Annotated in this window: 101 protein-coding genes, 1 tRNA gene, 3 rRNA genes, 1 pseudogene and 1 other annotated feature (1 of these 107 running past the window's edge); of the genes and pseudogenes, 74 read left to right on the top strand and 32 right to left on the bottom strand. The window is 55.4% G+C overall.

Annotated elements, in window-relative coordinates:
- Positions 1–78: the 5' end (the start) of a cytochrome C assembly family protein gene (locus KCG39_RS12020; protein WP_087829087.1), read on the bottom strand. Its footprint begins 714 nt before the window's first position; 78 of the gene's 792 nt are visible here — the first part of the coding sequence; it begins with the start codon at positions 76–78; the stop codon falls past the left edge of the window.
- Positions 79–242: 164 nt separating this feature from the next.
- Between KCG39_RS12020 and ffh the strand changes: the two genes are divergently transcribed.
- The 7 genes from ffh to KCG39_RS11985 all read left to right on the top strand — a co-directional run bounded on the left by ffh (position 243) and on the right by KCG39_RS11985 (position 5827).
- Complete coding sequence (gene ffh / locus KCG39_RS12015) at positions 243–1610, top strand: signal recognition particle protein (RefSeq protein ID WP_004123779.1); 1368 nt, start codon at positions 243–245, stop codon at positions 1608–1610.
- A gap of 215 nt (positions 1611–1825) precedes the next feature.
- Positions 1826–2074 carry a 30S ribosomal protein S16 gene (gene rpsP, locus KCG39_RS12010; protein ID WP_004123777.1) on the top strand — a complete coding sequence of 83 codons (249 nt, stop codon included), beginning with the start codon at positions 1826–1828 and terminating at the stop codon, positions 2072–2074.
- 18 nt (positions 2075–2092) lie between these two features.
- On the top strand, positions 2093–2641 hold the full coding sequence (gene rimM, locus KCG39_RS12005; protein WP_004123774.1) for a ribosome maturation factor RimM: 549 nt from the start codon (positions 2093–2095) through the stop codon (positions 2639–2641).
- Between the two features lie 45 nt (positions 2642–2686).
- Positions 2687–3454: a tRNA (guanosine(37)-N1)-methyltransferase TrmD gene (trmD, locus tag KCG39_RS12000; protein WP_004104636.1), complete on the top strand. Its 768-nt coding sequence runs from the start codon at positions 2687–2689 to the stop codon at positions 3452–3454.
- A gap of 39 nt (positions 3455–3493) precedes the next feature.
- Positions 3494–3841 carry a 50S ribosomal protein L19 gene (rplS, locus tag KCG39_RS11995; RefSeq protein ID WP_004104634.1) on the top strand — a complete coding sequence of 116 codons (348 nt, stop codon included), beginning with the start codon at positions 3494–3496 and terminating at the stop codon, positions 3839–3841.
- A gap of 120 nt (positions 3842–3961) precedes the next feature.
- Positions 3962–4399, top strand: a complete 438-nt coding sequence (locus tag KCG39_RS11990) for a DUF2946 domain-containing protein (protein WP_139529795.1) — start codon at positions 3962–3964, stop codon at positions 4397–4399.
- 54 nt (positions 4400–4453) lie between these two features.
- A complete protein-coding gene (locus tag KCG39_RS11985; RefSeq protein WP_142467984.1) occupies positions 4454–5827 on the top strand; it encodes a PepSY-associated TM helix domain-containing protein in 1374 nt (457 codons plus the stop codon).
- Between the two features lie 5 nt (positions 5828–5832).
- Here KCG39_RS11985 and KCG39_RS11980 read toward each other — a convergent pair whose 3' ends face one another.
- Genes KCG39_RS11980 through yfiR form a run of 3 tightly spaced genes read right to left on the bottom strand, consistent with a single transcriptional unit; the run spans position 5833 to position 8052 of the window.
- The gene (locus KCG39_RS11980) at positions 5833–6315 is read right to left on the bottom strand and encodes an OmpA family protein (RefSeq protein ID WP_004123767.1); all 483 of its coding nucleotides are present in this window, start codon (positions 6313–6315) and stop codon (positions 5833–5835) included.
- A gap of 11 nt (positions 6316–6326) precedes the next feature.
- The gene (gene dgcN, locus KCG39_RS11975; protein WP_004123765.1) at positions 6327–7550 is read right to left on the bottom strand and encodes a diguanylate cyclase DgcN/YfiN; all 1224 of its coding nucleotides are present in this window, start codon (positions 7548–7550) and stop codon (positions 6327–6329) included.
- Positions 7543–8052 carry a regulatory sequestration protein YfiR gene (yfiR, locus tag KCG39_RS11970; RefSeq protein ID WP_211811604.1) on the bottom strand — a complete coding sequence of 170 codons (510 nt, stop codon included), beginning with the start codon at positions 8050–8052 and terminating at the stop codon, positions 7543–7545. The genes dgcN and yfiR overlap by 8 nt, the downstream gene beginning before the upstream one ends.
- A gap of 344 nt (positions 8053–8396) precedes the next feature.
- On the opposite strand from yfiR, the gene aroF reads away from it, so the two are divergent.
- The 3 genes from aroF to KCG39_RS11955 all read left to right on the top strand — a co-directional run bounded on the left by aroF (position 8397) and on the right by KCG39_RS11955 (position 11539).
- Positions 8397–9467, top strand: coding sequence for a 3-deoxy-7-phosphoheptulonate synthase AroF (aroF, locus tag KCG39_RS11965; protein ID WP_004123753.1), 1071 nt, complete (start codon positions 8397–8399; stop codon positions 9465–9467).
- A gap of 9 nt (positions 9468–9476) precedes the next feature.
- Complete coding sequence (tyrA, locus tag KCG39_RS11960) at positions 9477–10598, top strand: bifunctional chorismate mutase/prephenate dehydrogenase (RefSeq protein WP_004123751.1); 1122 nt, start codon at positions 9477–9479, stop codon at positions 10596–10598.
- A gap of 68 nt (positions 10599–10666) precedes the next feature.
- Complete coding sequence (locus tag KCG39_RS11955) at positions 10667–11539, top strand: SMP-30/gluconolactonase/LRE family protein (protein WP_087829091.1); 873 nt, start codon at positions 10667–10669, stop codon at positions 11537–11539.
- On the opposite strand, the gene pheA is transcribed toward KCG39_RS11955, so the two are convergent.
- The 4 genes from pheA to bamD form a co-directional block, all read right to left on the bottom strand.
- On the bottom strand, positions 11536–12696 hold the full coding sequence (pheA, locus tag KCG39_RS11950) for a bifunctional chorismate mutase/prephenate dehydratase (protein WP_004123744.1): 1161 nt from the start codon (positions 12694–12696) through the stop codon (positions 11536–11538). The two genes, KCG39_RS11955 and pheA, sit on opposite strands and share 4 nt — an antisense overlap.
- 30 nt (positions 12697–12726) lie before the next feature.
- Positions 12727–12851 (bottom strand) — a sequence feature (Phe leader region).
- Positions 12803–12850: a pheA operon leader peptide PheL gene (gene pheL, locus KCG39_RS11945; RefSeq protein ID WP_101706155.1), complete on the bottom strand. Its 48-nt coding sequence runs from the start codon at positions 12848–12850 to the stop codon at positions 12803–12805. Its footprint overlaps the feature before it by 48 nt.
- A gap of 106 nt (positions 12852–12957) precedes the next feature.
- Positions 12958–13293 carry a ribosome-associated translation inhibitor RaiA gene (gene raiA, locus KCG39_RS11940; RefSeq protein WP_004104616.1) on the bottom strand — a complete coding sequence of 112 codons (336 nt, stop codon included), beginning with the start codon at positions 13291–13293 and terminating at the stop codon, positions 12958–12960.
- A 271-nt stretch (positions 13294–13564) separates the two neighbouring features.
- The gene (gene bamD, locus KCG39_RS11935) at positions 13565–14302 is read right to left on the bottom strand and encodes an outer membrane protein assembly factor BamD (protein WP_004123741.1); all 738 of its coding nucleotides are present in this window, start codon (positions 14300–14302) and stop codon (positions 13565–13567) included.
- Between the two features lie 132 nt (positions 14303–14434).
- Between bamD and rluD the strand changes: the two genes are divergently transcribed.
- The 8 genes from rluD to KCG39_RS11895 all read left to right on the top strand — a co-directional run bounded on the left by rluD (position 14435) and on the right by KCG39_RS11895 (position 26029).
- Positions 14435–15415: a 23S rRNA pseudouridine(1911/1915/1917) synthase RluD gene (gene rluD / locus KCG39_RS11930; protein ID WP_004123738.1), complete on the top strand. Its 981-nt coding sequence runs from the start codon at positions 14435–14437 to the stop codon at positions 15413–15415.
- Positions 15412–16143: a purine nucleoside phosphorylase YfiH gene (gene yfiH / locus KCG39_RS11925; protein WP_004123735.1), complete on the top strand. Its 732-nt coding sequence runs from the start codon at positions 15412–15414 to the stop codon at positions 16141–16143. Before rluD ends, yfiH begins: the two co-directional genes overlap by 4 nt.
- A 127-nt stretch (positions 16144–16270) precedes the next feature.
- The gene (gene clpB, locus KCG39_RS11920; protein WP_049115413.1) at positions 16271–18844 is read left to right on the top strand and encodes an ATP-dependent chaperone ClpB; all 2574 of its coding nucleotides are present in this window, start codon (positions 16271–16273) and stop codon (positions 18842–18844) included.
- Between the two features lie 451 nt (positions 18845–19295).
- Positions 19296–20835 (top strand): 16S ribosomal RNA (locus KCG39_RS11915).
- A gap of 87 nt (positions 20836–20922) precedes the next feature.
- A tRNA-Glu gene (locus tag KCG39_RS11910) sits at positions 20923–20997 on the top strand.
- Positions 20998–21187: 190 nt separating this feature from the next.
- Positions 21188–24095, top strand: a 23S ribosomal RNA gene (locus KCG39_RS11905).
- 201 nt (positions 24096–24296) lie between these two features.
- Positions 24297–24412, top strand: a 5S ribosomal RNA gene (gene rrf / locus KCG39_RS11900).
- The 16S, 23S and 5S rRNA genes sit together here with 1 tRNA gene alongside, the layout of an rRNA operon.
- Positions 24413–24730: 318 nt before the next feature.
- Positions 24731–26029, top strand: coding sequence for an MFS transporter (locus KCG39_RS11895; RefSeq protein WP_004123728.1), 1299 nt, complete (start codon positions 24731–24733; stop codon positions 26027–26029).
- Between the two features lie 2 nt (positions 26030–26031).
- Here KCG39_RS11895 and KCG39_RS11890 read toward each other — a convergent pair whose 3' ends face one another.
- From KCG39_RS11890 to trxC, 5 genes are all read right to left on the bottom strand, one after another.
- Complete coding sequence (locus KCG39_RS11890; RefSeq protein ID WP_004123726.1) at positions 26032–26358, bottom strand: YfiM family lipoprotein; 327 nt, start codon at positions 26356–26358, stop codon at positions 26032–26034.
- Between the two features lie 40 nt (positions 26359–26398).
- Positions 26399–27754 (bottom strand): CDP-diacylglycerol--serine O-phosphatidyltransferase, encoded by a 1356-nt coding sequence (pssA, locus tag KCG39_RS11885; RefSeq protein WP_004123725.1) that lies wholly within the window; start codon positions 27752–27754, stop codon positions 26399–26401.
- A 93-nt stretch (positions 27755–27847) separates the two neighbouring features.
- Positions 27848–30526, bottom strand: coding sequence for a bifunctional acetate--CoA ligase family protein/GNAT family N-acetyltransferase (locus KCG39_RS11880; RefSeq protein WP_004123724.1), 2679 nt, complete (start codon positions 30524–30526; stop codon positions 27848–27850).
- Positions 30527–30561: 35 nt separating this feature from the next.
- Entirely contained in the window at positions 30562–31260 is a 699-nt protein-coding gene (locus tag KCG39_RS11875; protein WP_004123723.1) for a tRNA-uridine aminocarboxypropyltransferase, read from the bottom strand.
- A 69-nt stretch (positions 31261–31329) separates the two neighbouring features.
- Positions 31330–31755: a thioredoxin TrxC gene (trxC, locus tag KCG39_RS11870; protein ID WP_004104599.1), complete on the bottom strand. Its 426-nt coding sequence runs from the start codon at positions 31753–31755 to the stop codon at positions 31330–31332.
- A gap of 203 nt (positions 31756–31958) precedes the next feature.
- Between trxC and KCG39_RS11865 the strand changes: the two genes are divergently transcribed.
- Positions 31959–33032: a tRNA/rRNA methyltransferase gene (locus tag KCG39_RS11865; protein ID WP_004123719.1), complete on the top strand. Its 1074-nt coding sequence runs from the start codon at positions 31959–31961 to the stop codon at positions 33030–33032.
- Between the two features lie 55 nt (positions 33033–33087).
- Here the strand turns inward: KCG39_RS11865 and ung are convergent, their stop codons facing one another.
- Positions 33088–33777 (bottom strand): uracil-DNA glycosylase, encoded by a 690-nt coding sequence (gene ung, locus KCG39_RS11860; RefSeq protein WP_049113002.1) that lies wholly within the window; start codon positions 33775–33777, stop codon positions 33088–33090.
- Positions 33778–34088: 311 nt separating this feature from the next.
- Here ung and grcA point away from each other — a divergent pair, with 311 nt between their 5' ends.
- Complete coding sequence (grcA, locus tag KCG39_RS11855) at positions 34089–34472, top strand: autonomous glycyl radical cofactor GrcA (protein ID WP_004123715.1); 384 nt, start codon at positions 34089–34091, stop codon at positions 34470–34472.
- 55 nt (positions 34473–34527) lie between these two features.
- Here the strand turns inward: grcA and KCG39_RS11850 are convergent, their stop codons facing one another.
- A complete protein-coding gene (locus KCG39_RS11850) occupies positions 34528–35892 on the bottom strand; it encodes a PTS transporter subunit EIIC (protein ID WP_142468036.1) in 1365 nt (454 codons plus the stop codon).
- A 284-nt stretch (positions 35893–36176) separates the two neighbouring features.
- Between KCG39_RS11850 and KCG39_RS11845 the strand changes: the two genes are divergently transcribed.
- Positions 36177–37367: an enolase C-terminal domain-like protein gene (locus KCG39_RS11845; RefSeq protein WP_032742187.1), complete on the top strand. Its 1191-nt coding sequence runs from the start codon at positions 36177–36179 to the stop codon at positions 37365–37367.
- Here the strand turns inward: KCG39_RS11845 and KCG39_RS11840 are convergent, their stop codons facing one another.
- Together KCG39_RS11840 and srmB are read right to left on the bottom strand one after the other, a co-directional pair.
- Positions 37368–38087, bottom strand: coding sequence for a GntR family transcriptional regulator (locus tag KCG39_RS11840; protein WP_004123709.1), 720 nt, complete (start codon positions 38085–38087; stop codon positions 37368–37370).
- A gap of 116 nt (positions 38088–38203) precedes the next feature.
- Positions 38204–39529: an ATP-dependent RNA helicase SrmB gene (gene srmB / locus KCG39_RS11835; RefSeq protein ID WP_004123707.1), complete on the bottom strand. Its 1326-nt coding sequence runs from the start codon at positions 39527–39529 to the stop codon at positions 38204–38206.
- Between the two features lie 132 nt (positions 39530–39661).
- On the opposite strand from srmB, the gene trmN reads away from it, so the two are divergent.
- On the top strand, positions 39662–40402 hold the full coding sequence (trmN, locus tag KCG39_RS11830; protein ID WP_004123705.1) for a tRNA(1)(Val) (adenine(37)-N(6))-methyltransferase TrmN: 741 nt from the start codon (positions 39662–39664) through the stop codon (positions 40400–40402).
- Here the strand turns inward: trmN and nadB are convergent.
- The gene (gene nadB / locus KCG39_RS11825) at positions 40387–42006 is read right to left on the bottom strand and encodes an L-aspartate oxidase (protein WP_004123703.1); all 1620 of its coding nucleotides are present in this window, start codon (positions 42004–42006) and stop codon (positions 40387–40389) included. The two genes, trmN and nadB, sit on opposite strands and share 16 nt — an antisense overlap.
- Positions 42007–42291: 285 nt before the next feature.
- On the opposite strand from nadB, the gene rseD reads away from it, so the two are divergent.
- The 12 genes from rseD to acpS all read left to right on the top strand — a co-directional run bounded on the left by rseD (position 42292) and on the right by acpS (position 51960).
- Positions 42292–42390 (top strand): rpoE leader peptide RseD, encoded by a 99-nt coding sequence (gene rseD / locus KCG39_RS28085; RefSeq protein ID WP_157261965.1) that lies wholly within the window; start codon positions 42292–42294, stop codon positions 42388–42390.
- A 39-nt stretch (positions 42391–42429) separates the two neighbouring features.
- Positions 42430–43005 carry an RNA polymerase sigma factor RpoE gene (gene rpoE / locus KCG39_RS11815; protein WP_004104583.1) on the top strand — a complete coding sequence of 192 codons (576 nt, stop codon included), beginning with the start codon at positions 42430–42432 and terminating at the stop codon, positions 43003–43005.
- Between the two features lie 32 nt (positions 43006–43037).
- Positions 43038–43688 (top strand): anti-sigma-E factor RseA, encoded by a 651-nt coding sequence (gene rseA / locus KCG39_RS11810; protein WP_004123700.1) that lies wholly within the window; start codon positions 43038–43040, stop codon positions 43686–43688.
- A complete protein-coding gene (gene rseB / locus KCG39_RS11805; RefSeq protein WP_004123691.1) occupies positions 43688–44644 on the top strand; it encodes a sigma-E factor regulatory protein RseB in 957 nt (318 codons plus the stop codon). The genes rseA and rseB overlap by 1 nt, the downstream gene beginning before the upstream one ends.
- Positions 44641–45120: a SoxR-reducing system protein RseC gene (gene rseC / locus KCG39_RS11800; RefSeq protein WP_004123689.1), complete on the top strand. Its 480-nt coding sequence runs from the start codon at positions 44641–44643 to the stop codon at positions 45118–45120. The genes rseB and rseC overlap by 4 nt, the downstream gene beginning before the upstream one ends.
- A gap of 185 nt (positions 45121–45305) precedes the next feature.
- Complete coding sequence (gene lepA, locus KCG39_RS11795; protein WP_142445882.1) at positions 45306–47105, top strand: translation elongation factor 4; 1800 nt, start codon at positions 45306–45308, stop codon at positions 47103–47105.
- 14 nt (positions 47106–47119) lie between these two features.
- A complete protein-coding gene (gene lepB, locus KCG39_RS11790; RefSeq protein WP_004123684.1) occupies positions 47120–48094 on the top strand; it encodes a signal peptidase I in 975 nt (324 codons plus the stop codon).
- 224 nt (positions 48095–48318) lie between these two features.
- Positions 48319–48999, top strand: a complete 681-nt coding sequence (gene rnc / locus KCG39_RS11785) for a ribonuclease III (protein ID WP_004104573.1) — start codon at positions 48319–48321, stop codon at positions 48997–48999.
- Positions 48996–49901 carry a GTPase Era gene (gene era, locus KCG39_RS11780; RefSeq protein ID WP_004123681.1) on the top strand — a complete coding sequence of 302 codons (906 nt, stop codon included), beginning with the start codon at positions 48996–48998 and terminating at the stop codon, positions 49899–49901. The genes rnc and era overlap by 4 nt, the downstream gene beginning before the upstream one ends.
- A 198-nt stretch (positions 49902–50099) precedes the next feature.
- Positions 50100–50837, top strand: a complete 738-nt coding sequence (gene recO, locus KCG39_RS11775) for a DNA repair protein RecO (protein ID WP_004134893.1) — start codon at positions 50100–50102, stop codon at positions 50835–50837.
- A gap of 11 nt (positions 50838–50848) precedes the next feature.
- The gene (pdxJ, locus tag KCG39_RS11770) at positions 50849–51580 is read left to right on the top strand and encodes a pyridoxine 5'-phosphate synthase (protein ID WP_004123677.1); all 732 of its coding nucleotides are present in this window, start codon (positions 50849–50851) and stop codon (positions 51578–51580) included.
- A complete protein-coding gene (acpS, locus tag KCG39_RS11765; protein WP_004123676.1) occupies positions 51580–51960 on the top strand; it encodes a holo-ACP synthase in 381 nt (126 codons plus the stop codon). Before pdxJ ends, acpS begins: the two co-directional genes overlap by 1 nt.
- Positions 51961–51988: 28 nt before the next feature.
- Here acpS and KCG39_RS11760 read toward each other — a convergent pair whose 3' ends face one another.
- The gene (locus tag KCG39_RS11760) at positions 51989–52249 is read right to left on the bottom strand and encodes a YfhL family 4Fe-4S dicluster ferredoxin (protein WP_004114478.1); all 261 of its coding nucleotides are present in this window, start codon (positions 52247–52249) and stop codon (positions 51989–51991) included.
- A gap of 162 nt (positions 52250–52411) precedes the next feature.
- Complete coding sequence (locus KCG39_RS11755) at positions 52412–53260, bottom strand: MurR/RpiR family transcriptional regulator (RefSeq protein WP_004123673.1); 849 nt, start codon at positions 53258–53260, stop codon at positions 52412–52414.
- A 208-nt stretch (positions 53261–53468) separates the two neighbouring features.
- On the opposite strand from KCG39_RS11755, the gene yfhb reads away from it, so the two are divergent.
- On the top strand, positions 53469–54104 hold the full coding sequence (gene yfhb, locus KCG39_RS11750; protein WP_049112997.1) for a phosphatidylglycerophosphatase C: 636 nt from the start codon (positions 53469–53471) through the stop codon (positions 54102–54104).
- Positions 54105–54162: 58 nt separating this feature from the next.
- On the top strand, positions 54163–54669 hold the full coding sequence (tadA, locus tag KCG39_RS11745; RefSeq protein WP_208431108.1) for a tRNA adenosine(34) deaminase TadA: 507 nt from the start codon (positions 54163–54165) through the stop codon (positions 54667–54669).
- On the opposite strand, the gene mltF is transcribed toward tadA, so the two are convergent.
- Entirely contained in the window at positions 54666–56282 is a 1617-nt protein-coding gene (gene mltF, locus KCG39_RS11740) for a membrane-bound lytic murein transglycosylase MltF (protein WP_004123664.1), read from the bottom strand. The genes tadA and mltF overlap by 4 nt on opposite strands.
- Before the next feature lie 174 nt (positions 56283–56456).
- Here mltF and purL point away from each other — a divergent pair, with 174 nt between their 5' ends.
- From purL to glnB, 5 genes are all read left to right on the top strand, one after another.
- Positions 56457–60344 (top strand): phosphoribosylformylglycinamidine synthase, encoded by a 3888-nt coding sequence (gene purL / locus KCG39_RS11735; RefSeq protein ID WP_112165710.1) that lies wholly within the window; start codon positions 56457–56459, stop codon positions 60342–60344.
- Positions 60345–60907: 563 nt separating this feature from the next.
- Entirely contained in the window at positions 60908–62338 is a 1431-nt protein-coding gene (locus KCG39_RS11730) for a sensor histidine kinase (protein WP_142468109.1), read from the top strand.
- Positions 62339–62358: 20 nt separating this feature from the next.
- Complete coding sequence (gene qseG / locus KCG39_RS11725) at positions 62359–63063, top strand: two-component system QseEF-associated lipoprotein QseG (RefSeq protein WP_049112993.1); 705 nt, start codon at positions 62359–62361, stop codon at positions 63061–63063.
- A complete protein-coding gene (glrR, locus tag KCG39_RS11720; RefSeq protein WP_004123653.1) occupies positions 63050–64387 on the top strand; it encodes a two-component system response regulator GlrR in 1338 nt (445 codons plus the stop codon). Before qseG ends, glrR begins: the two co-directional genes overlap by 14 nt.
- Before the next feature lie 65 nt (positions 64388–64452).
- Positions 64453–64791 carry a nitrogen regulatory protein P-II gene (glnB, locus tag KCG39_RS11715; RefSeq protein ID WP_002914032.1) on the top strand — a complete coding sequence of 113 codons (339 nt, stop codon included), beginning with the start codon at positions 64453–64455 and terminating at the stop codon, positions 64789–64791.
- 94 nt (positions 64792–64885) lie between these two features.
- Here glnB and hmpA read toward each other — a convergent pair whose 3' ends face one another.
- On the bottom strand, positions 64886–66076 hold the full coding sequence (gene hmpA / locus KCG39_RS11710; protein WP_123828933.1) for an NO-inducible flavohemoprotein: 1191 nt from the start codon (positions 66074–66076) through the stop codon (positions 64886–64888).
- Positions 66077–66400: 324 nt separating this feature from the next.
- Between hmpA and glyA the strand changes: the two genes are divergently transcribed.
- On the top strand, positions 66401–67654 hold the full coding sequence (glyA, locus tag KCG39_RS11705) for a serine hydroxymethyltransferase (protein ID WP_004134918.1): 1254 nt from the start codon (positions 66401–66403) through the stop codon (positions 67652–67654).
- 56 nt (positions 67655–67710) lie between these two features.
- Here glyA and KCG39_RS11700 read toward each other — a convergent pair whose 3' ends face one another.
- Positions 67711–68178: a DoxX family protein gene (locus tag KCG39_RS11700; RefSeq protein WP_227631508.1), complete on the bottom strand. Its 468-nt coding sequence runs from the start codon at positions 68176–68178 to the stop codon at positions 67711–67713.
- Positions 68179–68207: 29 nt separating this feature from the next.
- A complete protein-coding gene (locus tag KCG39_RS11695) occupies positions 68208–69404 on the bottom strand; it encodes an ROK family transcriptional regulator (protein ID WP_004123640.1) in 1197 nt (398 codons plus the stop codon).
- A 112-nt stretch (positions 69405–69516) separates the two neighbouring features.
- On the opposite strand from KCG39_RS11695, the gene KCG39_RS11690 reads away from it, so the two are divergent.
- The 4 genes from KCG39_RS11690 (at position 69517) to KCG39_RS11675 (ending at position 76346) form a co-directional block, all read left to right on the top strand.
- Positions 69517–72792, top strand: a complete 3276-nt coding sequence (locus KCG39_RS11690; RefSeq protein WP_142468035.1) for a DUF5107 domain-containing protein — start codon at positions 69517–69519, stop codon at positions 72790–72792.
- Positions 72793–72862: 70 nt separating this feature from the next.
- Positions 72863–74299 carry a sugar porter family MFS transporter gene (locus tag KCG39_RS11685; RefSeq protein WP_087828484.1) on the top strand — a complete coding sequence of 479 codons (1437 nt, stop codon included), beginning with the start codon at positions 72863–72865 and terminating at the stop codon, positions 74297–74299.
- Complete coding sequence (locus tag KCG39_RS11680; RefSeq protein WP_123828939.1) at positions 74299–75135, top strand: aldose 1-epimerase; 837 nt, start codon at positions 74299–74301, stop codon at positions 75133–75135. Before KCG39_RS11685 ends, KCG39_RS11680 begins: the two co-directional genes overlap by 1 nt.
- A gap of 77 nt (positions 75136–75212) precedes the next feature.
- On the top strand, positions 75213–76346 hold the full coding sequence (locus KCG39_RS11675) for a 3-phenylpropionate MFS transporter (protein ID WP_049115870.1): 1134 nt from the start codon (positions 75213–75215) through the stop codon (positions 76344–76346).
- Here KCG39_RS11675 and csiE read toward each other — a convergent pair.
- Complete coding sequence (csiE, locus tag KCG39_RS11670; protein WP_142445888.1) at positions 76343–77620, bottom strand: stationary phase inducible protein CsiE; 1278 nt, start codon at positions 77618–77620, stop codon at positions 76343–76345. The genes KCG39_RS11675 and csiE overlap by 4 nt on opposite strands.
- A 124-nt stretch (positions 77621–77744) precedes the next feature.
- Here csiE and KCG39_RS11665 point away from each other — a divergent pair, with 124 nt between their 5' ends.
- The 3 genes from KCG39_RS11665 to KCG39_RS11655 all read left to right on the top strand — a co-directional run bounded on the left by KCG39_RS11665 (position 77745) and on the right by KCG39_RS11655 (position 80288).
- Positions 77745–78383, top strand: a complete 639-nt coding sequence (locus KCG39_RS11665) for a DUF1007 family protein (protein ID WP_087828486.1) — start codon at positions 77745–77747, stop codon at positions 78381–78383.
- Positions 78374–79354 (top strand): nickel/cobalt transporter, encoded by a 981-nt coding sequence (locus KCG39_RS11660; protein WP_049122992.1) that lies wholly within the window; start codon positions 78374–78376, stop codon positions 79352–79354. The genes KCG39_RS11665 and KCG39_RS11660 overlap by 10 nt, the downstream gene beginning before the upstream one ends.
- 106 nt (positions 79355–79460) lie before the next feature.
- Positions 79461–80288 carry a hypothetical protein gene (locus KCG39_RS11655; protein WP_087828488.1) on the top strand — a complete coding sequence of 276 codons (828 nt, stop codon included), beginning with the start codon at positions 79461–79463 and terminating at the stop codon, positions 80286–80288.
- A 45-nt stretch (positions 80289–80333) separates the two neighbouring features.
- Here KCG39_RS11655 and suhB read toward each other — a convergent pair whose 3' ends face one another.
- Entirely contained in the window at positions 80334–81137 is an 804-nt protein-coding gene (suhB, locus tag KCG39_RS11650; RefSeq protein ID WP_004123618.1) for an inositol-1-monophosphatase, read from the bottom strand.
- 120 nt (positions 81138–81257) lie between these two features.
- Between suhB and trmJ the strand changes: the two genes are divergently transcribed.
- The 11 genes from trmJ to sseB all read left to right on the top strand — a co-directional run bounded on the left by trmJ (position 81258) and on the right by sseB (position 90124).
- Positions 81258–81989 (top strand): tRNA (cytosine(32)/uridine(32)-2'-O)-methyltransferase TrmJ, encoded by a 732-nt coding sequence (trmJ, locus tag KCG39_RS11645; protein ID WP_004123616.1) that lies wholly within the window; start codon positions 81258–81260, stop codon positions 81987–81989.
- Between the two features lie 232 nt (positions 81990–82221).
- Positions 82222–82713, top strand: a complete 492-nt coding sequence (gene iscR / locus KCG39_RS11640; protein ID WP_004104510.1) for a Fe-S cluster assembly transcriptional regulator IscR — start codon at positions 82222–82224, stop codon at positions 82711–82713.
- A gap of 177 nt (positions 82714–82890) precedes the next feature.
- On the top strand, positions 82891–84105 hold the full coding sequence (iscS, locus tag KCG39_RS11635; RefSeq protein ID WP_004134936.1) for a cysteine desulfurase: 1215 nt from the start codon (positions 82891–82893) through the stop codon (positions 84103–84105).
- A 26-nt stretch (positions 84106–84131) separates the two neighbouring features.
- Entirely contained in the window at positions 84132–84518 is a 387-nt protein-coding gene (gene iscU / locus KCG39_RS11630) for a Fe-S cluster assembly scaffold IscU (protein WP_002913991.1), read from the top strand.
- 19 nt (positions 84519–84537) lie between these two features.
- The gene (iscA, locus tag KCG39_RS11625; RefSeq protein WP_002913979.1) at positions 84538–84861 is read left to right on the top strand and encodes an iron-sulfur cluster assembly protein IscA; all 324 of its coding nucleotides are present in this window, start codon (positions 84538–84540) and stop codon (positions 84859–84861) included.
- 75 nt (positions 84862–84936) lie between these two features.
- Positions 84937–85452 carry a co-chaperone HscB gene (gene hscB / locus KCG39_RS11620; RefSeq protein ID WP_004114426.1) on the top strand — a complete coding sequence of 172 codons (516 nt, stop codon included), beginning with the start codon at positions 84937–84939 and terminating at the stop codon, positions 85450–85452.
- Positions 85453–85467: 15 nt separating this feature from the next.
- Positions 85468–87318: a Fe-S protein assembly chaperone HscA gene (gene hscA / locus KCG39_RS11615; protein ID WP_049111992.1), complete on the top strand. Its 1851-nt coding sequence runs from the start codon at positions 85468–85470 to the stop codon at positions 87316–87318.
- Between the two features lies 1 nt (position 87319).
- Complete coding sequence (fdx, locus tag KCG39_RS11610) at positions 87320–87655, top strand: ISC system 2Fe-2S type ferredoxin (RefSeq protein ID WP_004104503.1); 336 nt, start codon at positions 87320–87322, stop codon at positions 87653–87655.
- 1 nt (position 87656) lies between these two features.
- Complete coding sequence (gene iscX, locus KCG39_RS11605) at positions 87657–87857, top strand: Fe-S cluster assembly protein IscX (protein ID WP_004104502.1); 201 nt, start codon at positions 87657–87659, stop codon at positions 87855–87857.
- 107 nt (positions 87858–87964) lie between these two features.
- A complete protein-coding gene (gene pepB, locus KCG39_RS11600) occupies positions 87965–89251 on the top strand; it encodes an aminopeptidase PepB (protein ID WP_142445892.1) in 1287 nt (428 codons plus the stop codon).
- 96 nt (positions 89252–89347) lie between these two features.
- Positions 89348–90124, top strand: coding sequence for an enhanced serine sensitivity protein SseB (gene sseB, locus KCG39_RS11595; protein ID WP_142468034.1), 777 nt, complete (start codon positions 89348–89350; stop codon positions 90122–90124).
- Positions 90125–90167: 43 nt separating this feature from the next.
- On the opposite strand, the gene KCG39_RS11590 is transcribed toward sseB, so the two are convergent.
- From KCG39_RS11590 to sseA, 3 genes and pseudogenes are all read right to left on the bottom strand, one after another.
- Positions 90168–90995, bottom strand: coding sequence for a hypothetical protein (locus tag KCG39_RS11590; protein ID WP_004123602.1), 828 nt, complete (start codon positions 90993–90995; stop codon positions 90168–90170).
- A 68-nt stretch (positions 90996–91063) separates the two neighbouring features.
- Positions 91064–91707, bottom strand: a pseudogene (locus tag KCG39_RS11585) (DUF5066 family protein).
- A gap of 160 nt (positions 91708–91867) precedes the next feature.
- Positions 91868–92713, bottom strand: coding sequence for a 3-mercaptopyruvate sulfurtransferase (gene sseA / locus KCG39_RS11580; protein ID WP_112165505.1), 846 nt, complete (start codon positions 92711–92713; stop codon positions 91868–91870).
- Positions 92714–92921: 208 nt separating this feature from the next.
- Here sseA and KCG39_RS11575 point away from each other — a divergent pair, with 208 nt between their 5' ends.
- The 13 genes from KCG39_RS11575 to KCG39_RS11515 all read left to right on the top strand — a co-directional run bounded on the left by KCG39_RS11575 (position 92922) and on the right by KCG39_RS11515 (position 110878).
- Positions 92922–97868, top strand: a complete 4947-nt coding sequence (locus KCG39_RS11575; protein WP_142468033.1) for an alpha-2-macroglobulin family protein — start codon at positions 92922–92924, stop codon at positions 97866–97868.
- The gene (pbpC, locus tag KCG39_RS11570; RefSeq protein ID WP_142468032.1) at positions 97869–100193 is read left to right on the top strand and encodes a peptidoglycan glycosyltransferase PbpC; all 2325 of its coding nucleotides are present in this window, start codon (positions 97869–97871) and stop codon (positions 100191–100193) included.
- Between the two features lie 162 nt (positions 100194–100355).
- Positions 100356–100787 (top strand): nucleoside-diphosphate kinase, encoded by a 432-nt coding sequence (gene ndk / locus KCG39_RS11565; protein WP_004114414.1) that lies wholly within the window; start codon positions 100356–100358, stop codon positions 100785–100787.
- A 409-nt stretch (positions 100788–101196) separates the two neighbouring features.
- Positions 101197–102363: a dual-specificity RNA methyltransferase RlmN gene (gene rlmN / locus KCG39_RS11560; protein ID WP_004123586.1), complete on the top strand. Its 1167-nt coding sequence runs from the start codon at positions 101197–101199 to the stop codon at positions 102361–102363.
- A gap of 277 nt (positions 102364–102640) precedes the next feature.
- A complete protein-coding gene (gene rodZ / locus KCG39_RS11555) occupies positions 102641–103606 on the top strand; it encodes a cytoskeleton protein RodZ (RefSeq protein WP_211811603.1) in 966 nt (321 codons plus the stop codon).
- Positions 103607–103632: 26 nt separating this feature from the next.
- The gene (gene ispG, locus KCG39_RS11550) at positions 103633–104754 is read left to right on the top strand and encodes a flavodoxin-dependent (E)-4-hydroxy-3-methylbut-2-enyl-diphosphate synthase (protein ID WP_004123581.1); all 1122 of its coding nucleotides are present in this window, start codon (positions 103633–103635) and stop codon (positions 104752–104754) included.
- Positions 104755–104845: 91 nt separating this feature from the next.
- Positions 104846–106120: a histidine--tRNA ligase gene (hisS, locus tag KCG39_RS11545; protein ID WP_004123579.1), complete on the top strand. Its 1275-nt coding sequence runs from the start codon at positions 104846–104848 to the stop codon at positions 106118–106120.
- Positions 106121–106154: 34 nt separating this feature from the next.
- Complete coding sequence (locus KCG39_RS11540; protein WP_004123578.1) at positions 106155–106775, top strand: YfgM family protein; 621 nt, start codon at positions 106155–106157, stop codon at positions 106773–106775.
- A 10-nt stretch (positions 106776–106785) separates the two neighbouring features.
- Positions 106786–107964 (top strand): outer membrane protein assembly factor BamB, encoded by a 1179-nt coding sequence (bamB, locus tag KCG39_RS11535; RefSeq protein ID WP_004104478.1) that lies wholly within the window; start codon positions 106786–106788, stop codon positions 107962–107964.
- A gap of 114 nt (positions 107965–108078) precedes the next feature.
- Positions 108079–109557: a ribosome biogenesis GTPase Der gene (der, locus tag KCG39_RS11530; RefSeq protein WP_004123577.1), complete on the top strand. Its 1479-nt coding sequence runs from the start codon at positions 108079–108081 to the stop codon at positions 109555–109557.
- A gap of 158 nt (positions 109558–109715) precedes the next feature.
- Complete coding sequence (locus KCG39_RS11525) at positions 109716–110093, top strand: TonB family protein (protein WP_142468030.1); 378 nt, start codon at positions 109716–109718, stop codon at positions 110091–110093.
- Positions 110094–110151: 58 nt separating this feature from the next.
- Entirely contained in the window at positions 110152–110544 is a 393-nt protein-coding gene (locus tag KCG39_RS11520; protein WP_049112963.1) for a cell envelope integrity TolA C-terminal domain-containing protein, read from the top strand.
- Between the two features lie 118 nt (positions 110545–110662).
- Entirely contained in the window at positions 110663–110878 is a 216-nt protein-coding gene (locus tag KCG39_RS11515) for a zinc ribbon domain-containing protein (protein WP_004123550.1), read from the top strand.
- Here the strand turns inward: KCG39_RS11515 and KCG39_RS11510 are convergent.
- The 3 genes from KCG39_RS11510 to xseA all read right to left on the bottom strand — a co-directional run bounded on the left by KCG39_RS11510 (position 110875) and on the right by xseA (position 113699).
- Positions 110875–111219, bottom strand: a complete 345-nt coding sequence (locus tag KCG39_RS11510) for a protealysin inhibitor emfourin (protein ID WP_082236876.1) — start codon at positions 111217–111219, stop codon at positions 110875–110877. The two genes, KCG39_RS11515 and KCG39_RS11510, sit on opposite strands and share 4 nt — an antisense overlap.
- Entirely contained in the window at positions 111216–112244 is a 1029-nt protein-coding gene (locus KCG39_RS11505; protein ID WP_004123543.1) for a M4 family metallopeptidase, read from the bottom strand. The genes KCG39_RS11510 and KCG39_RS11505 overlap by 4 nt, the downstream gene beginning before the upstream one ends.
- A gap of 81 nt (positions 112245–112325) precedes the next feature.
- The gene (xseA, locus tag KCG39_RS11500) at positions 112326–113699 is read right to left on the bottom strand and encodes an exodeoxyribonuclease VII large subunit (protein ID WP_004123541.1); all 1374 of its coding nucleotides are present in this window, start codon (positions 113697–113699) and stop codon (positions 112326–112328) included.
- A gap of 158 nt (positions 113700–113857) precedes the next feature.
- On the opposite strand from xseA, the gene guaB reads away from it, so the two are divergent.
- Entirely contained in the window at positions 113858–115324 is a 1467-nt protein-coding gene (gene guaB / locus KCG39_RS11495; protein ID WP_004123540.1) for an IMP dehydrogenase, read from the top strand.
- Positions 115325–115343 lie beyond the last annotated feature (19 nt).

Genomic DNA, 115343 nt, shown 5'->3' with positions numbered 1-115343 from the left:
TTTTTGCAGCAGACCAGGGACGATCAGCGCGAGGCTGATGGAGTACGCGACAAGAGCGAGTAGAGCAAAAACAGGCATATGGGCGTCGACTGTTGACTAAATAGTAAAGAGAAGCAGTATAGCGTCACGCGACTCTGGCTCCAACCGTTGCAGCACATTCGCGTTTATGTCGTGTTATACTGCGCCCATTCCGTTTTTGTGTCGCTGCGGCGACCGACCGTTTCCACCTCAGGCGAGAGACAATGTTTGATAATTTAACCGATCGTTTGTCGCGTACGCTGCGCAACATTAGCGGCCGCGGACGCCTTACTGAAGACAACATTAAAGATACCCTGCGCGAAGTGCGTATGGCGCTGCTGGAGGCGGACGTTGCTCTGCCTGTGGTACGTGACTTCATCAACCGCGTAAAAGAAAGCGCGGTAGGTCATGAAGTCAACAAAAGCCTGACCCCGGGCCAGGAGTTCGTCAAAATTGTGCGCAACGAACTGGTTGCCGCGATGGGCGAAGAGAACCAGGCGCTGGATTTAGCCGCGCAGCCGCCAGCCGTGGTGCTGATGGCCGGTTTGCAGGGGGCGGGTAAAACCACCAGCGTCGCTAAGCTGGGTAAGTTCCTGCGTGAAAAGCACAAGAAGAAAGTCCTGGTGGTTTCCGCTGACGTCTATCGCCCTGCGGCGATCAAGCAGCTGGAAACGCTGGCCGAGCAGGTTAGCGTTGATTTCTTCCCGTCTGACGTAGGTCAGAAGCCGGTTGATATCGTGAATGCCGCGCTGAAGGAAGCGAAGCTCAAATTCTACGACGTGCTGCTGGTGGATACTGCCGGTCGTCTGCACGTTGATGAAGCGATGATGGATGAGATTAAGCAGGTCCATGCGTCTCTCAATCCAGTAGAAACCCTCTTTGTTGTCGATGCGATGACCGGCCAGGATGCGGCGAACACGGCGAAAGCGTTTAACGAGGCTCTGCCGTTGACCGGGGTGGTGCTGACCAAAGTGGACGGCGACGCCCGCGGCGGTGCGGCGCTGTCGATTCGTCATATCACCGGTAAGCCGATTAAATTCCTTGGCGTTGGCGAGAAAACCGAAGCTCTGGAGCCGTTCCATCCGGACCGTATCGCCTCCCGTATTCTCGGCATGGGCGACGTTCTGTCGCTGATCGAAGATATCGAAAGTAAGGTTGACCGCGCGCAGGCTGAAAAGCTGGCTTCCAAACTGAAAAAAGGCGACGGTTTTGATCTCACCGATTTCCTTGAACAGCTGCGGCAGATGAAAAACATGGGCGGTATGGCCAGCCTGATGGGCAAGCTGCCGGGCATGGGACAGATACCGGACAACGTTAAATCGCAGATGGACGATAAAGTGCTGGTGCGTATGGAAGCCATCATCAACTCGATGACGCTGAAAGAGCGCGCCAAACCGGAAATTATTAAAGGTTCGCGTAAGCGCCGCATCGCCGCAGGCTGCGGAATGCAGGTGCAGGATGTGAACCGTCTGCTCAAACAGTTTGATGATATGCAGCGCATGATGAAGAAGATGAAGTCGAAAGGCGGCATGATGAAGATGATGCGCGGAATGAAAGGTATGATGCCGCCTGGGTTCCCCGGCGGGCGATAGTATCGTCGCTATTTTGCTGTCGGGGCGCGCTTCTTTTTTTACCCATTGTTGGCGCGCTCTGGCTCAGTTACCCCATTTAGGGGGCCTTCCACGGCAGAGTTTATAACTGCTGATTGCAATTTCCCCAGAAATCAGTAAAATTTTCGGGCTTTTAATATGACACCGGGCTCCGTTCCTCGATGGGGCCCGGTGTTTTATTCACACAAGAGGATGTTATGGTTACTATTCGTTTAGCACGTCACGGCGCGAAAAAGCGTCCGTTCTACCAGGTTGTTGTTACCGACAGCCGTAATGCACGCAACGGTCGCTTCATCGAGCGCGTTGGTTTCTTCAACCCGATCGCTTCTGCGACCGAAGAAGGAACTCGTCTGGATCTGGATCGTATCGCTCACTGGGTTGGCCTGGGCGCTACTGTTTCCGATCGCGTAGCTGCGCTGATCAAAGCCGCTAACAAAGCAGCTTAATCTGTCACGGTGGTCATGATGAGCAAGCAACACACCGCACAAGCACCTGTTGAACCGATTGTATTGGGCAAGATGGGTTCTTCCTACGGTATCCGTGGTTGGCTCAGAGTGTTTTCCTCCACCGAAGACGCCGAAAGCATTTTTGACTATCAGCCCTGGTTTATCCAGAAGGCGGGTCAGTGGCAGGTTGTTGAGCTGGAAAGCTGGCGCCACCACAATCAGGATATCGTCATTAAGCTGAAAGGCATTGACGATCGCGATGCAGCGAATCTTTTGACTAATTGCGAAATTGTCGTGGATTCATCGCAGCTGCCTGCGCTTGAAGAGGGTGACTATTACTGGAAAGACCTGATGGGCTGCCAGGTAGTGACCACTGAAGGTTATGGTCTCGGTAAAGTCATCGATATGATGGAAACTGGATCTAATGACGTTCTCGTCATCAAGGCAAACCTGAAAGATGCATTTGGTATCAAGGAGCGGTTGGTTCCGTTCCTCGATGGGCAGGTTATCAAGAAAGTCGATCTCGCTACTCGTACTATCGAAGTAGATTGGGATCCTGGTTTTTAAATTCTCCGGATAAACGGTAAAAAACGGCACTATGGGGATTGGCTTGTGTTTATAGGTATCGTTAGCCTGTTTCCTGAAATGTTCCGCGCAATTACCGATTACGGGGTAACTGGCCGGGCAGTAAAAAATGGCCTGCTGAGCATCCAGAGCTGGAGTCCTCGTGATTTCGCTCATGACCGGCACCGTACCGTGGACGATCGTCCTTACGGCGGCGGACCGGGGATGTTAATGATGGTACAACCTTTACGGGATGCCATTCATGCAGCAAAAGCCGCGGCAGGTGAAGGCGCAAAGGTGATTTATCTTTCACCTCAGGGACGCAAGCTTGATCAAGCGGGCGTCAGCGAACTGGCAACCAATCAGAAGCTGATTTTGGTGTGCGGTCGTTACGAAGGCGTAGATGAGCGCGTAATTCAGACCGAGATTGATGAAGAATGGTCAATCGGCGATTATGTTCTCAGCGGTGGCGAGCTACCGGCAATGACGCTGATTGATTCCGTTTCCCGGTTTATTCCGGGGGTTCTGGGTCATGAAGCTTCAGCAATCGAGGACTCTTTTGCTGAAGGATTGCTGGATTGCCCTCACTATACGCGCCCTGAAGTGTTAGAAGGTATGGAAGTACCGCCAGTATTGCTGTCGGGAAACCACGCTGAGATACGTCGCTGGCGTCTGAAGCAGTCGCTGGGCCGAACCTGGCTTAGAAGACCTGAACTTTTGGAAAACCTGGCTCTGACTGAAGAGCAAGCAAGGTTGCTGGCGGAGTTCAAAAAAGAGCTCGCGCAACAGCAGCATAAACATGATGGGATGGCGTAAGCCCCCAATATCAGTTTACCCAGGATAAGAGATTAAATTATGAGCAACATTATTAAGCAACTTGAACAAGAACAGATGAAGCAGGACGTACCTTCCTTCCGTCCGGGTGATACCGTGGAAGTGAAAGTATGGGTTGTTGAAGGTTCCAAAAAACGTCTGCAGGCATTCGAGGGCGTGGTTATCGCTATTCGTAACCGCGGTCTGCACTCTGCATTCACTGTTCGTAAAATTTCCAACGGCGAAGGCGTTGAGCGTGTCTTCCAGACTCACTCTCCGGTAGTTGACAGCATTTCTGTCAAACGTCGTGGTGCTGTACGTAAAGCTAAACTGTACTACCTGCGTGAGCGTACCGGTAAGTCTGCTCGTATCAAAGAGCGTCTTAACTAAGATTCGCTTTCGCGACATCCTGAATGAGAGGGCTGGCCTGATGGGCTGGCCCTTTTTTTATCTTTATTTTAACCATTTTATTGTGAATCATTTACAATACGGCCCTCATTTGGAGGGGCGGTGGTCAGCAATATTCTTCATCAATCAGCATCTCAACGGCGAGCCGCATGGCTGGCGCTGTTTGCGATCGCGCTGATCGTGGTGGCGCCGTTGATCTCAGTCGCTTTGCAAAAAGATCCGATGAGCGGAATGCACCACGCAATGATGACGATGGCGGAAGATGCGCCATCACATCAGATGACGATGATGCACACCGACGCTTCGACGCCGCAACGCTCGCACGGCGTGCCGCTCGATCATGCTGAAGCCTGCGGCTACTGCGTGCTCTTAGCTCACGTGCCAGGCTTTATCTTCGCGCTGGTGTTGCTGCTTGCTATGGTGCTTCGACGCCAGCGAGTGCCTGTTAGCCGACCGGTGAACAAACACTGGCATTACTTTCCCTGGCTTTATCCCCTTACCCGAGCGCCGCCTCTTCCGTCTGCTTTCCCCCTTAGATAAAAAAACAACCTGCGCACTGCGCAACGTTCTCTTTTGCTTTTAAAAAGGAAAAGTATGACTACCTGCACCTCGCGCGCAGCATGGCTGAACCTGCTGCGTCGTCTTCATTTCTATATCGGACTGTTTATCGGACCGTTTATTTTTGTGGCGGCTCTGACCGGTACGCTATATGTCGCCAGTCCGCAGCTGGAAAGCTGGCTCTATCAGGATGCGCTTCGCGGTACCCTCAGTGGAGAAAAACAGCCGCTCAGCGCGCAAATTACCGTAGCAACAGAGGCTATTCAGGGAAACCTGCGCCTGCATGCGGTACGTCCGGGGATACTGGCTGGCGATACTACCCGAGTGATGTTTATTGACCCGAGCCTTGGCGAGTCGGAAACACGGGCAATTTTTGTCGATCCGGTGACTTTAAGGGTAAAAGGAGATCTGCCGGTTTACGGTACCAGCGGTATTTTGCCACTGCGTCAGTGGATTGATTATGCCCACCGCTCATTGCTCCTGGGAAGTGTTGGTCGCCTGTACAGCGAGCTCGCTGCGTCCTGGATGTGGGTTGCCGCTCTCGGTGGGATCGCGCTGTGGTCGATGACCCGCCCGCGTCGTCGCATTAACAATAAGATGCAGAATAGCCGCCGCCTGCATGTGTCTCTCGGATGGGCATTGCTGGTCGGTATGCTCATCTTCTCTGCGACCGGTTTAACGTGGTCACAATGGGCCGGTGGTAACGTCGATAAGATGCGCGCCGCCTTTGGTTGGCTGACGCCACAGGTAAATACGCAGCTGCAAAGCGCCGTTCCGGCAGTTCACGATCCGCATGCGGAACATCATATGGGAAGCAGGATGATGGGCGAGGCGGCAGCATCGCCGCTGCGCGTAGAGGAGTTTGACAAGGTTCTGCTGGCCGCACGCGCGGCGGGGCTGGATGCCGGCAAGCTGGAGATTCGACCGCCGTCGGGTTCCGGGCGCGCGTGGACGGTAAATGAAATCGACAGAAGCTGGCCAACACAGGTTGATGCTGTCGCGATCGAGGGGTCAACGATGCGGATCGTGGACCGTACGCATTTTTCCGACTTTCCGCTCATGGCCAAGCTGACCCGCTGGGGTGTTGATTTCCATATGGGAATTTTGTTCGGCCTTGTTAATCAGCTATTGCTTATCGCGTTCGGAACCGCACTCTGCGTGATGATAGTAGTGGGATATCGCTTGTGGTGGATCCGCCGCCCGGCGCGCGCGGCGTTTAACCCGGCCAATACGTTGATACAGGCGTGGTTTGGATTAGCATGGCCCGCTCGTCTGCTGACTGCCGTCATTGCACTGTTGTTGGGGGTTGCGCTGCCGCTAATGGGGGCCAGCCTCGCGCTATGTCTCGCCGTTGATTATCTGCGCTGGCGTGCAGCAACGGCGATGTTAGAGGCTAAACCAGTCGAATAGGTTGTCTAAGGCGTGCTGATAACCACCGTGACGCGGCGGTTTTCAGCACGTCCTTTCGCAGTATCGTTATTGGCTATCGGATACTTTTTCCCGAGTCCGCGAGTGGTCAAATTGGCGCGCGGAATATTCGCCCCTTCGGCCCAGGCATCCGCAACGCTGTTGGCGCGCTTAAGCGATAACATTTCGTTGTAGCCGTCTTCGCCGTAATTATCAGTATGGCCTTCGAGGCGGCTGTGGGTAATACCGGTGGTGGCCAGCCGTGAAGCCATTGTGCGGATTTGCTGCTTACTATCGGCACGCAGATGGTAGTCATTTTTATCAAATAAGATGGTATCAGATATTCCTAATGACCAGTCGCCGTTGGTTTCAGTAAAGCCGTATGACTTCATTGCTGCAATTTGTTCTGCAGAGAATTTTCCTTGCGGGGCCTGGCAGCCGCTAAGAAAAATTGCGGCAAGTAAAGCAGGTGCAAAATATTTCCCAATCATGGTGATTCCTTTTATTTTTGCGTTTGCTGCAAGCGCTGGTGTTTCATCCGATACATATTTTGATCGGCAAGCTCTTGCAGATTTTCCGCGGAGGCATGTTCCCAGGTTAAAGCGTATCCAATACTCAGTGACAGACTGGCGGTGTGGCCATTGTGGAGATTAAACGGCGGGATAAACTGTTCGGACAACGCACGGCACAGGGCCTGAACTTCGGCCTCTGAATGAACATCGCGTAGCAGAATGGCAAATTCATCGCCGCCGAGACGCCATGCCTGATGCTGTTTGCCGACAAAGGCCATCAGGCGGCTCGCGACTTCAATTAACACTTTATCGCCAGCTGCGTGGCCCCAGTTATCGTTAATAAGCTTGAAGTTATCGCCATCAAGAAATAACAGCGCGGAACTACTGTGGACGGTTTCGTCTTTCATCAGCTCATTAATGACATTACGGAAAGCCGCTCTGTTAGCCAGACCGGTCAACGGATCGTGCAATGAACTGCGCAGGAGCTGAGCATTTTTAGCCTGAAGCTGTCGCTGCCAGTCCTCCATTTCGCCCAACAGGCTATTAAAGTCCTGGGCAAAAAGGTGGAATTCTTCAATGCGCTCTTCGGGGACCCGGCGAGAAAAATGGCGATTTTCGCGAATGTCATGTACCACTTCGGTAATGCTCTGTAATGCAGCCACAATGCCGCGGTGCAGCGAGTGGGTCAGGAGCAAAGCGATGCAGGAAGCAAGAAAAATGCTGCCGGTGAGCACAATAATTGAGATGCCAAGAAAATAGCTTATCAGCCGGTCCAGCGCGGTCAGACGGAGTTCACCGATGATTTTCCCCTGGTGCCAGATAGGTTGTACCGTGGGTTCAGGAAATAACCATTTGCTGATAATGTCGCTGATTTTATCCTGCCTGACCAGACGTTCGTTATGCCATGAGGCGAAGGGTTTTTGTCGGCCATCGACCAGAATGGCTTTGGAGAATTGCCCCTGTCTTCCCAGCGTGGCCAGCGTATCTTCAGCCGCTGCGCTATCGCCGAAAACAAGCGCGGCTTCCAGGCTGCGACCCATGGTAGCGGCGGTAAGCTCCAGGTTTTTTTGTGCGTACTGCTTAAGTGTGAATATGGAAGCGGCGCAGAGTAACAGCCAGACCAGTGTCATAGAGATCACCACGCTTATCATGCTGATACGGCGCAGCGCTCTTTTAAATGTGGGGCGCGGGGCCTGAGAAAAATCCTTATTCATGTGATGTTTTCCGGGCAAGCATCAGCACCTCGGGATTAACCCGAACGCCGCTGTGCGTCAGTACATCCAGATTTACGGAAAATCTGACTCTCTCATTGTTTATAAGCAGGCAAAAAGCGCTGCCAATAGAGCAATCGGTGTTTTGTTCCGCAATAAGTAATAGGGGCCGGTTTTCATATTTGGCCGTAAATTCAGACTGTTGGATCGGTGATTCACTGCCAAAATAAAAACCATCGCAGGTCGTCTGTAAGGCTTCTTCTGTATTACGAACAATCACGGGTTTGTAAGGCAATATTTCCGGTGCCTCTTCGGCCAGGCTATGGATATAACGTGATGTCGAAAAAATACATAGCCTTGGAGGACCTGATAATTGCGGCCAGCGTGTATAAGTCACGATCCCCGAAACGATCGTCCGAACATTTTCAGACGGCCCGGAGGCAACAGCAGAGATACCCACGAGTGATAGTACTAAAGTCAAAAAGAGACGGTGAAGAACAGTCATTACGGTTCCGTCAGGTTGTCATAGCGTGGGGGATGCAGATTGCTGAAACCCGGGCGAAGAATAGCATTATTGATGAAAAGCGTCATTAGCCAGCCTCGCCGCTTTAAGATAATTCTCACCAGGATTTTTCGTAAAAGAATGGCTTTAAAAAGGGGAGTCATGGGCGTTAAATCACTTGGTGTAAACAATAATATACAATCAGAATGGAATGTAGCGCGATTTAATTTCTTGGTGTAAAGTAAAATTTACGTAATATGGATTGAAATCTTTACTTTGTGTGGTATCGTTACGTCATCCTCGCTGAGGCAATAACTATCGCAAACGAGCTATACAGGATCGCAATCATGCAAAAAGACGCGCTGAACAACGTACATATTACCGATGAACAGGTTTTGATCACTCCGGATCAGTTGAAAACTGAATTCCCTTTGAGCGTTGAGCAGGAAGCGCAGATCGCGCACTCTCGACAGACTATCTCTGACATCATCGCCGGTCGCGATCCGCGCTTGCTGGTGGTGTGTGGTCCTTGCTCGATTCACGATCCTGAAACCGCCATTGAGTACGCTCGTCGTTTTAAAGCTCTTGCCGCAGAGGTCAGCGATAGCCTCTATCTGGTCATGCGCGTCTATTTTGAAAAACCCCGTACCACAGTTGGTTGGAAAGGGCTGATTAACGATCCGCATATGGATGGTTCGTTTGATGTGGAAGGCGGCCTGAAGATTGCGCGTCGTCTGCTGGTTGAACTGGTCAATATGGGGCTGCCGTTGGCGACGGAAGCGTTGGATCCAAACAGTCCTCAGTACCTCGGCGATCTGTTTAGCTGGTCCGCTATCGGCGCGCGTACGACGGAATCCCAGACTCACCGCGAAATGGCTTCAGGCCTGTCGATGCCGGTTGGGTTTAAAAACGGCACCGACGGTAGCCTTGCCACCGCCATTAACGCGATGCGCGCCGCCGCAATGCCGCACCGTTTCGTCGGCATCAACCAGGCCGGGCAGGTGTGCCTGCTGCAAACGCAGGGCAATCCGAACGGTCACGTTATTCTGCGTGGTGGAAAAGCGCCAAACTACGGCCCGGAAGATGTTGCGAAGTGCGAAAAAGAGATGACTCAGGCGGGACTGAAACCTTCTCTGATGGTAGATTGCAGCCATGGGAATTCTAATAAAGACTACCGCCGTCAGCCCGCGGTTGCGGAATCCGTGGTCGCGCAGATCAAAGATGGTAACCGTTCCATTATTGGTCTGATGATTGAGAGCAATATCCACGAAGGTAATCAATCCTCTGAGCAGCCGCGTTGCGATATGAAATACGGCGTCTCGGTGACCGATGCCTGCATTAGTTGGGAAACCACCGATGCGCTGCTCCGCGAACTTGATAAGGATCTGCGAGGCCATCTGGCGGCTCGTCTGGCGTAAGAGGATGATATGGTTGCTGAACTGACCGCGTTACGCGATCAAATTGATGAAGTCGATAAAGCGCTGCTGGAGCTGCTGGCTAAGCGCCTGGAGCTGGTAGCGCAAGTCGGAGAGGTTAAAAGCCAATATGGCCTGCCGATTTACGTCCCTGAGCGCGAGTCGGCGATGCTGGCCTCCCGCCGTGAGGAGGCTGCTGCGCTTGGGGTTCCGCCGGATCTTATCGAAGATGTCTTGCGTCGCGTCATGCGTGAGTCTTATTCCAGCGAAAACGATAAAGGTTTTAAAACGCTTTATCCGAACCTGCGTCCGGTCGTTATTGTCGGCGGCGGCGGGCAAATGGGGCGTCTGTTTGAGAAAATGCTGACGCTTTCCGGATATCAGGTTCGTATTCTGGAGAAAGACGACTGGTCGCGGGCGGACGAGATTGTCGCCGATGCCGGCATGGTTATCGTCAGCGTGCCGATTCATATCACGGCGGCGACGATTGCTCAGTTGCCTCCGCTGCCGGCGGACTGCATCCTGGTCGATTTGGCTTCGGTGAAAGCGGAACCGCTGCAGGCGATGCTGGCTGCGCATACAGGTCCGGTATTGGGTCTGCATCCTATGTTTGGTCCTGATAGCGGCAGTCTGGCGAAGCAGGTAGTGGTGTACTGCGATGGCCGCCAGCCTGAGGCGTATCAGTGGTTCCTGGAGCAAATTCAGGTCTGGGGCGCTCGGCTGCATCGCATCAGCGCCATCGAACACGATCAGAACATGGCCTTTATTCAGGCGTTGCGCCACTTTGCTACCTTCGCTTATGGTCTGCATCTGGCCGAAGAGAACGTGCGTCTTGAGCAACTTTTAGCGCTCTCGTCGCCAATTTATCGTCTGGAGCTGGCGATGGTTGGTCGACTGTTTGCCCAGGATCCGCAGCTCTACGCTGACATTATTATGTCCTCGGAAAATAACCTGGCGCTGATTAAGCGATACTACCAGCGTTTCGGTGAAGCTATCGGCCTGCTGGAGCAGGGAGATAAACAGGCGTTCATCGATAGCTTCCGTAAGGTTGAACACTGGTTCGGTGACTATGCCCAGCGCTTCCAGAGCGAAAGCCGAACGTTGCTGCGCCAGGCGAATGATAATCGGCAGTAAGGCGTAAAACACGTATACAATAAAGCCAGAGGGGTGACCCGCTGGCTTTTTTTATAGGGATGAAAACGATGGCTGAACCACAACCGCTGTTTGATTACACCGGGCATTTACCGGAATGTCCGACCTGGAGCGAAGCCGAACAGGCATTGTACTGGGCCGATATTATGGAATGCGAAATTCATCGCTACGACGTGCAGACGGGTGAACATCAGGTTCTGCAATTTCCCGAGGAGCCCGGCTGTTTTGCTCTGCGCGAAAAGGGCGGTTTTATCGTCGCTTTACGCAGCGGTATCTGGCTCACTGATGCACATGGTCTTCTACAGCGAAAAGTCTGCGATAACCCCAGCAATCCGCAATTAGCGCGCTTTAATGATGGTGGAACCGATCGCGACGGCCGCTTTTATGCCGGGACTTTCTGGGGACCGGGAGATTTTAACGGCGCGCTCTTAGTGCGCATCGATAACGATCTCTCCCCGCAGGTTATCCAGTGCGATATTCACGGCGCTAACGGTCTGGCGTTTAGCGAAGACAAGCGTTGGATGTATACCTCGGATACGCCAAATGCCGTTATCTATCGAACACCTCTCGATGAGCGGGGCGAGGCGGGTAAACGCGAGGTCTTCCTGCGCTTTCAGCCGGGAGAGGGGATTCCAGACGGCGCGGCCATCGATGCCGAAGGTTGCTACTGGAGCGCGATGTTTGACGGCTGGCGTATTGCGCGCTTCTCGCCGACGGGCGAGCAGCTGGAGGAGCATCGTCTACCGGTGCGTTGCCCGACGATGGTCTGTTTTGGCGGAGCGGATATGAAGACGCTCTACATTACCACCACGCGGGAGAATATGGATGCTGAGGAAGTGGCGAAATATCCGCTTTCTGGCGCCATCTTCACCCTGCCTGTTAGCGTGGCAGGGATGAAGAAATTGCCGTTTATAGAGCGTTAAACCGGCTCGACCGGTACCACGTTTTCGCTGGCATAACAGCCCAGCACCTTCATTGAACGTGTTATCTCGGCCAGCTCTTTTAAAGCTTTACGCATGGGCAGTGATTCCAGGTTGGCCTGGATATCCAGATAAAACATCTCTTCCCACGGATTACCGTGAATGGGACGCGACTCCAGCTTGGTCATAATCAGGTTATGGTTTCGCAGTACCAGCAGTGCTTCTACCAGGGCCCCGGCTTGCTGGCCGGTGGCCATCAACAGCGTGGTTTTCGCGGGGACCTGATCGGAGACTTCCACCGCTTTACGCGCCAGAACCAGGAAGCGGGTGATATTTTGCGTTTGGTTAGCCTGACAATGTTCCAGTACCTGCAAACCGTGCAGCGCCCCGCCTGCTTCGCTGCCCAGCGCGGCAACGGTCGGCGATTTAGCCTGAGCGACTTTTTCCATCGCTGAGGAGGTGCTATCGGTATATTCAATATTCCAGTGCGGATAGCGGCTGAGGTACTGGCTGCACTGCTGGAATGGCTGTGGATGGCTGTAGACCGTCGTAATCTGTTGCGCGTCGGTGGATGTTGAGACCAGCACGCAGTGATCGATAGGCAGAGTCAGCTCGCCGACGATAGATAAGCTGGTGTGCTGCAGAAGATCGTAAACATCATTGATGCCGCCGGAGCTTGTATTTTCAATGGGGACGACGGCATAGTCGGCCTGGCCCGTCTCCACTTGCTCAAAGATATCGGCGAATTTCGCACAGCCGCTTTCGATAAACTGTTCAAAGTGGCGGGCGGCATACTGGCGGGCCGCAAGATGCGAATATGAACCTTTCGGTCCGAGAAACGCCACGCGCGCGGAGTGCGGATTGATTTTATTGAGGTGCTGCTGCAGTAGCGTTTGTTGGGTAAGGACCGAGTCTTCAATGATCAGCTGGAACAGGCGCGTGATGTAGTGGGCATCGAGATGATGTTTTTTACCCAACGTCATCAAGCGTTCCAGTAAGTCCCGCTCGCGGTCGATATCCCGCACCGGACGGTGCGAGGCCAGCTTGGCTTTTCCTACCTCTACGGCCAGGCCGCGGCGCTCTGCCAGCAGCGCCAGCAGCTTCTCATCCAGAGCGCTGATCTTATCGCGTAGCGCCAGTAATGGGTTTTCCTCGGTCATATGTGTTGCCTTTCTTGTTATTGATTATCAATAAAAAAGGCCTCCCGTTTGGGAGGCCTTGTTGTTCGTCTTCGCATTCTTTATCACACGACGAATTGCCTCCCATTCAGGGGAAGGTAAAAAAGAATGCGAAGAAGAACGGGATCAGTTTCACGATGAATTCCTTGAGTTAGTGGGGATTACAGTACCTGTACTGTTTTCACTCTGTCAATAAAAAACGCGCCCGGAGGCGCGTGGCATGACACAAGCTTAAGTTAAGGATTACTCTTCTTCTTCCACAAAGCCTGCCTCTTTCACCGATGTCGCGGCGCGGCGGGCTTCCCCTTTGTGTTGCACTTTATTGAGCTGCCGTTCCAGCTTGTTGATCAATTCGTTGATTGCGGCATACATGTCTTCGTGCCGTGCGCTGGCAACCAGGTGTCCGTTTGGCGTATTGATGGTGGCGTCAGCGACAAAACCCTGCGGCTCCTTAGAGAGGATGATGTGCGGGTTAATTAAGTGGGTTTGCCATTTATCCAGTTTGGCGAGACGGTCTGCGACGTGCTGGCGGATTGCCGGAGTAATTTCCATTTGTTTACTGGTAATGTTCATTGTCATAAATTTTACCTCTTGTCTTTCCCGTCTTGGTGAACTCAGCATACCTCGCCCAATGTCAAAATGCGTGATTTAAATCACATTTTATTGTCACTTTTTGTCAACAAATCTGTTTTGTGAGACAGGACAGGAACAGGTGAGATTTTGCTTGTGGAAAGGAAGAAAGGGAGCCATATTTGATGAGTTAACTCGGCGCTAAACCGCTTCAGCTAAGCAATTTAACGAATAAAAAAACGGCAGCCATCTGGCTGCCGTTTTGCTTATCTAAGGGCTATCAGGTGTTCTTGCTATTGGCTGCAATGATTTTCGCAACTTTGTCAGCCTGCGCGTTCATCTGCATCTGACGGTAGGCGTTTTCCATCTTCGGCAGCGCATCGCGGGTGGCCTGCGTATCCGGATAGTTACGCAGCATGCCGTCTACGCGGTTAACTACCGCAACCCATGCGCCACGATCGGTGTAGTAATCCACAACCGACAGCTCGTACTTCGCCAGACGATCCTTCAGGAACACCATACGTTTATAGGCGTCAGTAGAGTACTGGCTGTTGGGATAGCCACGAACCAGTTTGGAGAAGTCGTTAAAGGCATCGCGCGCGTGTTGTGGGTCGCGGTCAGAACGGTCGACGCCGAAGAAGCCCTGCAGCGCACTGTCATCCAACGCCATATTTGTCAGACCACGCATATAAATAACGTAATCAATGTTAGGATGAGTCGGGTTCAGGCGCACAAAGCGATCGATGGCGGCCTGAGCCAGCGGTAGATCGGCGTTTTTGTAGTACGCATAAATCAGGTCCAACTGTACCTGTTGGGAATAAGGTCCAAAGGGATAACGGTTATCCAACGCTTCCAGTTGCGTTATTGCCTGTTTCCAGTTACCGTCCTGCAGCTTTTGCTGAGCGGTCGCGTAGATCTCATTCGGCGGATTATCGGGCACCTCCTCCTTTGAGCCAGAGCAACCCACCAAAGCCAGGCTCAGTGTGGCTGCTGCCACCAGGTATTTCATGCGCGTCATGACGTTTTGACTTCCTCAAAATGTTTATGCGGGAGAATCTCTGTTCCTGCTCCCGATTAAGACCAGCTACAATAGCACACTATATTAAACGGCAAAGCCGTAAAACCCAACGTTAAAACGAAGAAGCTGTATATGGCACAACGAGTACAACTCAACGCAACGGTGTCCGAAAATCAACTCGGACAACGCTTAGATCAGGCTTTGGCCGAATTGTTCCCGGATTATTCGCGTTCGCGCATAAAAGAATGGATCCTTGACCAGAGAGTGCTGGTAAACGGCTGCGTCAGCGACAAGCCGAAAGAAAAAGTGCTGGGGGGAGAGACGATTGCTATCGATGTTGAAATCGAAGAAGAAGTCCGTTTCCAACCGCAGGATATTCCGCTCAATATCGTTTATGAAGATGATGACATCCTCGTAATTAATAAACCGCGCGATTTAGTTGTGCACCCCGGCGCGGGCAACCCTGACGGTACTGTGCTGAATGCGCTGTTGCACTACTATCCCGCCATTGCTGACGTGCCGCGGGCGGGGATCGTGCACCGTCTTGATAAAGACACCACTGGTTTAATGGTGGTAGCAAAGACTATCCCGGCGCAAACCCGACTGGTGGAATCCCTGCAGCTGCGTGAAATTACCCGTGAATATGAAGCGGTAGCGATTGGTCATATGACGGCTGGCGGAACGGTTGAAGAACCGATTAGCCGTCACCCGACCAAGCGTACGCATATGGCGGTACATCCCATGGGGAAACCGGCGGTGACGCACTATCGGATCATGGAGCATTTTCGCATTCATACTCGTTTGCGTTTGCGCCTCGAGACCGGTCGTACGCACCAGATTCGCGTGCACATGGCGCACATCACCCATCCGCTGGTGGGCGATCAGGTTTATGGAGGGCGCCCACGTCCGCCTAAAGGTGCGTCGGAAGAGTTCATCACTGCTCTGCGTAAGTTCGACCGCCAGGCTCTTCATGCCACGATGCTGCGCTTATACCATCCGATCAGCGGTATTGAAATGGAATGGCATGCGCCAATTCCGCAGGATATGGTTGATTTGATCGATGCCATGCGCGCTGATTTTGAAACTCATAAAGACGATATCGACTGGTTATGACTAAAGTGATTGTACCGCAATGGCCGATGCCGGAAGGCGTTGCTGCCTGTAGTTCCACGCGCGTTGGCGGGGTAAGTTTATCGCCATACGATTCACTTAACCTCGGCGCTCATTGCGGAGACAATCTGCAGCACGTAGAAGAGAACCGTCGGCGCATGTTTGCCGCTGGCGGTCTGCCGTCATACCCGGTGTGGCTGGAACAGGTTCACGGTACGGCAGTGTTAAAACTCGACGGCGGGCCGTACGAGTCAAAGCGTGCGGATGCGTCATACTGTAATGTGCCGGGTACGGTATGCGCGGTGATGACCGCTGATTGCCTGCCGGTGCTTTTTTGTAACCGCGCGGGTACGGAGGTTGCGGCTGCTCATGCCGGCTGGCGAGGTCTTTGCGAAGGCGTGCTGGAAGAAACCGTTGCCTGTTTTGCCGATAGTCCGGAAAATATTATGGCCTGGCTTGGCCCCGCTATCGGGCCGGACGCGTTTGAGGTTGGCCCGGAGGTGCGTGAGGCCTTTATGGCAAAAGATACCCAGGCGGAGCGCGCATTTCGCCCTGCGGGTGAGAAGTATTTTGCTGATATCTATCAGCTTGCCCGTCAGCGTCTGTCGAGCGTTGGCGTTGAGCAGATTTTTGGCGGAGACCGCTGTACCCTCAGCGAAAAAGATGATTTTTTCTCTTATCGTCGCGACAAGACGACGGGTCGTATGGCAAGTTTCATCTGGCTGATATAACCTGCCGAACTAAGACGATCCAGAAGGCAAACTTATTTTTGCATAGTTCAGGTCTTTAACCTTGAATAATTGAGGGATGACCTCATTTAATCTCCAGTAGCAAATTTGACCTGTTATGGGAGGAGTTATGCGTCTGGATCGTCTTACCAATAAATTCCAGCTTGCTCTTGCCGATGCCCAGTCTCTTGCGCTTGGGCACGACAACCAATTCATCGAACCTCTTCATCTAATGAGCGCCTTGCTGAATCAGGAAGGGGGATCGGTACGTCCTTTATTAACTTCGGCTGGCATCAACGCCGGAGAGTTACGCACCAATATTGAACAGGCGTTGAGCCGATTGCCGCAGGTGGAAGGTACCGGTGGCGATGTTCAACCTTCTCAGGATTTAGTGCGTATCCTTAACCTTTGCGACAAGCTGGCGCAAAAGAGAAAGGACAACTTTATTTCGTCAGAACTGTTCGTTCTGGCTGCGCTTGAATCACGCGGCACTCTGACCGACCTTTTAAAATCCGCCGGAGCCACAACCGCTAACGTGAGTCAGGCGATTGAACAAATGCGCGGAGGTGAAAGCGTGAACGATCAGGGAGCCGAAGACCAACGTCAGGCTTTGAAAAAATTTACCGTCGATCTGACCGAACGTGCCGAGCAGGGCAAGCTTGACCCGGTAATTGGCCGTGATGAAGAAATTCGTCGAACGATTCAGGTTCTGCAGCGTCGTACCAAAAATAACCCGGTGCTGATTGGTGAACCCGGCGTAGGTAAAACGGCCATTGTTGAAGGGCTGGCGCAGCGGATCGTCAACGGTGAAGTACCGGAAGGGTTGAAGGGGCGTCGAGTCCTGGCGCTTGATATGGGCGCGCTGGTGGCGGGTGCCAAGTATCGCGGTGAGTTTGAAGAACGTTTAAAAGGCGTGCTAAACGATCTCGCCAAGCAGGAAGGCAACGTCATCCTCTTTATCGATGAGCTGCACACGATGGTGGGCGCAGGTAAAGCAGACGGTGCTATGGACGCCGGGAATATGCTGAAACCGGCGCTGGCGCGTGGTGAGCTGCACTGCGTGGGCGCCACGACACTGGATGAGTATCGCCAGTACATTGAGAAAGACGCCGCGCTGGAGCGTCGTTTCCAGAAAGTGTTCGTTGCGGAACCGACAGTTGAAGATACCATTGCGATTTTGCGTGGTCTGAAAGAGCGTTATGAACTGCACCACCACGTGCAGATCACTGACCCGGCGATTGTAGCGGCGGCTACGCTGTCTCACCGTTATATCGCCGACCGACAGCTGCCGGATAAAGCTATCGACTTGATCGATGAAGCTGCGTCCAGCATCCGCATGCAGATTGACTCAAAACCGGAAGAGCTGGACAGACTCGATCGACGCATCATTCAACTCAAGCTGGAACAGCAGGCGTTGAAGAAAGAGTCTGACGAAGCCAGCATTAAGCGGTTGGATATGCTGAATGAGGAACTGGCGGATAAAGAACGTCAATATTCAGTCTTAGAAGAAGAGTGGAAGGCTGAAAAAGCGTCGCTCTCTGGTACCCAGACGATTAAGGCCGAGCTGGAACAGGCTAAAATCGCGATTGAGCAGGCGCGTCGCGTCGGCGATCTGGCGCGGATGTCCGAGCTGCAGTACGGTAAGATCCCGGAACTGGAAAAGCAGCTGGCGGCGGCAACGCAGTCTGAAGGCAAGACCATGCGTCTGCTGCGTAATAAAGTCACGGATGCGGAAATCGCGGAAGTGCTGGCTCGTTGGACGGGGATTCCGGTTGCGAGAATGCTCGAAGGCGAACGTGAGAAGCTGCTGCGTATGGAGCAGGAGCTGCATAGCCGCGTTATTGGTCAGAACGAAGCGGTTGAAGCGGTATCGAACGCGATCCGCCGTAGTCGTGCCGGGTTATCCGACCCTAACCGTCCGATTGGCTCGTTCCTGTTCCTTGGCCCTACCGGGGTAGGTAAGACAGAACTCTGTAAAGCGCTGGCTAACTTTATGTTTGATAGCGACGATGCGATGGTACGTATCGACATGTCAGAGTTTATGGAGAAACATTCCGTTTCACGTCTGGTTGGGGCACCTCCGGGATACGTCGGTTATGAAGAAGGCGGTTATCTCACTGAGGCGGTCCGCCGTCGCCCTTATTCCGTCATCCTGCTGGATGAAGTGGAAAAAGCGCATCCGGATGTCTTTAACATTCTGCTGCAGGTACTGGACGATGGACGTTTAACTGACGGGCAGGGGAGAACGGTCGACTTCCGCAATACGGTGGTCATCATGACCTCCAACCTCGGTTCGGATCTCATTCAGGAACGTTTTGGTGCCCTGGATTATAGTCACATGAAAGATCTGGTGCTGGGCGTGGTTAGTCAAAGCTTCCGCCCGGAATTTATCAACCGTATTGATGAAGTGGTTGTCTTCCACCCGTTAGGTGAAAAACATATTGCTTCTATTGCGCAGATTCAGCTGCAGCGGTTGTATAAACGACTGGAGGAGCGCGGCTACGAAGTCCACCTCTCTGATGAGGCGCTGAAGCTGCTTAGCGAAAACGGCTACGATCCGGTTTATGGCGCACGTCCTCTAAAACGTGCTATCCAGCAGCAGATCGAAAACCCGCTGGCACAGCAGATTCTTTCCGGTGAGCTGATTCCGGGTAAAGAAGTACGGCTGGTCGTGAAAAATGACCGGATAGTGGCAGTGCAGTAAATCACAAAACAGCAAAAACGGGCCAACTCGGCTCGTTTTTGTTTAAAAACCAGGCAATAATTTAATCTCAGTCGATGTTTTGGCTGAAAATTGAGCGGGTGAGATTTTTTTTTAAAATTCCCCTTGCCACTTCAGAATTACTCCCTATAATGCGCCTCCACTGACACGGAACAACGGCACGCAAGCCGCCGGGTCAGCGGGATTCAGCGATGAATACCGGCAGAGAAAAGCGAAATTAAACGCTTGACTCTGAATGAGGAAAACGTATTATACGGGACCTCGCAACGGTGAGCGAAAGCCGCGTTGCACTGCTCTTTAACAATTTATCAGACAATCTGTGTGGGCACTCAAAGTGACATGGATTCTTAACGTCGCAAGACGAAAAATGAATACCAAGTCTCTGAGTGAACACGTAATTCATTACGAAGTTTAATTCACGAGCATCAAACTTAAATTGAAGAGTTTGATCATGGCTCAGATTGAACGCTGGCGGCAGGCCTAACACATGCAAGTCGAACGGTAGCACAGAGAGCTTGCTCTCGGGTGACGAGTGGCGGACGGGTGAGTAATGTCTGGGAAACTGCCTGATGGAGGGGGATAACTACTGGAAACGGTAGCTAATACCGCATAACGTCGCAAGACCAAAGAGGGGGACCTTCGGGCCTCTTGCCATCAGATGTGCCCAGATGGGATTAGCTAGTAGGTGGGGTAACGGCTCACCTAGGCGACGATCCCTAGCTGGTCTGAGAGGATGACCAGCCACACTGGAACTGAGACACGGTCCAGACTCCTACGGGAGGCAGCAGTGGGGAATATTGCACAATGGGCGCAAGCCTGATGCAGCCATGCCGCGTGTATGAAGAAGGCCTTCGGGTTGTAAAGTACTTTCAGCGGGGAGGAAGGCGATAAGGTTAATAACCTTGTCGATTGACGTTACCCGCAGAAGAAGCACCGGCTAACTCCGTGCCAGCAGCCGCGGTAATACGGAGGGTGCAAGCGTTAATCGGAATTACTGGGCGTAAAGCGCACGCAGGCGGTCTGTCAAGTCGGATGTGAAATCCCCGGGCTCAACCTGGGAACTGCATTCGAAACTGGCAGGCTGGAGTCTTGTAGAGGGGGGTAGAATTCCAGGTGTAGCGGTGAAATGCGTAGAGATCTGGAGGAATACCGGTGGCGAAGGCGGCCCCCTGGACAAAGACTGACGCTCAGGTGCGAAAGCGTGGGGAGCAAACAGGATTAGATACCCTGGTAGTCCACGCTGTAAACGATGTCGACTTGGAGGTTGTTCCCTTGAGGAGTGGCTTCCGGAGCTAACGCGTTAAGTCGACCGCCTGGGGAGTACGGCCGCAAGGTTAAAACTCAAATGAATTGACGGGGGCCCGCACAAGCGGTGGAGCATGTGGTTTAATTCGATGCAACGCGAAGAACCTTACCTACTCTTGACATCCAGAGAACTTAGCAGAGATGCTTTGGTGCCTTCGGGAACTCTGAGACAGGTGCTGCATGGCTGTCGTCAGCTCGTGTTGTGAAATGTTGGGTTAAGTCCCGCAACGAGCGCAACCCTTATCCTTTGTTGCCAGCGGTCCGGCCGGGAACTCAAAGGAGACTGCCAGTGATAAACTGGAGGAAGGTGGGGATGACGTCAAGTCATCATGGCCCTTACGAGTAGGGCTACACACGTGCTACAATGGCATATACAAAGAGAAGCGACCTCGCGAGAGCAAGCGGACCTCATAAAGTATGTCGTAGTCCGGATTGGAGTCTGCAACTCGACTCCATGAAGTCGGAATCGCTAGTAATCGTGGATCAGAATGCCACGGTGAATACGTTCCCGGGCCTTGTACACACCGCCCGTCACACCATGGGAGTGGGTTGCAAAAGAAGTAGGTAGCTTAACCTTCGGGAGGGCGCTTACCACTTTGTGATTCATGACTGGGGTGAAGTCGTAACAAGGTAACCGTAGGGGAACCTGCGGTTGGATCACCTCCTTACCTTAAAGAACCTGCCTTTGTAGTGCTCACACAGATTGTCTGATAGATGTAAAGAAGCAAGACGGCTGCGAAGTCGTGACACCTCGTGTCCCCTTCGTCTAGCGGTTAGGACTCCGCCCTTTCACGGCGGCAACAGGGGTTCGAATCCCCTAGGGGACGCCACTTGCTGGCTGTGAGTGAAAGGCACAACCAACCGATATCTCAAAACTCATCTTCGGGTGACGTTTGAGATATTTGCTCTTTAAAAATCTGGATCAAGCTGAAAATTGAAACGACACACAGTTAATGTGTGTTCGAGTCTCTCAAATTTTCGCGACACGATGATGTTTTACGAAACATCTTCGGGTTGTGAGGTTAAGCGACTAAGCGTACACGGTGGATGCCCTGGCAGTCAGAGGCGATGAAGGACGTGCTAATCTGCGAAAAGCGTCGGTAAGGTGATATGAACCGTTACAGCCGGCGATGTCCGAATGGGGAAACCCAGTGCAATTCGTTGCACTATCGTTTGATGAATACATAGTCAAACGAGGCGAACCGGGGGAACTGAAACATCTAAGTACCCCGAGGAAAAGAAATCAACCGAGATTCCCCCAGTAGCGGCGAGCGAACGGGGAGCAGCCCGGAGTCTGAATCAGCTTGTGTGTTAGTGGAAGCGTCTGGAAAGTCGCAGGGTACAGGGTGATACTCCCGTACACTAAAACACACAGGCTGTGAACTCGAAGAGTAGGGCGGGACACGTGGTATCCTGTCTGAATATGGGGGGACCATCCTCCAAGGCTAAATACTCCTGACTGACCGATAGTGAACCAGTACCGTGAGGGAAAGGCGAAAAGAACCCCGGCGAGGGGAGTGAAAAAGAACCTGAAACCGTGTACGTACAAGCAGTAGGAGCCCACTTGTTGGGTGACTGCGTACCTTTTGTATAATGGGTCAGCGACTTATATTCTGTAGCAAGGTTAACCGTATAGGGGAGCCGCAGGGAAACCGAGTCTTAACTGGGCGTTAAGTTGCAGGGTATAGACCCGAAACCCGGTGATCTAGCCATGGGCAGGTTGAAGGTTGGGTAACACTAACTGGAGGACCGAACCGACTAATGTTGAAAAATTAGCGGATGACTTGTGGCTGGGGGTGAAAGGCCAATCAAACCGGGAGATAGCTGGTTCTCCCCGAAAGCTATTTAGGTAGCGCCTCGTGAATTCATCTTCGGGGGTAGAGCACTGTTTCGGCTAGGGGGTCATCCCGACTTACCAACCCGATGCAAACTACGAATACCGAAGAATGTTATCACGGGAGACACACGGCGGGTGCTAACGTCCGTCGTGAAGAGGGAAACAACCCAGACCGCCAGCTAAGGTCCCAAAGTCATGGTTAAGTGGGAAACGATGTGGGAAGGCCCAGACAGCCAGGATGTTGGCTTAGAAGCAGCCATCATTTAAAGAAAGCGTAATAGCTCACTGGTCGAGTCGGCCTGCGCGGAAGATGTAACGGGGCTAAACCATGCACCGAAGCTGCGGCAGCGACGCTTAGGCGTTGTTGGGTAGGGGAGCGTTCTGTAAGCCGTTGAAGGTGGCCTGTGAGGGTTGCTGGAGGTATCAGAAGTGCGAATGCTGACATAAGTAACGATAATGCGGGTGAAAAACCCGCACGCCGGAAGACCAAGGGTTCCTGTCCAACGTTAATCGGGGCAGGGTGAGTCGACCCCTAAGGCGAGGCCGAAAGGCGTAGTCGATGGGAAACAGGTTAATATTCCTGTACTTGGTGTTACTGCGAAGGGGGGACGGAGAAGGCTATGTTGGCCGGGCGACGGTTGTCCCGGTTTAAGCATGTAGGCGGATGTTCCAGGTAAATCCGGAACGTTATTAACGCTGAGGTGTGATGACGAGGCACTACGGTGCTGAAGTGACAAATGCCCTGCTTCCAGGAAAAGCCTCTAAGCATCAGGTAACATCAAATCGTACCCCAAACCGACACAGGTGGTCAGGTAGAGAATACCAAGGCGCTTGAGAGAACTCGGGTGAAGGAACTAGGCAAAATGGTGCCGTAACTTCGGGAGAAGGCACGCTGATATGTAGGTGAAGTGGTTTACCCATGGAGCTGAAATCAGTCGAAGATACCAGCTGGCTGCAACTGTTTATTAAAAACACAGCACTGTGCAAACACGAAAGTGGACGTATACGGTGTGACGCCTGCCCGGTGCCGGAAGGTTAATTGATGGGGTTATCCGTAAGGAGAAGCTCTTGATCGAAGCCCCGGTAAACGGCGGCCGTAACTATAACGGTCCTAAGGTAGCGAAATTCCTTGTCGGGTAAGTTCCGACCTGCACGAATGGCGTAATGATGGCCAGGCTGTCTCCACCCGAGACTCAGTGAAATTGAACTCGCTGTGAAGATGCAGTGTACCCGCGGCAAGACGGAAAGACCCCGTGAACCTTTACTATAGCTTGACACTGAACACTGGTCCTTGATGTGTAGGATAGGTGGGAGGCTTTGAAGTGTGGACGCCAGTCTGCATGGAGCCATCCTTGAAATACCACCCTTTAATGGCTGGTGTTCTAACGTGGGCCCGTAATCCGGGTTGCGGACAGTGTCTGGTGGGTAGTTTGACTGGGGCGGTCTCCTCCTAAAGAGTAACGGAGGAGCACGAAGGTCAGCTAATCCTGGTCGGACATCAGGAGGTTAGTGCAATGGCATAAGCTGGCTTGACTGCGAGCGTGACGGCGCGAGCAGGTGCGAAAGCAGGTCATAGTGATCCGGTGGTTCTGAATGGAAGGGCCATCGCTCAACGGATAAAAGGTACTCCGGGGATAACAGGCTGATACCGCCCAAGAGTTCATATCGACGGCGGTGTTTGGCACCTCGATGTCGGCTCATCACATCCTGGGGCTGAAGTAGGTCCCAAGGGTATGGCTGTTCGCCATTTAAAGTGGTACGCGAGCTGGGTTTAGAACGTCGTGAGACAGTTCGGTCCCTATCTGCCGTGGGCGCTGGAGAATTGAGGGGGGCTGCTCCTAGTACGAGAGGACCGGAGTGGACGCATCACTGGTGTTCGGGTTGTCATGCCAATGGCATTGCCCGGTAGCTAAATGCGGAAGAGATAAGTGCTGAAAGCATCTAAGTACGAAACTTGCCCCGAGATGAGTTCTCCCTGACTCCTTGAGAGTCCTGAAGGAACGTTGAAGACGACGACGTTGATAGGCCGGGTGTGTAAGCGCAGCGATGCGTTGAGCTAACCGGTACTAATGAACCGTGAGGCTTAACCTTACAACGCCGAAGATGTTTTGGCGGATTTGAGAAGACAACAATTTCAGCATTGATTCAGAGTTGAGTACGCAATAATTTGCGCAGCAGCAAGGCGACAAGCGAAGGAAAGGAAGGAGCATACTGAGGTATGTGACTGACTTTACGAGCGCGGGCAACGCGGCAGATGCGATAAAGAATTGCGTACTGAGCACAAAGAATTTGCCTGGCGGCGATAGCGCGGTGGTCCCACCTGACCCCATGCCGAACTCAGAAGTGAAACGCCGTAGCGCCGATGGTAGTGTGGGGTCTCCCCATGTGAGAGTAGGGAACTGCCAGGCATCAAACACGTGAAGAGCCCATCCTGACGGATGGGCTTTTTGCGTTTCAGATAAGCAAAATCGTTCTGTCCAGCCATGCATTCCCCTCCTTCCTTGTAATATAAAAGCCTGTTCAGATGCACTTACCCTCATATTTCACTTCATCCCAGCCTGTCCGTTCGCGTTAATCTTGAATAGCCACAGTAAGAAATAAAATGTGATATTTATCACATATAAAATGATAACAACTATATAACATTTGGTTCACTAATTAATTTGTCTGAGTGAGTTGGGTCATCCAACACAGCAGATTGCAGTCTTTGCTGGAGCAGAATTACAATGACAGAAAGCAGTATTAGCGAACGTGAATCCCAGGATCACGGTGATACCCGGCGCCGTATATGGGCAATCGTAGGGGCATCGTCAGGGAATTTAGTTGAATGGTTTGATTTCTACGTCTATTCATTTTGCTCACTCTACTTTGCGCACATCTTCTTTCCTTCAGGTAATACCACAACTCAATTATTACAAACTGCTGGGGTATTTGCTGCTGGTTTTCTGATGCGTCCGATCGGAGGCTGGATATTCGGGCGCATTGCTGACCGCCGCGGACGTAAAACCTCTATGCTTATCTCCGTATGCATGATGTGTTTTGGTTCACTGGTGATTGCCTGCCTGCCGGGTTATGCAACGATAGGTACCTGGGCTCCGGCTCTGCTATTGCTGGCTCGTTTATTTCAGGGTCTGTCCGTTGGCGGAGAATACGGTACCAGCGCGACCTATATGAGCGAAGTTGCGGTAGAAGGTAAAAAAGGTTTCTATGCCTCATTTCAGTACGTCACGCTGATTGGCGGCCAACTTCTGGCTGTACTTGTTGTTGTTGCGTTACAACAGATCCTCAGCGATGAGGAGCTGCATGCCTGGGGATGGCGGATCCCCTTCGCTCTCGGCGCAGTATTAGCCATCGTTGCCCTGTGGCTGCGTCGGCAGTTGGATGAAACTTCAAAACAGGAAACTCGCGCATTAAAAGAAGCGGGATCGTTTAAAGGATTATGGCGTAACCGCAAAGCATTCATTATGGTGTTGGGGTTTACGGCCGCCGGCTCATTAAGCTTTTATACCTTTACAACCTATATGCAGAAATATCTGGTCAACACCGCTGGCATGACGGCGGGTACCGCCAGCATGATTATGACCGCGGCTTTATTTGTTTATATGCTGGTTCAGCCACTTTTTGGCGCGCTCTCGGATAAGATTGGCCGCCGGACCTCAATGCTCTGTTTTGGCGTACTTGTTACCGTTTTTACTGTTCCAATTCTCAATGCATTACAGAACGTGAGTTCGCCGTATGCGGCATTTGCTTTAGTGATATGTGCCCTGCTGATAGTGAGCTTTTATACCTCAATTAGCGGAATTCTGAAGGCTGAAATGTTTCCGGCACAGGTACGCGCCCTGGGGGTTGGGCTATCTTATGCGGTGGCGAATGCGCTATTTGGCGGCTCGGCTGAGTACGTCGCGCTGTCGTTAAAATCGGCAGGAATTGAGCACGCTTTTTACTGGTACGTGACCGTAATGGGAGCAATCGCATTCCTGGTGTCCCTAACGCTACATCGTAAAGGTAAGGGTCTACGTTTGTAGGCTTACTGATGTGCCAGCTGCCATACCGCATAGCCGGTAGTGGCACCTGCCACATCCCATGCGAAGTCCTTCCAGCTCCAGCCGCTCCCGGACGGGCGGCTGTCCCATAGCTCCTTTGATGCCCCTAAACTCACGGAAAACATAAAGCCAATGGCGGCACTACGGTCGCGGCTATAGCCCTGATGCTGGGCGTATTCGTTGCCTGCGGCAGAGAGCATGGCTGAAGCGAGGAAGTGTTGGGCTTTATCCTGGCCACTCCATGCATCATTAGCCATATGGCTGCAGCCGGTCAGTAATAATAGTGGGGCGATAAGCATGATGATGCGCATACTAATTCCAGAAAAAAGCCCCGCTGAGCGGGGCGGGAATTCAGAGAATACGGCTGATAAGGCGATCGATTCGAATACGTCGCAGGCGCCTGATCAGTTTGCGTACTTTTATCGGGTAATCGGCAATACTCTGTAGATCGCGATAGTGCTGAACGATCGTAGTATGTTTGCGGATGAGATTGAGCTCTTTTTCGCGCATTGCGCCAAGCTGATGTTTCGGGTCGTGGATAAGAATCGCGTTCTCCAAATCCAGTCGCCATGCGCGCGGGTTCAGGTTATTGCCGGTCAGCAGCATCCATTCGTCATCAACCCACATGCCTTTCAGGTGGTAGCTGTTATCGTCATCCTTCCATAAACGGACAATTAGCTGATCGGTGTTGACATAATACTGCAGCCGGCTCAGAAAACGCCGCAGATTGATTTCATAAAGGTAGGGCAGCGCGCCGATAATTTTAAACGGCTGATCTTCCGGAATATAGAAATCATTAGCGGTTTTATCACCAACGATAATTTCAACTTTCTTCCCGCTGCGTAGCAGCTGAATGATATTACGGACCAGCAGAGCGGGCAGGTTGAAATAAGGGGTGCAGATAGTCAGCTTATGCTCAGCGCAGGGCATCAGATGGAAAATGGTTTTATTCAGCAGGCTGGTCTTCCCCAGACCAACTAAAGGGGTAACCGACAGCTGCTCTTCATCAGCATTGCCGAGAAAATGATAGCCGCTATCGCGGAGCTCCTGGCGATACTGACGGATGTCATTTTTAATTTCCGGACTTTTTGGCCGATCGGCCCTGTCAAGGCGGTTAACTCCACGCCCTTGCACCAGGTTATTCTCAACCCAGTCGAACATCACATCGGCCATTTTACCGTTGCGAATGCACTGGTAGCGGTCATAACGATATTTATCGTGCTGATGCAGGTAAACGTCATTCAGACTGGCGCCGCTGTAGAGCACGCTGTCATCAATGATAAAGCCTTTGAAATGGAGAACGCCGAGCGCTTCCCGGGTATTGACCGGAACGCCATAAACCGGGATGTCGACACCGGGGTTTTCCTGAGCCATGCGGCAGTACCAGTCGGCATTGGTGTTTGACGCCGCGGCGCCAATACGTCCGCGCTGGGCGCGATGCCAGTCGACCAGCACCTGCACATCTAATTCTGGACGCTGACGCTTAGCGTCGTATAGCGCCTGCAAAATCCCTTTGCCGCCATCATCCTGTTCCAGATAAAGCGCAATGATGCAAATACGCTGGGTGGCTTGAGCTATCCTGGCCAGTAACGCTTGCCGAAAATCTGCCGGCGCGTAAAAGAACTCGATATCATCAACTGACTGAGAAAGCTTAGGGAGTTGGGCAAGGTGTTGTTGATGTTTATTGCGTTTAAATTTTGACAACATCACAGTGCGTTTCTTCTCTGTTTATTGAAGGGTCTTCTGTACCATGCAGACGACGTAAGCGGGCAATAATACCATTACTGCCCGTTAAAGTAGTCAACAATTGCGGCCAGCCGTTTGTAATTGCTCATGTACAAGCTGTAGAGACAAACTGACAATCCCATCTTCAAGCTGAATATCAACCGAGAATCCTAGCTTTCTGGCAAGGCCGATCATGCCTTTATTATTCGGCATGGTAATGCCATTCAGCCGCTGCAGGCCGTGGTTTTGCGTATAGGCAATCAGCTTTTCCAGAAGCTTGCGGCCTAAACCCATACCTTTCAGGTCGGAGCGCACCAGGACGGCAAACTCGGCATCGATATTATCAGGGTCGGAGATCGCCCGCGTCACGCCGAGGATCTCATTCCCTTCGACCGTGGTGCGTACAGCAACAAAGGCCATTTCTCGATCGTAGTCGATCTGCGTCATATTGGCTAAATCATCATGGGTAAATTCGTTGATTTCGCTGAAGTAACGATAGTAGAGATCTTCCTTTGTGACCTGAGCGATAAAGGCCATCAGCTGCGGCTCATCTTCCGGGAGTATGGGACGGAAAAGGCAGCGTTCGCCATTCTTCATCACCACCCACTCCTCCTGTTGTTGTGGATAAGGGCGTATGGCGAGGCGGCTTTCGCTGTCGCCGGTGAAGGGGGCGAGCGTTAATGTTACGTCAAGCGCGGTGAACTCGTGGCCGGAAGCCAGTAGAGGGTGAATATCCAGGCGCTGTATTTCCGGGCAGTCGACGATCAAATTCGATACCTGTACCAACAGCTGGCTCAGGCCGGGAATATCCAGAGGGCGTAACGCGCTGCGGCCGCGCACTTTTTTACTTTTGACGGCCTGGATAACCAGGTAGCGCGCAAGGTTCATATTCAGCGGCGGGAGCGCGACGGCGGCCTGATCCTCAGCCCGCCATTCGACGCCGCCTTCTCCCAGCATGATCAGCGGCCCAAAAACCGGATCGTGCTCAACGACAACCCGCAGTTCCTGCGCCCCGGCGCGATTAGCCATGCTTTGCACCAGCAGTCCGTGAATACGCGCCTGAGGCCAGGTCATTTTGACGCGATCGATAATCGCGTCCGCAGCCTGCTGTACCTCGGTAGCCGTACGCAGATAAAGCATAACCCCCTGAACTTCTGACTTATGCGGAATATCAGGCGAGCGCAGCTTCAGAGCGACGGGGTAGCCAATCTGCTCGGCAATATGTACAGCTTCGGCGCTATCGGCGGCAATCCACGTCGGCAGGGTATGAATACCGTAAGCGCGCAGAACAGGGCTCACTTCATGGGTATCCAGCGACGTTGCGCCTTCATTCATTGCGCGTTGCAGCAGGCTGTGCGCTTCGGCAGTGTTAGTGGTTAACGAATCTGACAGGACCGGGGTTTCCCTGAGCTGTTTCTGGTTACGCCGGTACTCCACCATGTGCATAAAAGCGGTAATGGTTCCTTCAGGCGTTCGATAGGTCGGCAGCCCCGCATCGCTAAACAGGCGCCGCGCTTCTTGTGAAGAGAACTCACCGCACCAGTTGGTGAGAACCGTAACGTATTTGCCGCGCGGATGGCGCTTCAGGGCGTCAATCAGCGCCAGCGCGCTTTCTGTCCCCGGCGCAGCAGCGCTGGGGGAATGGATCACCAGCAGCGCATCGTAGTCATGGCTATCCAGCAGTACGTTCAGCGCTTTGAGGTAATGTTCGCTGCTGGCGTCATCGCGGAGATCCAGCGGGTTGGTGATATCGATGGTTTCCGGTAATGCCTGACGGAGAGCGCTGCTGGTCTCTTCGCTGAGCGCGGCGAGTTTGCCGTTACGCAGCCAAAGTTCATCCAGCGCCAGTGCTGCCGGAGCGGCACCGTTGCTGATAATCATCAGTTTCTCGCCGCGCAGCGGGCGCATGTGGCTAAGGGTTTCGACCGCAGAGAACAGCTCGTGCGTATCCTGTACCCGCAATAAGCCTGCGCGCTGAATAGCGGCATCCCACGCCGGATCCATACCGGAATTGACGTGCAGGAGCTTCTGCGCAGCCGGACTGCGTCCGCTTTTAATCACCAGGATTGGCTTATTACGCGATGCGCTACGGGCCGCCGAGACAAAGCGGCGGGCATCACTGAGGTGTTCGAGATAGAGCAAAATAGCGCTGGTTTTACTGTCGCGAGCGAGGAAGTCAAGCAGGTCATCAACGTCAATGTCCAGGCTATCGCCCAGCGCAATAAAGTAAGAAAACCCCATTTCACGCTGCTGAGCCCAGTCCAGGATGGTATTGGAGACCGCCGCCGATTGCGAAATAAACGCCAGTTTACCTCGATGTATAGGCACCGGCGAAAAGCTGGCGTTAAGACCCTGCCACGGCGCAAGCAGGCCCAGACTATTTGGGCCGAGCAGCCGCATCTGATAGCGGGCGGCACATTCCAGCAGAGCGGGATACTGTTCGGGTATAGAAGAGAGGATGATGCAGGTTTTGCACCCTTTTTGCCCCAGCGCTTCCAGCAGCTCAAGGTTTCTGCGGGCGTTGGTGCAAAGCACGGCGAGATCGGGCGTGAAGGGCAGGCTATCGACGTCAGGCCAGGCCAGTACGCCCTGAACCGCTTTCCACGCTGGCGTAACGGGGAGGACGGGGCCGTTAAACCCGCCAGCCAGCAAGTTGCGCATCATCAGATAACCGGCGCGCTGTGGTTTCATTGATGCGCCAATAACGGCGATCGACTTTGGCCGCAGCAATGCTTCCAGGCCTCGTTGGCTCATACCGGTCTCCTTTGATCCCCAGTGACCGAATGATTTTAAACGTTTTCTCTCAGTTGTGCTGTGATACTGCCCTTATGCTGGGTTTTTCCTGCCAGGTAGCGCGTTCTGAATAGGCTGAAGTGATTGCCAAGAGCCGCGGCCGCGGTTTTATCCCCCGCCAGATCCAGCAGCGCAATCGCGACTTCGGCGGTACAGTATTGACCCTCTGCGTGCGCTTCCCGCAGGTGATAAGCGGAGATGCGCGACAAATCGACGGAAATCATCGGCAGCGCGTCAAGCCAGGGGCTTTTGCGGAACATTTTTCGCGCTTCGGGCCAGGTGCCGTCGAGCATGATAAACAGCGGTGGTTTACCCGGGAGCGGGGAATCAAGAACCTGACGCTCTGCGTCGGCATAAGACGCAGGAAAAACCACCATCGGCTGGTATTGCGGGTCGGCGACTAAATCCAGCAGCGCCTGCGGCGGTTCGGTTCGTGACCACTGAAAGGCTTCGGTATCCGGCAGGGTATCGGCAATCAGGCGTCCAGTATTGCTGGGCTTCATTGGCTCGGTATCGAACATCACCAGGCAAAAACGGCTGGTAGCAGCAACCGGGTTGAGGGTGGCGCAGAGGCACTGTTTCAACGGCAGCAAGCAGCGCTGGCAGCGGTGGATACGGTTGCCGCGAGCAAGAAAAGGCCGGGTGGCGCGCGCGAGGCGTTCGGCTCGAAGGCGGAGGACGGCGTTATCAGTCATGATGATCGCTAAGAAAAAACGCCATTGTCGCAGAGGAGAAAACGGGGCACAAGTCGTGCCCCGTGAGGTTTACTGCTGGCCTGCTTCGTTTAGCCAGCTATCGAAAGGCGCTTTGGGGACGGCGCCATTGAGCATGTCGATAACTTCGCCATTTTTAAACATCATAATGGTCGGGATGCTGCGAATGCGGAAGCGAGCGCTCAGTTCGCGTTCCATTTCGGTATTCACTTTCACGAAACGCATTTCGCCGCTGCGTTCTTCAGCCACGTCTTCAAAGATTGGCGCAAAGTTACGGCAGGGGCCGCACCAAGGCGCCCAGAAATCAACAACAACGGGCAGATCGTCCTTCAGCAGTTTATCCAGCGTTGCCCCGGTCGCGTTGATCACATCGCCATCAAAAAGATCGTGACCGCAGCGCCCGCATTTCGCGCCATCGGCGCTACGATCGTCGGGGATGCGGTTCAGAGCCTGACAACTGGCACAAACGGTATTCATAACTAACCTCTGGTTATGGGTTGCAGCGCGGCACGTGGCCGATTTGTTTCTGTAATGTTACATATTATCGATGCACAGCTAATAAAGGACAATGAGTTTTATTCAATGAATACGATAGACTCAGGCTTTTAAATGAAATAATGGCTAACTGGTGACACATCGGGTAATCTGCGCGCTTCGCGCAGCGCAGGTGGAGAAAATGAATGAGCGACGACGAACTGAAAAATAAAAGCGGCAAGGTCAAAGTGATGTATGTCCGCAGTGATGATGATTCTGACCGACGTACCCATAACCCGCGTACCGGGAAGGGCGGGGGACGTCCAGGAAAGTCTCGTGTTGACGGTCGTAACCGCCCTGCGCGCGATGAAAAAGAGAGCCGCGGTGGCGATCGGAAACGTGACGATCGCAAGCGTGAAGGCTTTGGCGGTGAGGGTTCCTCTCCGTGGCGTACCGTATCCCGCGCGCCGGGTGATGAGGCGCCGGTGAAAGCGGATCACGGCGGGATCAGCGGAAAAAGCTTTATCGATCCTGAAGTGTTGCGTCGCCAGCGCGCGGAAGAAACCCGCGTCTATGGTGAAAACGCTTGCCAGGCGCTCTTCCAGAGCCGTCCGGACGCTATCGTTCGCGCCTGGTTTATTCAGAGCGTGACCCCGCGCTTCAAAGAAGCTCTGCGCTGGATGGCGGCGAATCGTAAAGCCTATCACGTGGTCGATGAAGCAGAGCTGGCGAAAGCGTCCGGCACTGAACACCATGGCGGGGTTTGCTTCCTGATTAAAAAGCGCCATGGCACTTCCGTTGAGCAGTGGGTAGCTAAAGCCGACGCTGAAGATTGTGTCCTGGCGCTGGAAGATGTCGGTAACCCGCATAACCTCGGCGCGATTATGCGCAGCTGCGCGCACTTTGGCGTCAAGGGCGTGATTGTGCAGGATGCCGGCGTTATGGAGTCCGGCGCCGCGATTCGTACTGCGGAAGGCGGCGCGGAGCACGTTGAACCGATTACGGGCGACAGCTTTATCGACACGCTTGAGCGCTTCCGTAAAGCGGGCTACGCGATTGTTTCTACTTCCAGCCATAACGGGACTCCGCTGTTTAAAGCTGAGCTGCCGAAGAAAATGGTACTGGTGTTAGGCCAGGAGAGTGACGGTCTTTCCGACGCCGCTATTTCCAGCGCCGATCTGAACATCGCGATTGAAGGCACCGGCAACGTTGAAAGCCTGAACGTGTCCGTAGCAACCGGCGTGCTGCTGGCTGAATGGTGGCGTCAAAACAAGGCGTAACACCTTGTTTCAGAGTCAAAATGCCAGCGTGATGCTGGCATTTTCATTTTCAGAGCTATTCGCTTTCAGCCGGCAGCCTGGGGACCCAGTCAATCGGCGCTTCGCCGCGTTCGGCCAGCCACTGATTCGCCTGCACGAAATGATTACTGCCAAAGAACCCCCGGTGGGCGGAGAGCGGCGACGGGTGCGGGGCTTTGAGCACGCAGTGGCGTTGGCGATCGATTATCGCGCCTTTCTTCTGCGCATGCGAACCCCATAGCAGAAATACCACGCCTTCCCGATGCTGGTTAATCAATGAAATCACTTTATCGGTAAAGGTTTCCCATCCGAGGCTAGCGTGCGAGTGCGCTTGCCCGGCACGAACCGTTAATACGGTATTGAGCAGCAAAACTCCCTGACGTGCCCAGCTTTCGAGATAGCCGTGAGTCGGGCGCTGAAAGCCCGGTATTGTCCCTTCCAGCTCCTTGTACATATTCAGCAGCGACGGCGGTATCTGAATACCTGGCAGAACCGAGAAGGCCAGTCCGTGCGCCTGTCCGGGTCCATGATAGGGATCCTGGCCGAGAATCACCACTTTGACGTCGCTTAGCTCGGTATAACGAAACGCGTTAAAGACATCTTTTTGCGGGGGATAGATAGTGACTCCCGACTGGCGTTCTTCAGCTACGATTTTAAGGGTATTAACAAAATAGGGTTGCTGCTTCTCTTCTGCCAGCACGTCATGCCAGGTTAATGAGGTGGTCATTTTGCTCTCCTGCAAAGTGTCATCGACATAGCTTAACTGCATCTTTCAACATCACAAAATTTGCTCCGCGCGATTGGCGCTCCCCATGCAAAAAAAATTGAAAATTTACAAATTTATTTGGTGTTTGGCACGGCGTAACTTGATGTAAAACAATAATATCCATCTATGACCACTTTTGTGATGTGGTTTTTGTTGATTTAAATCAAAGAATGCCGGGTGCCCGGCTGATATATATACACTCATAGAACAATGGTTTTACCAATTGGCCGCGAAGGCCAATAATCGAACAAACCCTGCCTGGGAGGCAAAAAATGATTACTGGTATCCAAATTACTAAAGCTGCAAACGACGACCTGCTGAACTCTTTCTGGTTGCTGGATAGCGAAAAAGGCGAAGCCCGCTGCCTGTGCGCAAAGGCCGGTTTTGCTGAAGATGATGTGGTTGCTGTGAGCAATCTGGGCGAGATCGAATACCGTGAAATTCCGGTAGACGTGAAGCCTGAAGTCCGCGTTGAAGGCGGTCAGCATCTGAATGTTAACGTGCTGCGTCGCGAAACTCTGCTGGACGCGGTTGAAAATCCGGAAAAATACCCGCAGCTGACCATTCGCGTGTCTGGCTATGCGGTACGCTTTAACTCTCTGACTCCGGAACAGCAGCGCGACGTTATTGCACGTACTTTCACTGAAAGTCTGTAAGCGTTAGCAAAAACCCCCGGTTCAATCGAGCCGGGGGTTTTTTTATTATCTCAGGCTAGCGCTCCTGCCTTACCAACAGCGTGGTGAGGGTGAACGACAATACGATGGCGATCGCCACGCCCGACAGCGCAAAGATAAAGTAGGGGCCGATGTAAGCCGGCAGGCTAAAAATGCTCGACAGAATGTAGCCATACAGTCGTACGCCGAAGAAAGCGATAAAGGCTGAGGCCAGCGAGCTGGCAACAGTGGCCGCGACGAACGCTTTTTTATAGCGCGTTAAGACGCCAAACAGCGCGGGCTCGGTGATCCCTAGCAGCGCGGAAATTGCCGCAGACAGCGTAACCGTGCGCTGCTGGCGGTTTTTACTCACGCGCCAGATAGCAAAGGTCGCGCCCGCTATCGACATGTTGGCCATAAACATCATCGGCATCAGCATGTCGTAACCGCGATCGCTGAAGTTTTGCAGGGCAATGGGCGTCATGGCGTGATGCATTCCGGTCAGGATCGCGACCGGGCGAATAGCACCCACCACCAGTCCGGCAAAACTCGCGGAGATGCCGAACAGACCTTCAATAAACCACGCCAGCGCTTTGCCAAGCCAAATGCCAACCGGACCAATAATCACCAGCGCCGCCAGCGCGCCGATAAACAGCGCCAGCGTCGGCGTGAAAACGGTTTTCAGCACCTCGGGCATAATGCGATCGACCCAGGCATAGATATATTTCAGCGCCAGCACGGAGAAAATAACCGGGATTACGCTGGAGGCGTAGTTGAATACGGGGATCGGGACGGCGTTTAGAAGCCACAGCGCGGAAATCGCTCCATCATGATGGGCCGCCAGCGCCTTCGCGGCGTCAATCAGCGTCGGGTACATCAGGCAGGCGGCAACGGCGACGGCCAGATACTCGTTGGTCTTAAAAATCTTTGCCGCCGAGACGGCAAGGAAAAAGGGCAGGAAATAGAATACGCCGCTGGCGATAAGGTCGATTATCATCACGGTATCGCTATTTTGCGGTACCGCTTTCAGCGCGATCAGTCCGGCCAGCAGGCCTTTTATCATCCCGGCTCCGGCAATGGCCGGCACGATCGGGCCAAAAACGCCCGATACGGTATCCATAAACAGCGATACCAGCCCCTTACGCTGGTGGGGTTTTTCCGCAGCCTCTTCGCCGACGGGACCTAATACCGCGAGCAGGCGTTCATACCAGCTACTGACTTTCGGCCCGATGATGATTTGGAACTGATCGCTCTGCAGCTGCGCGCCGAGCACGCCGGGTAGTTTCTTAATCTCTTCTTTTTCTACTTTGTTATCATCAATTAAATCAAAGCGTAATCGGGTCATACAGTGCCAGACGTTATTAATATTTTCTTTTCCGCCAATCAGAAAAATAATTCTGCTGATTGCATCTTGCGTCTCCATACCGGCTCCTGGATTAATGTGTGGTGCTGCTTGCGTCGTGAAATGGTAAATAAGCCAAACTATAAAAACAAACCAATAAAATATGATTTCAGTCACAAATTGCATTGGTTATGGTGGTTGTTGGCGGTTTATGTCTAAATTGGTACGGTTTTTAATGAAATTAAATTCGTTTTTCGGACCAAAATTTTATTAAATAAAAAGGTTTACCTTGTCTAATAAATAGGGCGAAGATAATTGGCATCATCTTTTATTATTTTGCCGCAGGGAGCCTTGCCGTGAACGCTATGCTAATTACTGATATTGAGTGTTTTATCACCCGCCCCGATCGTCATAACCTGGTCACGGTACGCGTTACCACCGACAAAGGCACCGTGGGCCACGGCTGCGCGACTTTCCAACAGCGTCCGCTGGCGGTCAAAACGATGGTTGATGAATATCTTCAGCCGCTGCTGCTTGGTCGTGATGCCAACAATATCGAAGACCTCTGGCAGATGATGAACGTCAACGCCTACTGGCGAAACGGGCCGGTAATGAATAACGCGATCGCCGGCGTTGATATGGCGCTATGGGATATCAAAGCCCAGTTGGCGGGAATGCCGCTGTATCAGCTCTTTGGTGGTAAATCGCGTGACGCTATTCCGGCGTATACCCATGCCAGCGGCGAGACGCCGGAAGCGCTGTTTATCGCCGTTGAACGTCTGCTGGAAGAGGGCTATCGCCATATCCGCTGCCAGCTCGGTTTTTACGGCGGAACGGCGCAGGAGATGCACACGCCGGAAAACCCGACGCCGGGAGCTTATTACGATCAGGATGAGTACATCAGGAATACGGTAGAGATGTTCCGGCTGCTGCGAGCGCGCTACGGACACCGTTTCCATATCCTCCATGACGTCCACGAAAGGCTCTTCCCGCAGCAGGCGCTGCAGTTGGCGAAGCAGCTCGAGCCCTATCAGCCGTGGTTTATTGAGGATATTTTAGCGCCGCAGCAGAGCGCATGGCTGGCGCAGATCCGCCAGCAAAGCGCGATCCCGCTCGCAATGGGGGAGCTGTTTAATAATCCGGCTGAATGGCATGACCTGATTGTTAAGCGACAGATCGATTTTATTCGCTGCCACGTTTCCCAGATTGGCGGGATTACGCCGGCCCTGAAGCTGGCGGTTCTCTGTCAGGCCTTCGGCGTGCGCGTGGCGTGGCACGGGCCAGGCGATATGACGCCTATTGGGGTTGCGGTCAATACCCACCTGAATATCTACCTCAGCAATGCCGCAATCCAGGAGTTTATACCGCGTTCTGGCGCGACCGATACGGTATTCCCCGGCGCGCCGGTTGTCAAAAACGGGTTTATCTATCCCCCTAAGGCGGCGGGGATTGGCGTCGGCTTTAATCAGCAGATGGCGCAGGCATATCCGGTGGTCTATCGTCCGCATGAATGGACGCAGAGCCGCCTGCCTGACGGCACGATCCATACGCCATAGCTAGTCCGAGGGCGCCTGGCGGAAGATTAAGTTGTCGCGGTTATGCGGAATAACGTAGGTACAGGAGTAGTTGATATCGATGATATCGCTGATTTCATACACCTGCCCGCCGTTGAGAATCCCCCGATTGTTAATATGCATGGCCGGGATACCCTTTTTGCAACCCAGCAGGGCAGCCTGCTCCCGGCTGACGCTCACCGCCTGATAGGTGGTGAGTAAATGTGAAATTTGATAGCCCTTGGCCAGCACATACTGCTGCAGGGATTTCTCAATAACCTCCCGGCTAAGATCGGCAAAGGCGGCGGCCGGCATACGCGATATCTCAATCTGCAGCGCCACGTTATCGACGAAGCGCAGGCGGCAAAATTGCCAGATAAAATCTTCATCCGTAATACCGAAAATCTGCTGCTCCTCACGGTCGGGGCGCTTTTTATGCAGGCTGATTGTCCGATAGCACATCCGATCGAAGCGCTTTTCGGTGATGGAGTTATAGACCAGCGGATTGTTGCTCATCCGCTCGTTTATCCAGATCCCCGAGCCCTGCACGATGCGTATGACGCCGATGTCGGCGAGTTTTTCCAGCGCCTGGCGGATAGTAAACCGCGAGACGCCATACTCCTCCGCCAGCCGACGTTCAGGCGGGAGCTTGCGGGGGCCGGGGTCATTGTGCTGGTAGATTTTGCTGAGTAGATCCTGGGTGACGAAATCTTTTTTTTTCATAATGATGACTTCCTGACTCACCGGCCCAAAGGAGCGCGCCCGATACCACTCCCCGCGGCGCTGTTTCCGCAGGCGTAAATGCAAAAACGCCGGAATATCCCGGCGCTCTTTTACTCTTAGCTCGACTGCTGCGGCGTATCGCTGCCGCTCGGCTTACGACGCTTGCCGACATTTTTAGCATCGCGATGGCGTTTTTTCACGCGCGGTTTCTCTTTTTCTTTCTCTTTTTTCTCTGCACGCTTGGCTAAAACCTTCTTGGAAGGTTTACCGGTTTGCTTCTCGCTGGGGGCGCGAGTGGTCGGGCGCAGTTCATCGATGACGCGGGCTTTTAACGGCTCTTCAATATAGCGACCAATTTTACCCAGCAGCAGATGGTCGTGGGCTTCAACCAGAGAAATGGCGGTTCCTTTTTTACCCGCGCGCCCGGTACGACCGATACGGTGCAGGTAGATATCCGCCGTGCGCGGCAAATCGAAATTGAAAACGTGACTCACATCGGCAATATCAATCCCGCGGGCGGCAACGTCGGTAGCGATTAATACATTAATACGGCCATCGGTGAGACGGCTAATCGCTTCATTACGTTTCGCCTGCACCATCTCGCCTTCCAGCCAGCAGGTGTTGATACCCGCTTCACGCAGCCAGCCTGCCAGTTCATGCACGCGCTCGCGCTTACGTACGAAGACGATAGAACGCGTCGCTTCCGGCTGCTTCAGAAGATGCACGAGGAGGGCGGTTTTATGCTTGATGTCATCCGCGCGGTAATACCACTGATGGATCTTTTTACGTTCGCGAGTGGAAGGCGTCGCCGAAACTTCCGCCGGCTCTTCCAGCAGACGCTCGGCAAAATCTTTAATGGCGTCGCCTTCGAGGGTTGCGGAGAACAGCATGGTCTGCTTACGCCAGCGGGTTTCGCCGGCGATATGTTCGATATCCTGCGCGAAGCCCATGTCCAGCATGCGGTCAGCTTCATCAAGGATCAGCGTTTCAACGGCGCGGCAATCAAAGTTTTCTTCTTTAATATATTGCAGCAGGCGACCGGTGGTGGCGACCACGATATCCTGGTTCTCGCTGAACACTTCGGCATGGTTCATATAGGCGACACCGCCGGTGATCGTGGCGATATCCAGATGAGTGTGTTTTGCCAGTTCACGCGCATGGTCGGCAACCTGCATCGCCAGTTCGCGAGTAGGGGTCAGGATAAGGATACGCGGCGGACCAGACTTCTTGCGCGGAAAATCGAGCAGATGCTGCAACGCTGGCAGGAGATACGCCGCCGTTTTACCGGTGCCGGTCGGGGCTGAACCGAGAATATCACGGCCATCAAGCGCAGGCGGAATAGCGGCGGCCTGAATGGCTGTCGGGCGTGTGAAACCTTTATCCTGGAGGGCGTCCAGCAGGTTTTCGTCGAGTTCAAGTTCGGAAAAAGTCGTTACAGTCATGATCTACCTCTGAGTGGACCGCCGATTATAGACGTTACGGACGCAATGTTCATCTGTTTGTAAGGCTATCTGTTCTCCGGTATTGTGCATAGCCTTAAGCTCAGGAGTTTTTTGCCCGCAAGGTTATCGAGGATGTCCCAGTCGAAGTTCGCGCTGCCGCGCAATGGTTTTACGTTTAAGCAGTTTTTTGTCGCCCACGATCGCTGTGCGATGAAAGTGGGTACCGACGGTATTTTACTTGGCGCATGGGCGCCGATCGCTCAGGTTAAACGCGTGCTGGATATCGGCGCCGGCAGTGGTCTGTTAGCGCTGATGCTCGCGCAGCGAACTGGGGAGACGGTGATCGTTGATGCCGTGGAGCTGGATGAAGAGGCGGCAGCGCAGGCGCAAGAAAACGCTGAGGATTCTCCATGGGCCGGGCGTCTGCACATTCATCAGGCGGATATTCAGCAATGGCAGCCGCCGCAAACCCGGCGCTATGAGCTGATTGTCAGCAATCCTCCCTTTTTTGCCGACGGCGTACCTTGCGCAACCTCGCAGCGCGAGCAGGCTCGTTATACTTCCTCACTCGATCATTCGACATTATTAACCTGCGCCGCCGAGTTGATTACGGAGGAGGGATTTTTCTGCGTCGTGCTTCCGGTCGACATTGGCAACGCCTTTGTGCAACGGGCGCAGAATATGGGCTGGCATTTGCGTCTGCGTACCGATGTAGCGGAAACGGAAATGCGTCCGCCGCATCGGGTTCTGTTGGCTTTTTCTCCAACGGCGGGAGACGAGTGCTTTAGCGACAGATTGATTATCCGTGGGCCGGAGCAGCAGTATTCCGAAGGTTTTACCGCTTTGACCCAGGATTTTTATCTTTTTATGTAAGCCAGCGGCGAGAGCACAGATGGCCCGCTATCCGGCAGCTGTTCCGGATAGTCGAGTGTATAGTGCAGCCCTCGGCTCTCTTTACGTAGCATGGCGCAGCGCACAATCAGCTCGGCAACCTGCACCAGGTTACGCAGCTCCAGTAAATTATTGGAGACGCGAAAGCGGGCGTAGTATTCGTCCAGCTCCTGCTGCAGCATATTAATGCGGCGCAGGGCGCGCTCGAGGCGGCGGGTGGTGCGCACGATGCCGACATAATCCCACATCAGCAAACGCAGCTCATGCCAGTTGTGCTGAATCACGACCAGTTCATCCGGTATTTCGACCTGACTTTCGTCCCACGATGGCAGTTCGTTGACCGCCTGCGCGAAAGGCATGCGCTTGACAATATCCTCGGCGGCGGACCATCCGTAGACAAGGCACTCAAGCAGCGAGTTTGATGCCATGCGGTTCGCGCCGTGTAATCCGGTATAGCTCACTTCGCCGATGGCATACAGTCCATCCACATCTGTACGCCCATTATCATCAACCATGACGCCGCCGCAGGTGTAGTGCGCTGCAGGCACGACGGGCACCGGCTCTTTGGTCAGATCGATGCCCAACCCCAGTAGCTTCTCGTAGATCATCGGGAAGTGGTGGCGAATAAATTCTGCGGGTTTATGGCTGATATCAAGATACATGCAGTCAGCGCCCAGGCGCTTCATCTCATGATCGATGGCTCTGGCGACGATATCGCGCGGGGCCAGCTCGCCGCGTTCGTCAAAGTCCGGCATAAACCGCGTGCCGTCCGGGCGTTTCAATAGGGCGCCCTCGCCGCGCAGCGCTTCCGTCAGCAGGAAGTTGCGCGCTTGCGGATGGTACAGCGCGGTTGGGTGAAACTGATTAAATTCGAGATTGGCGACCCGACAGCCGGCACGCCAGGCCATCGCGATACCATCGCCGGAAGAGACGTCAGGATTCGTTGTATACTGGTAAACTTTCGCCGCGCCGCCGGTTGCCAGCACGACGGCTTTTGCGCTACAGGTTTCAACCGCTTCTTTATTACGATTCCAGATCCACGCGCCCACCACGCGGCGCGTTCCGGGCAGACCGATTTTATCGGAGATAATCAGGTCAACGGCGTTGCTGCGCTCCAGCACGCGGATGTTGGGGTGGGCCAGCGCCTGGCTCACCAGGGTGGTTTCAACGGCTTTACCGGTCGCATCGGCGGCATGAAGGATTCTGCGGTGACTGTGCCCCCCCTCGCGGGTCAGATGGTAGCTCTCCTCGCCGTTCGCCTGAACCTGGGTATCGAACAAGACGCCCTGATCGATCAGCCACTGAACGCAGGGTTTGGCGTTGCTCGCCACAAACGACACCGCATGGCGATCGCAAAGACCTGCCCCGGCGATCAACGTATCCTCAATGTGGGATTCCACACTGTCGGTTTCATCAAACACGGCGGCAATTCCGCCCTGCGCGTAGAAAGTAGAACCTTCACTGATAGGGCCTTTGCTGAGAACCGTAACCGTGCAGCGCTCCGCCAGGCGTAAGGCAAGGGATAATCCGGCAGCGCCGCTGCCAATAATCAGCACATCACAGGAGGAATCGGAAGTTGTTTTCATAGCCTTTGTTTAATTTACTAAACACAATAAGCGAACAATAGCACCAGCCCGCGAGAAATCGTACATTTTTTTTACTCATTGTTGTGAGGGCTAAACATAACGGCTTAATGATACGGGCGGGGAAGCGAAAAAAGGTTTTGCGAAGCGGCTCGTTAGCTTCAGATTTTATAGTGAAATAAAAGCCGGGTTACGTTACCCTTCTGGCGGGTCTTGCGCTTTTTCTTATTATCTTACATATCGTTTAGCTACCGGGACATATAATGAGAGATAACAATCCGTCAGCCGGTGCCGGACGAAAAACTAAGGCGTAACGGAACTTTATTGTTTTCAGACACTCCAACCCTCTGCTTGCTCATTTATGCAGTAATTGGGTGGTGTTTTTGAATACGCATGGGAATTGGGTTTGGGGAGACATTACCTCGGATGAGCGAGCAGTTAACGGATCAGGTCCTCGTTGAACGGGTCCAGAAAGGAGATCAGAAAGCATTTAACCTGCTGGTGGTGCGCTATCAGCATAAGGTTGCAAGCCTGGTCTCCCGCTACGTGCCGCCGGGCGATATCGCTGACGTTGTTCAGGAATCGTTCGTCAAAGCATGGCGTGCGCTGGATTCTTTCCGGGGGGATAGCGCTTTTTACACCTGGTTATATCGCATCGCCGTCAACACGGCGAAGAATTATCTGGTTGCTCAGGGCCGCCGTCCGCCATCCAGCGATGTTGACGCAAATGATGCTGAAAACTTCGAAAGTGGCGGGGCATTGAAAGAAATTTCGAACCCTGAGAACTTAATGTTGTCAGAAGAGCTGAGACAAATAGTTTTTCGTACCATTGAATCGCTCCCGGAAGATTTACGCATGGCAATCACCTTGCGGGAGCTGGATGGCATGAGCTATGAAGAAATAGCCGCCATCATGGATTGTCCGGTGGGCACAGTGCGTTCGCGCATCTTCCGGGCGCGAGAAGCTATTGATAATAAAGTTCAACCGCTAATCAGGCGTTGACGATAGCGGAATACTGGAAAAGGGTATCAGGCATGCAGAAAGAAAAACTTTCGGCCTTAATGGATGGTGAAACGCTGGATAACGAACTGCTCAACGAGCTGGAGCGTTCATCTGAAATGCAAAAAACCTGGGAGAGCTACCATCTCATCCGCGATACGCTGCGAGGCGATACGAGTGAGGTGCTCCATTTTGATATCTCAGCTCGCGTCATGGCCGCCATTGAAAACGAGCCCGTTCGTCAGACGGTTCCTCTTATTCCTGAATCTCAGCCCGCGCCGCACCAGTGGCGACAGATGCCTTTCTGGCAAAAAGTACGCCCATGGGCCAGCTCGCTCACCCAGATGGGCGTTGCCGCGTGCGTATCCCTCGCTGTGATTGTCGGCGTCCAGCAGTATAATGGCCATTCTGATTCATCTCAGCAGCCGGAGGCGCCGGTGTTTAACACTATGCCGATGATGGGCAAGGCCAGCCCGGTTAGCCTGGGCGTACCGGCTGAGGCTTCAGCGGGTAGCGGTCAGCAGGCTCAGGTGCAGGAACAGCGCCGCAGAATTAATGCTATGCTGCAGGACTATGAATTGCAGCGTCGCCTGCATGCGGAACAGCTCCAGTTTGGTCAGGCCCAGACTCAGCAAGCCGCCGTTCAGGTACCGGGCTATCAAACTTTAGGAACGCAATCGCAGTAATGAAGCAACTTTGGTGTGCCATGTCGCTCATGGCAGGCAGCCTGTTCTTCTCCGTCAACGCCTCGGCTGATACATCGTCCGGGGCGTTGTTGCAGCAGATGAACCTGGCCAGCCAGTCCCTCAATTACGAACTCTCTTTCGTCAGCATCAACAAGCAGGGCGTTGAGTCGCTGCGGTATCGACACGCTAAACTGGATAATCGCACCCTGGCTCAGCTCCTGCAGCTTGACGGACCTCGTCGCGAAGTAGTGCTGCGCGGAACGGAAATCAGCTACTTTGAACCCGGGCTCGATCCTTTTACCCTGAACGGCGACTATATCGTTGATTCGCTGCCATCGTTGGTCTATTCCGACTTTAAACGTCTGTCGTCCTATTACGACTTCATTTCCGTAGGGCGGACGCGTATTGCCGATCGTTTATGCGATGTCGTGCGCGTCGTGGCTCGCGATGGCACCCGCTATAGCTATATCGCATGGTTAGACGCTGAAACTAAGCTGCCTCTGCGCGTTGATCTGCTTGACCGCGACGGCGAAACGCTTGAGCAGTTCCGGGTCGTCTCGTTCAACGTGGGGGATAACGTGAGCGCCAGCATGGAAACCCTGTCTAAAGCGAATCTGCCTCCGCAGCTGTCGGTGCCGGAGGGGGGCAATAAGGCCAACTTCAACTGGGCGCCAACATGGCTGCCGCAGGGGGTTGCCGAAGTGTCCAGCAGCCAGCGTCGTCTACCCACCTTCGATGGTCCGGTTGAGTCCCGTTTGTATTCCGATGGGCTGTTTAGTTTCTCTATCAATATTAATCGCGCCACCGCGAATAGCAGCGATCAGCTGCTGCGTACCGGGCGTCGTACCGTGGCGACTACCGTGCGTGATAATGCAGAGATAACCATTGTTGGCGAGCTACCGCCGCAAACGGCGAAGCGTATTTCCGACAGTATTAAATTCAGGGCAGTCCAATGATTAAAGAGTGGGCGACGGTTGTTTCCTGGGATAATGGCGTTGCGCTGGTTCATTGCGATGTGAAAGCCTCCTGCAGCAGCTGTGCTTCCCGCGCAGGCTGCGGAAGCCGGGTGCTGAATAAGCTTGGGCCGCAAACCAGCCATACCATTAGCGTTCCCTGCGAGCAGCCGCTGTCGGTCGGGCAAAAAGTGGAACTGGGCATTGCTGAGAGTAGTCTGCTTGGGTCGGCAGTACTGGTATATATGGCGCCGTTAGTCGGATTGTTCGTGATGGCATCGATATTCCAGGTGCTGTTTGCCAACGACTTTGCCTCGCTATGCGGGGCAATTCTGGGCGGCGTGGGCGGGTTTCTGGTCGCACGCGGTCTTTCGCCGGGTCTAGCCTCCCGGCAGTCGTGGCAGCCGGTTATTATCAGCGTCGGCTTGCCGCCAGATTTAGTCCGCATCGAGACGCCTTCCTCCCAACTGGGTCAGTGATTTCACTGGCCCTTATCTTTATTTACAACTCCCGCAAGAACTCATCATTTACTCCGGTTATGCTAGCGGTAAGAGCATTTCCTGGTTTCGTGGATGTAGTGTAGAATGCGGCGTTTTCGGATTAAAAAACGTCAGGCACAGAACAGCGGCCTCATGATTCGCGTAAGGCATAATTAACTCTAAATATGAAGAATATACGTAACTTTTCAATCATCGCTCACATCGACCACGGTAAGTCGACGTTGTCTGACCGTATTATCCAGATTTGCGGTGGCCTTTCCGATCGTGAAATGGCAGCCCAGGTTCTGGACTCCATGGATCTTGAACGTGAGCGCGGTATCACTATCAAGGCGCAGAGCGTCACCCTGGATTACAAAGCGGCCGATGGCGAAACCTATCAGCTGAACTTTATCGACACCCCCGGCCACGTCGACTTCTCTTATGAAGTTTCTCGTTCGCTTGCCGCCTGTGAAGGCGCTCTGCTGGTGGTTGATGCTGGCCAGGGTGTAGAAGCCCAGACGCTAGCTAACTGCTATACGGCGATGGAAATGGACCTGGAAGTGGTTCCGGTCCTGAACAAAATTGACCTGCCCGCGGCCGATCCGGAACGCGTGGCGGAAGAGATTGAAGACATTGTCGGTATTGATGCCACCGATGCGGTACGCTGTTCAGCGAAGACCGGCGTTGGCGTCCCAGATGTGCTGGAACGCCTGGTGCGCGATATTCCGCCTCCGGAAGGCGATCCGGAGGCGCCGCTGCAGGCGCTGATCATCGACTCCTGGTTTGATAACTACCTCGGCGTCGTTTCTCTGGTGCGTATCAAAAATGGCACCATGCGCAAAGGCGATAAAATTAAGGTGATGAGCACCGGGCAGGTGTATAACGCCGACCGTCTGGGGATTTTCACGCCGAAACAGGTTGACCGTACCGAGCTGAAATGCGGCGAGGTAGGCTGGCTGGTTTGCGCCATTAAAGACATCCTCGGCGCGCCGGTCGGCGATACGCTGACGCTTGCGCGCAACCCGGCAGAGAAAGCGCTACCTGGCTTCAAAAAGGTGAAACCGCAGGTGTATGCCGGCCTGTTCCCGGTAAGCTCAGATGATTATGAGAACTTCCGCGACGCGCTGGGCAAACTGAGCCTCAACGATGCTTCACTATTCTACGAACCGGAGAGTTCTACCGCGCTGGGCTTCGGTTTCCGCTGCGGCTTCCTCGGTCTTCTGCATATGGAGATCATCCAGGAGCGTCTGGAGCGTGAATATGACCTGGATCTGATCACCACGGCGCCGACGGTAGTCTATGAAGTCGAAACCACCTCGAAAGAGGTTATCTACGTCGATAGCCCGTCGAAGCTGCCGCCGCTGAACAATATCCAGGAGCTGCGCGAGCCGATCGCTGAGTGTCACATGCTGCTGCCGCAGGAGTTTTTGGGCAACGTCATCACCCTGTGTATCGAAAAACGCGGAGTGCAGACCAACATGGTCTACCACGGCAATCAGGTGGCGCTGACCTATGAAATTCCGATGGCGGAGGTGGTGCTCGACTTCTTCGACCGTCTGAAGTCCACCTCCCGCGGCTATGCGTCGCTGGATTACAACTTCAAGCGCTTCCAGGCTTCCAACATGGTGCGTGTAGATGTGTTGATTAACGGCGAGCGCGTGGATGCGCTGGCGCTGATCACGCACAACGACAATGCGCCGTACCGCGGCCGCGAACTGGTAGAGAAGATGAAAGAGCTGATCCCGCGTCAGCAGTTCGATATCGCTATCCAGGCTGCCATCGGTAACCACATTATTGCCCGTTCTACCGTGAAGCAGCTGCGTAAAAACGTCCTCGCGAAATGCTATGGCGGCGACGTCAGCCGTAAGAAAAAGCTGCTGCAGAAGCAGAAAGAAGGTAAGAAACGCATGAAGCAGGTCGGCAACGTTGAGCTCCCGCAGGAAGCGTTCCTCGCCATTCTGCACGTTGGTAAAGACGGCAAATAACCTAAGGAGTTGGCATGGCGAACATGTTTGCCCTGATCCTGGTCATCGCGACTTTGGTGACGGGTCTGTTGTGGTGCCTGGATAAGTTTATCTTTGCGCCAAAACGTCGCGAAAGTCAGGCTGCTGCCCAGGCGGCGACCGGCGACCAGTTAGACAAGAAAACGCTGAAAAAAGTTGGCCCGAAACCGGGCTGGCTGGAAACCGGCGCTTCGGTATTCCCGGTTCTGGCGATTGTGCTGGTGGTTCGCTCATTTATTTATGAGCCCTTCCAGATCCCATCCGGGTCGATGATGCCGACGCTGCTGATCGGCGATTTTATTCTGGTTGAGAAGTTTGCCTACGGCATTAAAGATCCGATTTACCAGAAAACGCTGATCGAAACCGGGCATCCGAAACGCGGCGATATTGTGGTCTTTAAATATCCGCAAGATCCGCGCCTGGATTATATCAAGCGCGCGGTCGGTTTGCCGGGCGATAAAGTGACCTACGATCCCATTGCTAAACAGGTCACTATCCAGCCGGGCTGTAGTTCTGGCCAGGCCTGCGGCAACGCGCTGCCGGTCACTTACTCCAACGTTGAGCCGAGCGATTTCGTTCAGACCTTCTCCCGTAGCAACGGCGGGGAAGCGACCAGTGGTTTCTGGCAACTGCCGAAAGGCGAAACCAAAGCCGATGGTATCCGCCTGACCGAACGTAAAGAAACGCTGGGCGAAGTGACGCACCGTATTCTGACCGTACCGATTGCTCAGGATCAGGTGGGGATGTATTACCACCAGTCCGGCTTGCCGCTGGCGACCTGGATTGTTCCGCCGGGCCAGTATTTCATGATGGGTGACAACCGCGATAACAGCGCCGACAGCCGTTATTGGGGCTTTGTGCCGGAGGCGAATCTGGTGGGTAAAGCGACCGCAATCTGGATGAGTTTCGAAAAACAGGAAGGCGAATGGCCTACCGGTGTACGTTTATCGCGTATCGGCGGTATCCAGTAATTTTCCTGCCTTATTCACGCTGCCGCCGCAATAACGGCAGCGTGAAATATTTAAGATTTAAATCTATTCAAACTAACGACATCCCTTGTCGTTGCGTATAGAATATCCCCCCGAAGTTTTAGGTTGTCTCTCGTAAGATTGACACAGCACACGAAACCGCGTTGGTTTTTACTCAGGTCGGTTTCGTGTGCTGCATTTTTGACGCATTCATCTATTGGTAACGCATGAACCCCATCGTAATTAATCGGCTTCAACGGAAGCTGGGCTACACTTTTCATCATCAGGAGCTGTTGCAACAGGCATTAACTCATCGCAGTGCCAGCAGCAAACATAATGAGCGCCTGGAATTTTTAGGTGACTCAATATTGAGCTTTGTGATCGCAAACGCGCTCTATCATCGTTTCCCTCGGGTAGACGAAGGTGATATGAGTCGCATGCGCGCGACGCTGGTGCGAGGCAACACGCTGGCAGAAATTGCCCGTGAGTTCGAATTAGGCGAATGTCTGCGTCTTGGGCCGGGTGAATTGAAAAGCGGGGGCTTTCGCCGTGAATCGATACTGGCGGACACCGTTGAAGCTCTAATCGGCGGGATTTTCCTCGACAGCGATATTCAGAACGTTGAGCGTCTTATTCTCTCCTGGTACCAGAGTCGTCTGGATGAAATCAGCCCTGGTGACAAGCAAAAGGATCCGAAGACCCGCTTGCAGGAATATCTGCAGGGGCGTCATCTGCCGCTGCCGTCGTACCTGGTGGTACAGGTTCGCGGTGAAGCGCACGATCAGGAATTTACTATCCACTGCCAGGTTAGCGGCCTGAGTGAACCGGTGGTTGGCACGGGTTCTAGCCGTCGCAAGGCGGAGCAGGCTGCCGCCGAACAGGCGCTGAAAAAGCTGGAGCTGGAATGAGCGAAGAAAAAAACTACTGCGGATTTATTGCCATCGTTGGTCGTCCAAACGTGGGCAAATCCACATTGCTGAACAAGTTGCTCGGGCAGAAGATCTCTATTACTTCCCGAAAAGCACAGACGACGCGTCACCGCATCGTCGGTATTCATACTGAAGGCCCGTACCAGGCGATCTACGTCGATACCCCGGGTCTGCATATGGAAGAAAAACGCGCGATAAACCGCCTGATGAACAAAGCGGCAAGCAGCTCCATTGGCGACGTTGAGCTGGTTATTTTCGTCGTTGAAGGTACCCGCTGGACGCCGGACGACGAGATGGTGCTCAACAAGCTGCGCGACGGCAAAGCGCCGGTGATTCTGGCGGTCAACAAAGTCGATAACGTACAGGAAAAAGGGGATCTACTGCCGCATCTGCAGTTCCTCGGCAGCCAGATGAACTTTCTCGATATTGTGCCGATTTCTGCGGAAACCGGGCTGAACGTTGATACTATCGCCGGAATTGTGCGTAAGCATCTGCCGGAAGCGATTCATCACTTCCCGGAAGATTACATTACCGACCGTTCTCAGCGCTTTATGGCTTCCGAGATCATTCGCGAAAAGCTGATGCGTTTCCTCGGCGCAGAACTGCCTTATTCCGTCACCGTTGAAATCGAACGTTTTGTGACCAATGAACGCGGCGGTTACGATATCAACGGTCTGATCCTGGTTGAGCGTGAAGGCCAGAAGAAGATGGTGATTGGCAATAAAGGGGCCAAAATCAAAACTATCGGTATCGAAGCGCGTAAAGACATGCAGGATATGTTTGAAGCGCCGGTTCACCTCGAACTGTGGGTGAAAGTGAAATCCGGCTGGGCTGATGACGAACGCGCGCTGCGCAGTCTCGGTTACGGCGACGATCTCTAAGTTTGGATACTCTATGGCTTTCGAGGTGCAGGCCAAAACACAAAGTGTTTTGAACAGCGCTTGCGCTGGCTCCGAAGGAGCGAGGCCGGAGGCTGAGTCACGCGGCAAGACCGCGAGTACCCGGGAGCTTACTTCAGTAAGTGACTGGGGGGAGTGGGCGCAGCCAGCGCACCTGCGGCTTGAAAGACGACGAGTATGATGGAAGGCTGGCAACGCGCTTTCGTACTGCATAGTCGTCCCTGGAGCGAAACCAGCCTGATGCTGGACGTCTTCACGGAAGAATCCGGCCGCGTGCGCCTTGTGGCTAAAGGCGCACGTTCCAAACGTTCCAACCTCAAAGGCGCGCTTCAGCCCTTTACTCCCTTGCTGCTTCGCTTTGGCGGGCGCGGCGAAGTCAAAACGCTGCGCAGCGCGGAAGCCGTCTCGCTGGCCCTCCCTCTCAGCGGTATCACGCTCTACAGCGGCCTTTACGTCAACGAACTGCTCTCTCGCGTGCTTGAGCATGAAACGCGCTTCTCCGAACTCTTTTTCGATTATCTACACTGTATCCAGTCTCTGGCTGGCGCAAGCGGCTCGCCGGAACCGGCGCTACGGCGTTTTGAACTGGCGCTGCTTGGGCACCTGGGGTATGGCGTGGATTTCCTGCATTGCGCCGGCAGCGGAGAAGCGGTTGACGATGCGATGACCTATCGCTACCGTGAAGAAAAAGGCTTTATCGCCAGCGTGGTTATTGATAACAGCACCTTTACCGGGCACCATCTTAAGGCGTTGGCGAGCCGTGAATTTCCGGACAGCGATGCGCTGCGCGCGGCAAAACGTTTCACACGTATCGCCCTGAAGCCCTATCTGGGCGGGAAGCCGCTAAAAAGTCGCGAGCTTTTTCGTCAGTTTTTGCCCGCGCGGGCAGCGCGAGCCGATAAAACAAATAACGATTAACGAGGATTGTCATGGCTGAATTACTGTTAGGGGTCAACATTGACCACATTGCGACATTACGCAACGCCCGCGGTACCGCTTATCCTGATCCGGTACAGGCGGCATTTATCGCCGAACAGGCCGGCGCCGACGGTATTACCGTCCACCTTCGCGAAGATCGTCGCCATATTACCGACCGCGATGTCCGTATTTTGCGCCAGACGCTGGATACCCGCATGAACCTTGAGATGGCGGTGACGGAAGAGATGCTGAATATCGCTTGTGAGACTCAACCTCATTTCTGCTGTCTGGTGCCGGAAAAGCGCCAGGAAGTGACCACCGAAGGCGGGCTGGACGTGGCGGGCCAACTCGATAAAATGCGCGATGCCTGTAAGCGTCTTGCCGACGCCGGCATCCTGGTTTCGCTGTTTATTGATGCGGACAACGCGCAAATTAAGGCGGCAGCGGACGTGGGCGCACCCTATATCGAAATTCACACCGGCTGCTACGCCGATGCGCAAACCGACGCCGAGCAGGCAAAAGAGCTGGAGCGTATTGCCAAAGCGGCGACCTATGCCGCCAGCCTGGGGCTGAAGGTCAATGCCGGTCACGGCCTGACCTACCATAATGTAAAAGCCATTGCGGCGCTGCCGGAAATGCACGAGCTGAACATCGGCCACGCGATTATTGGCCGTGCGGTGATGAGCGGCCTTAAAGAGGCGGTTGCGGAAATGAAGCGCCTGATGCTGGAAGCTCGCGCCTGATGGCTATTCTCGGACTGGGTACTGATATCGTTGAAATCGCCCGTATTGAAGCGGTGATTGCCCGCAGCGGTGACCGTCTGGCCCGTCGCGTACTGAGCGATCACGAGTGGGCGATATGGCAACAGCATCAGCAGCCGGTCCGTTTTCTGGCTAAGCGTTTCGCCGTTAAAGAAGCGGCGGCCAAGGCGCTTGGCACCGGCATCCGCAATGGCCTGGCATTTAACCAGTTTGAGGTTTACAACGACGAGCTGGGTAAGCCAAAGCTACGGTTGTGGGGCGAAGCGAAGAGTCTGGCTGAGCGACTGGGCGTCAGCAGCATTCACGTGACGCTGGCCGACGAACGTCACTATGCCTGCGCTACGGTGATTATCGAAAGCTAGACTGGCCGGATAACGCCATCCGGCAATATCACAGTTTGTCCGCGTGGTGCAGCAGGACAAACTTATCCCACAGCTGCTCTTCATTTTCGTTATGGGCTGGATCTTTCAGGATGGTATTTGGGATCGGACACACCTTCTGGCAGGTCGGCGTATCATAGTGGCCAACGCATTCGGTGCAGCGGTCGCTGTTAATTTCATAAATGCTATCACCCATGGATATCGCCTCATTCGGGCACTCAGGCTCGCACATATCGCAGTTGATACATTTTTTGGTGATTAACAGCGCCATCAGGAAATTCTCAGAAACAACACAAACAGGGCGGGCATTATACGCCTATTTTCTGCCCGGACCAGCTCTTTTCAACCGCGGGGCGACCATCCGTAGCGGAGAAATTTTGCCCGGCTTGAGCCAATAAGAGAGAGCTTCTGCCAGTGGGCAGGGCACTCGGGGTTACACCAGCTTTTTCACCAGCGCTTCGCTGTGGCGAATCCGCTCCGGAGCGTGCTCAAGATCCTGCTGCACCAACCCCATAAACAGGAGATCGGTCAGCATCATCTGCGCGCTGGTGGAGGAGATCGCGGCGCTGCGCGTGGCCTGCTCCTCCGCAATGGTGTACAGGCACAACGTAGCCTGCTGCTGAAGCGCGTTGGGGTTAAAACCGGTGATCGCCAGGATCTGGCTTCCTACCCGTAACGCTTCACCCGCCGCCATATTGATCTCGCGTCGTTCACCGGAGTAGGAAATGGCCAGCAGCAGATCGTCCGGGGACATCGCCTGTACCGTTGCCAGCAGCGCGTGCATATCCTGTTCAGAGACGGCGTTAATACCGATTTTCATCAGCTTCCAGCTAAAGTTTCTCGCCACCAGGCCCGATGCGCCGATACCGGTAATGATCACCCGTCGGGCGTGGCGCAGCAGCGTGACGGCTTCCAGCAGCTTCTCTTCGGTGTTGACGTCCAGCGAGGCGTGCATAGCCGCGATGTTATCCTTAATCAGCTTTTCGCCAACCAGCCGAAGAGGATCGTCGCCGCGAATCTGATTATGTACCGGTACGGACTGCGGCGTAGGGGCGCTTGCCAGGGCTTCGCTCAGCGCCAGCTTTAACGCCGGGAAGCCTTTGAATCCCATCTTCTGCGCAAATTTCACTACGCTTGACTGACTGACGCCGGCTTCGCCCGCCAGCTGCTGTGAGCTGAGGTGGCGGGTTTGATCCGGTTGAGCCAGAATGAAATCGGCCAGTTTTTTATCGCTTGCGGCCAACGTAGGGTAGCGCTGGCGAATACGGGTCAAACAGTTCATAGCGGCTCCGGAGGACAGCTTCACCCTCGGCTGAAAGAATTTTGTATTCGATTATAAGAGGATTATCGCGAATTAAAAATTCTATCCTAAGATTTCTCTGCAAGCGCGTTTTCTTAATCCGGATTCAACGACAGCGTATGTTTTCGCTATTCGCGACGTAAGGCTGTTAAGCTACTGGTTATCGGGCGATCGTACATGGGAGTAGGTTTTGAATAGCAGCACGCGGAGAGTGGTTTTTTTTGATCTGGATGGAACCTTGCATCAGCAGGATATGTTCGGCAGCTTTTTGCGCTTTGTCCTGCGCCATCAGCCGCTGAATGCGCTGCTGGTGCTTCCTTTATTGCCTGTTATTGCCGCCGGGCTGATGTTGTACGGTCGCGCCGCGCGCTGGCCGATGAGCCTGCTGCTGTGGGCTTCAACCTTCGGACGCAGCGAGCGTCACCTTAAACGGCTGGAGGCGAGTTTTGTTCGCTGGTTTCGCCAGCACGTTACGGCATTCCCGATTGTTCAGGCGCGGCTTAGCCATTATCTGTCCAGCACGGACGCCGACGTCTGGCTGATTACCGGTTCGCCGCAGTCGCTGGTTGAGCAAGTCTATTTTGATACCGCCTGGCTACCGCGGGTCAATCTGATTGCCAGCCGGATGGAGCGGCGCTGCGGCGGCTGGGGCTTAACCCTTCGCTGCCTCGGCAACGAAAAGGTGGCGCAGCTGGAACAGAAAATAGGCGCTCCGCTGCGATTGTATAGCGGCTACAGCGACAGCGAGCAGGACAACCCGCTGCTCAATTTTTGCCAGCATCGCTGGCGGGTGACGCCGCAGGGCGATCTTCAGCAGTTAGAATAGTGTGCAATACATAGCGCCCATGTATAATGCGCCCCGCTTTTCTGCAGGAGTGCTCGCTTTGTCTGACCATGAATTAAATGATGAATACTGGATGCGTCACGCCCTGACGCTGGCCAAACGCGCCTGGGAAGAGGGCGAAGTGCCGGTCGGCGCCGTGCTGGTGCATAATCATCAGGTCATCGGCGAGGGCTGGAACCGGCCAATCGGCCGCCACGATCCGACCGCGCACGCCGAGATTATGGCCCTGCGTCAGGGCGGACTGGTGCTGCAAAACTATCGCCTGATTGACGCAACGCTGTACGTTACCCTTGAGCCCTGCGTGATGTGCGCCGGAGCGATGGTGCACAGCCGTATTTCCCGGCTGGTATTTGGCGCCAGGGATGCGAAAACCGGCGCCGCCGGGTCGCTGATGGATGTGCTGCATCATCCGGGCATGAATCATCGGGTAGAAATAACGGAAGGAATTATGACGGAGGCCTGTTCCGGCATGCTGAGCGATTTCTTTCGCTGGCGGCGCGAAGAGAAAAAAGCGCTGAAGCGAGCTGGCCAGCAGGCGCAGGATTAATGCCCGGCGCCGGGAATTTTTAATTTTGCGTTATCAACCAGCGTTTCGGCGCGAAAGTTGAAAAAGGACGAGGCGTACTGTTCCGGTTTATCCAACTCATCCGGCATGACCGCTGGGTAGTGTTCGCCCAGGGCCGCCATCTGCGCGTCTTTTCTCTCTTTTTCAGAGAGATAGCCCACAAGGCTAATATGATATTTGCGGATGTTTTCAACGTAGGCGTAGGCTTCGTGCCCGCGCGCAAAGCCGTACTTCAGGCGGCTATAGTAGTTTTTCTGGCTTAACAGCGGCAGACGCTGTTTTACATCGGCCCAGCTATTCGGGTCGCCTTTCTGCTTTTTCGTCAGCGCCATCGCGTCAAGCATGTGCGCGTAGCCCATATTGTAAGCCGCCAGCGCAAACCAGATGCGCTCGTCCTGCGGCACCGACTCCGGCACTTTATTCATCATATCCTGCAAATAACGCATACCGCCGTCGATGCTTTGTTCGGCGTCGGTGCGATCCGTCAACCCCAGGCTTTGGGCCGTATTGCGGGTCAGCATCATTATTCCGCGCACGCCAGTAGGGGAGGTGGCCTGCGGATCCCAGTGCGATTCCTGCCACGAGATGGCCGCCAGCAGCCGCCAGTCTATCTGCCGGGCATATTTTTCAAACATTGGCTGCAGGTCCGGGAGAACGCTTTCCACGGCGCGCAGGAAGGTGCGGGTATCAACGTAATCAAAATCGTTGCCGTGGCCGAGGTATTTCTCCTCCAGCCTCGCCAGGGTGCCGTCTTCATTAATATTATTGAAGAAATCGAGCATTGCCGCCGACAGGGAATTATCTTCGCCTTTTTCGCTAAACCAGGTGACCGGCTGCTCGTCGCTGATATCGAGGGCGACGGCCAGCTCCGGGTGAACGCGCTGGAACAGGCTGACGGCGACCGAATCCGCCACGGTATAGTCGAGCTTGCCATCGATGACCGCCTGCATTAGCGCCGTCGTCCCGCGTTTATCGTCCACGCGCCAGTCGAGGTCGGGATATTTTTGCTCTTTCAGCCCCTGGAGATCGTTAATCGCCACGTGCCCGGGAGCGATCGCCAGCTGCGCCGCGGTAAGATTTGCCAGGGTGCGCGGGCGCAGGTTGCCTTTGCGATACACCAGCTGTTGCGAAACGGAATAGTAGGTCGGCCCGACCTGATAGTTTTTCACCCGTTCGGAGTTGTAGACCAGACCGGCAGCCAGCATGTCGGCTTTGCCTTCATCGAGATCGTCGAAGAGCTGGCTGATATTCTGCCTGACGGTGACTTTGAGCTCGACGCCGAGGTAGTCGGCAAACTGCTGCGCCAGCTCATAATCAAAACCGTAGGATTTATCATTGAGGGTCGCGAAGGTCATCGGCGAATTAATGGTGCTGATGCGCAATTCTCCGCGCGCAATGATCCCCGCCACGCGGTTTTCTGGTTTACCCATCCACGGGAGAGACGGCCACAGGGCGGCCGCCAGCAGGAGGGTCACAATGCCGATGAGCAGATAATTAATCTTTAGTTTTTTCAGATAGTTAATCTTCTGCAGCTTTGGGTTCCTCAGCAGATTATGACCAGAAAAAGTAAAAGGTTGTCTTAGAATGAGCGGCATTTTGCTTAAGAATGCGTCAGTTGGCAACTTATTCGCGAGATGAGTCACATTAATTGATAAACCCCGGCAATCATTTTATTTCTACGCAAACGGTTTCGTCGGGGCGCAGGATTCACTATAATGGCGCCCGTTTCCCCCCTGGCTCACCATGAAAGCTTCGAAGACGAGAGACTTATGATGGAAATTTTGCGTGGTTCACCTGCACTGTCGGCATTCCGTATCAATAAACTGCTGGCACGTTTCCAGGCGGCCAACCTTCCGGTCAGCACGATATATGCCGAGTACGTTCATTTTGCCGACCTTAGCGCCCCGCTCAGCGGCGACGATCGCGAGAGTCTGGCAAGGTTGCTCAAATATGGCCCGAACTTAAGCAGCCATACCCCAACCGGCAAGCTACTGCTCGTTACTCCCCGTCCTGGCACCATCTCTCCCTGGTCTTCTAAAGCTACCGACATCGCCCATAACTGCGGCCTGTCTCAGGTGGTGCGCCTGGAACGCGGCGTGGCGTATTACGTCGAAGCGGGCAGCCTGAATGACCAACAGTGGTCACTGGTGGCGGCCGAACTGCATGACCGCATGATGGAAAGCGTCTTCACGGCGCTGGAAGAGGGTGAAAAACTCTTCGCCCACCATCAGCCAACTCCGGTCACCAGCGTTGATCTGCTGGGTCTGGGCCGTCAGGCGCTGATCGACGCCAACCTCCGTCTGGGGCTGGCGCTGGCGGAGGATGAAATCGACTATCTGCAGGATGCTTTCCAGAAGTTGGGTCGCAACCCGAACGATATCGAACTCTATATGTTCGCGCAGGCTAACTCCGAGCACTGCCGACACAAGATTTTTAACGCCGACTGGGTCATTGATGGCGAAAAGCAGCCGAAGTCGCTGTTCAAAATGATTAAAAACACCTTCGAGAAAACCCCGGACTACGTGCTGTCTGCCTATAAAGACAACGCCGCGGTAATGGAAGGTTCAGCCGTGGGTCGCTACTTCGCCGACCACGAAACCGGCCGCTACAACTTCCACCAGGAAGACGCGCATATTCTGATGAAGGTCGAAACCCATAACCACCCGACGGCGATTTCTCCGTGGCCGGGCGCGGCGACCGGTTCCGGCGGTGAAATTCGCGATGAAGGCGCCACCGGACGCGGGGCGAAACCGAAGGCGGGTCTGGTGGGCTTCTCGGTTTCCAACCTGCGTATACCCGGTTTTGAACAGCCGTGGGAAGAGGATTTCGGCAAGCCGGATCGCATCGTCACCGCGCTGGATATCATGACTGAAGGCCCGCTGGGCGGCGCGGCGTTTAACAACGAATTCGGTCGTCCGGCGCTCAATGGCTACTTCCGTACTTATGAAGAGAAGGTTACCAGCCACAACGGCGAAGAGCTGCGCGGCTATCACAAGCCCATTATGCTGGCGGGCGGTATCGGCAACATTCGCGGCGAACACGTGCAGAAGGGCGAGATTGTCGTCGGCGCGAAGCTGATTGTTCTCGGCGGCCCGGCGATGAACATCGGCCTCGGCGGCGGTGCGGCCTCTTCAATGGCCTCCGGCCAGTCTGATGCCGATCTGGATTTTGCCTCCGTACAGCGCGACAACCCGGAGATGGAGCGTCGCTGCCAGGAAGTTATCGACCGCTGCTGGCAGCTGGGCGACGCCAACCCGATTCTGTTTATCCACGACGTCGGCGCCGGCGGTTTGTCTAATGCGATGCCGGAACTGGTGAGCGACGGCGGACGCGGCGGTAAATTCCAGCTGCGCGATATCCTCAGCGATGAGCCGGGCATGAGCCCGCTGGAAATCTGGTGTAACGAATCTCAGGAACGTTATGTTCTGGCGGTCGCGCCTGAGCAGCTGCCGCTGTTTGATGAGCTGTGCCGCCGCGAACGCGCGCCGTACGCGGTCATTGGCGAAGCCACCGAAGCGCTGCATTTGAGCCTCGATGATAGTCACTTTGACGATCGCCCGATCGACCTGCCGCTTGACGTGCTGCTGGGTAAAACGCCGAAAATGACCCGCGACGTGCAGACCCTCAAAGCCCAGGGCCAGAGTCTGGAACGCCAGGGCATCACTATTGCCGACGCGGTGAATCGCGTGCTGCACCTGCCGACCGTGGCGGAGAAAACCTTCCTCGTTACCATCGGCGACCGCACCGTCACCGGTATGGTGGCGCGCGATCAGATGGTGGGGCCGTGGCAGATCCCGGTGGCTAACTGCGCGGTGACAACCGCCAGCCTTGACAGCTATTACGGCGAAGCCATGTCTATTGGCGAGCGCGCGCCGGTTGCACTGCTGGACTTTGCCGCTTCTGCCCGTCTGGCGGTCGGCGAGGCGCTGACCAACATCGCGGCGACGCAGATTGGCGCGCTCAATCGCGTGAAGCTGTCGGCAAACTGGATGGCTGCAGCCGGTCACCCAGGCGAAGACGCCGGTTTATATGAAGCGGTAAAAGCGATTGGCGAAGAACTTTGTCCGGCCCTGGGACTGACGATTCCGGTGGGTAAAGACTCCATGTCGATGAAAACCCGCTGGCAGGAAGGTACCGAACAGCGCGAGATGACCTCCCCGCTGTCGCTGGTGATTTCCGCTTTTGCCCGCGTGGAAGACGTACGCCGTACCGTCACCCCGCAGCTCGCAACCGTTGACAACGCCCTGCTGCTGATTGATTTAGGCAAGGGGAACAATGCGCTGGGCGCGACCGCGCTGGCGCAGGTTTATCGTCAGCTTGGCGATGTGACTGCCGACGTTCGCGATGTCGCGCAGCTGAAAGGCTTCTGGGACGCAATGCAGGCGCTGGTAGCTGAAGGTAAGCTGCTGGCGTGGCACGACCGGTCTGACGGCGGCCTGCTAGTCACGCTGGCCGAAATGGCCTTTACCGGCCACTGCGGCGTCAAGGTTGATATCGCCGCGCTCGGCGAGGATCGTCTGGCCGCGCTGTTTAACGAAGAGCTTGGCGGCGTGATTCAGGTTCGTGCCGCTGACCGCCAGGCAGTCGAAGCGCTGCTGGCCGCTCATGGTCTGGCGGATTGCGTTCACTATCTTGGCCAGGCCACGACGGGCGATCGCTTTGTCATCGAGGCCGACGGTCATCCGGTATTCAGCGAAAGCCGCACGACGCTGCGTATGTGGTGGGCGGAAACCACCTGGCAAATGCAGCGTCTGCGCGATAACCCGGAGTGCGCCGACCAGGAGCACGAGGCGAAAGCCAACGATGCCGATCCGGGCCTCAACGTGAAGCTCTCCTTCGATATTAATGAGGATATTGCTGCGCCTTATATTGCCACCGGCGCGCGTCCGAAGGTCGCGGTGCTGCGCGAGCAGGGCGTGAACTCCCACGTTGAAATGGCGGCAGCGTTCCATCGTGCGGGCTTCGATGCCATTGACGTGCATATGAGCGACCTGCTGGCGGGCCGTACCGGTCTTGCTGACTTCCAGGCGCTGGTGGCCTGCGGCGGCTTCTCCTACGGTGACGTTTTAGGCGCCGGTGAGGGCTGGGCGAAATCAATCCTGTTCAATGAACGCGTTCGCGACGAATTTGCCACTTTCTTCCATCGTCCTCAGACCCTGGCGCTGGGCGTGTGCAATGGCTGCCAGATGATGTCTAACCTGCGCGAGCTGATCCCGGGCAGCGACCTGTGGCCGCGCTTTGTACGTAACCAGTCCGACCGCTTTGAAGCGCGCTTCAGCCTGGTTGAGGTGACGCAGAGCCCGTCGCTGCTGCTGCAGGGAATGGTGGGGTCCATGATGCCAATTGCCGTATCTCACGGTGAAGGGCAGGTGGAAGTCCGCGATGGCGCGCATCTGGCGCAGCTGGAAAGCAAAGGCCTGGTGGCGCTGCGCTTCGTCGACAACGTCGGTAAGGTGACGGAAAACTATCCGGCTAACCCGAACGGGTCGCCGAACGGCATCACCGCAGTGACCAGCGAAAGCGGGCGCGCGACCATCATGATGCCGCACCCGGAGCGCGTGTTCCGCACCGTGTCGAACTCATGGCACCCGGAAAACTGGGGCGAAGACAGCCCGTGGATGCGTATTTTCCGCAACGCGCGTAAGCAGCTGGGTTAAAAATCGCTCACAAATCGCATTAAGCCTCCTGCCCGCGCAGGGGGCTTTTTTATTGGTGAGGCATATCGAGAGTAGGTGTCGGGGATCGCCGACAAACGCGCCATAGCAGTGTCGTCAAAAGGTGACACTTAACCTATTGATTTATAATAGCATTGCTAAATCATTCATCCGGTGTTGCTAATCAGCGACACTTTGCGTGAAAACCGACCATCATCATTCATGTCCATGAATAGTAAAAAAGTATTATATTTCATTGTGTTAATAAAATGTTTTTAGATGTGGCATAGTTCGTGCATAATTATAACCAGTGGCTCATTCACCTTCTTATGTCAGCCCCTTCGGGACGCGCTACATAAACTTCGAATGACGCACAAACAGGTGCCTGCCGTCCAACTCCTGATAACAGCTCTGCTTTATCAGTCATCGGGCGAAACGTCGAGTAAGGCACCGCCTCATTCCTTAATAAAGCCAGGCTCCCGTAGCCTGGCTTTATTATTTCCGGCGTAGATGTTTATTGCGTCCTCGGTTAGCATCGTCATGAGCTAATGATTGAGACCCTATCCGTGAAGCGACTCTCCCTTTTCCCCCGTTCGCTGCGCCAGCTGGTCACGTTATCCTTCGTGCTGATCCTGCTGCCGCTGCTGGTGCTGGCATGGCAGGCGTGGCAAAGCCTCAACGCGCTGAGCGCGCAGGCGGCGCATATCAACCGTACTACCCTTATCGACGCCCGCCGCAGCGAAGCGATGATTAACGCATCGCTGGAGATGGAACGTAGCTACCGTCAGTACTGCGTGCTGGACGATCCGACGCTGGCGCGGGTCTATCAGAATCAGCGCCAACACTACAGTGAAATGCTCGATGCTCACGCGGGCGTCCTGCCTGATGAGAAAATTTGGCGGGCGCTGAGGCAGGATCTCGACGATCTGGCCGAGCTGCAGTGTAAAAATAGCGGTCCGGCGGCGAAGTCTGCCGCCAGCCTGGAAGCGTTTGCCTCCGCCAATAGCGACATGGTTCAGGCGACCCGAACGGTGGTCTATTCGCGCGGGCAGCAGCTGCAGCAGGAAATCGCTGAGCGCGGTCAGTTCTTCGGCTGGCAGGCGCTGGTGCTGTTTCTGCTCAGCCTGGCGCTGGTTCTGCTTTTTACCCGTATGATTATCGGCCCGGTGAAGGGCATTGAGAGAATGATCAACCGACTGGGCGAGGGGAAATCGTTGGATGACGCCGCGCTGTTTACCGGTCCGCGCGAGCTGCGCTCCGTCGGCAAACGCATTATCTGGCTGAGCGAACGCCTTGCCTGGCTGGAATCCCAGCGACATCAGTTCCTGCGCCATCTTTCCCATGAGCTGAAAACGCCGCTGGCCAGCATGCGCGAAGGGACGGAGCTGCTTGCCGACAGGGTGGCCGGGCCGCTGACGCCCGAGCAGCAGGAGATCGTTGAGATTCTGGATAACAGCAGCCGCAACCTGCAAAAGCTGATTGAGCAGCTGCTGGACTACAACCGTAAACAGGCCGATGGTCCGATTGCGCGTGAGACGGTGAATCTGGCCGAGCTGGTGGAAAATGTGGTTTCCGCCCACAGCCTGCCGGCAAGAGCTAAAATGATGCATACCGATCTGGTGCTCAGCGAGCGTTTTTGCGAAGCGGAGCCTGCTCTGCTGGTGAGCGTACTGGATAATCTCTACTCCAATGCGGTGCACTATGGTGCTGAATCCGGTAACATTCGAATCCATAGCTATCGGCACGGCGAGCAGGTTTGCATTGACGTTATTAACAACGGCGAGCCGATCCCGCCCGCAGAGAGAAACATGATTTTTGAGCCTTTTTATCAGGGAAGTCACCAGCGTAAAGGGGCGGTAAAAGGCAGCGGTCTGGGGCTGAGCATTGCCCGCGACTGCGTACGGCAAATGCAGGGCGAGCTGAGCCTGGTTGATGATAAATCCGGGCTTATCTGTTTTCGTATCACGCTCCCCGTCGCCGAGTCTGGAAAAAAATAACGTATAACTATCGGGTGAATATGTCCCACTTCTTCGCACTTGTCCGTCCCCTCAGGGGATGGCTGCTGTCAGGCATTTCGTGCCTGGCGCTGGCGGGATGTTCCGCCTCTACATCACCACACGCCGCGGATGGCAAAACGCTCTCTGCGCTGCCGCAGCATCAGGTCGCCGATTTTCTTTCGGTAGAGTGTGCCGACATCTGGACCCTGCAGAGTGAGGCCAGCGATAAAAACCCGCTTTACTGGCTGCGGGGAATTGACTGCGCGGATCGCCTTGCTCCGGTACAGGCGCGGGCTGAAGCCCGGCTGCACGATGACAACAGCTGGCAGGATGCCTTTAAGCGCGGCATTTTGCTGGCAGATGCCAAGATTACGCCCAATGAGCGTCGCGATCTGGTGGCTAGCCTGGATACCTTCAGCCCGCAAATCGCCGCCCAGGTTCGCCCGCTCTATCAGCTCTGGCGCGATGCCCAGGGCCGGCAGCTTCAGCTGATTGACGAGCGCTCCCGCTACGCCAAACTGCAGCAATCAAGCGATGCGGAGCTGGAGACGCTGCGTCAGCAGGAAATTGAATTACGCAATCAGCTCGAACTGACGACCCGCAAGCTGGAGAATCTCACCGACATTGAGCGCCAGCTCTCCAGCCGTAAACCCGGCGGGAACTTTAGCTCAGACGCCGGGCACGGCAGCGATAAAGTCCCGGAGGTGATTCATGACGATCCGTAAACCCGCCCGCCTGCTGTTGGTGGACGACGATCCGGGCCTGCTGAAGCTGCTGGGCATGCGTCTTGTCAGCGAAGGATACAGCGTGCTGACCGCCGAGAGCGGGCCGGAGGCGCTGCGCACGCTGGGCCGTGACAAAGTGGATCTGGTGGTCAGCGACCTGCGGATGGACGAGATGGACGGCCTTCAGCTGTTCAGCGAAATCCAGAAGGTGCAGCCGGGAATGCCGGTGATTATTCTCACCGCGCACGGTTCCATTCCGGACGCCGTCGCCGCCACCCAGCAGGGCGTGTTTAGCTTTCTCACCAAGCCGGTGGATAAAGACGCTCTGTATAAAGCCATTGATGACGCGCTGGAGCAGAGCGCGCCGACGACCGATGAGCGCTGGCGCCAGGCGATTGTGACCCGCAGCCCGCTGATGGAACGCCTGCTGGAGCAGGCCGGGATGGTGGCGCAGTCGGACGTGAGCGTGCTGATTAACGGCCAGAGCGGTACCGGCAAGGAGATTATCGCCCAGGCCATCCATAACGCCAGCCCGCGCCGGGACAAACCTTTTGTCGCCATTAACTGCGGCGCGCTCCCCGAACAGCTGCTGGAGTCGGAGCTATTCGGCCACGCGCGCGGCGCCTTTACCGGTGCGGTCAGCAACCGGGAGGGGCTATTTCAGGCCGCAGAAGGCGGTACGCTGTTTCTGGATGAGATCGGCGATATGCCGGTTGCGTTACAGGTAAAACTGCTGCGCGTTTTACAAGAGCGTAAAGTGCGCCCGCTGGGCAGCAATCGCGACATCGACATTGATGTGCGGATTATTTCTGCGACCCATCGCGACCTGCCAAAGGCGATGGCGCGCGGCGAGTTTCGCGAAGATCTGTTTTACCGCCTGAACGTGGTGAACCTGAAAATCCCGCCGCTGGCCGAGCGTACGGAAGATATTCCGCTGCTGGCTAACCATCTGCTGCGCCAGTCTGCCGATCGCCACAAACCCTTTGTGCGCGCGTTCTCCACGGATGCGATGAAGCGGCTGATGGCCGCTAAGTGGCCGGGCAACGTGCGCCAACTGGTGAACGTGATTGAGCAGTGCGTGGCGCTGACCTCTTCGCCGGTCATTAGCGACGCCCTGGTGGAGCAGGCGCTGGAAGGGGAAAACACCGCGCTGCCGACGTTTGTCGAGGCGCGGAACCAGTTTGAGCTCAATTACCTGCGCAAGCTGCTGCAAATTACCAAAGGCAACGTCACGCATGCGGCGCGGATGGCGGGGCGCAACCGCACCGAATTCTATAAACTGCTGTCGCGCCACGAGCTCGACGCTAACGACTTTAAAGAGTAGCTCCGTAGGATGACGCAAGTTATGATACGGTTAGCAACCGGTTACGCGACAAAGACAGGAACACCATGAAAAAGATTGATGCGATTATTAAACCTTTCAAACTGGATGACGTGCGCGAAGCGCTGGCCGAAGTCGGCATCACTGGGATGACGGTAACGGAAGTGAAAGGCTTTGGCCGCCAGAAGGGGCATACCGAGCTGTATCGCGGCGCGGAGTATATGGTGGATTTTCTGCCGAAAGTAAAAATCGAAATCGTTGTCACCGATGATATCGTCGACACCTGCGTGGATACCATTATCCGTACGGCGCAGACCGGCAAAATCGGTGACGGTAAGATCTTTGTCTTCGATGTCGCGCGCGTGATTCGTATCCGCACCGGCGAAGAAGACGACGCGGCGATTTAAGCTTAAAAAAAAACGGATGATGGCTTAAGAAGTTCAATTCCATCCAGATTTGTAGCCCCGGTAAGCGCACCGCTACCGGGGTTATTATGCTGGGTTACAGCACCTTATGCGGCCCGAAACATTCGTAATGGATGTTGTCCTTATTGACGCCCAGTTCAACCAGCTGCTGTGCGGCAAACTGCATAAACGCCACCGGGCCACAGAGATAGAACTGCATCTGCGGGTCGCCAATCCTGTCGGCCAGGGCCGATAAATCCATCAAACCTTCGCTATCAAACGCGCCGGCTTCACGGTCCCCTTCGCTCGGACTGCGGTACCAGACGTGAGACGTAAACCTCGGCAGGGTTTCACCCAGAGCTTTCACTTCGTCCGCGAAGGCGTGCACGTCGCCGTTCTCTGCCGCGTGGAACCAGTTCACCTGCGCCGGATGCTGTGCTTTTGCCAGCGTGTCCAGCATCGCCAGCATCGGCGTCTGACCGACGCCGCCGGAGAGCAGCGTGACCGGCGTTTCCGGCGCCACGTTGAGGAAGAAATCGCCGGCCGGCGCGGCCAGATAAATCACGTCGCCTTCTTGCGCGGAACCATGCAGCCAGTTTGAAACCTGCCCGCCCTTTTCGCGTTTAACCGCGATACGATAGCCTCTACCATCGGATTTACGGGTCAGGGAGTATTGACGAATCTCCTGATGCGGGAAACCTTCCGGCTTCAGCCAGACCGCCAGGTACTGGCCCGGATGGTATTCAGCGACCGCGCCGCCGTCGACCGGCTCAAACTCAAAGCTGGTAATCAGCGCGCTGCGCGGCGTTTTTCTGACGATGTGGAACGCGCGGGTGCCTTCCCAGCCGCCGGCTTTGCTGGCGCTTTCGCGGTAGATTTGCGCTTCACGGTTAATAAAGACGTTGGCCAGTACGCCGTAGGCCTTGCCCCAGGCATCCAGCACTTCCTGGCCGGGGCTGAACATCTCGTCAAGGGTGGCCAGCAGGTGGGTACCGACAATATTGTACTGCTCAGGCTGGATCTGGAAGCTGGTATGCTTCTGGGCGATTTTTTCCACCGCCGGCAGCAGGGCGGGTAGGTTCTCAAGATTGCTGGCATAGGCGGCAATGGCGTTGAACAGCGCCTCGCGCTGGTCGCCGTTGCGCTGATTACTCATATTAAAGATTTCTTTGAGTTCGGGATTATGAGCAAACATGCGGTCGTAAAAATGGGCGGTCAGTTTCGGACCGGTTTCAACCAGCAGGGGGATGGTGGCTTTCACCGTAGCGATGGTTTGCGCGTCGAGCATAGCAGCTTCCTTGTATGTTATCTTAATGATGTATTTTAAATGCATCTTATAAAAATACCCCTGCTTTGTAAATGGTTCTTTAACGCTTTGCCCTACGGCAGTGGCAACATGAATTATTTGCATCACAAACCTGAAAACAAATCCGTTGATAATTGCAGGAGCTTTATTGCTCAAAGCCTTGTGTTATGCGGAGCCAATCGTTTGCGTAAAATCCTTTGTCAAGACCTGTTATCACAGAATGATTCAGTTATACTGTGGGCCGTTGTCCAATCGGACCGCCTTTTAAGGCCGAAATTCTATTGTTAGCTGAGTCAGGAGATGCGGATGTTAAAGCGTGAAATGAACATTGCCGATTATGATGCCGAACTGTGGCAGGCTATGGAGCAAGAAAAAGTACGTCAGGAAGAGCACATCGAACTGATCGCCTCCGAAAACTACACCAGCCCACGCGTTATGCAGGCGCAGGGCTCACAGCTGACTAACAAATACGCTGAAGGCTATCCGGGTAAACGCTACTACGGCGGCTGTGAATACGTCGATATCGTAGAGCAGCTGGCTATCGATCGCGCCAAAGAGCTGTTCGGCGCTGACTACGCTAACGTGCAGCCGCACTCCGGCTCCCAGGCTAACTTCGCGGTCTATACCGCTCTGCTGCAGCCGGGCGATACCGTGCTGGGTATGAACCTGGCGCAAGGCGGCCACCTGACTCACGGCTCCCCGGTCAACTTCTCCGGCAAACTGTACAACATCATTCCTTACGGCATCGATGAGTCCGGTAAAATTGACTATGAAGACATGGCTAAGCAGGCTCAGGAACACAAACCGAAGATGATTATCGGTGGTTTCTCTGCCTACTCCGGTATCGTTGACTGGGCGAAAATGCGCGAAATCGCTGACAGCATTGGCGCATACCTGTTTGTCGACATGGCCCACGTTGCCGGCCTGATTGCCGCAGGCGTGTACCCGAACCCGGTTCCGCATGCGCACGTGGTGACCACCACCACCCATAAAACCCTGGCGGGTCCGCGCGGCGGCCTGATCCTGGCGAAAGGCGGTAGCGAAGAACTGTACAAAAAACTGAACTCCGCCGTATTCCCGAGCGCCCAGGGCGGCCCGCTGATGCACGTTATCGCGGCGAAAGCGGTTGCGCTGAAAGAAGCGATGGAGCCAGAGTTCAAAGTTTATCAGCAGCAGGTAGCGAAAAACGCCAAAGCGATGGTCGAAGTGTTCCTGAACCGCGGCTACAAAGTGGTTTCCGGCGGCACTGAAAACCATCTGTTCCTGCTGGATCTGGTCGATAAAAATCTGACCGGTAAAGAAGCTGATGCTGCACTGGGTCGCGCTAACATCACCGTGAACAAAAACAGCGTACCGAACGATCCGAAGAGCCCGTTTGTGACCTCCGGTATCCGCATCGGTTCTCCGGCGGTCACCCGTCGCGGCTTTAAAGAAGCGGAAGTGAAAGAGCTGGCTGGCTGGATGTGCGACGTACTGGACAACATCAATGATGAAGCGGTCATTGAGCGCGTGAAGGGCAAAGTGCTGGACATCTGCTCCCGCTTCCCGGTTTATGCATAATCGTTAGCCGTTGAAATTAAAAAGGCCGCAATTGCGGCCTTTTTTGCGTCTGAAGATTAGCGTCGATCGAGCGAAATGGCGCCGGGCCCGGTTATTGCTAACAGCAGGAAGGCGCCGGCAATGCTGACGTTTTTCCAGAAGTTAATCATGTTCGGCAGCACTGCATCGCCGGACATATCCCAGTAGTGATGCCCAATAACTGCGGTACCCAGAGTATAAAAAATAAAGATCACCGCCAGCGGTCGGGTGAAAAAGCCCAGCACAATCAAAATAGCCGCAGGCACTTCCATAATGATGGCAATAATGGCCGCAAGCGTCGGCATTGGCGCGCCGGAGGAGGCCATGTACTGCACCGTGCCGCTAAAGCCGAGCAGCTTGGGATAGCCGAAAAGAATAAACAGCACCACCACCGCGATACGGGCGATCAATAGCAGCAGGGAGCGAGAAGAGCCAAAATCAAAATAGCGTAGTGTGTTCATAATCAGCTCGTTATGAGAGACGTGTGATTTAAACGTAATACACAAATTTGCGCTCCGCCACGTCCCCCTGATGATTAACGCAGCGTCTGTAGTTGCTCCTCAACGTAGAGATAACCGATCCCCATGAGTTGCTGGGCGCGGGTGAGTTTGCCAAAGCCGATTTGGGTGGCGTGCGCTCGCGGCGTATCGCCGTGGTCAAAGGGATTAAAGCCGGTTTGTTTAACGATACTTTCCAGCCATTGTTCGCCAAAGGCGCAGCTGCGTCCGTATAGCCAGATCTGATTAATATTCAAAATATTTAAGAAATTATAAAGGCTTAAGCCAATGGCGTTGGCCGCGCTATCAACCCATGCGCGGATATGCACGTCTCCCTGTTCCCAGGCTTCAATGAGCGATGCCGTGGTTAATTGCTCGGGAGAGCGCTGCGCTTCCGGCTGGGTTTTGAGCCACATCCGCGCCTGCTTTTTCAACGCGCTGAGGGACGCTACGGTTTCGAGGCAACCGTATCTCCCGCAGTCGCAGGCCTTGCCGTCAGGATTCACAATCGTGTGTCCTATCTGCCCGCTGCCGTAGAGGCTTCCTCGATAAATCTGATCGTTAATCACAAACGATGATCCAATACCGTAATCGACGTTGATCACGCAAAAATCCGGTTGTGGACCCGGATGCTGCCATTTCTCCGCCAGCGCCAGCATCACGCAGTCATTATCTACCCGTACTTGCACGCCGAGTTGTTCCTCAAGCAGATACTTTATTTCAATCGGCGTTTTCCAGCGCGCCTGGGGCATGGTTTGTGACACCCCGGTTACGGGATCAACTTGCCCATGAACGCCAAGCGCGAGATTGATGCTGTGCTGCGGGTAGCGGCGGTGAATACGTCGCCAGCATTCCACAATGGCCTCCAGAAGAGCCTGCGGCGTGGGTGCATTGATGGGCAAATGCTGGTGGCCATCAACCGCCAGCAGTCGGGCATCGGCAAGCTGATACTCAATGCTGGTCGGCGTGATATTCATGCATAGCGTCCAGGCACCGTGTTCGGGGATCTGGTAGCTTCCGCTGTTCACGCCGCGCTTGCTCATTTTTTCCGTCGAATGGCCGATCAATCCCTCGCTAAGCAGTTCTGCAAGAATGTTGCTCACAGCCGGAATAGAGAGCCCAGTGAGCTGGGAAAGCTGGGATTTACTGAGTTGTTTCTCCCGCCAGAGGTGGGAGAGAAAAATAGATTTGTTGACCTGCCTGACCCGGGCGTTATTTAAACCGGTGCGCTGCATACACTTAACTCCCTTAACTATATTACGTGAGCGTTGCGCATTTTAGCAGCTAAATGGCGATATAAACTCCTCTTATAGAGATTTTTACTTTATTTGGTTTAGTGGAGGCGTCATGTACGGTTCGGTTAAGGTCTGGCAGGAAACAATTACATTACCTACGTGGACGACGGGGACGGAGGATCCGAACCCTATGTTTCTGGAAAAACGCGTTTATCAAGGTTCCTCCGGCAACGTCTATCCCTACGGCGTGATCGATACGCTGACCGGCGAGCGTGAAATGCGCGATTATCAGGCAGTATGGATGGAGAATGATTTCATTCGTATCATGCTGCTGCCGGAGCTCGGCGGACGTATTCACCGGGCGTATGACAAAGTCAACCAGCGCGATTTCGTCTATTACAATGAAGTCGTTAAACCCGCCCTGGTAGGGCTACTGGGGCCCTGGATCTCCGGCGGTATCGAGTTCAACTGGCCGCAGCATCACCGCCCGACGACCTTTATGCCGGTCGATTTTTCGATCCAGCACGGGGAAAACGGCGTGCAGACCGTATGGATGGGGGAAGCGGAGCCCATGCGCGGTTTGCAGGTCATGACCGGGTTTACTCTCTATCCTGACCGCGCGCTGATTGAAATCACCGGTAAGGTTTTTAATGGTAACGCCACGCCGCGTCATTTCCTGTGGTGGGCCAACCCGGCGGTAAAAGGCGGCGATGCTCACCAGAGCGTTTTCCCGCCCGACGTCACCGCTGTATTCGATCACGGCAAGCGCGATGTTTCCGCTTTTCCCATCGCCACCGGCACCTACTACAAAGTGGACTATTCTGCCGGCGTCGATATCTCTCGTTATAAAAACGTTCCGGTACCCACCTCGTATATGGCGGAGAAATCGGACTATGACTTTGTCGGCGCTTATCACCACGACGAGCGCGGTGGGCTACTGCATGTTGCCGACCACCACGTTTCGCCGGGCAAAAAACAGTGGAGCTGGGGCTATGGCGACTTTGGCCAGGCATGGGACCGCAATCTGACCGACGAAAATGGTCCCTATATCGAGCTGATGACCGGCGTCTACACCGATAACCAGCCTGACTTTACCTGGCTTGCGCCTTACGAAGAGAAGATTTTTGTACAAAATTTTCTTCCCTATAGCGAGCTGGGGATGGTGCAAAATGCCAATACGCAGCTGGCGCTGAAGCTGGTTCGCGAGTCGGAGCAGCTGCAGCTCGGTGTTTACGCCATTGCGCCGCTGGAAAATATCGTTGTTGAACTCAGCGCGGAAAAGCAGCCGCTGTATGAAACTCAGCTTACGCTGAAGCCCGGCGAGAGCTGGCAGCATACGCTGCCGGAAAATGACCCCCGGCGTTTAACCATTAAGGTGAAAACCGCAGACAACCAGCTGCTGCTGGATTATCAGGAACATATTACTCAGCAGACGCCCCTGCCCGAACCGGCCTGCGCGCCGGCGATGCCGGAAGAGATTCACAACGGCGATGAGCTCTATTTTATCGGCCAGCATCTTGAACAATACAATCACGCCAGCCGCTATGCCGCAGATTACTATCGCCGGGCAATAGCCCTCGATCCGCAGGATTACCGCAATAATGTTGCCCTCGGGACGCTGGCGTTTAATTGCGCCGACTGGGGGCTGGCGGAGCAATGTGCCCGGGCCGCGCTACTTCGCGCCCATCGTCTGAATAAAAATCCGCGCGATGGCGAAGCCAGTATGCTGCTTGCCAGCGCGCTGGAAAGGCAGGGCGATGAAGCTGGAGCATGGGATTGCTATTACAAAGCGTCCTGGAGCGGTAACTGCCGCGATGCCGCCTGGTGGGCGCTGGCAAGGCTGGCGATGAAGCGGGGTGATACCGCCGACGCGTTGGAAAAGGTCAACACCAGCCTGCAGTTTAACGCCAGCAACCATCTGGCTATGGGGCTGAAAGCGCTGGCGTTAGCGAACAGCGGGCGGACGAAAGAGGCGCAGGCGTATATTTTCGCCTGTCTTAAACAATACCCGTTGAGCTATCCGCTGCACTGCGCGCGCTGGATGATTGCGCCGGGCGATGAAGCGCGAGAGAACCTGCTGCGGGTAACGGGGCGCAGAGGAATCAACGGCAGCCTTCTGGCGGGCTGGCTGCTCTCCATCGGTCAGAAGCAGGCGGCGAAGGAGGTGCTTGAGGTTCTGGATTGCCAGGAAGCGCTGCCGATGCTGTGGCGCGCCTCGTTAAGCGATGATGCGAATAAACGGCAACGGTTAATTGCCGAAGCTGAGCGCTGCCATGCGCGAAAAGTGCGTTTCCCCAACACGCTTGATGAAGTCCAGATGCTGCAAATCCTGAGTGATAGCGCTTTTGCCCGCTATCTGCTCGGTTGCTTCTGGTACAGCAAACGTCGCTATGAAGAGGCGGTACGCTGCTGGCGCGAGACGCTGGAAAAATCTCCCGACTATGCGCCCGCTTATCGTCTGCTGGGGGTCTACGCCTGGAACAAACAACAGGATGCCGCGCAGGCGCTGGCTTATCTGCAACGGGCCGTAGAGCTTGAGCCCGAAAACGCGCGCTTCCTCTTTGAGCTTGATTTCCTGAAAAAATCACTGGGAACGCCGGTAAACGAACGACTGGAAACGCTGGCGGCGCGCAAAGCGGTGGTGCTGAAACGGGATGACCTGACCGCTGAGCTGTTAAGCCTGTGGAACGCGGCCGGTCATTATGCCGATGCCGCCGCTATTCTCGATACGCGCGTATTTCATCCCTGGGAAGGCGGGGAGGGGAAAGTTACCGGCCAGTATTTGCTCAATCAGCTTCATCGCGCTTTACAGTTGATCGAACGTGAGGCGTTTACGCAGGCTGCGGACTGTCTGAAAGACGCGTTACGCTATCCCGATAACCTGGGGGAGGGGCGGCTGCCCGGGCAGACGGACAACGATATCTGGTATTTGCTGGGCTATTGCGCGGAACAGGCAGGGGATGCGCAGCAGGCAGCGGAATATTACCAGCTTGCCCTGCAAGGGGGCTCAACGCTGGACGCCGGGCGTTACTACAACGATCAGCCCGCTGATTACCTTTTCTGGCAGGGTATCGCGCTGCGTAAGAGCGGTAACCCGGCGCAGGCCGAGCAGCACTTCCACAGTTTTATCGTCTGGGCCGCGCAGCATCGGGATGACGTTCCGCAAGCCGACTTTTTTGCCGTCTCGCTACCAGATCTTGTGGTCCTCGATGTATCGGCACAGCAGTTGCACCATCAGCACTGCTTGTTTATTGAAGCGCTTGGCTACCTGGGACTAGGCAACCAACCCGCCAGTCAGAAAGCGATGCAACAGCTTCTGCAAATCAACCCCGTTCACGATAAGGCGCATCTAATTCAGCATGCCCTGCAAAGCGGTATTTTTTCCTGAACCTTAAATAGGCGGGTCTGGCCCGCCTGAACCCTACTGTTCCCTGCGTTTCCCTTATAGAGGAATCATTATGAATAACGCGCAGACACATCTGAAAATGGGCTACGTCTGGACTATCTGTCTGGTCGCCGCCTGCGGTGGTTTACTCTTTGGCTATGACTGGGTGGTGATTGGCGGCGCAAAGCCGTTTTATGAAGCCTGGTTTTCCATTACCGACCCGGCGCAGTCTGGCTGGGCAATGAGCTCGGCGCTGGTGGGCTGCGTTTTCGGCGCATTAATCTCGGGATGGTGCGCCGATAAACTGGGGCGCAAGCTGCCCTTAATACTGTCCGCCGTGCTGTTCAGCGCCTCGGCGTGGGGGACGGCGGTCGCCAGCAGTTTCGACATGTTTGTGGTTTACCGCATTGTGGGCGGCGTGGGGATTGGTCTGGCATCCGCGCTCAGCCCGCTTTACATAGCGGAAGTCAGCCCGGCAGAAAAAAGAGGGCGCTTTGTTGCGATAAACCAGCTCACTATCGTGATTGGCGTGCTGGCCGCTCAGCTTATCAACCTGATGATTGCGGAACCCGTAGCGACGGGGGCGACGCAGCAGATGATTGTGGAGACCTGGAACGGGCAGATGGGCTGGCGCTGGATGTTCGGCGCGGAACTGGTGCCAGCGCTGGCGTTTCTGGTGCTGATGTTTTTTGTTCCTGAGTCGCCGCGCTGGCTCATGAAGGCCGGTAAGCCGGATCGCGCCCGGGCCGCGCTGGAGCGCATTGGCTCCGCCGACTATGCCGACAGGATATTACGCGACATCGCGCACACGCTGGAAAAAGATAACCATAAAATCTCCTACGGCGCGCTGCTGGCTCCGCAGGTTAAACCGATCGTTATCATTGGCATGGTCCTCGCCGTCTTCCAGCAGTGGTGCGGAATTAACGTCATCTTTAACTACGCGCAGGAGATTTTTGCCTCGGCGGGATTCGATATTAACAGTACGCTGAAATCGATCGTCGCAACGGGGATCGTCAACCTGGTGTTTACCCTCGCCGCGCTGCCGCTGGTGGATAAAATCGGCCGCCGTAAATTAATGCTGCTCGGTGCCTCAGGGTTGACGCTTATCTATGTTCTGATTGCCGCCGCCTATGGCATGGGCATCATGGGCTGGCCCGTTCTGCTGCTGGTGCTGGCGGCGATTGCTATTTACGCCTTGACCCTGGCGCCGGTTACCTGGGTACTGCTGGCGGAAATCTTCCCCAACCGCGTTCGCGGACTCGCGATGTCCTTAGGCACCCTGGCGCTGTGGATTGCCTGTTTCTTGTTAACCTACACTTTCCCGCTGCTTAATGCCGGACTGGGCGCGGCGGGCAGTTTCCTGCTGTATGGCGTTATTTGCGCAGTCGGCTACCTCTATATTCTGCGCAACGTGCCGGAAACGAAGGGGGTCACTCTCGAAGCCCTGGAAGAGCAGCTGGCGAAACGTCATGCGGGCGCTCAGGCGATGAAGCAGGAGCAGACGCGCTAATGGCGGAAGAGTGGATTCTGGAAAACGCGCATCTGCGGATGCGCGTCGCTTCTCTGGGCGGCAAAGTGCAAAGTTTGTACTCGCGGCAATATCAGGCGCCGGTGCTATATGAAAACCCCACCGGCGGCATGTTTCCGATGCTGCCACTGGCCAATCGCGTCGCCGGGAACCGCTTTATTTTTCAGGGATGTGAGATAGCTCTGCCTCGCCACCACGCCGACGCGCATTTTTTTCTCCACGGCGACGGTTGGCTGCAGCGCTGGGATATGATTGCGCGCGGCAGCGACTATTGCGTGTTACAGCTGCGTCGGCAGTATGTCTGCGGTTTCGATTACCTGGCGCAGATCCGCTACCAGCTGCTGCGTAACCAGCTGGTGGCTGAGCTGACGCTTACCCACTGTGGTAGCGCCCCCATCCCCTATGGCTGCGGTTTTCATCCGTTTTTTCCTTTTGATAAGCGCAGTAAGGTGCAGTTTGCAGCCGCTGGCTACTGGCCTGAAGGGGAGCAGCATCTTCCTCTCGGCTGGCAAGGCCAACTGCCCGACTATGCCGATTTCAGCCATGCGCAGTACGGTAAGGATCGCTGGCTGAACGTGGGCTATTCTGGCTGGAGCGGGCGGGCGAGGGTGATTAGTGATGTGATGGATATCACAATTTTTTCGCAAACTCCGTGGTTGATGCTCTTCAGAATGCAGGGTGAACCGTTCCTTTGTCTTGAGCCGCAAAGTCATCCGGTAAACGCCCATAACATGGACGGACAGCCGGGGCTGCGGGTTTTAGGTGCAGGAGATACGCTGAATTTTTCGCTGAAAATAGACGTGCAGGGGGGCGAATAGCACCATATTTGAGGCGAGGGTATCTTGCACCCGCCACGCTTTATCGCCAGACTGTCGCCTCCATTCGGGAGGGAATCATGGTCTTGCACTCCACGCGCTGGCTGGCGCTTAGTTACTTCACTTACTTTTTTAGCTACGGTATCTTCCTGCCTTTCTGGAGCGTCTGGCTTTCCGGACTTGGCCTGACGCCGGAAACCATCGGCATGCTGCTCGGCGCCGGGCTGGTGTCGCGCTTTCTTGGCAGCTTGCTGATTGCGCCGCGGGTCAGCGACCCGTCCCGTCTTATCTCTTCTCTACGCATTCTGGCGCTGCTGACGCTGCTCTTTGCGCTCGCATTTTGGATCGGCCACCAGGTTGTCTGGCTGATGGTGATTATCGTCGGCTTTAACCTTTTTTTCTCGCCGCTGGTGCCGCTGACCGACGCGCTGGCGAATACCTGGCAAAAGCAGATCACCATGGACTACGGGCGCGTGCGCCTGTGGGGGTCGATAGCTTTCGTCATTGGCTCGGCGCTGACTGGGAAGCTGGTCAGCCTGTATGACTACCGGATGATACTGGTGATGCTCAGCGTCGGTATAGCCTCCATGCTGCTCGGGATGCTGTTGAAGCCGTCGGTGCAGCCGCAGGGAGAATCCCGCCAGCAGGAAGCGGCCGGGCTGTCGGCCTGGGTCACTCTGGTGCGGCAAAGCTGGCGCTTCCTTGCCTGTGTCTGTTTGCTGCAGGGGGCGCACGCCGCCTACTATGGGTTCAGCGCAATCTACTGGCAGGAGGCGGGGTATTCCGCCTCCGCCGTGGGCTATTTGTGGTCGCTTGGCGTGGTGGCGGAAGTGGTGATTTTCGCGCTGAGCAAAAAGGTCTTCCGCCGCTTCAGCGCCCGCGATCTGCTGCTGCTTTCCGCGGTGTGCGGAGTGATTCGCTGGACGCTGATGGGCTGGACGACGGCGCTACCCTGGCTTATCGTCGCGCAGATCCTCCACTGTGGCACCTTTACGGTCTGCCATCTGGCGGCGATGCGCTATATCGCGGCTCGCCAGGGAAGCGAAGTCATCCGCCTGCAGGCGGTCTACTCCGCGGTAGCGATGGGCGGCAGCATTGCGGTAATGACGGTATTTGCCGGCTTCCTCTACCAGCATCTGCACCAGGGCGTTTTCTGGGTGATGGCGCTGGTGGCCTTACCGGCGCTGGTGGTGCGGCCAAAAGCGGTGGCTTAGGCCTCGAGCATCTTGCAAATCTGCTGCTGCTGGTGATCGCTGAACGTCTCGTCGGCATGAAACAGCGGCGGTGAAAACAGCGGTAGCGCCGTGGTATAGGGGGTGACGATCAGCGTCACTTCCTTCGGCGCGCCCTCTTTCTGGAAGGTGCTTACGCTCAAATACTTAATATTGAGCGGTAGCAGGGTTAGCTCGCGCAACTGCTGCTCCAGCGACTGCTCAAGGTCTGGATTATCATCGGTAAGCAAAACCACCTGTTTCTCTTGCAGATCGCTTTTTTGCATCAGCCACGCGCCGAAAATCACCGCGATTAAACTGACTTCCTCCTGGCTAAAGCGAACCTGCCAGCTGGCTTCGAACTCCTCCAGCGCCGCCTGCGTGGTGCGCATCAAACGGGGATACAGACGTCCAATCTCCTCCGGCAGCGCGTTATCGATACCGATGGCGAAGACGCTGCGGTGTAGCGCCTGTGAGAGGTGTATATAGAGCTGATCGCTAAGCCCCTGCTCATCGCTGAACGGCCGCCCCGCCAGGTTCTGAAAGCGGTGAATCAGTCTGGAGATGGCCAGATGCAGGCGCCGGTCATGCTGGTGCCCGTCGCGGATGGGATCGGGGGTTTTCAGCAGCATAAATAGCAGGGTCAGAAACAGCTGTTCTCCGGCATGGGGCGTCGTCGCCACCCGACGCTGCCAGTGGCGAACAATCTCCTCCGCGAGGGTAAACTCGGCGGCGGCTTGCGCCCAGCGCTGCTGCTCGTGGGTGAAAGAGGGGCTCTGCCCAAGGTGGTGCTGCAGTAAACAATACTGTAAATAAAGACGCAGAAAATGCACGTCGCGGCAGTCAAACTGCCGGTTCAGAGTTCGGGCGCACCGGTTCACCAGGGCCTGGAGATTGGTGTCGTCATATAGCGTGCGTGCGATACCCTGCTGTTTAAGCTGCGTTTTTAACGCCGGGGTAAAATGGTGGCTGACAAAATGCGGGCACAGGCGCAGCCCGCGGCGCAGAGCGTGCAGCAAGCACAAGCGTTGATCGAGCGCGGCGCCTTCCATCCGATAGCTGCCGTCCGCTTGTGAAGTCAGGGTTAAGCGGTGATAACGCTGAATTTCGCGTCCCGTCTCCGCGATGTCCTGCCTGGCGGTATCCTCATCAACCTGAGTGAGGCTACCCAGCCATTCGGGCGTCACGGATTGCCCGGGCAGATAAAACATCAGGAGCACCTGGCTACGGCGCTGTGGACTGGAAAGCACAGATGGTGGTTCAATCACTGTCATCATCCGGTTAGTTCCAGTTAGGGTTTTCGTTAAGCGTAGTTAATGTATTCAGGGTGAGCAGGGCACTCCCGCGTCTTTACATCAGGATTGCTGGCGCGGTTCACAGAATTTTTCACGTGAGGAACAGATGAAGAGAGTGAAACAATGCGTCAGCGTAGCGTTTTTCATGTTTTTATCGCTAACCGCGGCGGCACATCCGCACAGTTTCATCAGCTTGCAAACGGAGGCTGTGGCGGAAAATGGCCTGCTCACCGGCTTTAAAATGCGCTGGACGATGGATGAAATCACCTCCGCCGATCTGCTCTATGATGCGGGCAGCGCCAAACCCGGTAGCGAAATCTGGAAAAAACTGGCGGCGGAAGTGATGGCGAACGTGCTGGGCCAGCACTATTTCAGCGAGCTATGGCATAACGGCCTGCGGGTAAAGTTTGATAATCGACCCGACGGCTATGGCCTGGAGCGCAGCGGCCACCAGGCGGTGCTCACTTTTACTCTGCCGCTGGCGAAGCCGCAGCCTCTGGCCGGGCAAACCTTCACTTTTACAACCTACGACCCGACCTATTATGTTGATATGTATTATGACAAAGACGCTGATTTTGCTCTGCCGGCGGCGATGAAAACGAGCTGCACGGCAAACGTGATGACGCCGAAACCGAATGAAAAAATGTTGTCCTATGCGCAGTCGCTGGATAAAGCGGATGCGCCGCCGGAGGATATGGAACTGGGGAATTATTTCGCGCAAAAGGTGACGCTGCAATGTCGCTGATTTTTACTCAAAACAGCCGTTCGCCGCGCTGGCGTCAGCTTTGGCCGCTGGCGCTCTTTTTGCTGCTGTCGGCAGGGGCTGGCTTCTGGCTATGGCAGGCCTGGCCGCAGGTGCTGCTGCAAAGCGCGGTCTGGCAGCGCGCGCTGAATGTCGAACTGAGTCGGCTTCTGCAGGCGGTAGCGGAGAATCCTTCCGCCGCCGGGCTGTCGCTGCTGGGCTTTAGCTTTGCCTACGGCGTCCTGCACGCGCTGGGGCCGGGGCACGGTAAGGTGGTTATAACAACCTGGCTGGCGACCCATCCGTCAAAGCTGAAATCCAGCATTGGCCTGACCCTGGCCGCCTCGTTGCTGCAGGGGCTGGTGGCCATCGCTTTAGTGGTAGTGGTACTGACGCTGCTACAGCTTCCGGCAAGACAGTTGCACCTGAGCAGCTTCTGGCTGGAAAAGGGAAGCTATCTGCTGGTCGGCGCGCTGGGCCTTTTGCTGTGCTGGCGGGCGCTAAAAAAGCTGCGCATACTGCTGCGCCGGCCTAAATTCACTGCCTTCACCGCGCATCACGTTCATCACGCCAGCTGCGGCTGCGGGCACCAGCATCTGCCGGCGCCGGAACGGCTGCAAAGCGGCGACGACTGGCGGGCCCGGCTGGCTATCGTGCTGTCGATGGGAATGCGCCCCTGTTCCGGGGCTATTATGGTTCTGTTGTTCAGTAAGGTTATCGGCGTATTTGGCTGGGGGATGGCGGCCGCGATGGCGATGGCGGCGGGAACCTCGCTTACCATTAGCGCGCTGGCGCTGCTGGTTCACGGTTTTCGCCAGCTGGCGGTCAGGCTGAGCGCCAGACAGGCGCCGGTGCTATGGAAGCGGGTGGGCTGGGCAACCCTGGCGCTGGCCGGTGGCGTGATTTTGCTGGCGGCGGCGGTGGTTATGTGGAGCAGTGCAGTGCCGAGCGGCGGGGGATTAAGGCCGTTTTAATACCTTTGGACCGGGCTGAAATCTTAAAGTGTTGGCGGCTGTTTGTGGCTGATCCTCCAATGCTTTAGCTTTCAGTTTTCTTTCCTGGTCGTGACAAGGAGTCATAATGACCGTTAATCAATCCCCAACCTCAGGGTACACACTGGTTCTATCCGCAGCGGCAGGGCTGCTGGTCGGCTTATCAATCATCTTCTTTTGGCCCGAGCTGGCGAGCTGGTGGCCTGCCGAGCTCCCCCGCATATATACGGCTCTGTATAATCTTATTGGGCTGGGACAAACGAGTGTAGAAAGCGTTCCGGTTGCTGTTTACGGCCAGCTGCTGATTGCCGGTTTTGTACTGGCTTTTTTGCACCCCGGGTACAGTAAGATGCCCATTGTCGCGTGGATGTTGCATAACCAGCCGTCGCGCAGAGATTTCTTCAGCTGGATAGTTCGTAGCTGGATCCTGCAGTGCGGTTTCCTGATGACTCTGTTCTGGCAAGTCGGGTTGATGCGTTATCTCCAGGGCGATACGCTGCTGCGTTTCGTCTCAGTTTTCAATTACATCTGCTATTTTGCCACGCTGGTACTGGGGCTGACGCTGGTTCGCGATGCCTGGCGGCTGGTGAAAACGCCAGAAATCCCGGTGAGCAATCTGCGACTGCCGCTCATTTTCGCGCTAGGGTTCTATTTACCGTTTCAAATTGTTTTATTGCTGCACGGCGCACGCGAAAACGACTTTGTGCAGTTGGGATGGTTACTGTTTGCACCGGCGATGCTCGGGATTCTGTTGTCCAGGCTAGTGACCGGCGGTATCGCTTGTTTCATTCATCATCTGATAGGCGACGCGGATTGTCCGAAATGGCGCGCGCATTCTGCCCTGTTTAACGGCGCAGCAATATTGTGCATGGCGATAAATACCACCGTGCGGATTGTAGTGAATCTGATGAAATAATAAAAAAGGGAAGCGCAAGGCTTCCCTTTTTACTCAACGATAAAATTAACGCTTCAGCGCTTCGCTCAGCTGCTCGCGCATATTCGCCAGCATGGCTTTTACAACGCGCGGGTTGCCTGCAACGATGTTACCGGTCAGCAGGTAGTTATGGCCGCCGGTAAAGTCGCAGACGATAGCGCCTGCTTCACGAGCGATCAGCTCGCCTGCCGCGAAATCCCACGGTTTCAGCGCGATTTCAAAGTAGCCGTCAACGCGGCCAGCGGCAACGTAGGCCAGATCCAGGGCAGCGGAACCGGTGCGGCGGAAATCCGCGCATTCGGTATACATGTTGCCGAGGATATTCATGTAAGAGGTCGCGTGCTGTTTTGCTTTGAACGGGAAGCCGGTGGCGATGATCGTGCCATCCAGATCGCGAGCGCTGCTGCCGCGCAGGCGGTAGCCGTTCAGCTGCGCGCCCTGACCGCGGGTTGCGGTAAACAGCTCGTTACGCATTGGATCGTAAACCACGGCAACTTCAGTACGGCCTTTAATGCGTACGGCGATGGAGACGGAGAAGTGCGGCAGACGTTTTACGAAGTTGGTGGTGCCATCCAGTGGATCGATAACCCATTGAACATCCTGATCTTCACCCTCATGTTCACCGCTTTCTTCGGTGATGATGGTGTGCTGCGGGTAAGATTTGCGAATGGTTTCGATAATAATCGCTTCAGCGGCTTTATCGACGTTGGTCACGAAATCATTGCTGCCTTTCTGGCTTGTTTCTACGGAATCAGGGGTTTCGTAGTGCTTGGCAATTAAATTACCCGCCTTGCGCGCTGCGCGCACGGCGATGTTCAGCATCGGATGCATCGGTCTCTCTCACTGGATGTTAAAGAACGGGAAAAAACGGCGCATATAGTAACAGTGAAATCTGCCCATGTCTCCGTTTTATGATAGCATGCACGAATAATCTTTAGCCGAAGAACCATAATGCTGCAAAATATTCGAATCGTACTGGTAGAAACCTCACACACCGGCAATATGGGCTCCGTCGCCCGCGCAATGAAAACCATGGGATTAACCAACCTGTGGCTGGTCAATCCTCTGGTCAAACCCGATTCTCAGGCCATCGCTCTGGCGGCCGGGGCCAGCGACGTCATTGGCAATGCCCACATCGTTGATACCCTTGATGAAGCGCTAGCGGGCTGTAGCCTCGTCGTGGGGACCAGCGCGCGCTCCCGCACGCTGCCGTGGCCGATGCTCGATCCGCGCGAATGCGGCCTGAAAAGCGTTGCCGAAGCGCAGCATGCGCCGGTTGCGCTGGTATTTGGCCGTGAACGCGTCGGCCTGACTAACGAAGAGCTGCAGAAGTGTCACTATCACGTGGCGATTGCCGCTAACCCGGAATACAGCTCGCTGAACCTGGCGATGGCGGTGCAGGTCATCGCCTATGAAGTGCGTATGGCATGGCTGGCGGCGCAGGAGCAAAATGAGCCCGTCGTCGAGCATGAAGAAACCCCGTATCCGCTGGTGGATGATTTAGAGCGTTTCTACGGCCATCTGGAGCAGACGCTGCTGGCGACCGGCTTTATCCGCGCCAGTCATCCGGGCCAGGTGATGAACAAACTGCGCCGTTTGTTTACCCGCGCCCGCCCGGAAAGCCAGGAGCTGAACATCCTGCGCGGTATGCTGGCGTCAATTGAGCAGAAGAATAAAGAGTAGTACCGTCTGTTTGCCGGGTGGCGCTGCGCTTACCCGGCCTAGCGATCGCCTCCCCTATGGGAGAGGGCATCAGATCGCGCTTAAGTAAAACGGCACGGAAAGCCAAATACCTGACTAAAACAGTCAAGTAAATAGTTGACCAATTTACTCGGGAATGTCAGACTTGCCTTGCTATGCAATACCCATATTAATAAAAAGCCCGGGCAGGGGCGAGTTTGAGGTTAAGTAAGACATGAGACTGACATCTAAAGGGCGTTATGCCGTGACCGCGATGCTTGACGTTGCGCTCAACTCTGAATCGGGTCCGGTTCCGTTGGCTGATATTTCAGAGCGTCAGGGAATTTCGCTTTCCTATCTGGAACAGCTGTTCTCTCGCCTGCGCAAAAATGGTCTGGTTTCCAGCGTACGTGGCCCAGGCGGCGGTTATCTGTTAGGTAAAGAAGCGGGTAGCATCGCGGTTGGCGAAGTTATCAGCGCAGTAGACGAATCCGTTGACGCCACCCGTTGTCAGGGCAAAGGCGGCTGCCAGGGCGGCGATAAGTGCCTTACTCACGCGCTGTGGCGCGATCTGAGCGAGCGACTGACCGGTTTTCTGAATAACATCACGCTGGGCGAACTGGTGAATAACCAGGAAATCCTTGATGTCTCCGGTCGTCAGCACAACCATGAATCCCAGCGTAATACCCGCGCTCAGGACGCTATCGACGTTAAACTGCGCGCGTAGTTCTCGTTCAATTTCATCTTGCAGCTATTTGGCTGCAAGCTGAAACGAGCTGAGCCAAAAAGATAAAAAAGATTTTCGAATCAGGCCGGGATGCTCCGCCATCCTGTGTACTCGGTCGTACATCCAGCCGGTTGCCTGATTCCTTGCATTGAAGCGATGTACGGAGTTTATAGAGCAATGAAATTACCGATCTATCTCGATTACTCCGCAACCACGCCGGTGGACCCGCGTGTTGCCGAGAAAATGATGCAGTTCCTGACTCTGGACGGGACCTTTGGTAACCCGGCCTCCCGTTCCCACCGTTTTGGCTGGCAGGCTGAAGAGGCGGTAGATATCGCCCGTAATCAGATTGCCGAGCTGGTCGGTGCCGACCCGCGCGAAATCGTCTTTACCTCCGGCGCGACGGAATCCGATAACCTGGCGATTAAAGGTGCAGCCAACTTTTATCAGAAAAAAGGCAAGCACATCATCACCAGCAAAACCGAACACAAAGCCGTGCTGGACACCTGCCGTCAGCTGGAGCGCGAAGGGTTTGAAGTCACCTACCTCGCCCCGCAGCGTAACGGCATTATCGATTTAAAAGAACTGGAAGCCGCGATGCGTGATGACACCATCCTTGTTTCCATTATGCACGTGAATAACGAAATCGGCGTGGTGCAGGATATCGCTACCATCGGCGAGATGTGCCGCGCCCGCGGTATCATTTACCACGTTGACGCGACCCAGAGCGTGGGCAAACTGCCTATCGACCTGAGCCAGCTGAAAGTTGACCTGATGTCCTTCTCCGGCCACAAAATCTATGGCCCGAAAGGCATCGGCGCGCTGTACGTGCGTCGTAAACCGCGTATTCGTATCGAAGCGCAGATGCACGGCGGCGGTCACGAGCGCGGCATGCGTTCCGGTACGCTGCCTGTCCACCAGATCGTCGGTATGGGTGAAGCTTACCGTATCGCGAAAGAAGAGATGGAAAGCGAAATGGCCCGCCTGCGCGGCCTGCGTAACCGTCTGTGGGACGGCGTGAAAGATATGGAAGAGGTTTATCTCAACGGTGACCTTGAGCAGGGCGCGCCGAATATCCTCAACGTCAGCTTTAACTACGTTGAAGGCGAGTCGCTGATTATGGCGCTGAAAGACCTGGCGGTCTCTTCCGGTTCAGCCTGTACTTCCGCAAGCCTCGAGCCGTCCTACGTGCTGCGCGCGCTGGGGATGACCGACGAGCTGGCGCATAGCTCTATTCGTTTCTCTTTAGGTCGTTTTACTACCGAAGAAGAGATTGACTACACCATCAATCTGGTCCGCAATTCCATCGGTCGTCTGCGCGAACTCTCTCCGCTGTGGGAAATGTTCAAGCAGGGCGTGGATCTGAACAGCATTGAATGGTCACATCACTAATTCGGCACCAATAAGGAGAATTCATCATGGCTTACAGCGAAAAAGTTATCGATCATTACGAGAATCCGCGCAACGTCGGCTCTTTCGACAATAGCGACGAAAACGTCGGCAGCGGTATGGTTGGCGCACCGGCGTGCGGCGACGTGATGAAGTTGCAGATTAAAGTCAACAATGAAGGTATCATTGAAGACGCGCGTTTCAAGACCTACGGCTGCGGTTCCGCTATTGCTTCCAGCTCCCTGGTGACCGAATGGGTAAAAGGGAAATCGCTGGACGAAGCTCAGGCGATTAAAAACACCGATATCGCAGACGAGCTCGAGCTGCCGCCGGTGAAAATTCACTGCTCTATTCTGGCGGAAGACGCGATTAAAGCCGCGATTGCGGATTACAAAAGCAAACGTGAAGCAAAATAATTAAGAGTTGAGGTTTGTTATGTCGATTACTTTAAGCGACAGTGCAGCAGCGCGAGTCAACGCCTTTCTGGCCAACCGCGGTAAAGGGTTTGGCCTGCGCCTGGGAGTCAGAACTTCCGGCTGTTCAGGTATGGCTTATGTACTGGAGTTTGTTGACGAACCAGCGGCAGAAGACACCGTGTTTGAAGACAAAGGCGTGAAAGTCGTGATCGACGGCAAAAGTTTGCAGTTCCTCGACGGTACGCAGCTGGACTTCGTCAAAGAAGGTCTTAACGAAGGGTTTAAGTTCACCAACCCGAACGTGAAGGACGAGTGCGGCTGCGGCGAAAGCTTTAACGTGTAATTGCAATGTAATCTAAACCCCACTGCGGACGCCCGTAAGTGGGGTTTGCTTTATCTCGTTAACCCTGAGGTTGCTATGGACTATTTTACCCTCTTCGGGTTACCGGCCAGCTATACCCTTTCGTTAGAACCCCTGGCTGCCCGGTACCAGGAACTACAGCGCCAGTATCACCCCGATAAGTTCGCCAGCGGCAGCGCGGCCGAACAGCTCGCCGCGGTGCAGCAGTCCGCCACCATTAATCAGGCGTGGCAAACCCTTCGCCACCCGCTGACCCGCGCCGAATATCTCCTTTCGCTTCATGGTTTCGATCTCGCCAGCGAGCAGCACACCGTGCGCGATACCGCGTTCCTGATGGAACAGCTGGAACTGCGCGAAGAGCTCGATGAGATAGGCAAGGCGAAAGATGAAGCGCGGCTGGAAAGCTTTATCAAGCGGGTCAAAGCGCAATTTGATATCCGGCATCAGCTGATGGTTGAACAACTGAATAACGAGACGTGGGAGGCGGCGGCGGATACCGTGCGCAAGCTGCGTTTTCTCGATAAACTGCGAAGCAGTGCGGAACAACTCGAAGAAAAACTGCTCGATTTTTAATTTTCGGAAGCAATTATGGCCTTATTACAAATTAGTGAGCCCGGGCTGAGCGCCGCGCCGCACCAGCGACGTCTGGCGGCGGGTATCGATCTGGGCACCACCAATTCACTGGTGGCTACCGTACGTAGCGGCCAGGCCGAAACTCTGCCCGACCATCAAGGGCGCTATTTGCTGCCGTCGGTGGTGAACTATCAGGCTTCGGGTTTGACGGTGGGCTATGACGCGCGGCAAAACGCCGCTCAGGATCCGGTCAACACCATCAGCTCCGTCAAACGCATGATGGGGCGCTCTCTGGCCGATATCGAGGCCCGCTACCCGCATCTGCCTTATCAGCTGCAGGCAAGCGAAAATGGCCTGCCGATGATTCAGACTACGGGTGGTTTGCTCAATCCGATCCGCGTGTCTGCCGACATTCTAAAAGCGCTGGCCGAACGCGCCACCGAAGCGCTGTCGGGCGAGCTCGACGGCGTGGTGATTACCGTGCCGGCCTACTTCGATGATGCTCAGCGTCAGGGAACCAAAGACGCGGCGCGTCTGGCGGGCCTGCACGTGCTGCGTCTGCTGAACGAACCCACCGCGGCGGCGATTGCCTACGGCCTGGACTCCGGCCAGGAAGGGGTCATCGCGGTTTACGATCTCGGCGGCGGCACCTTTGATATCTCCGTGCTGCGCTTAAGCCGCGGCGTGTTTGAAGTCCTGGCTACCGGCGGCGATTCCGCGCTCGGCGGCGACGATTTCGACCACCTGCTGGCGGATTATCTGCGCGAGCAGGCTGGCCTGAGCGATCGCAGCGACAACCGCCTGCAGCGCGAGCTGCTCGACGCGGCGATCGCGGCGAAAATCGCCCTCAGCGATGCCGAAACGGCGCGGGTGAACGTCGGCGGCTGGCAGGGGGAAATAACCCGCAGCCAGTTTAATGCGCTGATCGCGCCGCTGGTTAAACGCACTCTGCTGGCCTGTCGTCGCGCGCTGAAAGACGCCGGCGTTGAGGCGCAAGAGGTGCTGGAAGTGGTGATGGTGGGCGGCTCGACCCGCGTGCCGCTGGTGCGCGAGCGCGTCGGTGAGTTCTTTGGCCGTACGCCGCTGACCTCAATCGATCCGGATAAAGTCGTCGCCATCGGCGCGGCGATTCAGGCGGACATTCTGGTAGGCAACAAGCCGGATAGCGAACTACTGCTGCTCGATGTGATCCCGCTCTCCCTGGGGCTGGAAACCATGGGCGGTCTGGTGGAGAAGGTTATCCCGCGCAACACCACCATTCCGGTGGCGCGCGCGCAGGAGTTCACCACTTTCAAAGATGGCCAGACGGCGATGTCTATTCACGTTATGCAGGGCGAGCGCGAGCTGGTGCAGGACTGCCGCTCCCTGGCGCGTTTTGCGCTGCGCGGCATTCCGGCATTACCGGCGGGCGGGGCGCATATTCGCGTCACCTTCCAGGTGGATGCCGACGGCCTGCTGAGCGTGACGGCGATGGAGAAATCGACCGGCGTCGAGGCCTCTATCCAGGTGAAACCGTCCTACGGTCTGACCGATGGCGAGATCGCCAGCATGATTAAAGATTCGATGAGCTACGCCGAACAGGACGTCCAGGCGCGTATGCTGGCCGAGCAAAAAGTTGAAGCCGCGCGCGTACTGGAAAGTCTGGTCAGCGCGCTGGCCGCCGACGCCGCGCTGTTAAGCGCCGCAGAGCGTCAGGCTATCGATGACGCCGCGGAGCAAGTGCGCGCCGCTGCGGCAGGCGATGATGCCGATGCAATCAAAGAAGCGATTAAAAATATCGACACACAAACCCAGGAATTCGCCGCACGTCGTATGGATCAATCGGTCCGTATCGCGCTGAAAGGCCAATCCGTGGACGAGGTTTAAAATGCCAAAAATTGTTTTTCTGCCCCACCAGGACCTGTGTCCGGATGGCGTAGTTGTGGAAGCTGAGACCGGTGAAACCATTCTTGATGCTGCGCTGCGTAGCGGTATTGAGATTGAGCACGCCTGCGAAAAATCCTGTGCCTGTACCACCTGCCACTGCATCGTGCGTGAAGGTTTTGACTCGCTGGCGGAAAGTACCGAAGATGAAGACGACATGCTGGATAAGGCTTGGGGGCTTGAGCCCGACAGCCGTCTGAGCTGCCAGGCGCGGGTGACTGACGAAGATTTGGTCATCGAAATTCCGCGTTACACTATCAACCACGCACGCGAGCATTAATATGGGACTGAAATGGACCGACAGTCGCGAAATCGGCGAAGCGCTGTACGACGCCTTCCCGGATCTCGACCCGAAAACCGTTCGCTTCACCGATCTGCATCAGTGGATATGCGACCTGGAAGAGTTTGATGACGATCCAAACGCATCCAATGAAAAAATTCTTGAGGCGATTCTGCTAGTCTGGTTAGACGAAGCCGAATAATTTTCGCGTTATGATTTACCCGGTGGTTATCAGCCGGATAAATCAACAGGCGAAAGAACTTTACGGGCTGCCATACGGCGGCCCGTTTGCTAAGAAGGATAATGATAATGACCGAAGCTATGAAAATTACGCTTACCGCTCAGCCAGCCGATGCGCGCTGGGGAGAAAAAGCGTCTTACAGCATTAATAACGACGGCATCGCCCTGCACCTGAACGGCAAAGACGACCTGGGCTTGATTCAGCGCGCGGCGCGGAAAATTGACGGCATGGGCATCAAACACGTTGCGCTTGATGGCGAAGGCTGGGACACCGACCGCGCATGGGCGTTCTGGGCGGGTTATAAGGGGCCGAAAGGCAGCCGCAAAGTTGAGTGGCCGGCCTTCGACGATGCGCAGAAAAGCGAACTGGATAACCGCCTGACCATTATTGACTGGGTCCGTGACACCATTAACGCCCCGGCGGAAGAGCTGGGGCCTGAACAGCTGGCGCAGCGTGCGGTAGACCTGCTGTGCAGCGTGGCCTGCGATAACGTCTCTTATCGTATCACCAAGGGTGAAGACCTGCGCGAGCAGAACTATCTGGGCCTGCACACGGTTGGTCGCGGTTCCGAGCGCCCACCGGTCCTGCTGGCGCTGGACTATAACCCAACCGGCGATAAAGAAGCCCCGGTGTACGCCTGTCTGGTCGGTAAAGGCATCACCTTTGACTCCGGCGGATACAGCATCAAACAGAGCGCCTTTATGGACTCAATGAAGTCCGACATGGGCGGCGCGGCAACGGTGACCGGCGCGCTGGCGTTTGCCATCACTCGCGGCCTCAATAAGCGCGTGAAGCTGTATCTGTGCTGCGCCGATAACCTGATTAGCGGCAACGCCTTTAAACTTGGCGATATTATTCACTATCGCAACGGTAAAACCGTGGAAATCATGAATACCGATGCGGAAGGTCGCCTGGTGCTGGCTGACGGCCTGATTGATGCTTCTGCGCAAAAGCCTGAGCTGATTATTGATGCCGCCACGCTGACCGGCGCCGCGAAAACCGCGTTGGGCAATGATTATCACGCGCTGTTCAGCTTTGACGATGGTCTGGCAAATCGCCTGCTGGCGAGCGCGCAGGCTGAAAACGAGGCCTTCTGGCGTCTGCCGCTGGCGGAATTCCACCGCGGCCAGCTGCCGTCGAACTTCGCCGAGCTGAACAATACCGGCAGCGCGGCCTATCCGGCGGGCGCCAGCACCGCAGCGGGTTTCCTGTCCCACTTCGTGGAGAACTATCACCAGGGCTGGCTGCATATCGACTGTTCGGCGACCTACCGTAAATCTGCCGTTGAGCAGTGGTCGGCAGGCGCGACCGGTCTTGGCGTGCGCACCATTGCCAACCTGCTGACGGCAGAGTAATGGATCTTGCCGGGTGGCGCTGCGCTTACCCGGCCGACAAAACTCGTGGGCCCGTGCGAGCGCAGCGCCGCCGGGCGATTTTGAAGTAGCGAAACTATGTCCGAAACTAAAAATGAGTTAGAAACCCTGCTGGAGAAGGCGGCTACCGAGCCAGGCCACCGTCCGGCGTTTTTCCGTACTTTGCTGGAAGCCACCGTTTGGGTGCCGGGGGCCGCTGCCCGGGGCGAGCAGGTTGTGGAAGACAGCGTACTGGACCTACAGCACTGGGAAAAAGATGACGGCACATCGGTTATTCCTTTTTTCACCTCGCTGGAAGCGCTACAGCAGGCCGTTGAGGACGAACAGTCTTTCGTGGTGATGCCGGTGCGCACGCTGTTCGCTATGACCCTCGGCGAAACGCTCTACCTCAATGCCAAACTCCCCACCGGCAAAGAGTTTGCGCCGCGTGAAATTAGCCATCTGCTGGGGGAAGAGGGCAGCCCGCTCAGTACCCAGACCGTGCTTGAGGGCGGCGAGTCGCTGCTGCTGTCTGAGGTTGCCGAACCGCCCGCGCAGATGGTGGACTCGCTGACCACGCTGTTCAAGACGCTGAAAACGGTGAAGCGCGCGTTTTTATGCTCTATTAAAGACAGCGCCGATGCCCCGGCCAACCTGCTGATCGGTATTGAAGCCGAAGGCGATATTGAAGAGATAATTCAGGCCACCGGCAGCGTCGCGACCGACACGCTTGTGGGCGATGAGCCGATTGATATCTGCCAGGTGATGGAGGGTGAAAGGGGAATTAGCCACTTTATGATTGCCCACATTACGCCATTCTATGAAAAGCGCTGGGGCAGCTTCCTGCGCGACTTTAAGCAGAAGCGAATTATCTAAACACAACGGGGGCTTATGCCCCCGTCTGATTATTGGTCTGGCTTTATTTCAGGTAATACGACACCAGGCCAAAAACCCCTTTCCCCGTTACGCACAAAATAATCATTCCATTAAACAGTGCGAACTGCCCACGCCAGGCCCGGCAATTTTCATCGCCCAACATCCTGCACACCCCCCATGCCAGTATGGCAGTCAGTAAAAAAGCCAGCAAAACGCCGATCATCAGCGCGGCGGTGAAAGCCCATCCCGCAGGCAGAGAGTCGAAATTACGAGCGTTAAGTAAGGTAATTTGCATGGGCCAGTGGAGCTGAAACCCTAATATCAGTACCATCAGCAGGCGCAGATCGCTCAATGGCGCATCAGCAGATCGCGCCAGTCGGCAGGCATCGCCTACCAGCAGCCCTCCTAATACAACAGATGCCAGGATACTCACGTGTTGAAGAATAAAACTATATAAACTTAGCGCTGTGGAAGGGACATAGCGCAAAAAGAACAGATTGCAGAAGACAAGGACCAGAACACCGCATTTAACCCCCCAGGCGCGCAGTATCCAGTTAAAAAACGTTCCGCCCGATGGCTGGTTATGGAGCATCCATGCGGCAATGGGAAGCTTGCCGTAGCCGGGAAAAAGGAATACCAGAAGAAAGCCGAACAGGAGCAGCTTGCCGTATGCATGGAGCGGAACTTCCCCCAAATCAATGCCCTTGACCAGCATATACGGCGACATCTCCTCAGGGAGGTTGCCCGGCCACCAGTGAGTCCACTCTGACCAGTAATAGAGCATCGTCAAACCGACCGCCAGGCCAACAATCCCCCCGAACCAAGGGATACCTTTTCTATCAGCGCTATTATTTCCTGATACAATCGCCATTATTACTCCTTGTAGTCATACATTCCTGAAAATTAGCCATAAGGATTTCAGTACCGTGATTCAATAATTTACTCAGCGCAACCCTCAAATTTTCTGTAGAGATCGTTGTGTATAAATTCTAGCTCCAGCAGTGCGCCATCACGTATTTCGTTGGTTTTTTTACGGGCCTCCCATTCCGACCTCGTTTCTCTTTGCGTTGAAAATATCCCATGTAAATACTCAATCAGCGAAGATTCTGAAAGCCATAGCTCCTGATCGTCCACACGGGCAATCGGATATTCACCGTTCTCATCACGTTCAGTGATATAAATAAAGACGCCCTGGTCACCAATATGGTTGATGGGAATCAAAGCCGGAAGACTGGATCGTTATTCCACCGAGGACTTAGCTCCTCACTTGATTTTCCGGTCATATCCAGACCGTTGCGGTAGTACACGTCCTCATCCAGATTTTCAGAGTGCAGAATACCATTAACATCAATGTTTTTTTGCAACCATTCAATGACCGGCTGATCATGTGGGCTAATAAGCTGTCGATCGTAAGCCAGTAAGGCTTTTAAACTTTCCGGTAGCTCAACGGTTTCTTCATTTTGCGGGGCACGGTATTTTCTGACGCGCAGGTGAGAGATTTCATCAACAGGCATCGGGTCAGGGGATTTATTACGATTATTTTTTATGACTAATTCCATTAAGTCTTTCATTGAATCTTCCATTGTATTTTCATATTAAATAATTATTAATAATAAAAATTCATTTGCCTGTAAAATGGCGGAGGAGTGCATGAGATGATATCCTGGCTAAATGATAGGAAAAAGAGAATTTATTAAATTATTGCGGAACATATAGCTCCGCAATAATTATCATCAAACCGTTTTACTGCGCGGGTTCAATCGGCAAATCCGTTCGTGCCCCCCATTCGCTCCAGGAGCCGTCATACAGACTAACGCCATTAACGCCTAATGTGGTGAGCGCTAGTACTACGACCGCCGCCGTCACGCCGGATCCGCAGCTGGCAATAATCGGTCGCTCAAAGTCGATGCCCTGGCGAGCGAAAATCTCGTTCAGTTCATCGGTGGTTTTGAGTTCGCCGTTAATCACCAGTTCGTTCCAGGGAACGTTTAGCGCGCCGGGAATATGCCCGCTGCGCAAACCCGGGCGCGGCTCGGCCACCAGACCATTAAAGCGCCCGGCCGGGCGAGCATCGACGATCTGCGCCGATCCTTCATGGCTTACCAGCAGAACGTCGGTTAACCGTTTGATCACTTGAGGATCGAAATTAACGTCAAACTCGCCTTCCGGCAGCTCCGGTAGACCTTGCTCCAGCGGCAGCTCATCACGACGCCAGCCTTCCAGTCCACCGGCTACAATCGAAACTCTTTCGACACCGAAGGTACGCAGCATCCACCAGGCGCGCGGCGCGGAGAAGAGATTGCCTTCATCGTATACCACCAGATGCTTATCGCTGCTTACGCCCAGTTCGCGCATGGCGACGGCAAATGCCTCGGCGCGCGGCATCATGTGCGGCAGCGGGCTGGTATGGTCGGAGAGGGCTTCGATATCGAAAAAAACGGCGCCGGGAATATGGCCAGCCTGATACTCAGCGTTCAGATCGCGATGTTCCTGTCCCGGCGGAGCCATACGGGCGTCAATAATCTGGATTTCCGGGTCATCAATATGTTCCGCCAGCCAGTCGGCAGCGACAAAAAACGAGGTAGACATCGGCGTCTCCTTTTTTATTGTTCAAGAATGAATTGTCGACGTTTTCCGGGAGAGTGACAAGTTATGGATCCCAGAGTGGCGACCGTATCACGGATGATTGACTCTCGGGAGTTTGATTCTATTCTCGTCGCTGTTGGTAATGATATTGTTAACGCATAATAATGTGTTCACTTAATGTATCTGGCCTGCGGGCCGAGGGGTTAGAAGGATGAAACCATTTCGTTTGGCGGCACTATCTCTGGCGCTACTCACCGCGCTATCGTTGACCGGCTGCGACGACAGCGGCAAACCGCAGGCGGCTGCGCCCGCGGCGTCTACGGCGACGGATAAAGCTAGCGCGAAGCCGGATGCCAGCCAGCTGGCGGCGCTGGCGGACAAAAGTAAAGGCAAAGCGCTAACGCTGCTGGATGCCTCGGAAGTACAGCTCGACGGTGCGTCGACGCTGGTGCTGACCTTCTCAATCCCTCTGCAGCCGGATCAGGACTTCTCCCGTAGCGTACATTTGGTCGATAAAAAAAGCGGCAAAGTTGATGGGGCCTGGGAGCTGGCGCCTAACCTGAAAGAGCTGCGGCTTCGCCATCTTGAGCCAAAACGGGAGCTGATTGTATCGGTAGATCCAACCCTGGCGGCGCTGAATAAAGCGACCTTTGACAGCAGCTTTGAAAAAACTATTACCACCCGCGATATTGCCCCGAGCATCGGCTTTGCCAGCCGGGGTTCGCTGCTGCCAGGGAAAGTGGTGGCCGGATTGCCGGTGATGGCGCTGAATGTCGATAACGTCGACGTCAATTTTTTCCGTATTAAACCAGAATCACTTTCGGCCTTCGTCAGCCAATGGGAATACCGTAATTCATTGAGTAACTGGGAGTCGGATGAGCTGCTGAAGATGGCCGATCTGGTCTATACCGGCCGTTTTGACCTCAACCCCGCGCGTAATACGCGTGAAAAACTGCTGCTGCCGCTGGCGGATATCAAACCGCTGCAGGAGCCGGGCGTGTATATTGCGGTGATGAACCAGGCGGGCCGCTACAGTTATAGCAACGCCGCGACGCTGTTCACCCTCAGCGATATCGGCGTATCCGCGCACCGTTACCACAACCGGCTGGATGTCTTTACCCAAAGTCTGGAAAACGGCGCGGCGCAGTCCGATATCGATGTTCAGCTCTTGAACGCCAAAGGGCAGATGCTGGCGCAGGCGAAGAGCGACGGCCAGGGCCATGTGACGCTGCAAACGGACAAAGAAGCGGCGCTGCTGCTGGCGCGTAAGGACGGGCAAACCACCTTGCTGGATCTCAAACTCCCGGCGCTGGACCTGGCTGAATTTGCCATCGCCGGCGCGCCGGGCTTCAGCAAGCAGCTATTTATGTTTGGTCCACGGGATCTCTATCGTCCGGGCGAAACGGTAATCCTCAACGCTTTACTGCGCGATAGCGACGGTAAACCGCTCCCCGAGCAGCCGGTGAAGCTGGAAGTGGTACAGCCGGACGGGCAGGTCATTCGTTCGACGGTCAGCAAACCGGTTAACGGCCTGTACCAGTTTACTTATCCCCTTGATAGCGGCGCGGCGACCGGAATGTGGCACATTCGCGCCAGCACCGGCGACAACCAGCCGCGCGAGTGGGATTTTCACGTTGAAGATTTTATGCCTGAGCGCATGGCGCTAAATCTCACGCCGCAAAATGCGCCCGTCTCTCCGGCAGCGGATGTTAGCTTTGCCGTGACCGGCGCTTATCTGTACGGTGCGCCGGCCAGCGGCAACCCGCTGCAGGGCAAACTGTTCCTGCGTCCGCTGCGCGACGCCGTGCCTGCGCTACCGGGCTTCCAGTTTGGCGACATTGCCGAAGAGAACCTTTCCCGCAGCCTGGATGAAGTACAGACCACTCTGGACGATCGAGGCCATGCGGAAGTCATCGCCGCCAGCCAGTGGCAGGAGAGCCGCTCTCCGCTGCAGGTGATCCTGCAGGCCAGCCTGCTGGAGTCCGGCGGACGTCCGGTTACGCGCACCGTCAGACAGCCAATCTGGCCTGCCGATACGCTGCCGGGTATCCGGCCAGAATTTGCCCTGAAAGAGGTTTACGACTACCGCACCGACAGCACCGTCAAGCAGCCGGTGGTGGATGAAAACGGCGCCGCCGCGTTTGAGATTGTGTATGCCGATGCGAAAGGTGAGAAGAAGGCGGTCTCCGGGCTACAGGTGCGGTTAATTCGCGAACGCCGCGATTATTACTGGAACTGGTCCGATAGCGAAGGCTGGCAGTCGCAGTTCGATCAAAAAGATCTTCAGGAAGGCGAGGAGACGCTGGATATTTCAGCCGGACAAACGGCGAAAGTGAGCTTCCCGGTCGAGTGGGGTTCTTATCGCCTGGAAGTCAAAGGGCCGGATGATGTGGTCAGCAGCGTGCGCTTCTGGGCCGGATACAGCTGGCAGGATAACAGCGACGGCCAGGGGGCGGCGCGTCCGGACCGCGTCACCATGAAGCTGGATAAACCGGCCTATAAACCGGGCGATACCATCAAGCTGCATATCGCCGCTCCGGCAGCCGGTAAAGGCTATGCGCTGGTGGAATCAAGCGAAGGGCCGCTGTGGTGGCAGGAGATTGACGTCCCGGTGGACGGGATGGACTTATCGATCCCGGTGGATAAAGCGTGGAATCGTCACGACCTGTACCTCAGCGCGCTGGTCATTCGTCCGGGGGATAAATCCCGCTCCGCGACGCCAAAACGGGCGGTGGGGCTGCTGCACCTGCCGCTCGGCGACGAAAACCGTCGTCTGAATCTGGCGCTGGAGGCGCCGGCTAAAATGCGTCCGAACCAGCCGCTGACGGTGAAGGTTAAGGCCAGCGTCAAAGAAGGCGAGACGCCGAGACAGGTTAACGTTCTGCTCTCCGCCGTGGATAGCGGCGTACTGAATATTACCGACTACGCGACGCCGGACCCGTGGAACGCTTTCTTCGGCCAGAAACGCTACGGGGCCGATATTTACGATATCTATGGCCAGGTGATTGAAGGGCAGGGGAGACTCGCCAGCCTGCGCTTCGGCGGCGACGGCGATGAACTTAAGCGCGGCGGCAAACCGCCGGTTAACCACGTAACGATTATCGCCCAGCAGGCGCAGCCTGTGGTGCTGGATGAGAAAGGCGAAGGAACGGTGACTCTGCCGATTGGCGACTTTAACGGCGAACTGCGGGTGATGGCCCAGGCGTGGACCGCTGACGATTTTGGCAGCAGCGAAGGGAAAACGATCGTAGCTGCGCCGGTCATTGCCGAGCTGAACATGCCGCGATTCCTTGCCAGCGGGGATACCACTCGTCTGGCGCTGGATCTCAGTAACCTGACCGATAAGCCGCAAACCCTCAACGTTGCGCTGACCGCCAGCGGTCTGCTGCAGCTTGTAGGGGGAGAAATACCGCCGGTGCAGCTGGCGCCCGGCGCGCGCAGCACCCTGTTTATACCCGTCCGCGCGCATGAAGGTTTCGGCGATGGTCAGGTGAATGCCACTATCAGCGGCCTGAACCTGCCAGGTGAAACCTTCGCGCCGATGCAGAAGCAGTGGAAGCTCGGCGTGCGTCCGGCTTTCCCGGCGCAAACCGTGAATTCCGGCGCCGTTCTCCAGCCGGGTGAAAGCTGGCAGGCTCCGGCGACGCAAAGCGAGGGCTTCTCGCCGGCGACGCTGCAGGGACAGCTGGTGTTAAGCGGCAAGCCGCCGCTGAACCTGGCGCGCTATATTCGCGACCTGAAAGCCTATCCCTATGGCTGCCTGGAGCAGACCACCAGCGGGCTGTTCCCGTCGCTGTATACCAACGCCGTCCAGCTTAAAGCGTTGGGCATCAGCGGCGATAGCGATGAAAAACGACGCGCGGCGGTGGATATCGGCATTTCTCGCCTGCTGCAGATGCAGCGCGATGATGGCGGTTTCGCCCTGTGGGATAAAGAGGGGCCGGAGGAGTACTGGCTAACGGCCTACGCGATGGACTTCCTCGTCCGGGCAGGGGAGCAGGGCTACAGCGTCCCGACTAACGCCGTCAACAGCGGTAACCAGCGTCTGCTGCGTTATTTACAGGAACCGGGGCTGATGACCGTCCGCTATAGCGATGATGCCCAGGCCAGCCGCTTTGCCGCTCAGGCCTACGCCGCGCTGGTGTTGGCCCGGCAGCAGAAAGCGCCGCTCGGCGCGCTGCGCGAGATCTGGAGTCGTCACGACCAGGCGCGTTCCGGTCTGCCGCTGCTGCAGCTGGGCGTAGCCTTGAAATTGATGGGCGATGCGCCGCGCGGCGACGAGGCCCTGAAGCTGGCGATGGCCACGCCGCGTCAGGATGCGAACCGCTGGCTCGGCGATTACGGCAGCGAACTGCGCGACGATGCGCTGAAGCTGGCGCTGCTGGAGGAGAACAAACTGCTGCCGGAAGCGCAAAATACGCTACTCAGCAATCTGGCGGAAGAGGCATACGGCCAGCGCTGGCTTTCGACGCAGGAGAGTAACGCCCTGTTCCTGGCCGGGCGTACGTTGCAGGACCTTCCTGGCAGTTGGCAGGCGCAAACCTCCGTGCAGGCCGAACCGCTCTCCGGCGATAAAGCGCAAACCCGCAACCTGACCGGCGACCAGCTGGCGGCGCTGCAGGTCACCAACACCGGCCAGCAGCCGCTGTGGCTTCGCCTCGACAGCAGTGGGTATCCGCAGAGCGCTCCGCAGCCGGGAGGCAACGTGCTGGGAATCGAACGGCAAATTTTCGATACTCAGGGCCAGCAGAAATCGCTCGCATCGCTGCGCAGCGGCGAACTGGTGCTGGTGAAGCTGGAAGTGACGGCCAAACGCAACGTGCCGGACGCGCTGGTAGTAGATTTACTTCCGGCCGGGCTGGAGCTGGAAAACCAGAATTTGGCTAACAGCAGCGCCAGCCTGCAGGAGAATGGCGAAGCGGTGCAGAACCTGCTTAACCAGATGCAGCAGGCGGATATCCAGCACATTGAGTTTCGCGACGATCGCTTCGTCGCCGCGGTGGCTATCAATGAAGGCCAGCCGGTGACGCTGGTTTATCTGGCGCGCGCGGTGACGCCAGGTACTTATCTGGTACCGCAGCCGCAGGTCGAGTCAATGTACGTGCCGCAGTGGCGGGCAACCGGCGCGGCCAGCGGACCGCTAACCGTTGCGCCCTAAATGCGGGTATTGAAGCGTATAAAACGCCGCTGGCGCTGGCTGGCGGCGTTTATTTTTTTGCTGTGGCTATTGTTGCTGGCGGCCGATCGGCTGTGGCCGCTGCCGCTGCATGAGGTTACGCCTGCCAGAGTGGTGGTGGCGGAAGACGGCACGCCGCTGTGGCGTTTCGCCGATGCGCAGGGCGTCTGGCGCTATCCGGTGACGCTGGCTGACGTTTCGCCGCGCTATTTACAGGCGCTGATCCACTATGAAGATCGTTGGTTCTGGGATCATCCTGGCGTCAATCCGCTCTCGATCGCTCGCGCCGCCTGGCAGGATCTCACTTCCGGAAGAGTGATCTCCGGGGGCAGCACCCTCACCATGCAGGTAGCTCGCCTACTCGATCCTCATCCTCGCACCTTTGGCGGCAAGCTGCGGCAGCTATGGCGAGCGCTGCAGCTGGAGTGGCATCTGTCAAAAAACGAGATCCTCACGCTCTATCTCAACCGGGCGCCCTTCGGCGGTACGCTGCAGGGGATCGGCGCGGCCAGCTGGGCCTATCTGGGTAAATCCCCCGCGCAGCTCAGCTACGGTGAAGCGGCTCTGCTGGCGGTATTGCCGCAGGCGCCGAGCCGCTTACGCCCCGACCGCTGGCCCGAGCGGGCGCAGGCGGCACGCGATAAAGTCCTGCTGCGAATGGAAAGCCAGGGCGTGTGGCCGTCGCAGCCGGTGCGAGAAGCTCTCGAAGAGCCCGTCTGGCTGTTTCCGCGGCAGATGCCGCAGCTGGCGCCGCTTTTTGCCCGCCGCGCGCTGGCGAGCAGCCGCGCAGAGAAGGTGGTCACGACGCTGGATGCCGGGCTACAGCGGCAGCTGGAAGATCTGGCGCTGAACTGGAAATCGCGCCTGCCGCCGCGCAGCTCTTTAGCGATGATCGTGGTCGACCATACCAATATGAAGGTTCGCGGCTGGGTAGGATCGGTGGATATTGGCGATGATAGCCGCTTTGGTCATATTGATATGGTCTCGGCGATCCGCTCCCCTGGCTCGGTACTGAAGCCGTTTGTCTATGGTATGGCGCTGGATGAAGCGCTGATCCATCCGGCCTCTTTACTGCAGGACGTGCCGCGACGCTTTAGCGACTACCGCCCGGGCAACTTTGATAGCGGATTTCACGGGCCGGTGAGCGCCAGCGACGCTCTGGTTCGCTCGCTGAACCTTCCGGCAGTGCAGGTGCTGGAGGCCTACGGGCCGAAGCGTTTTGCCGCCAGGCTACGCCATGCCGGATTGCCGCTAATGCTGCCCGCCGGCGCGGAGCCGAATCTGTCGCTGATCCTCGGCGGCGCCGGCGCGCGTCTGGCGGATATCGTGGCGGCTTACAGCGCGTTTGCCCGCCACGGCAAGGCGGGACAATTGCGCATCACGCCGGACTCGCCGCTGGTTGAGAGGGCGCTGCTGTCGCCGGGGGCGGCGTGGATTGTGCGACGTATCATGGCTGGCGAAGCGCAGCCGGTTCCCGATGCGTCGTTGGTGCAGGTGGTGCCGCTGGCGTGGAAAACCGGCACCAGCTTCGGTTATCGCGACGCATGGGCGATCGGCGTGAATGCCCGCTATCTGATTGGTATCTGGACCGGACGACCCGACGGTACGCCGGTTGTTGGGCAGTTTGGTTTCGTCAGCGCGGTGCCATTGCTGAATCAGGTCAATAATCTGCTGCTGGCGCGACCAACCATCAGCCGCGGCGGATTACCGGCCGATCCTCGCCCGTCGTCGGTCAGTGCCGGGACCGTGTGCTGGCCCGGAGGGCAGAATTTACCGGCGGGCGACGTGAACTGCCGCCGACGGCTGGCAACCTGGCTGCTCGACGAGAGCCAGCCGCCGACCCTGCTGCTGCCTGGTCAGGAGGGTATTCGTGGAATTCGTTTTCCGGTATGGCTGAATGAGAAAGGGGAGCGGGTGGCGGCAGATTGCCCCGGCGCGGTGGCGAAAATCCTCGACGTCTGGCCGCTGCCGCTTGAATCCTGGCTGCCCGCGGGCGAACGGCGTCGCGCAAGGCTGCCGGCGGTTTCGGCGGACTGCCCGCCGGCGCAAACCGCCGATGCCGCCCCGCTGGCGCTATCCGGCATCCGTGAAGGCGCGGTGGTTAAACGTCTGCCCGGCGAGCTGAAGGTGATTCTGCCGCTGCAAACGACCGGTGGGGAAGGGCGGCGCTGGTGGTTTCTGAACGGCGAACCGCTGATCGCGGAAGGCGCCAGCGCCACCCTTAACCTTGAGCGCCCCGATAGTTATCAACTGGTGGTGATGGATGAGGCGGGGCAGGTTGTTGCCGCCAGCTTCACCGTGCAATAAACAAAACTTACCTGAATTGGCCGGATTTGTTGTTTAAGGTCGCTTTTTTTTAAAAAAATGTTACCTAAACACATAGGCAACCGCCTTAGATGATGATTATAATTCGCGCCGTATTTATCGGTCTCATCTGCGAAACAGAACAACATATATAAAGAGGTTATCATGGCTATTGAACGTACTTTTTCCATCATCAAACCAAACGCGGTGGCAAAAAACGTTATTGGCGGCATCTTTTCTCGCTTTGAAGCTGCAGGGTTCAAAATTGTTGGCACCAAAATGCTGCACCTGACCGTTGAGCAGGCTCGCGGCTTCTATGCTGAGCACGAAGGTCGCCCGTTCTTTGACGGTCTGGTTGAATTTATGACTTCCGGTCCGATCGTGGTTTCCGTGCTGGAAGGCGAAAATGCGGTCCAGCGTCACCGCGATCTGCTGGGCGCAACCAACCCGGCAAACGCGCTGGCGGGTACCCTGCGCGCAGACTACGCTGACAGCTTCACCGAGAACGGCACCCACGGTTCCGATTCTGTTGAATCCGCCGCGCGCGAAATCGCGTTTTTCTTTGCTGAAGGCGAGGTTTGCCCGCGCACCCGCTAATCTCCCGCGTCTTTCACGCCACCGCTTTGTTGGCTTCACTCGCGCACCCCGGTCACATAGTTATCTATGCTCCCGGGGATTTGCGAACTCGCCGCCTCGCCGTGACGTAAAATACTGTGGAGATACCCATCCTCGTCGTCTTTTCGACTATCGCGGTGTTGGCTGCGCGCGTTCAGCCCGGTCGCTTATCTATGCTGCCGGGGCTTCACTTGCTTGCCGCCTTGCGACAAACGAAAATCCTTAGAGGATTGGCAGTTACAGATTTTTTCATCATTGCAGCGTGCAAACGTGGTATTGATGGGCCAGAATTTGTAGAATACAGCGCCCCGGATGAGCAGTCGCTCCCGGGGCGTTTCTTTTTTCAACCCTCCAGGGGCCATAACGTGTAATAACGAGGCCGGAATCAATTATGTCTGAACAAATAGTCACGCCTGATAGCGCCGCTCTGACGGTGCCGAACAAAGATGCCAAAATCAACCTGCTGGATTTGAACCGTCAGCAGCTGCGCGAGTTTTTCAAAAACATGGGCGAAAAGCCTTTCCGCGCCGATCAGGTGATGAAATGGATGTATCACTACTGCTGCGACAACTTTGATGAGATGACCGACATCAACAAGGTTCTGCGCGGCAAATTAAAGGAAGTCGCGGAGATCCGCGCGCCGGAAGTCGTGGAAGAGCAGCGCTCGAGCGACGGCACCATCAAGTGGGCCATTGCCGTTGGCGATCAGCGCGTCGAAACCGTGTATATTCCGGAAGACGATCGCGCCACCCTGTGCGTTTCATCCCAGGTGGGCTGCGCGCTGGAGTGTAAATTCTGTTCTACGGCCCAGCAGGGTTTTAACCGCAATCTGCGGGTTTCGGAAATTATCGGCCAGGTCTGGCGCGCGGCGAAAATCGTCGGCGCGGTGAAGACCACCGGCGTACGTCCAATTACCAACGTGGTGATGATGGGGATGGGCGAGCCGCTGCTGAACCTGACTAATGTGGTTCCGGCCATGGAAATCATGCTTGACGATTTCGGCTTTGGTCTTTCTAAGCGTCGCGTCACGCTCTCCACCTCCGGCGTGGTGCCGGCGCTTGATAAGCTTGGCGATATGATTGACGTCGCGCTGGCCATCTCTCTGCACGCGCCGAACGATACCATTCGCGACGAAATCGTGCCGATCAACAAGAAATACAACATCGAGACCTTCCTGAACTCGGTGCGCGGCTATATTTCGAAGTCCAACGCCAACCAGGGCCGCGTCACTATCGAATACGTCATGCTGGATCACGTCAACGACGGCACCGAGCATGCGCACGAGCTGGCCGCGCTGCTGAAAGATACGCCGTGCAAGATCAACCTGATCCCATGGAACCCCTTCCCTGGCGCGCCATATGGCCGTAGCTCCAACAGCCGTATCGACCGTTTCTCCAAAGTGTTAATGGAGTATGGTTTCACCACGATCGTGCGTAAAACCCGCGGCGACGATATCGACGCCGCCTGCGGTCAGCTGGCCGGCGACGTTATCGACCGTACCAAGCGTACGCTGCGTAAACGTATGCAGGGCGAAGCGATCGACGTGAAGGCGGTCTGATAATAAATGATGCAGCGCGCAGCCTATGCGGTGCGTTGCATATTTATGTGGAATCGTCGGGCGAAATACGCTGTTGTGGTTAATAATTACGGTGCGTTTTTGTCGACTTTGAGGCAGTATGTAGCGGTACAACAACCGCTTAGCATTCAATTTTGATAAGTCTCTGTGATACCAGGTCATACGGACTTATACTGTTTGTCTGACGTTGAGCAGATGTCTCGCGGCGCGGGGTAACCGGCGCTGAATTTTAAATTTCACGTACCAGTAGTTGTAGCGAATGAATACTGAAGCCACTCAAGACCATCAAGAAGCAAACACCACGGGCGCGCGTCTGCGTAATGCCCGCGAACAACTCGGGCTCAGCCAGCAGGCGGTGGCTGAACGCTTATGCCTGAAGGTTTCCACGGTTCGTGATATTGAAGACGATAAGGCACCCGCCGATCTTGCTTCAACCTTCCTGCGCGGCTATATCCGCTCTTATGCCCGCCTTGTGCACATTCCGGAAGAAGAGCTGCTGCCGATGATGGCCAAGCAGGCTCCGATTCGGGCGGCGAAAGTTGCCCCCATGCAGACCTTCTCGCTGGGTAAACGTCGCAAAAAGCGCGATGGCTGGCTGATGAGTTTTACCTGGCTGGTGCTGTTCGTGGTGATCGGCCTCAGCGGCGCCTGGTGGTGGCAGGACCACAAAGCACAGCAGGACGAGATCTCCACGATGGCCGATCAATCCTCCGCTGAGCTGAATTCTGGCGATAGCAACAGCCAAAGCATCCCGCTGGATAATCAATCGGCGAATTCCGCACCGGATACCGCTGCCAATAGCGCGCCTGTCGAGACTTCTCCGGCGCCGACTACGGCACCGGCCCCGACTCCGGCTCCGGTCGAGAATAACGCCGTGGTTGCGCCTTCGCAGGCAAACGTTGATACGGCGGCAACTTCGCCGTTACCGACCGATCAGGCAAACGTGACCGCTGCGGCGGCCTCCGCGCAGGATCTGGTGCTGAACTTCACCGCCGACTGCTGGCTGGAAGTGAGTGATGCGACCGGTAAAAAGCTGTTCAGCGGTTTGCATCGTAAAGGCGGCAACCTCAACCTGAGCGGCCAGGCACCTTATAAACTGAAAATCGGCGCCCCGGCAGCGGTACAGATCCAGTATTTGGGTAAACCTGTCGATTTAAGTCGTTTTATCAGAACTAACCAGGTTGCACGTCTGACCCTTAATGCCGAACAATCACCGGCGCAGTAACAGACGGGTAACGCGGGAGATTTTTCATGCATAACCAGGCTCCGATTCAACGTAGAAAATCAAAACGAATTTACGTTGGGAATGTGCCGATTGGCGATGGCGCCCCCATCGCCGTACAGTCGATGACAAACACGCGCACCACCGATGTGGCGGCGACGGTAAATCAAATTAAAGCCCTTGAGCGCGTTGGCGCGGATATCGTTCGCGTTTCGGTGCCGACGATGGATGCGGCGGAAGCGTTCAAACTTATCAAACAGCAGGTTAACGTCCCGCTGGTTGCCGATATTCACTTCGATTACCGCATTGCGCTGAAGGTAGCGGAATACGGCGTTGATTGCCTGCGTATTAACCCTGGCAACATCGGCAACGAAGAGCGTATCCGCATGGTGGTGGACTGCGCTCGCGATAAAAACATTCCTATTCGTATCGGGGTAAACGCAGGTTCTCTGGAAAAAGATCTCCAGGAGAAATACGGCGAACCGACCCCGCAGGCGCTACTGGAATCGGCAATGCGCCATGTCGATCATCTCGATCGTCTCAACTTCGATCAGTTTAAAGTCAGCGTAAAAGCCTCCGATGTGTTCCTCGCGGTTGAATCCTACCGCCTGTTGGCGAAACAGATCGATCAGCCTTTGCACCTCGGGATCACCGAAGCGGGCGGTGCGCGCAGCGGCGCGGTGAAGTCCGCGATCGGACTCGGCTTGCTGCTATCTGAAGGGATCGGCGATACGCTGCGCGTCTCTCTGGCGGCGGATCCGGTTGAAGAGATCAAAGTGGGTTTCGATATTCTCAAGTCGCTACGTATTCGCTCTCGCGGGATCAACTTTATTGCCTGCCCGACCTGTTCACGTCAGGAGTTTGACGTTATCGGTACTGTTAACGCGCTGGAGCAGCGCCTGGAAGATATTATTACGCCGATGGATGTTTCGATCATTGGTTGCGTGGTAAACGGTCCCGGCGAGGCGCTGGTTTCCACCCTCGGCGTAACCGGCGGCAACAAGAAAAGCGGCCTGTACGAAGACGGCGTACGTAAAGACAGGCTGGATAACGACGATATGATCGATCAGCTGGAAGCGCGTATTCGCGCTAAAGCATCGATGCTGGATGAGGCGCGTCGCATCGATATTCAGCAGGTTGAAGCGAAATAACGTGTTGGGAAGCGATACGCTTCCCGTGTATGATTGAACCTGCGGGCGCGAGGCGCCGGGGTTCATTTTTGTATATATAAAGAGAATAAACGTGGCAAAGAACATTCAAGCCATCCGTGGCATGAACGATTATCTGCCGGGCGAAACCGCTCTCTGGCAGCGCATTGAAGGCTCACTGAAGCAGGTGCTTGGTAGCTACGGTTACAGCGAAATCCGTTTGCCGATTGTAGAGCAGACCCCGTTATTCAAACGCGCTATCGGCGAAGTGACCGACGTGGTTGAAAAAGAGATGTACACCTTTGAGGACCGTAACGGCGATAGCCTGACTCTGCGTCCGGAAGGTACCGCTGGTTGCGTACGCGCCGGCATCGAACATGGTCTCCTGTACAATCAAGAACAGCGCCTGTGGTATATCGGACCGATGTTCCGCCACGAACGTCCGCAAAAAGGGCGTTATCGCCAGTTCCACCAGATTGGCGCCGAAGCGTTCGGTCTGCAGGGGCCGGATATTGATGCAGAGCTGATTATGCTGACCGCCCGCTGGTGGCGCGAGCTGGGCATCTCCAGCCACGTTGCTCTGGAGCTGAACTCTATCGGTTCGCTGGAGGCTCGTGCCAACTATCGCGACGCGCTGGTGGCCTATCTTGAGCAGTTTAAAGATAAGCTGGACGAAGACTGCAAACGCCGCATGTACACCAACCCGCTGCGCGTGCTGGATTCTAAAAACCCGGACGTCCAGGCGCTGCTGAACGACGCCCCGACGCTGGGCGACTATCTTGATGAAGAGTCCAAAACGCATTTTGCCGGGCTGTGCGCGCTGCTGGATGATGCGGGTATTCGCTATACCGTGAATCAGCGTCTGGTGCGCGGTCTCGACTACTACAACCGCACCGTGTTTGAGTGGGTCACCACCAGCCTCGGTTCCCAGGGCACCGTCTGCGCCGGCGGCCGTTACGATGGTCTGGTTGAGCAGCTTGGCGGTCGCGCTACCCCTGGCGTCGGCTTTGCGATGGGGCTGGAACGTCTTGTTTTACTGGTTCAGGCAGTGAATCCGGAATTTAAAGCCGATCCTGTTGTCGATATATACCTGGTAGCCTCCGGAACTGACACCCAGTCCGCAGCAATGCGTCTGGCTGAACAGGTACGCGATGCGTTACCCGGCGTTAAGCTGATGACCAACCACGGCGGCGGCAACTTTAAGAAGCAGTTTGCGCGCGCTGATAAATGGGGCGCTCGCGTTGCGCTGGTGCTGGGCGAGTCAGAAATCGCCGACGGAAACGTGGTAGTGAAAGATTTACGCTCAGGTGAGCAAACTACCGTAACGCAGGATAGCGTTGCCGCGCATTTGCGCACACTTCTGGGTTAATCTCCCGGGAATCATTAGTCAGGAGAAGGACTGCGTGGAACTTTACAATAACGAAAACGATCAGGTCGATGCGTTAAAGCGTTTCTTTGCTGAAAATGGCAAGGCGCTGGCCGTCGGGGTGATTTTGGGCGTTGGCGCGCTGGTTGGCTGGCGCTACTGGACCTCCCATCAACTGGACACCGCCAGGGGCTCGTCTCTGGCTTATGAAAATGCGATTTCCGCGCTCAAATCGGATAAACCAGAAGCGCTGAACGCTGCGCAGAAATTTGCCGCCGATAGCAAAAACACCTATGGTGCGTTTGCGTCTCTTGAGCTGGCGCAGCAGTTTGTCGATAAAAACGACCTGCAGAACGCTGAAAAGCAGCTTCAGCAGGGGTTGGCAGCCGCTTCTGATGATAACCTGAAATCGGTTATCAATATGCGTCTTGCTCGCGTACAGCTGCAGCTTAAGCAGCCTGATGCCGCGCTGAAAACCCTGGATGCCGTGAAAGGCGAAGGCTGGACCGCGATTGTCGCCGACCTGCGCGGCGAGATCCTGCTGAGCAAAGGCGATAAGCAAGGGGCGAAAGCGGCATGGGAAGCGGGCGCGAAAAGCGATGCTTCACCGGCGCTCAGCGAAATGATGCGTATGAAAATAAATAATTTGTCCATCTGAGAGGGACTCGATGCAATTGCGTAAATTACTTTTGCCAGGGCTGCTTTCCGTTACCTTATTGAGCGGTTGTTCGCTGTTTAACAGCGAAGAAGATGTGGTGAAAATGTCGCCACTGCCGACGGTGGAAAACCAGTTTACGCCGTCCACGTCCTGGAGCACCTCCGTTGGCGGCGGTATTGGCGAATTCTACTCTAACCTGCACCCGGCTTTTGCTGATGGCGTTGTATATGCCGCCGATCGTAAAGGCACCGTTAAAGCCCTGAATTCAGGCGACGGCAAAGAGGTGTGGTCGGTTAACCTGGCCGAGAAAGACGGCTGGTTCTCCCGCGCGCCTGCGCTGCTCTCCGGCGGCGTGACCGTCTCCGGCGGCCATGTTTATATCGGTAGCGAAAAAGCGAAAGTTTACGCGCTGAACACCAGCGACGGTACCGTCGCATGGGAAGCGAGCGTGGCGGGTGAAGCGATTTCCCGTCCGGTAGTCAGCGACGGTATGGTGCTTATTCATACTACTAACGGTCAGCTGCAGGCGCTGAACGAAGCTGACGGCGCGGTGAAATGGACCGTTAACCTGGATATGCCAGCGCTCTCTCTGCGCGGCGAATCCGCACCGGCTACCGCGTACGGCGCAGCGATTGTGGGCGGCGATAACGGTCGCGTCAGCGCGGTGCTGATGCAGCAGGGCCAGATGATTTGGCAGCAGCGTATCTCTACCGCCACCGGCCCGACTGAAATCGACCGTCTTAACGACGTCGATACGACGCCGGTTATCGTGAACGGTGTGATTTATGCGCTGGCCTACAACGGTAACCTGACGGCGCTGGATCTGCGCAGCGGCCAGATTATGTGGAAACGCGAGCTGGGTTCAGTGAACGATTTCATCGTCGACGGCAACCGTATTTACCTGGTTGATCAAAACGACCGTCTGCTGGCGCTCACCACCGACGGCGGCGTGACGCTGTGGACGCAAAGCGATCTGCTGCACCGCCTGTTGACGGCGCCTGTGCTGTATAATGGCAACCTGGTTGTTGGCGATAGCGAAGGCTATATGCACTGGGTCAACCCGGAAGATGGTCACTTTGTGGCTCAGCAGAAGGTAGACAGCTCAGGCTTCCTGACCGATCCGGTTGTTGCTGACGGCAAACTGCTGATTCAGGCGAAAGACGGGACGCTGTACGCGATTACGCGTTAACAACAGCGGTAGTCTATTTTTGAGAAACGGCCCCTGACAGACAGGGGCCGTTTTGGCTTTTTTAAAAACGCCATGAAAATGGCGTTGTATCGATTTTAGTATGAGGCATTTAACATGATACCTGTGGTCGCGCTTGTCGGGCGCCCTAACGTTGGAAAATCCACGCTTTTTAACCGCTTAACGCGCACTCGCGATGCGTTGGTCGCGGATTTCCCGGGGCTGACTCGTGACCGTAAGTACGGTCGTGCTGAAGTGGAAGGCCGCGAATTTATCTGTATCGATACCGGCGGGATTGACGGTACCGAAGATGGCGTAGAAACGCGGATGGCGGAACAGTCGCTGCTGGCAATCGAAGAAGCGGACGTGGTGCTGTTTATGGTCGACGCGCGTGCGGGCCTGATGCCGGCGGATTCGGCAATTGCTAAACATCTGCGCTCTCGTGAAAAGCCGACCTTCCTGGTGGCAAACAAAACTGATGGCATCGATGCCGATCAGGCGATTGCCGATTTTTGGTCGCTGGGGTTAGGCGAGATTTACCCGATCGCCGCTTCGCACGGCCGCGGCGTCACCAGCCTGCTTGAGCACGTGCTGTTACCGTGGGTTGACGAGGTGAACCCGCCGGAAGAAGTGGACGAGGACGCGGCATACTGGGCGCAGTTTGAAGCGGAGCAGAACGGCGAAGCAGTTGAAGAGCCGGAAGATGATTTTAACCCGCAGGATCTGCCGATTAAGCTGGCGATTGTGGGCCGCCCAAACGTGGGTAAGTCAACGCTCACCAACCGTATTCTGGGCGAAGATCGTGTGGTGGTTTACGATATGCCGGGAACCACTCGCGACAGCATCTACATCCCGATGCAGCGCGATGAGCGTGAATACGTCCTTATCGATACCGCAGGCGTGCGCAAGCGCGGCAAAATCACTGACGTCGTCGAAAAATTCTCGGTGATCAAAACGCTGCAGGCGATTGAAGATGCCAACGTGGTGCTATTGGTCATTGATGCGCGCGAAGGGATTTCCGATCAGGACCTCTCCCTGCTGGGCTTTATCCTCAACAGCGGCCGCTCGCTGGTGATTGTCGTCAATAAATGGGACGGCCTGAGCCAGGAAGTTAAAGAGCAGGTGAAAGAGACCCTCGACTTCCGTCTGGGCTTTATTGACTTTGCCCGCGTGCACTTTATCTCCGCGCTGCACGGCAGCGGCGTAGGCAACCTGTTTGAATCCGTGCGCGAAGCGTACGACAGCGCCACCCGTCGTGTGGGCACCGCTATGCTGACCCGCATTATGACTATGGCTGCCGAAGACCATCAGCCGCCGCTGGTGCGCGGCCGTCGCGTGAAGCTGAAATATGCCCACGCCGGTGGTTATAACCCGCCGATCGTGGTTATTCACGGTAACCAGGTTAAAGACCTGCCGGATTCGTACAAACGCTATCTGATGAACTACTTCCGTAAATCGCTGGAAGTGATGGGCACGCCGATTCGTATTCAGTTCAAGGAAGGGGAAAACCCGTTTGCCAACAAACGTAATACCCTGACGCCGAACCAGATGCGTAAGCGTAAGCGCTTGATTAAGCACATCAAGAAAAGTAAATAAGCTATCCGCTAGCATCAAAAACCTAAAGCCCGCACCCGTCGGGCTTTTTTATTATCGCCATTGTACATGCGCAGAATAATAATAAACTCGCTTGAGGCCGGGTTATAAATGTGAGAAAAACCAAGGAGGATAAATATTTTTGTGACAATGAGGTCAGAATGAAAACCCTTTTAACTCTCCTGATGCTGTTTCTTATTCCTATAGCCTGTGCCGCTGAATCACAACCGATTGAACCACGCGTTAAGCCTGCTTATCCCGCGAAAGCCGAAAAAAAAGGGATACCGGGTCAGGTTAAAGCGCAATTTGACGTTGATGAGAATGGGCGGGTGACTAACGTTCAGTTATTAAACTCCGATCCTTCCGGAATGTTTGATAATGAAGTCAGGGCCGCAATGGAAAAATGGCGATACGTCAAAGGGAAGCCTTCCAGCAATAACATCATTACCATTTATTTCACGCCAGGGCCGTCTTACGTAGAGGTGCCAGCGCCAAACCAGCCCGGCAGTATTCAAAGCAGGGGCGTTCCTTTTCGCTAAAGTAGAACGCACGTAAATGAACGTAGGGAGAATCGTATCAAACGATGGGGGCAGGGATATGAAAAAAACAATAGTGATGGTCGGTTTGGTTATTTTAGCCAGCAGCTGTACGCCGTTTCATCCTTCTGACTGTCATAAAACATCAGCGCTTGGGAGCTGTAGCTCCGGACGCTTCAGTGATAACGATAAATATGGCAAACAGGCGCGAGCGATAAAAGAGTCTATTGATTCCCAGTTATCCAATCGCTACGGCTGGACGGGTAAAAAATGCACGATACATCTGAGTTTTAGCGATGAGGGGAAACTGAATAGCGTGACAACGAGTGAAGGTCATAAAGCCTATTGTGCCGCGCTGGTAGATGCCGCTAAACGGGCCACTTTTCCGCCGTTTACCGATAAGCAGGTCTACGATGCTTTTGCTCAGTCCCGATTCAGTATGCAGGGTGAATAAAATTAAAGGCGACGGACCGCAGGGGGCGAATAACCTACTGGAGGCTAATGACTGGCAGCAGCCACAGATTGTGCAACCGTGATAAAATAAAGCGATATACCCGTCGTCAGGAGTCACCATGGAATTTGATTGCCCCGTATGCCATGCGCAGCTTGCTGTGCAGGGCAATAGCGCCCATTGCGAGCATTGTGCGAAAGATTATGTTGTTGAAGCCCGCTGCCCGGATTGCCACAAGCCGCTAGAAGTTTTAAAAGCCTGCGGCGCGGTGGATTATTTCTGCCAGCACGGTCACGGGCTGATTTCAAAAAAACGCGTCGAGTTTGTGCCGATTTAATCTTTATCGCTGACGCAGCCTTCACCGTCGCGCCAGAGCTCAATCAGTGAATTTGGCGCACGCTCCTCGGGAATGAGGATAATCAGGCTGTGATAATGCTGTTCGCTAATTATCTGAATGCGGAAGAAACGCTGGTCGCCGCTCCCCGGCGAGTCTGGCTGACCTGGCGGCTTGCCCAGCGGTAGCGACTGTTGGAGAATTGTCGCGATCCGCTGCCTTTGTTGCTCGTTAAGCCGGGCAACGACAATCTTACGCATCCCGCTGAGCGCCGGGATCCAGGCGACACCGCCCTCGCGCGCCAGCTCAATGACCGCGTCATCGCTGAGATCGGGGAGATTCATAGCGCGACTCCGACCCGCTCCCAGGCCTGAGTAATCGCATCAGCGGCCTCTTTGCCAGAGCGTTTCTCGCCATGGTGAATCGTCAGTCTGGCAAAGGCCGAGAAGTCGGCGTCTTTTGCCAGAGATTGATCGCACACCGCGTCGTACCAGGCATATCCCGCTTTTTCCCATGCAAAACCACCGATTGCGCTGGCGGCGAGATAAAAGGCGTGATTAGGAATACCGGAGTTAATATGAACGCCGCCGTTATCCTGCTGGGTATGAACAAAGTCTTTCATATGCGCGGGTTGCGGGTCTTTGCCAAGGATAGGGTCATCATAAGCGGTGCCAGGCTGCGACATAGAGCGCAGACCTTTACCGTGGATGCCTTTCGCGAGTAGCCCCTCGCCAATGATCCAGTCCGCTTTGTCTGCCGTCTGCTGGCGCTGATACTGTTTGACCAGCGATCCAAAGACATCTGATAGTGATTCGTTGAGCGCGCCGGATTGTTCGAAATAGATGAGACCGGCTTCGCTCTCCGTCACGCCGTGGCTTAGCTCGTGCGCCACCACGTCAATAGCGATAGTAAAACGATTAAAAATCTCGCCATCCCCGTCGCCAAATACCATTTGCTGGCCGTTCCAGAACGCGTTTTGATATTCGTGACCATAGTGGACGCTGCCGGTAAGCTTCAACCCGCGGTTATCCAGCGAATCTCGCTGGTAGCTCTTCCAGAAAAAATCATGGGTGATGCCGAGATAGTCATAGGCTTCATCAACGGCTACGTCGCCGTTGGAGGGCTGTCCCTCAAAACGAACCTGGGTACCCGGCAGATCCTGGGTCTGCCCGGCATCATAAATGTCGCGCTCAAGCAGGCCCGGCGTCGTCACGTGGGCCGCGGCGGGGCGGCCCGGAACGTGCGCCATCAGGGTCTGAACATGGCTGAGGGTGTTCCGCGCGCAGCGCTGTTGCTGAAGAGAACCACGATCGACAATACGACGTAAGATGTAGGGCGGAATCACATAACGGGGATAAGCTTCTGGCATATCACGCTCCTTAGCCGGATAAAACCGTTTTAAAAGGGCATGACAGCAGTATAGTTATCCCCTGCCGAAAAGGCAGGATAATCAGGCTTTTTTGCGAGTACGGGTTTTCTTCACCGGCGTGATGTTCTTCACTTCGCTCTCTACCCAGCCGTCGTTCAGGCGGGTCGTGAGGAGGTCACCTTCGCGCACCTGCGTCGTTTGTTTCAGCACTTTGCCGTCGCTGGCGGAAGTGACGCTATAGCCGCGGGCGAGCGTCGCCAGCGGGCTGACGGCTTCCAGATGCGTGACCATATTACCGAAGCGTTCACGTTGTTCGCCAAGACGCGCGCGAATGTTTTCCGCCAGCCGGTATTCCAGCTGTTGAATACGGCTCTGGACGCGGTGAATGCGCGGCTGCGGATTTTGTTGATTCAGGCGCTGCGCGGCGCGCTGCTGGCGCTGGTCGGCGCGCTTCATCTGCGTCTCAAGAGCGAAACGCATGCGTTGGCGCAATCTTTCCAGTTCCGTTTGCTGACGGGCCAGCCGCAGCTGGGGGTGCTGCTGCTGCAGGCGGTGAAAAATCTGGGTAAAGCGGCGATGGCGGTTGGCAAGGAAGTAGTCCATCGCCATTTCAAGACGCTGCTGCCCGGACTGGAGCTGACGCAGCAGCTCTTGCTGGTTGCGGCTGACAATTTCCGCCGCAGCGGATGGCGTTGGCGCGCGCAGGTCGGCAACAAAATCGGCGATAGTGACGTCGGTCTCATGGCCTACGGCGCTGACGATGGGAATAGGGCTGGAGAAAATCGCCCGCGCCACCCGCTCGTCGTTAAAGCTCCATAGATCTTCCAGCGAACCGCCGCCGCGCCCGACAATCAGCACATCGCACTCATGGCGCGCGTTGGCCAGTTCAATGGCGCGAACGATCTGCCCCGGCGCATCTTCACCCTGTACGGCGGTCGGGTAGATAACGACCGGCAGGGAAGGATCGCGGCGCTTGAGCACGTGTAAAATATCATGCAGCGCAGCGCCGGTTTTAGAGGTGATGACGCCGACGCAGTGCGCGGGGGAGGGGAGCGTTTTTTTATGCTGCTGATCGAACAAGCCTTCCGCCGCCAGCGCTGCCTTAAGCTGTTCATATTTCTGCTGCAGCAGACCTTCGCCCGCAGGCTGCATGCTTTCCACGATGATCTGATAATCGCCGCGCGGCTCGTACAGTGTGATGTTGGCGCGGACCAGCACCTGCTGCCCGTGCTGCGGACGGAACGTCACGCGGCGGTTGCTGTTGCGGAACATCGCGCAGCGCACCTGGGCGTTATCGTCCTTTAAGGTGAAGTACCAGTGACCAGAAGATGGCTGGCTGAAGTTTGAAATCTCGCCGCTAATCCACACCTGCCCCATTTCACGTTCCAGCAGCAGCCGAACCGACTGATTGAGGCGGCTAACCGTGTAAATTGAGGGGGATTGAGATGGCAACATGTGAGCAAGATCAAATTTTAAATCAGCAGGTTATTCAGTCGATAGTAACCTGCTGGGAGGGGATCGCAAGTATTATTTGCAAAAAAGGGTAGATGCAATCGGTTACGCTCTGTATAATGCCACGGCAATATTTATCCACCCTGGTCGAGATATTGCCCATGCTACGTATCGCTAAAGAAGCCCTGACGTTTGACGACGTCCTCCTCGTTCCCGCTCACTCAACCGTTCTGCCAAATACCGCCGATCTCAGCACTCAGCTGACGAAAACCATCCGTCTGAATATTCCTATGCTTTCCGCTGCAATGGATACCGTGACTGAAGCGCGTCTGGCAATTGCCCTGGCACAGGAAGGCGGCATCGGCTTTATTCATAAAAACATGTCCATTGAACGCCAGGCTGAAGAAGTAAGGCGCGTGAAAAAGCATGAATCCGGCGTGGTGACCGACCCGCAGACCGTCCTGCCAACCACTACCCTGCGCGAAGTTAAAGTGCTGACCGAACGCAACGGTTTTGCTGGCTATCCGGTGGTCACCGAAGACAACGAGCTGGTCGGCATCATTACCGGCCGCGATGTGCGTTTCGTCACCGACCTGAACCAGCCGGTTAGCGTATATATGACGCCGAAAGAGCGTCTGGTTACCGTTCGTGAAGGTGAAAGCCGCGAAGTGGTTTTTGCCAAAATGCATGAAAAACGCGTTGAGAAAGCGCTGGTTGTGGATGACAGCTTTCATCTTCTCGGCATGATCACCGTTAAAGATTTCCAGAAAGCGGAGCGTAAACCGAACGCCTGTAAAGATGAGCAAGGTCGCCTGCGCGTTGGCGCAGCGGTTGGCGCGGGCGCGGGCAACGAAGAGCGCGTTGATGCGCTGGTTGCCGCGGGCGTAGATATTCTATTGATCGACTCTTCGCACGGCCACTCTGAAGGCGTACTGCAGCGTATCCGTGATACTCGCGCTAAATATCCTGACCTGCAAATCATCGGCGGTAACGTGGCGACCGGCGCGGGTGCTCGGGCGCTGGCGGAAGCCGGCTGCAGCGCGGTGAAAGTGGGTATCGGTCCTGGCTCCATCTGTACGACTCGTATCGTGACCGGCGTGGGTGTTCCGCAGATCACTGCCGTTTCTGACGCGGTTGAAGCGCTGGAAGGCACCGGTATCCCGGTTATTGCCGACGGCGGTATCCGATTCTCCGGCGATATCGCGAAAGCGATTGCCGCAGGCGCAGCCGCAGTCATGGTTGGCTCAATGCTGGCCGGTACCGAAGAATCCCCGGGTGAAATCGAACTCTACCAGGGCCGTTCTTACAAATCCTACCGCGGTATGGGTTCCCTGGGCGCGATGTCTAAAGGTTCCTCCGATCGCTACTTCCAGACCGATAACGCTGCCGACAAACTGGTGCCGGAAGGTATCGAAGGTCGCGTCGCCTATAAAGGCCGTCTGAAAGAGATTATTCACCAGCAGATGGGCGGCCTGCGCTCCTGTATGGGTCTGACCGGTTGTGGTACCATCGACACCCTACGGACCAAAGCGGAATTCGTGCGCATCAGCGGCGCGGGTATCCAGGAGAGCCACGTTCACGACGTGACCATCACTAAGGAATCCCCGAACTACCGCATGGGCTCCTGATTTTCATCGCCCGGCCACG

Origin of the sequence: Klebsiella pasteurii (assembly GCF_018139045.1) — a bacterium.
Taxonomy (GTDB): Bacteria; Pseudomonadota; Gammaproteobacteria; order Enterobacterales; family Enterobacteriaceae; genus Klebsiella; species Klebsiella grimontii.
Note: the sequence above shows the minus strand (reverse complement) of the source record. Positions and strands in the feature narration are given on the sequence as shown.

What these genes read in the sequence shown, in the direction of transcription:
- rseC (WP_004123689.1), top strand. Translation starts at nt 44,641, where the DNA reads ATGATTAAAGAGTGGGCGACGGTTGTTTCCTGGGATAATGGCGTTGCG.
- KCG39_RS11575 (WP_142468033.1), top strand. Translation starts at nt 92,922, where the DNA reads ATGAAACCATTTCGTTTGGCGGCACTATCTCTGGCGCTACTCACCGCG.
- KCG39_RS11985 (WP_142467984.1), top strand. Translation starts at nt 4,454, where the DNA reads ATGACTACCTGCACCTCGCGCGCAGCATGGCTGAACCTGCTGCGTCGT.
- KCG39_RS11680 (WP_123828939.1), top strand. Translation starts at nt 74,299, where the DNA reads ATGGCGGAAGAGTGGATTCTGGAAAACGCGCATCTGCGGATGCGCGTC.
- rluD (WP_004123738.1), top strand. Translation starts at nt 14,435, where the DNA reads ATGGCACAACGAGTACAACTCAACGCAACGGTGTCCGAAAATCAACTC.
- KCG39_RS11590 (WP_004123602.1), bottom strand. Translation starts at nt 90,995, where the DNA reads ATGGCGATTGTATCAGGAAATAATAGCGCTGATAGAAAAGGTATCCCT.
- KCG39_RS11655 (WP_087828488.1), top strand. Translation starts at nt 79,461, where the DNA reads ATGACCGTTAATCAATCCCCAACCTCAGGGTACACACTGGTTCTATCC.
- rlmN (WP_004123586.1), top strand. Translation starts at nt 101,197, where the DNA reads ATGTCTGAACAAATAGTCACGCCTGATAGCGCCGCTCTGACGGTGCCG.
- guaB (WP_004123540.1), top strand. Translation starts at nt 113,858, where the DNA reads ATGCTACGTATCGCTAAAGAAGCCCTGACGTTTGACGACGTCCTCCTC.
- pheA (WP_004123744.1), bottom strand. Translation starts at nt 12,696, where the DNA reads ATGACCGAGGAAAACCCATTACTGGCGCTACGCGATAAGATCAGCGCT.
- fdx (WP_004104503.1), top strand. Translation starts at nt 87,320, where the DNA reads ATGCCAAAAATTGTTTTTCTGCCCCACCAGGACCTGTGTCCGGATGGC.
- KCG39_RS11665 (WP_087828486.1), top strand. Translation starts at nt 77,745, where the DNA reads ATGAAGAGAGTGAAACAATGCGTCAGCGTAGCGTTTTTCATGTTTTTA.
- yfiH (WP_004123735.1), top strand. Translation starts at nt 15,412, where the DNA reads ATGACTAAAGTGATTGTACCGCAATGGCCGATGCCGGAAGGCGTTGCT.
- recO (WP_004134893.1), top strand. Translation starts at nt 50,100, where the DNA reads ATGGAAGGCTGGCAACGCGCTTTCGTACTGCATAGTCGTCCCTGGAGC.
- iscS (WP_004134936.1), top strand. Translation starts at nt 82,891, where the DNA reads ATGAAATTACCGATCTATCTCGATTACTCCGCAACCACGCCGGTGGAC.
- trxC (WP_004104599.1), bottom strand. Translation starts at nt 31,755, where the DNA reads ATGAATACCGTTTGTGCCAGTTGTCAGGCTCTGAACCGCATCCCCGAC.
- KCG39_RS11840 (WP_004123709.1), bottom strand. Translation starts at nt 38,087, where the DNA reads ATGAAAAAAAAAGATTTCGTCACCCAGGATCTACTCAGCAAAATCTAC.
- dgcN (WP_004123765.1), bottom strand. Translation starts at nt 7,550, where the DNA reads ATGAATAAGGATTTTTCTCAGGCCCCGCGCCCCACATTTAAAAGAGCG.
- KCG39_RS11525 (WP_142468030.1), top strand. Translation starts at nt 109,716, where the DNA reads ATGAAAACCCTTTTAACTCTCCTGATGCTGTTTCTTATTCCTATAGCC.
- KCG39_RS11660 (WP_049122992.1), top strand. Translation starts at nt 78,374, where the DNA reads ATGTCGCTGATTTTTACTCAAAACAGCCGTTCGCCGCGCTGGCGTCAG.
- glnB (WP_002914032.1), top strand. Translation starts at nt 64,453, where the DNA reads ATGAAAAAGATTGATGCGATTATTAAACCTTTCAAACTGGATGACGTG.
- KCG39_RS11865 (WP_004123719.1), top strand. Translation starts at nt 31,959, where the DNA reads ATGAGCGACGACGAACTGAAAAATAAAAGCGGCAAGGTCAAAGTGATG.
- pssA (WP_004123725.1), bottom strand. Translation starts at nt 27,754, where the DNA reads ATGTTGTCAAAATTTAAACGCAATAAACATCAACAACACCTTGCCCAA.
- sseA (WP_112165505.1), bottom strand. Translation starts at nt 92,713, where the DNA reads ATGTCTACCTCGTTTTTTGTCGCTGCCGACTGGCTGGCGGAACATATT.
- ffh (WP_004123779.1), top strand. Translation starts at nt 243, where the DNA reads ATGTTTGATAATTTAACCGATCGTTTGTCGCGTACGCTGCGCAACATT.
- suhB (WP_004123618.1), bottom strand. Translation starts at nt 81,137, where the DNA reads ATGCATCCGATGCTGAACATCGCCGTGCGCGCAGCGCGCAAGGCGGGT.
- KCG39_RS11695 (WP_004123640.1), bottom strand. Translation starts at nt 69,404, where the DNA reads ATGCAGCGCACCGGTTTAAATAACGCCCGGGTCAGGCAGGTCAACAAA.
- iscU (WP_002913991.1), top strand. Translation starts at nt 84,132, where the DNA reads ATGGCTTACAGCGAAAAAGTTATCGATCATTACGAGAATCCGCGCAAC.
- qseG (WP_049112993.1), top strand. Translation starts at nt 62,359, where the DNA reads ATGTCCCACTTCTTCGCACTTGTCCGTCCCCTCAGGGGATGGCTGCTG.
- KCG39_RS11755 (WP_004123673.1), bottom strand. Translation starts at nt 53,260, where the DNA reads ATGAACTGTTTGACCCGTATTCGCCAGCGCTACCCTACGTTGGCCGCA.
- KCG39_RS11690 (WP_142468035.1), top strand. Translation starts at nt 69,517, where the DNA reads ATGTACGGTTCGGTTAAGGTCTGGCAGGAAACAATTACATTACCTACG.
- xseA (WP_004123541.1), bottom strand. Translation starts at nt 113,699, where the DNA reads ATGTTGCCATCTCAATCCCCCTCAATTTACACGGTTAGCCGCCTCAAT.
- grcA (WP_004123715.1), top strand. Translation starts at nt 34,089, where the DNA reads ATGATTACTGGTATCCAAATTACTAAAGCTGCAAACGACGACCTGCTG.
- hscB (WP_004114426.1), top strand. Translation starts at nt 84,937, where the DNA reads ATGGACTATTTTACCCTCTTCGGGTTACCGGCCAGCTATACCCTTTCG.
- rpsP (WP_004123777.1), top strand. Translation starts at nt 1,826, where the DNA reads ATGGTTACTATTCGTTTAGCACGTCACGGCGCGAAAAAGCGTCCGTTC.
- nadB (WP_004123703.1), bottom strand. Translation starts at nt 42,006, where the DNA reads ATGAAAACAACTTCCGATTCCTCCTGTGATGTGCTGATTATTGGCAGC.
- iscR (WP_004104510.1), top strand. Translation starts at nt 82,222, where the DNA reads ATGAGACTGACATCTAAAGGGCGTTATGCCGTGACCGCGATGCTTGAC.
- glrR (WP_004123653.1), top strand. Translation starts at nt 63,050, where the DNA reads ATGACGATCCGTAAACCCGCCCGCCTGCTGTTGGTGGACGACGATCCG.
- bamD (WP_004123741.1), bottom strand. Translation starts at nt 14,302, where the DNA reads ATGACGCGCATGAAATACCTGGTGGCAGCAGCCACACTGAGCCTGGCT.
- rnc (WP_004104573.1), top strand. Translation starts at nt 48,319, where the DNA reads ATGAACCCCATCGTAATTAATCGGCTTCAACGGAAGCTGGGCTACACT.
- iscX (WP_004104502.1), top strand. Translation starts at nt 87,657, where the DNA reads ATGGGACTGAAATGGACCGACAGTCGCGAAATCGGCGAAGCGCTGTAC.
- acpS (WP_004123676.1), top strand. Translation starts at nt 51,580, where the DNA reads ATGGCTATTCTCGGACTGGGTACTGATATCGTTGAAATCGCCCGTATT.
- era (WP_004123681.1), top strand. Translation starts at nt 48,996, where the DNA reads ATGAGCGAAGAAAAAAACTACTGCGGATTTATTGCCATCGTTGGTCGT.
- rodZ (WP_211811603.1), top strand. Translation starts at nt 102,641, where the DNA reads ATGAATACTGAAGCCACTCAAGACCATCAAGAAGCAAACACCACGGGC.
- KCG39_RS11955 (WP_087829091.1), top strand. Translation starts at nt 10,667, where the DNA reads ATGGCTGAACCACAACCGCTGTTTGATTACACCGGGCATTTACCGGAA.
- KCG39_RS11515 (WP_004123550.1), top strand. Translation starts at nt 110,663, where the DNA reads ATGGAATTTGATTGCCCCGTATGCCATGCGCAGCTTGCTGTGCAGGGC.
- KCG39_RS11685 (WP_087828484.1), top strand. Translation starts at nt 72,863, where the DNA reads ATGAATAACGCGCAGACACATCTGAAAATGGGCTACGTCTGGACTATC.
- purL (WP_112165710.1), top strand. Translation starts at nt 56,457, where the DNA reads ATGATGGAAATTTTGCGTGGTTCACCTGCACTGTCGGCATTCCGTATC.
- srmB (WP_004123707.1), bottom strand. Translation starts at nt 39,529, where the DNA reads ATGACTGTAACGACTTTTTCCGAACTTGAACTCGACGAAAACCTGCTG.
- clpB (WP_049115413.1), top strand. Translation starts at nt 16,271, where the DNA reads ATGCGTCTGGATCGTCTTACCAATAAATTCCAGCTTGCTCTTGCCGAT.
- yfiR (WP_211811604.1), bottom strand. Translation starts at nt 8,052, where the DNA reads ATGACTGTTCTTCACCGTCTCTTTTTGACTTTAGTACTATCACTCGTG.
- ndk (WP_004114414.1), top strand. Translation starts at nt 100,356, where the DNA reads ATGGCTATTGAACGTACTTTTTCCATCATCAAACCAAACGCGGTGGCA.
- rimM (WP_004123774.1), top strand. Translation starts at nt 2,093, where the DNA reads ATGAGCAAGCAACACACCGCACAAGCACCTGTTGAACCGATTGTATTG.
- der (WP_004123577.1), top strand. Translation starts at nt 108,079, where the DNA reads ATGATACCTGTGGTCGCGCTTGTCGGGCGCCCTAACGTTGGAAAATCC.
- hmpA (WP_123828933.1), bottom strand. Translation starts at nt 66,076, where the DNA reads ATGCTCGACGCGCAAACCATCGCTACGGTGAAAGCCACCATCCCCCTG.
- hscA (WP_049111992.1), top strand. Translation starts at nt 85,468, where the DNA reads ATGGCCTTATTACAAATTAGTGAGCCCGGGCTGAGCGCCGCGCCGCAC.
- KCG39_RS11850 (WP_142468036.1), bottom strand. Translation starts at nt 35,892, where the DNA reads ATGGAGACGCAAGATGCAATCAGCAGAATTATTTTTCTGATTGGCGGA.
- rseB (WP_004123691.1), top strand. Translation starts at nt 43,688, where the DNA reads ATGAAGCAACTTTGGTGTGCCATGTCGCTCATGGCAGGCAGCCTGTTC.
- aroF (WP_004123753.1), top strand. Translation starts at nt 8,397, where the DNA reads ATGCAAAAAGACGCGCTGAACAACGTACATATTACCGATGAACAGGTT.
- mltF (WP_004123664.1), bottom strand. Translation starts at nt 56,282, where the DNA reads ATGCCGCTCATTCTAAGACAACCTTTTACTTTTTCTGGTCATAATCTG.
- csiE (WP_142445888.1), bottom strand. Translation starts at nt 77,620, where the DNA reads ATGATGACAGTGATTGAACCACCATCTGTGCTTTCCAGTCCACAGCGC.
- bamB (WP_004104478.1), top strand. Translation starts at nt 106,786, where the DNA reads ATGCAATTGCGTAAATTACTTTTGCCAGGGCTGCTTTCCGTTACCTTA.
- KCG39_RS11875 (WP_004123723.1), bottom strand. Translation starts at nt 31,260, where the DNA reads ATGACTGATAACGCCGTCCTCCGCCTTCGAGCCGAACGCCTCGCGCGC.
- raiA (WP_004104616.1), bottom strand. Translation starts at nt 13,293, where the DNA reads ATGACAATGAACATTACCAGTAAACAAATGGAAATTACTCCGGCAATC.
- KCG39_RS11890 (WP_004123726.1), bottom strand. Translation starts at nt 26,358, where the DNA reads ATGCGCATCATCATGCTTATCGCCCCACTATTATTACTGACCGGCTGC.
- KCG39_RS11520 (WP_049112963.1), top strand. Translation starts at nt 110,152, where the DNA reads ATGAAAAAAACAATAGTGATGGTCGGTTTGGTTATTTTAGCCAGCAGC.
- KCG39_RS11760 (WP_004114478.1), bottom strand. Translation starts at nt 52,249, where the DNA reads ATGGCGCTGTTAATCACCAAAAAATGTATCAACTGCGATATGTGCGAG.
- KCG39_RS11505 (WP_004123543.1), bottom strand. Translation starts at nt 112,244, where the DNA reads ATGCCAGAAGCTTATCCCCGTTATGTGATTCCGCCCTACATCTTACGT.
- tyrA (WP_004123751.1), top strand. Translation starts at nt 9,477, where the DNA reads ATGGTTGCTGAACTGACCGCGTTACGCGATCAAATTGATGAAGTCGAT.
- sseB (WP_142468034.1), top strand. Translation starts at nt 89,348, where the DNA reads ATGTCCGAAACTAAAAATGAGTTAGAAACCCTGCTGGAGAAGGCGGCT.
- ispG (WP_004123581.1), top strand. Translation starts at nt 103,633, where the DNA reads ATGCATAACCAGGCTCCGATTCAACGTAGAAAATCAAAACGAATTTAC.
- rseA (WP_004123700.1), top strand. Translation starts at nt 43,038, where the DNA reads ATGCAGAAAGAAAAACTTTCGGCCTTAATGGATGGTGAAACGCTGGAT.
- pdxJ (WP_004123677.1), top strand. Translation starts at nt 50,849, where the DNA reads ATGGCTGAATTACTGTTAGGGGTCAACATTGACCACATTGCGACATTA.
- pepB (WP_142445892.1), top strand. Translation starts at nt 87,965, where the DNA reads ATGACCGAAGCTATGAAAATTACGCTTACCGCTCAGCCAGCCGATGCG.
- rplS (WP_004104634.1), top strand. Translation starts at nt 3,494, where the DNA reads ATGAGCAACATTATTAAGCAACTTGAACAAGAACAGATGAAGCAGGAC.
- KCG39_RS11895 (WP_004123728.1), top strand. Translation starts at nt 24,731, where the DNA reads ATGACAGAAAGCAGTATTAGCGAACGTGAATCCCAGGATCACGGTGAT.
- KCG39_RS11675 (WP_049115870.1), top strand. Translation starts at nt 75,213, where the DNA reads ATGGTCTTGCACTCCACGCGCTGGCTGGCGCTTAGTTACTTCACTTAC.
- KCG39_RS11980 (WP_004123767.1), bottom strand. Translation starts at nt 6,315, where the DNA reads ATGATTGGGAAATATTTTGCACCTGCTTTACTTGCCGCAATTTTTCTT.
- lepB (WP_004123684.1), top strand. Translation starts at nt 47,120, where the DNA reads ATGGCGAACATGTTTGCCCTGATCCTGGTCATCGCGACTTTGGTGACG.
- KCG39_RS11510 (WP_082236876.1), bottom strand. Translation starts at nt 111,219, where the DNA reads ATGAATCTCCCCGATCTCAGCGATGACGCGGTCATTGAGCTGGCGCGC.
- ung (WP_049113002.1), bottom strand. Translation starts at nt 33,777, where the DNA reads ATGACCACCTCATTAACCTGGCATGACGTGCTGGCAGAAGAGAAGCAG.
- pbpC (WP_142468032.1), top strand. Translation starts at nt 97,869, where the DNA reads ATGCGGGTATTGAAGCGTATAAAACGCCGCTGGCGCTGGCTGGCGGCG.
- glyA (WP_004134918.1), top strand. Translation starts at nt 66,401, where the DNA reads ATGTTAAAGCGTGAAATGAACATTGCCGATTATGATGCCGAACTGTGG.
- KCG39_RS11880 (WP_004123724.1), bottom strand. Translation starts at nt 30,526, where the DNA reads ATGAGCCAACGAGGCCTGGAAGCATTGCTGCGGCCAAAGTCGATCGCC.
- KCG39_RS11845 (WP_032742187.1), top strand. Translation starts at nt 36,177, where the DNA reads ATGCTAATTACTGATATTGAGTGTTTTATCACCCGCCCCGATCGTCAT.
- trmJ (WP_004123616.1), top strand. Translation starts at nt 81,258, where the DNA reads ATGCTGCAAAATATTCGAATCGTACTGGTAGAAACCTCACACACCGGC.
- rpoE (WP_004104583.1), top strand. Translation starts at nt 42,430, where the DNA reads ATGAGCGAGCAGTTAACGGATCAGGTCCTCGTTGAACGGGTCCAGAAA.
- iscA (WP_002913979.1), top strand. Translation starts at nt 84,538, where the DNA reads ATGTCGATTACTTTAAGCGACAGTGCAGCAGCGCGAGTCAACGCCTTT.
- trmN (WP_004123705.1), top strand. Translation starts at nt 39,662, where the DNA reads ATGTCCCAGTCGAAGTTCGCGCTGCCGCGCAATGGTTTTACGTTTAAG.
- lepA (WP_142445882.1), top strand. Translation starts at nt 45,306, where the DNA reads ATGAAGAATATACGTAACTTTTCAATCATCGCTCACATCGACCACGGT.